118 protein-coding genes and 8 pseudogenes (2 of these 126 only partly in view) are annotated in these 110,831 nt (G+C 63.5%); 60 read left to right on the top strand and 66 right to left on the bottom strand.

Annotation, left to right across the window (positions count from 1 at the left end; all coding sequences use genetic code 11):
* From leuC to AC0V7N_RS06530, 9 genes are all read right to left on the bottom strand, one after another.
* Positions 1–1,306, bottom strand: partial view of a 3-isopropylmalate dehydratase large subunit gene (leuC, locus tag AC0V7N_RS06570; protein ID WP_475455803.1) — the 5' portion only. It extends 104 nt beyond the left edge of the window; the window shows 1,306 of its 1,410 coding nt (coding positions 1–1,306); the start codon lies at positions 1,304–1,306; the stop codon falls past the left edge of the window.
* A gap of 323 nt (positions 1,307–1,629) precedes the next feature.
* Entirely contained in the window at positions 1,630–2,565 is a 936-nt protein-coding gene (locus AC0V7N_RS06565; RefSeq protein WP_475455801.1) for an IS110 family RNA-guided transposase, read from the bottom strand.
* A gap of 302 nt (positions 2,566–2,867) precedes the next feature.
* Entirely contained in the window at positions 2,868–3,503 is a 636-nt protein-coding gene (locus tag AC0V7N_RS06560; RefSeq protein ID WP_475455799.1) for a class I SAM-dependent DNA methyltransferase, read from the bottom strand.
* A 54-nt stretch (positions 3,504–3,557) separates the two neighbouring features.
* Positions 3,558–4,370 carry an amino acid ABC transporter permease gene (locus tag AC0V7N_RS06555; RefSeq protein WP_475455797.1) on the bottom strand — a complete coding sequence of 271 codons (813 nt, stop codon included), beginning with the start codon at positions 4,368–4,370 and terminating at the stop codon, positions 3,558–3,560.
* 261 nt (positions 4,371–4,631) lie between these two features.
* Complete coding sequence (locus AC0V7N_RS06550; protein ID WP_475455795.1) at positions 4,632–5,429, bottom strand: transporter substrate-binding domain-containing protein; 798 nt, start codon at positions 5,427–5,429, stop codon at positions 4,632–4,634.
* A gap of 165 nt (positions 5,430–5,594) precedes the next feature.
* Positions 5,595–6,131: a MarR family winged helix-turn-helix transcriptional regulator gene (locus AC0V7N_RS06545; protein WP_475455793.1), complete on the bottom strand. Its 537-nt coding sequence runs from the start codon at positions 6,129–6,131 to the stop codon at positions 5,595–5,597.
* A complete protein-coding gene (locus tag AC0V7N_RS06540; protein ID WP_475455791.1) occupies positions 6,128–6,541 on the bottom strand; it encodes an organic hydroperoxide resistance protein in 414 nt (137 codons plus the stop codon). The genes AC0V7N_RS06545 and AC0V7N_RS06540 overlap by 4 nt, the downstream gene beginning before the upstream one ends.
* A 155-nt stretch (positions 6,542–6,696) precedes the next feature.
* Positions 6,697–7,242 (bottom strand): 50S ribosomal protein L19, encoded by a 546-nt coding sequence (rplS, locus tag AC0V7N_RS06535; protein ID WP_027042867.1) that lies wholly within the window; start codon positions 7,240–7,242, stop codon positions 6,697–6,699.
* A 196-nt stretch (positions 7,243–7,438) separates the two neighbouring features.
* The gene (locus AC0V7N_RS06530; RefSeq protein ID WP_496628051.1) at positions 7,439–7,705 is read right to left on the bottom strand and encodes a hypothetical protein; all 267 of its coding nucleotides are present in this window, start codon (positions 7,703–7,705) and stop codon (positions 7,439–7,441) included.
* Here AC0V7N_RS06530 and AC0V7N_RS06525 point away from each other — a divergent pair.
* Positions 7,614–8,325 (top strand): annotated as a pseudogene (locus AC0V7N_RS06525) (sulfite exporter TauE/SafE family protein). The gene AC0V7N_RS06530 and the pseudogene AC0V7N_RS06525 overlap by 92 nt on opposite strands.
* Here AC0V7N_RS06525 and trmD read toward each other — a convergent pair.
* On the bottom strand, positions 8,307–9,005 hold the full coding sequence (gene trmD, locus AC0V7N_RS06520; protein ID WP_475455788.1) for a tRNA (guanosine(37)-N1)-methyltransferase TrmD: 699 nt from the start codon (positions 9,003–9,005) through the stop codon (positions 8,307–8,309). The pseudogene AC0V7N_RS06525 and the gene trmD overlap by 19 nt on opposite strands.
* A complete protein-coding gene (gene rimM / locus AC0V7N_RS06515; RefSeq protein WP_475455786.1) occupies positions 9,002–9,601 on the bottom strand; it encodes a ribosome maturation factor RimM in 600 nt (199 codons plus the stop codon). Before rimM ends, trmD begins: the two co-directional genes overlap by 4 nt.
* A gap of 393 nt (positions 9,602–9,994) precedes the next feature.
* Here rimM and AC0V7N_RS06510 point away from each other — a divergent pair, with 393 nt between their 5' ends.
* Together AC0V7N_RS06510 and AC0V7N_RS06505 are read left to right on the top strand one after the other, a co-directional pair.
* Positions 9,995–10,933: a tyrosine recombinase XerC gene (locus tag AC0V7N_RS06510; protein ID WP_475455785.1), complete on the top strand. Its 939-nt coding sequence runs from the start codon at positions 9,995–9,997 to the stop codon at positions 10,931–10,933.
* Between the two features lie 380 nt (positions 10,934–11,313).
* Complete coding sequence (locus AC0V7N_RS06505; protein ID WP_475455783.1) at positions 11,314–12,384, top strand: TraB/GumN family protein; 1,071 nt, start codon at positions 11,314–11,316, stop codon at positions 12,382–12,384.
* Between the two features lie 3 nt (positions 12,385–12,387).
* Here AC0V7N_RS06505 and AC0V7N_RS06500 read toward each other — a convergent pair whose 3' ends face one another.
* The 13 genes from AC0V7N_RS06500 to mdh form a co-directional block, all read right to left on the bottom strand.
* Positions 12,388–13,161, bottom strand: a complete 774-nt coding sequence (locus tag AC0V7N_RS06500; RefSeq protein WP_475455781.1) for a DUF2867 domain-containing protein — start codon at positions 13,159–13,161, stop codon at positions 12,388–12,390.
* Between the two features lie 89 nt (positions 13,162–13,250).
* Positions 13,251–13,595, bottom strand: a complete 345-nt coding sequence (locus tag AC0V7N_RS06495; protein WP_475455779.1) for a hypothetical protein — start codon at positions 13,593–13,595, stop codon at positions 13,251–13,253.
* Between the two features lie 138 nt (positions 13,596–13,733).
* Entirely contained in the window at positions 13,734–15,140 is a 1,407-nt protein-coding gene (gene lpdA / locus AC0V7N_RS06490; protein WP_475455777.1) for a dihydrolipoyl dehydrogenase, read from the bottom strand.
* Positions 15,141–15,164: 24 nt separating this feature from the next.
* Positions 15,165–15,920 carry an SDR family oxidoreductase gene (locus AC0V7N_RS06485; RefSeq protein ID WP_475455775.1) on the bottom strand — a complete coding sequence of 252 codons (756 nt, stop codon included), beginning with the start codon at positions 15,918–15,920 and terminating at the stop codon, positions 15,165–15,167.
* Positions 15,917–16,369, bottom strand: coding sequence for a hypothetical protein (locus AC0V7N_RS06480; RefSeq protein ID WP_475460217.1), 453 nt, complete (start codon positions 16,367–16,369; stop codon positions 15,917–15,919). Before AC0V7N_RS06480 ends, AC0V7N_RS06485 begins: the two co-directional genes overlap by 4 nt.
* 65 nt (positions 16,370–16,434) lie before the next feature.
* Positions 16,435–17,016 carry a hypothetical protein gene (locus AC0V7N_RS06475; protein ID WP_475455773.1) on the bottom strand — a complete coding sequence of 194 codons (582 nt, stop codon included), beginning with the start codon at positions 17,014–17,016 and terminating at the stop codon, positions 16,435–16,437.
* 11 nt (positions 17,017–17,027) lie between these two features.
* Positions 17,028–18,308 carry a 2-oxoglutarate dehydrogenase complex dihydrolipoyllysine-residue succinyltransferase gene (gene odhB / locus AC0V7N_RS06470; protein ID WP_475455771.1) on the bottom strand — a complete coding sequence of 427 codons (1,281 nt, stop codon included), beginning with the start codon at positions 18,306–18,308 and terminating at the stop codon, positions 17,028–17,030.
* 26 nt (positions 18,309–18,334) lie between these two features.
* The gene (locus AC0V7N_RS06465) at positions 18,335–21,322 is read right to left on the bottom strand and encodes a 2-oxoglutarate dehydrogenase E1 component (RefSeq protein WP_475455769.1); all 2,988 of its coding nucleotides are present in this window, start codon (positions 21,320–21,322) and stop codon (positions 18,335–18,337) included.
* Between the two features lie 149 nt (positions 21,323–21,471).
* The gene (gene sucD / locus AC0V7N_RS06460; protein WP_027042853.1) at positions 21,472–22,374 is read right to left on the bottom strand and encodes a succinate--CoA ligase subunit alpha; all 903 of its coding nucleotides are present in this window, start codon (positions 22,372–22,374) and stop codon (positions 21,472–21,474) included.
* A gap of 12 nt (positions 22,375–22,386) precedes the next feature.
* Positions 22,387–22,884 carry a DUF1579 family protein gene (locus tag AC0V7N_RS06455; protein ID WP_475455767.1) on the bottom strand — a complete coding sequence of 166 codons (498 nt, stop codon included), beginning with the start codon at positions 22,882–22,884 and terminating at the stop codon, positions 22,387–22,389.
* A gap of 3 nt (positions 22,885–22,887) precedes the next feature.
* Positions 22,888–23,259 (bottom strand): cupin domain-containing protein, encoded by a 372-nt coding sequence (locus tag AC0V7N_RS06450; RefSeq protein WP_475455765.1) that lies wholly within the window; start codon positions 23,257–23,259, stop codon positions 22,888–22,890.
* Positions 23,260–23,263: 4 nt separating this feature from the next.
* Positions 23,264–24,457 carry an ADP-forming succinate--CoA ligase subunit beta gene (gene sucC, locus AC0V7N_RS06445; protein ID WP_475455763.1) on the bottom strand — a complete coding sequence of 398 codons (1,194 nt, stop codon included), beginning with the start codon at positions 24,455–24,457 and terminating at the stop codon, positions 23,264–23,266.
* A 50-nt stretch (positions 24,458–24,507) separates the two neighbouring features.
* Positions 24,508–25,476, bottom strand: coding sequence for a malate dehydrogenase (gene mdh, locus AC0V7N_RS06440; RefSeq protein ID WP_475455762.1), 969 nt, complete (start codon positions 25,474–25,476; stop codon positions 24,508–24,510).
* Between the two features lie 278 nt (positions 25,477–25,754).
* Between mdh and AC0V7N_RS06435 the strand changes: the two genes are divergently transcribed.
* The gene (locus tag AC0V7N_RS06435) at positions 25,755–25,916 is read left to right on the top strand and encodes a hypothetical protein (protein WP_475455760.1); all 162 of its coding nucleotides are present in this window, start codon (positions 25,755–25,757) and stop codon (positions 25,914–25,916) included.
* A gap of 44 nt (positions 25,917–25,960) precedes the next feature.
* Positions 25,961–26,299, top strand: a complete 339-nt coding sequence (locus AC0V7N_RS06430; protein ID WP_475455758.1) for a hypothetical protein — start codon at positions 25,961–25,963, stop codon at positions 26,297–26,299.
* A gap of 5 nt (positions 26,300–26,304) precedes the next feature.
* Here the strand turns inward: AC0V7N_RS06430 and zapE are convergent, their stop codons facing one another.
* Together zapE and AC0V7N_RS06420 are read right to left on the bottom strand one after the other, a co-directional pair.
* Positions 26,305–27,522, bottom strand: a complete 1,218-nt coding sequence (gene zapE / locus AC0V7N_RS06425) for a cell division protein ZapE (RefSeq protein WP_475455756.1) — start codon at positions 27,520–27,522, stop codon at positions 26,305–26,307.
* Positions 27,523–27,709: 187 nt separating this feature from the next.
* Positions 27,710–28,249 carry a protease inhibitor Inh/omp19 family protein gene (locus AC0V7N_RS06420; RefSeq protein ID WP_172222184.1) on the bottom strand — a complete coding sequence of 180 codons (540 nt, stop codon included), beginning with the start codon at positions 28,247–28,249 and terminating at the stop codon, positions 27,710–27,712.
* Between the two features lie 278 nt (positions 28,250–28,527).
* Here AC0V7N_RS06420 and AC0V7N_RS06415 point away from each other — a divergent pair, with 278 nt between their 5' ends.
* From AC0V7N_RS06415 to AC0V7N_RS06375, 9 genes are all read left to right on the top strand, one after another.
* Positions 28,528–29,547, top strand: a complete 1,020-nt coding sequence (locus tag AC0V7N_RS06415) for an MBL fold metallo-hydrolase (protein WP_475455753.1) — start codon at positions 28,528–28,530, stop codon at positions 29,545–29,547.
* Positions 29,548–29,617: 70 nt separating this feature from the next.
* A complete protein-coding gene (locus tag AC0V7N_RS06410; protein ID WP_475455751.1) occupies positions 29,618–30,184 on the top strand; it encodes a hypothetical protein in 567 nt (188 codons plus the stop codon).
* Between the two features lie 97 nt (positions 30,185–30,281).
* A complete protein-coding gene (locus AC0V7N_RS06405; RefSeq protein WP_475455749.1) occupies positions 30,282–30,443 on the top strand; it encodes a DUF1328 domain-containing protein in 162 nt (53 codons plus the stop codon).
* Positions 30,444–30,516: 73 nt separating this feature from the next.
* Positions 30,517–31,401 carry a diaminopimelate epimerase gene (gene dapF, locus AC0V7N_RS06400; RefSeq protein WP_475455747.1) on the top strand — a complete coding sequence of 295 codons (885 nt, stop codon included), beginning with the start codon at positions 30,517–30,519 and terminating at the stop codon, positions 31,399–31,401.
* Positions 31,401–32,741, top strand: a complete 1,341-nt coding sequence (mtaB, locus tag AC0V7N_RS06395) for a tRNA (N(6)-L-threonylcarbamoyladenosine(37)-C(2))-methylthiotransferase MtaB (protein WP_475455745.1) — start codon at positions 31,401–31,403, stop codon at positions 32,739–32,741. The genes dapF and mtaB overlap by 1 nt, the downstream gene beginning before the upstream one ends.
* A 12-nt stretch (positions 32,742–32,753) precedes the next feature.
* The gene (gene ftsY / locus AC0V7N_RS06390) at positions 32,754–34,529 is read left to right on the top strand and encodes a signal recognition particle-docking protein FtsY (protein ID WP_475455743.1); all 1,776 of its coding nucleotides are present in this window, start codon (positions 32,754–32,756) and stop codon (positions 34,527–34,529) included.
* Positions 34,530–34,574: 45 nt separating this feature from the next.
* Positions 34,575–35,249, top strand: a complete 675-nt coding sequence (locus tag AC0V7N_RS06385) for a septation protein A (RefSeq protein ID WP_475455741.1) — start codon at positions 34,575–34,577, stop codon at positions 35,247–35,249.
* A gap of 72 nt (positions 35,250–35,321) precedes the next feature.
* On the top strand, positions 35,322–35,942 hold the full coding sequence (locus AC0V7N_RS06380) for a pyridoxamine 5'-phosphate oxidase family protein (protein ID WP_475455739.1): 621 nt from the start codon (positions 35,322–35,324) through the stop codon (positions 35,940–35,942).
* Between the two features lie 41 nt (positions 35,943–35,983).
* Positions 35,984–36,529 carry an NADPH-dependent FMN reductase gene (locus AC0V7N_RS06375; protein ID WP_475460215.1) on the top strand — a complete coding sequence of 182 codons (546 nt, stop codon included), beginning with the start codon at positions 35,984–35,986 and terminating at the stop codon, positions 36,527–36,529.
* A 183-nt stretch (positions 36,530–36,712) separates the two neighbouring features.
* Here AC0V7N_RS06375 and AC0V7N_RS06370 read toward each other — a convergent pair whose 3' ends face one another.
* The gene (locus AC0V7N_RS06370) at positions 36,713–36,919 is read right to left on the bottom strand and encodes a tautomerase family protein (protein WP_095788943.1); all 207 of its coding nucleotides are present in this window, start codon (positions 36,917–36,919) and stop codon (positions 36,713–36,715) included.
* 153 nt (positions 36,920–37,072) lie between these two features.
* Entirely contained in the window at positions 37,073–37,993 is a 921-nt protein-coding gene (locus AC0V7N_RS06365) for an SMP-30/gluconolactonase/LRE family protein (RefSeq protein WP_475455737.1), read from the bottom strand.
* A gap of 275 nt (positions 37,994–38,268) precedes the next feature.
* Here AC0V7N_RS06365 and AC0V7N_RS06360 point away from each other — a divergent pair, with 275 nt between their 5' ends.
* A complete protein-coding gene (locus AC0V7N_RS06360; RefSeq protein ID WP_475455735.1) occupies positions 38,269–38,436 on the top strand; it encodes a hypothetical protein in 168 nt (55 codons plus the stop codon).
* A gap of 216 nt (positions 38,437–38,652) precedes the next feature.
* On the opposite strand, the gene AC0V7N_RS06355 is transcribed toward AC0V7N_RS06360, so the two are convergent.
* The 5 genes and pseudogenes from AC0V7N_RS06355 to ccmA all read right to left on the bottom strand — a co-directional run bounded on the left by AC0V7N_RS06355 (position 38,653) and on the right by ccmA (position 41,337).
* Positions 38,653–39,231, bottom strand: coding sequence for a DsbE family thiol:disulfide interchange protein (locus AC0V7N_RS06355; protein WP_475455733.1), 579 nt, complete (start codon positions 39,229–39,231; stop codon positions 38,653–38,655).
* Positions 39,228–39,395 carry a heme exporter protein CcmD gene (gene ccmD / locus AC0V7N_RS06350; RefSeq protein WP_475455731.1) on the bottom strand — a complete coding sequence of 56 codons (168 nt, stop codon included), beginning with the start codon at positions 39,393–39,395 and terminating at the stop codon, positions 39,228–39,230. The genes AC0V7N_RS06355 and ccmD overlap by 4 nt, the downstream gene beginning before the upstream one ends.
* Positions 39,396–39,493: 98 nt before the next feature.
* Positions 39,494–39,871, bottom strand: a complete 378-nt coding sequence (locus tag AC0V7N_RS06345) for an Imm50 family immunity protein (protein ID WP_475455729.1) — start codon at positions 39,869–39,871, stop codon at positions 39,494–39,496.
* Positions 39,871–40,536, bottom strand: coding sequence for a heme exporter protein CcmB (ccmB, locus tag AC0V7N_RS06340; protein WP_475455727.1), 666 nt, complete (start codon positions 40,534–40,536; stop codon positions 39,871–39,873). Before ccmB ends, AC0V7N_RS06345 begins: the two co-directional genes overlap by 1 nt.
* Positions 40,537–40,732: 196 nt before the next feature.
* A pseudogene (ccmA, locus tag AC0V7N_RS06335) lies at positions 40,733–41,337 on the bottom strand (heme ABC exporter ATP-binding protein CcmA).
* A gap of 286 nt (positions 41,338–41,623) precedes the next feature.
* Here ccmA and acnA point away from each other — a divergent pair.
* A pseudogene (gene acnA / locus AC0V7N_RS06330) lies at positions 41,624–44,313 on the top strand (aconitate hydratase AcnA).
* A 148-nt stretch (positions 44,314–44,461) separates the two neighbouring features.
* On the opposite strand, the gene AC0V7N_RS06325 reads toward acnA, so the two are convergent.
* Positions 44,462–45,148 carry a ceramidase domain-containing protein gene (locus AC0V7N_RS06325; protein WP_475455723.1) on the bottom strand — a complete coding sequence of 229 codons (687 nt, stop codon included), beginning with the start codon at positions 45,146–45,148 and terminating at the stop codon, positions 44,462–44,464.
* Between the two features lie 178 nt (positions 45,149–45,326).
* Between AC0V7N_RS06325 and AC0V7N_RS06320 the strand changes: the two genes are divergently transcribed.
* Positions 45,327–46,112: a DUF1223 domain-containing protein gene (locus tag AC0V7N_RS06320; RefSeq protein WP_475455721.1), complete on the top strand. Its 786-nt coding sequence runs from the start codon at positions 45,327–45,329 to the stop codon at positions 46,110–46,112.
* Positions 46,113–46,779: 667 nt separating this feature from the next.
* On the top strand, positions 46,780–47,166 hold the full coding sequence (locus AC0V7N_RS06315) for a DUF2794 domain-containing protein (protein ID WP_475455719.1): 387 nt from the start codon (positions 46,780–46,782) through the stop codon (positions 47,164–47,166).
* 143 nt (positions 47,167–47,309) lie between these two features.
* Here AC0V7N_RS06315 and AC0V7N_RS06310 read toward each other — a convergent pair whose 3' ends face one another.
* The 4 genes and pseudogenes from AC0V7N_RS06310 to AC0V7N_RS06295 all read right to left on the bottom strand — a co-directional run bounded on the left by AC0V7N_RS06310 (position 47,310) and on the right by AC0V7N_RS06295 (position 52,356).
* Positions 47,310–47,888 (bottom strand): GNAT family N-acetyltransferase, encoded by a 579-nt coding sequence (locus AC0V7N_RS06310; protein ID WP_475455717.1) that lies wholly within the window; start codon positions 47,886–47,888, stop codon positions 47,310–47,312.
* Between the two features lie 118 nt (positions 47,889–48,006).
* Positions 48,007–48,780 carry a Bax inhibitor-1/YccA family protein gene (locus tag AC0V7N_RS06305; RefSeq protein ID WP_475455715.1) on the bottom strand — a complete coding sequence of 258 codons (774 nt, stop codon included), beginning with the start codon at positions 48,778–48,780 and terminating at the stop codon, positions 48,007–48,009.
* Positions 48,781–49,112: 332 nt separating this feature from the next.
* A pseudogene (locus AC0V7N_RS06300) lies at positions 49,113–51,661 on the bottom strand (ABC transporter permease).
* Entirely contained in the window at positions 51,661–52,356 is a 696-nt protein-coding gene (locus AC0V7N_RS06295) for an ABC transporter ATP-binding protein (protein WP_172222125.1), read from the bottom strand. Before AC0V7N_RS06295 ends, AC0V7N_RS06300 begins: the two are co-directional and overlap by 1 nt.
* A gap of 86 nt (positions 52,357–52,442) precedes the next feature.
* On the opposite strand from AC0V7N_RS06295, the gene AC0V7N_RS06290 reads away from it, so the two are divergent.
* Positions 52,443–53,087 (top strand): arylesterase, encoded by a 645-nt coding sequence (locus AC0V7N_RS06290; protein WP_475455713.1) that lies wholly within the window; start codon positions 52,443–52,445, stop codon positions 53,085–53,087.
* 129 nt (positions 53,088–53,216) lie between these two features.
* On the top strand, positions 53,217–53,813 hold the full coding sequence (thpR, locus tag AC0V7N_RS06285) for an RNA 2',3'-cyclic phosphodiesterase (protein ID WP_475455711.1): 597 nt from the start codon (positions 53,217–53,219) through the stop codon (positions 53,811–53,813).
* Here the strand turns inward: thpR and AC0V7N_RS06280 are convergent.
* Entirely contained in the window at positions 53,717–54,235 is a 519-nt protein-coding gene (locus tag AC0V7N_RS06280) for a low molecular weight protein-tyrosine-phosphatase (RefSeq protein WP_475455709.1), read from the bottom strand. The genes thpR and AC0V7N_RS06280 overlap by 97 nt on opposite strands.
* A 104-nt stretch (positions 54,236–54,339) precedes the next feature.
* Between AC0V7N_RS06280 and AC0V7N_RS06275 the strand changes: the two genes are divergently transcribed.
* The 7 genes and pseudogenes from AC0V7N_RS06275 to AC0V7N_RS06245 all read left to right on the top strand — a co-directional run bounded on the left by AC0V7N_RS06275 (position 54,340) and on the right by AC0V7N_RS06245 (position 58,700).
* Positions 54,340–54,633, top strand: coding sequence for a 4a-hydroxytetrahydrobiopterin dehydratase (locus tag AC0V7N_RS06275; protein WP_475455707.1), 294 nt, complete (start codon positions 54,340–54,342; stop codon positions 54,631–54,633).
* A 365-nt stretch (positions 54,634–54,998) separates the two neighbouring features.
* Positions 54,999–55,361, top strand: coding sequence for a YkvA family protein (locus tag AC0V7N_RS06270; RefSeq protein ID WP_475455705.1), 363 nt, complete (start codon positions 54,999–55,001; stop codon positions 55,359–55,361).
* A 274-nt stretch (positions 55,362–55,635) separates the two neighbouring features.
* Positions 55,636–56,139, top strand: coding sequence for an invasion associated locus B family protein (locus AC0V7N_RS06265; RefSeq protein ID WP_475455703.1), 504 nt, complete (start codon positions 55,636–55,638; stop codon positions 56,137–56,139).
* Positions 56,140–56,155: 16 nt separating this feature from the next.
* Positions 56,156–56,404: a hypothetical protein gene (locus AC0V7N_RS06260; protein ID WP_475455701.1), complete on the top strand. Its 249-nt coding sequence runs from the start codon at positions 56,156–56,158 to the stop codon at positions 56,402–56,404.
* A gap of 138 nt (positions 56,405–56,542) precedes the next feature.
* Positions 56,543–57,775, top strand: a pseudogene (rlmN, locus tag AC0V7N_RS06255) (dual-specificity RNA methyltransferase RlmN).
* Entirely contained in the window at positions 57,772–58,218 is a 447-nt protein-coding gene (locus tag AC0V7N_RS06250; RefSeq protein WP_475455697.1) for a hypothetical protein, read from the top strand. Before rlmN ends, AC0V7N_RS06250 begins: the two are co-directional and overlap by 4 nt.
* Positions 58,218–58,700, top strand: coding sequence for a hypothetical protein (locus AC0V7N_RS06245; RefSeq protein ID WP_475455695.1), 483 nt, complete (start codon positions 58,218–58,220; stop codon positions 58,698–58,700). The genes AC0V7N_RS06250 and AC0V7N_RS06245 overlap by 1 nt, the downstream gene beginning before the upstream one ends.
* Here AC0V7N_RS06245 and AC0V7N_RS06240 read toward each other — a convergent pair.
* Positions 58,672–59,313, bottom strand: a complete 642-nt coding sequence (locus AC0V7N_RS06240; protein WP_475455693.1) for a LysE family translocator — start codon at positions 59,311–59,313, stop codon at positions 58,672–58,674. The two genes, AC0V7N_RS06245 and AC0V7N_RS06240, sit on opposite strands and share 29 nt — an antisense overlap.
* An 85-nt stretch (positions 59,314–59,398) precedes the next feature.
* On the bottom strand, positions 59,399–61,453 hold the full coding sequence (locus tag AC0V7N_RS06235; protein WP_475455691.1) for a putative bifunctional diguanylate cyclase/phosphodiesterase: 2,055 nt from the start codon (positions 61,451–61,453) through the stop codon (positions 59,399–59,401).
* A gap of 404 nt (positions 61,454–61,857) precedes the next feature.
* On the opposite strand from AC0V7N_RS06235, the gene AC0V7N_RS06230 reads away from it, so the two are divergent.
* Positions 61,858–63,081: an argininosuccinate synthase gene (locus AC0V7N_RS06230; protein WP_475455689.1), complete on the top strand. Its 1,224-nt coding sequence runs from the start codon at positions 61,858–61,860 to the stop codon at positions 63,079–63,081.
* Positions 63,082–63,133: 52 nt separating this feature from the next.
* Here the strand turns inward: AC0V7N_RS06230 and AC0V7N_RS06225 are convergent, their stop codons facing one another.
* Positions 63,134–63,460 carry a hypothetical protein gene (locus AC0V7N_RS06225; protein ID WP_475455687.1) on the bottom strand — a complete coding sequence of 109 codons (327 nt, stop codon included), beginning with the start codon at positions 63,458–63,460 and terminating at the stop codon, positions 63,134–63,136.
* 97 nt (positions 63,461–63,557) lie between these two features.
* On the opposite strand from AC0V7N_RS06225, the gene AC0V7N_RS06220 reads away from it, so the two are divergent.
* From AC0V7N_RS06220 to AC0V7N_RS06210, 3 genes are all read left to right on the top strand, one after another.
* A complete protein-coding gene (locus tag AC0V7N_RS06220) occupies positions 63,558–63,764 on the top strand; it encodes a hypothetical protein (protein ID WP_496627758.1) in 207 nt (68 codons plus the stop codon).
* A 108-nt stretch (positions 63,765–63,872) separates the two neighbouring features.
* Positions 63,873–64,103, top strand: coding sequence for a hypothetical protein (locus AC0V7N_RS06215; RefSeq protein WP_475455683.1), 231 nt, complete (start codon positions 63,873–63,875; stop codon positions 64,101–64,103).
* Positions 64,104–64,346: 243 nt separating this feature from the next.
* The gene (locus tag AC0V7N_RS06210) at positions 64,347–65,279 is read left to right on the top strand and encodes an IS110 family RNA-guided transposase (protein WP_475455038.1); all 933 of its coding nucleotides are present in this window, start codon (positions 64,347–64,349) and stop codon (positions 65,277–65,279) included.
* Positions 65,280–65,518: 239 nt separating this feature from the next.
* On the opposite strand, the gene AC0V7N_RS06205 is transcribed toward AC0V7N_RS06210, so the two are convergent.
* A complete protein-coding gene (locus tag AC0V7N_RS06205; RefSeq protein WP_475455681.1) occupies positions 65,519–66,316 on the bottom strand; it encodes a lytic murein transglycosylase in 798 nt (265 codons plus the stop codon).
* Positions 66,317–66,461: 145 nt separating this feature from the next.
* Between AC0V7N_RS06205 and AC0V7N_RS06200 the strand changes: the two genes are divergently transcribed.
* From AC0V7N_RS06200 to AC0V7N_RS06155, 10 genes are all read left to right on the top strand, one after another.
* A complete protein-coding gene (locus AC0V7N_RS06200) occupies positions 66,462–66,596 on the top strand; it encodes a hypothetical protein (protein WP_475455679.1) in 135 nt (44 codons plus the stop codon).
* A gap of 90 nt (positions 66,597–66,686) precedes the next feature.
* Positions 66,687–67,784, top strand: coding sequence for a zinc-binding metallopeptidase family protein (locus AC0V7N_RS06195; RefSeq protein WP_475455677.1), 1,098 nt, complete (start codon positions 66,687–66,689; stop codon positions 67,782–67,784).
* Positions 67,785–67,848: 64 nt separating this feature from the next.
* Positions 67,849–68,454: a DUF1236 domain-containing protein gene (locus AC0V7N_RS06190; protein WP_475455675.1), complete on the top strand. Its 606-nt coding sequence runs from the start codon at positions 67,849–67,851 to the stop codon at positions 68,452–68,454.
* A gap of 171 nt (positions 68,455–68,625) precedes the next feature.
* The gene (locus tag AC0V7N_RS06185) at positions 68,626–69,561 is read left to right on the top strand and encodes a CPBP family intramembrane glutamic endopeptidase (RefSeq protein WP_475455673.1); all 936 of its coding nucleotides are present in this window, start codon (positions 68,626–68,628) and stop codon (positions 69,559–69,561) included.
* 139 nt (positions 69,562–69,700) lie between these two features.
* A complete protein-coding gene (locus tag AC0V7N_RS06180) occupies positions 69,701–69,940 on the top strand; it encodes a type II toxin-antitoxin system RelE/ParE family toxin (RefSeq protein WP_475455671.1) in 240 nt (79 codons plus the stop codon).
* A 2-nt stretch (positions 69,941–69,942) separates the two neighbouring features.
* Entirely contained in the window at positions 69,943–70,230 is a 288-nt protein-coding gene (locus AC0V7N_RS06175; protein WP_475455669.1) for an addiction module antidote protein, read from the top strand.
* 351 nt (positions 70,231–70,581) lie between these two features.
* Positions 70,582–72,198, top strand: a complete 1,617-nt coding sequence (ffh, locus tag AC0V7N_RS06170; RefSeq protein WP_496627757.1) for a signal recognition particle protein — start codon at positions 70,582–70,584, stop codon at positions 72,196–72,198.
* A gap of 7 nt (positions 72,199–72,205) precedes the next feature.
* Positions 72,206–72,532, top strand: coding sequence for a chorismate mutase (locus tag AC0V7N_RS06165; RefSeq protein ID WP_019862096.1), 327 nt, complete (start codon positions 72,206–72,208; stop codon positions 72,530–72,532).
* Between the two features lie 51 nt (positions 72,533–72,583).
* Positions 72,584–72,985, top strand: a complete 402-nt coding sequence (rpsP, locus tag AC0V7N_RS06160) for a 30S ribosomal protein S16 (RefSeq protein ID WP_172222069.1) — start codon at positions 72,584–72,586, stop codon at positions 72,983–72,985.
* Between the two features lie 148 nt (positions 72,986–73,133).
* Entirely contained in the window at positions 73,134–73,535 is a 402-nt protein-coding gene (locus AC0V7N_RS06155; RefSeq protein WP_475455664.1) for a hypothetical protein, read from the top strand.
* A gap of 177 nt (positions 73,536–73,712) precedes the next feature.
* On the opposite strand, the gene AC0V7N_RS06150 is transcribed toward AC0V7N_RS06155, so the two are convergent.
* The 7 genes from AC0V7N_RS06150 to AC0V7N_RS06120 form a co-directional block, all read right to left on the bottom strand.
* Entirely contained in the window at positions 73,713–73,976 is a 264-nt protein-coding gene (locus tag AC0V7N_RS06150) for a YMGG-like glycine zipper-containing protein (protein WP_172222063.1), read from the bottom strand.
* Between the two features lie 147 nt (positions 73,977–74,123).
* Positions 74,124–74,630 (bottom strand): SRPBCC family protein, encoded by a 507-nt coding sequence (locus tag AC0V7N_RS06145; protein ID WP_475455661.1) that lies wholly within the window; start codon positions 74,628–74,630, stop codon positions 74,124–74,126.
* 76 nt (positions 74,631–74,706) lie between these two features.
* Positions 74,707–75,117 carry a DoxX family protein gene (locus AC0V7N_RS06140; protein ID WP_475455659.1) on the bottom strand — a complete coding sequence of 137 codons (411 nt, stop codon included), beginning with the start codon at positions 75,115–75,117 and terminating at the stop codon, positions 74,707–74,709.
* A 150-nt stretch (positions 75,118–75,267) separates the two neighbouring features.
* The gene (locus tag AC0V7N_RS06135) at positions 75,268–75,759 is read right to left on the bottom strand and encodes an SRPBCC domain-containing protein (RefSeq protein ID WP_475455657.1); all 492 of its coding nucleotides are present in this window, start codon (positions 75,757–75,759) and stop codon (positions 75,268–75,270) included.
* A gap of 34 nt (positions 75,760–75,793) precedes the next feature.
* Complete coding sequence (locus AC0V7N_RS06130; RefSeq protein ID WP_475455655.1) at positions 75,794–76,141, bottom strand: ArsR/SmtB family transcription factor; 348 nt, start codon at positions 76,139–76,141, stop codon at positions 75,794–75,796.
* 82 nt (positions 76,142–76,223) lie between these two features.
* On the bottom strand, positions 76,224–76,478 hold the full coding sequence (locus AC0V7N_RS06125; RefSeq protein ID WP_496627756.1) for a hypothetical protein: 255 nt from the start codon (positions 76,476–76,478) through the stop codon (positions 76,224–76,226).
* Between the two features lie 138 nt (positions 76,479–76,616).
* Positions 76,617–77,522 carry a bestrophin family protein gene (locus AC0V7N_RS06120; protein ID WP_475455651.1) on the bottom strand — a complete coding sequence of 302 codons (906 nt, stop codon included), beginning with the start codon at positions 77,520–77,522 and terminating at the stop codon, positions 76,617–76,619.
* 175 nt (positions 77,523–77,697) lie between these two features.
* On the opposite strand from AC0V7N_RS06120, the gene AC0V7N_RS06115 reads away from it, so the two are divergent.
* The 3 genes from AC0V7N_RS06115 (at position 77,698) to AC0V7N_RS06105 (ending at position 78,882) form a co-directional block, all read left to right on the top strand.
* Complete coding sequence (locus AC0V7N_RS06115) at positions 77,698–78,105, top strand: ACT domain-containing protein (protein WP_475455649.1); 408 nt, start codon at positions 77,698–77,700, stop codon at positions 78,103–78,105.
* Positions 78,106–78,177: 72 nt separating this feature from the next.
* Entirely contained in the window at positions 78,178–78,447 is a 270-nt protein-coding gene (locus tag AC0V7N_RS06110) for a type II toxin-antitoxin system Phd/YefM family antitoxin (protein ID WP_027031977.1), read from the top strand.
* 3 nt (positions 78,448–78,450) lie between these two features.
* Positions 78,451–78,882, top strand: a complete 432-nt coding sequence (locus AC0V7N_RS06105; RefSeq protein WP_475455647.1) for a type II toxin-antitoxin system PemK/MazF family toxin — start codon at positions 78,451–78,453, stop codon at positions 78,880–78,882.
* Between the two features lie 29 nt (positions 78,883–78,911).
* Here the strand turns inward: AC0V7N_RS06105 and AC0V7N_RS06100 are convergent, their stop codons facing one another.
* Together AC0V7N_RS06100 and AC0V7N_RS06095 are read right to left on the bottom strand one after the other, a co-directional pair.
* Positions 78,912–79,364, bottom strand: a complete 453-nt coding sequence (locus AC0V7N_RS06100; RefSeq protein ID WP_475455645.1) for a GNAT family N-acetyltransferase — start codon at positions 79,362–79,364, stop codon at positions 78,912–78,914.
* Positions 79,365–79,557: 193 nt separating this feature from the next.
* Positions 79,558–80,592: an aspartate-semialdehyde dehydrogenase gene (locus AC0V7N_RS06095; RefSeq protein ID WP_027059343.1), complete on the bottom strand. Its 1,035-nt coding sequence runs from the start codon at positions 80,590–80,592 to the stop codon at positions 79,558–79,560.
* 444 nt (positions 80,593–81,036) lie between these two features.
* Between AC0V7N_RS06095 and AC0V7N_RS06090 the strand changes: the two are divergent.
* Positions 81,037–82,904, top strand: a pseudogene (locus AC0V7N_RS06090) (DEAD/DEAH box helicase).
* Positions 82,905–82,933: 29 nt separating this feature from the next.
* Here the strand turns inward: AC0V7N_RS06090 and AC0V7N_RS06085 are convergent.
* Positions 82,934–84,355, bottom strand: a complete 1,422-nt coding sequence (locus AC0V7N_RS06085) for a glycosyltransferase (protein ID WP_475455642.1) — start codon at positions 84,353–84,355, stop codon at positions 82,934–82,936.
* Between the two features lie 155 nt (positions 84,356–84,510).
* On the opposite strand from AC0V7N_RS06085, the gene AC0V7N_RS06080 reads away from it, so the two are divergent.
* The 4 genes from AC0V7N_RS06080 (at position 84,511) to AC0V7N_RS06065 (ending at position 86,907) form a co-directional block, all read left to right on the top strand.
* Positions 84,511–85,218, top strand: a complete 708-nt coding sequence (locus tag AC0V7N_RS06080) for a DUF805 domain-containing protein (RefSeq protein WP_475455640.1) — start codon at positions 84,511–84,513, stop codon at positions 85,216–85,218.
* A 67-nt stretch (positions 85,219–85,285) separates the two neighbouring features.
* Positions 85,286–85,945 carry a DUF805 domain-containing protein gene (locus tag AC0V7N_RS06075; RefSeq protein WP_475455638.1) on the top strand — a complete coding sequence of 220 codons (660 nt, stop codon included), beginning with the start codon at positions 85,286–85,288 and terminating at the stop codon, positions 85,943–85,945.
* Between the two features lie 193 nt (positions 85,946–86,138).
* Positions 86,139–86,459, top strand: coding sequence for an SRPBCC family protein (locus tag AC0V7N_RS06070; RefSeq protein WP_475455636.1), 321 nt, complete (start codon positions 86,139–86,141; stop codon positions 86,457–86,459).
* 49 nt (positions 86,460–86,508) lie between these two features.
* A complete protein-coding gene (locus tag AC0V7N_RS06065) occupies positions 86,509–86,907 on the top strand; it encodes a MarR family winged helix-turn-helix transcriptional regulator (protein ID WP_475455634.1) in 399 nt (132 codons plus the stop codon).
* A gap of 18 nt (positions 86,908–86,925) precedes the next feature.
* Here AC0V7N_RS06065 and leuB read toward each other — a convergent pair.
* The 3 genes and pseudogenes from leuB to AC0V7N_RS06050 form a co-directional block, all read right to left on the bottom strand.
* A pseudogene (gene leuB / locus AC0V7N_RS06060) lies at positions 86,926–88,028 on the bottom strand (3-isopropylmalate dehydrogenase).
* Between the two features lie 84 nt (positions 88,029–88,112).
* Positions 88,113–88,463, bottom strand: coding sequence for a VOC family protein (locus AC0V7N_RS06055; protein ID WP_475455630.1), 351 nt, complete (start codon positions 88,461–88,463; stop codon positions 88,113–88,115).
* A gap of 13 nt (positions 88,464–88,476) precedes the next feature.
* The gene (locus tag AC0V7N_RS06050) at positions 88,477–88,860 is read right to left on the bottom strand and encodes a RidA family protein (RefSeq protein WP_475455628.1); all 384 of its coding nucleotides are present in this window, start codon (positions 88,858–88,860) and stop codon (positions 88,477–88,479) included.
* 292 nt (positions 88,861–89,152) lie between these two features.
* Between AC0V7N_RS06050 and AC0V7N_RS06045 the strand changes: the two genes are divergently transcribed.
* Positions 89,153–90,598: a tetratricopeptide repeat protein gene (locus AC0V7N_RS06045; RefSeq protein ID WP_475455626.1), complete on the top strand. Its 1,446-nt coding sequence runs from the start codon at positions 89,153–89,155 to the stop codon at positions 90,596–90,598.
* A 177-nt stretch (positions 90,599–90,775) separates the two neighbouring features.
* Here AC0V7N_RS06045 and AC0V7N_RS06040 read toward each other — a convergent pair whose 3' ends face one another.
* From AC0V7N_RS06040 to leuD, 3 genes are all read right to left on the bottom strand, one after another.
* Positions 90,776–91,267, bottom strand: coding sequence for an ester cyclase (locus AC0V7N_RS06040; RefSeq protein WP_475455624.1), 492 nt, complete (start codon positions 91,265–91,267; stop codon positions 90,776–90,778).
* A 95-nt stretch (positions 91,268–91,362) separates the two neighbouring features.
* A complete protein-coding gene (locus tag AC0V7N_RS06035) occupies positions 91,363–92,298 on the bottom strand; it encodes an Ivy family c-type lysozyme inhibitor (protein ID WP_496627755.1) in 936 nt (311 codons plus the stop codon).
* Positions 92,299–92,368: 70 nt separating this feature from the next.
* On the bottom strand, positions 92,369–92,974 hold the full coding sequence (gene leuD, locus AC0V7N_RS06030; RefSeq protein WP_475455620.1) for a 3-isopropylmalate dehydratase small subunit: 606 nt from the start codon (positions 92,972–92,974) through the stop codon (positions 92,369–92,371).
* 154 nt (positions 92,975–93,128) lie between these two features.
* On the opposite strand from leuD, the gene AC0V7N_RS06025 reads away from it, so the two are divergent.
* From AC0V7N_RS06025 to AC0V7N_RS06010, 4 genes are all read left to right on the top strand, one after another.
* Entirely contained in the window at positions 93,129–93,554 is a 426-nt protein-coding gene (locus AC0V7N_RS06025; protein WP_475455618.1) for a GNAT family N-acetyltransferase, read from the top strand.
* A 74-nt stretch (positions 93,555–93,628) separates the two neighbouring features.
* The gene (locus AC0V7N_RS06020; RefSeq protein WP_475455616.1) at positions 93,629–93,949 is read left to right on the top strand and encodes an ArsR/SmtB family transcription factor; all 321 of its coding nucleotides are present in this window, start codon (positions 93,629–93,631) and stop codon (positions 93,947–93,949) included.
* Entirely contained in the window at positions 93,946–94,395 is a 450-nt protein-coding gene (locus AC0V7N_RS06015; protein ID WP_475455614.1) for an SRPBCC family protein, read from the top strand. The genes AC0V7N_RS06020 and AC0V7N_RS06015 overlap by 4 nt, the downstream gene beginning before the upstream one ends.
* A gap of 43 nt (positions 94,396–94,438) precedes the next feature.
* On the top strand, positions 94,439–94,930 hold the full coding sequence (locus AC0V7N_RS06010; RefSeq protein ID WP_475455612.1) for an SRPBCC family protein: 492 nt from the start codon (positions 94,439–94,441) through the stop codon (positions 94,928–94,930).
* A 228-nt stretch (positions 94,931–95,158) separates the two neighbouring features.
* Here AC0V7N_RS06010 and AC0V7N_RS06005 read toward each other — a convergent pair whose 3' ends face one another.
* From AC0V7N_RS06005 to AC0V7N_RS05990, 4 genes are all read right to left on the bottom strand, one after another.
* Entirely contained in the window at positions 95,159–96,325 is a 1,167-nt protein-coding gene (locus tag AC0V7N_RS06005; RefSeq protein WP_475455610.1) for an NAD(P)/FAD-dependent oxidoreductase, read from the bottom strand.
* A gap of 89 nt (positions 96,326–96,414) precedes the next feature.
* Positions 96,415–98,019, bottom strand: a complete 1,605-nt coding sequence (locus AC0V7N_RS06000; RefSeq protein ID WP_475455608.1) for an ATP-binding protein — start codon at positions 98,017–98,019, stop codon at positions 96,415–96,417.
* Positions 98,010–98,702 (bottom strand): response regulator, encoded by a 693-nt coding sequence (locus AC0V7N_RS05995; protein ID WP_475455606.1) that lies wholly within the window; start codon positions 98,700–98,702, stop codon positions 98,010–98,012. The genes AC0V7N_RS06000 and AC0V7N_RS05995 overlap by 10 nt, the downstream gene beginning before the upstream one ends.
* A gap of 3 nt (positions 98,703–98,705) precedes the next feature.
* Positions 98,706–100,244, bottom strand: coding sequence for a DUF4153 domain-containing protein (locus tag AC0V7N_RS05990; RefSeq protein WP_475455604.1), 1,539 nt, complete (start codon positions 100,242–100,244; stop codon positions 98,706–98,708).
* 610 nt (positions 100,245–100,854) lie between these two features.
* Here AC0V7N_RS05990 and AC0V7N_RS05985 point away from each other — a divergent pair.
* Together AC0V7N_RS05985 and AC0V7N_RS05980 are read left to right on the top strand one after the other, a co-directional pair.
* The gene (locus AC0V7N_RS05985) at positions 100,855–101,745 is read left to right on the top strand and encodes an HpcH/HpaI aldolase/citrate lyase family protein (protein WP_475455602.1); all 891 of its coding nucleotides are present in this window, start codon (positions 100,855–100,857) and stop codon (positions 101,743–101,745) included.
* Positions 101,746–101,779: 34 nt separating this feature from the next.
* Positions 101,780–101,986, top strand: a complete 207-nt coding sequence (locus AC0V7N_RS05980; RefSeq protein ID WP_027046018.1) for a DUF1737 domain-containing protein — start codon at positions 101,780–101,782, stop codon at positions 101,984–101,986.
* Between the two features lie 96 nt (positions 101,987–102,082).
* On the opposite strand, the gene AC0V7N_RS05975 is transcribed toward AC0V7N_RS05980, so the two are convergent.
* Positions 102,083–102,505 (bottom strand): metallopeptidase family protein, encoded by a 423-nt coding sequence (locus AC0V7N_RS05975; RefSeq protein WP_475455600.1) that lies wholly within the window; start codon positions 102,503–102,505, stop codon positions 102,083–102,085.
* A 134-nt stretch (positions 102,506–102,639) separates the two neighbouring features.
* Between AC0V7N_RS05975 and AC0V7N_RS05970 the strand changes: the two genes are divergently transcribed.
* The 4 genes from AC0V7N_RS05970 to AC0V7N_RS05955 all read left to right on the top strand — a co-directional run bounded on the left by AC0V7N_RS05970 (position 102,640) and on the right by AC0V7N_RS05955 (position 109,456).
* Positions 102,640–103,272, top strand: coding sequence for a LysE family translocator (locus AC0V7N_RS05970; RefSeq protein ID WP_475455598.1), 633 nt, complete (start codon positions 102,640–102,642; stop codon positions 103,270–103,272).
* A 412-nt stretch (positions 103,273–103,684) separates the two neighbouring features.
* Complete coding sequence (locus tag AC0V7N_RS05965) at positions 103,685–104,707, top strand: ImuA family protein (protein WP_475455596.1); 1,023 nt, start codon at positions 103,685–103,687, stop codon at positions 104,705–104,707.
* Complete coding sequence (locus AC0V7N_RS05960; RefSeq protein ID WP_475455594.1) at positions 104,649–106,124, top strand: DUF6504 family protein; 1,476 nt, start codon at positions 104,649–104,651, stop codon at positions 106,122–106,124. The genes AC0V7N_RS05965 and AC0V7N_RS05960 overlap by 59 nt, the downstream gene beginning before the upstream one ends.
* Complete coding sequence (locus tag AC0V7N_RS05955; RefSeq protein ID WP_475455592.1) at positions 106,121–109,456, top strand: error-prone DNA polymerase; 3,336 nt, start codon at positions 106,121–106,123, stop codon at positions 109,454–109,456. The genes AC0V7N_RS05960 and AC0V7N_RS05955 overlap by 4 nt, the downstream gene beginning before the upstream one ends.
* A gap of 308 nt (positions 109,457–109,764) precedes the next feature.
* Here AC0V7N_RS05955 and AC0V7N_RS05950 read toward each other — a convergent pair whose 3' ends face one another.
* Both AC0V7N_RS05950 and AC0V7N_RS05945 read right to left on the bottom strand, forming a co-directional pair.
* Positions 109,765–110,010: a Trm112 family protein gene (locus AC0V7N_RS05950; protein ID WP_475455590.1), complete on the bottom strand. Its 246-nt coding sequence runs from the start codon at positions 110,008–110,010 to the stop codon at positions 109,765–109,767.
* 169 nt (positions 110,011–110,179) lie between these two features.
* Positions 110,180–110,831 (bottom strand): annotated as a pseudogene (locus tag AC0V7N_RS05945) (LON peptidase substrate-binding domain-containing protein); it runs 19 nt beyond the window's last position.

Below are 110,831 nucleotides of genomic sequence, written 5' to 3'. Positions count from 1 at the left end.
CGAAATTGCGGTTCGAGGTCGAGGCGCAGCGTTCATGCGGCTTCAGCCGGTCGTCGTTCATGGCGAGACACATCGAGCAACCCGGCTCGCGCCAGTCGAAACCGGCGGCGAGGAAGATCTTGTCGAGGCCCTCGGCTTCCGCCTGTTCCTTGACGAGGCCCGAGCCCGGCACGATCATGGCGTTGACGCGCGGATTGACGGTCTTGCCCTCGATCACCTTGGCGGCGGCGCGCAGATCCTCGATGCGGCCATTGGTGCAGGAGCCGATGAAGACGCGGTCGAGCGCGATGTCGGTGATCTTGGTGCCCGGCGTCAGGCCCATATAGTCGAGCGCGCGCTGCTTGGAGGTCCGCTTGTTCTCGTCGGTGATATCGTCCGGGTTGGGCACGATGCCTTGCACCGAGACGACATCCTCGGGCGAGGAGCCCCAGGAGACGATCGGCGGCAGTTTCGCCGCGTCGAGCACGATCACCTTGTCGAAATGCGCGCCTTCGTCGGACTGCAGCGTCTTCCAATATTCAAGCGCCGCATCCCAGGCCGCGCCCCTCGGCGCGCGCGGCTTGTCCTTGACATAGGCGAAGGTGGTCTCGTCGGCGGCGATCAGGCCGGCGCGCGCGCCGCCCTCGATCGACATGTTGCAGATCGTCATGCGGCCTTCCATCGACAGCGCACGGATCGCCTCGCCGGCATATTCGATGACATAGCCGGTGCCGCCGGCGGTGCCGATCTCGCCGATGATGGCCAGGATGATGTCCTTGGCGGTAACGCCTTCCGGCAACTGGCCATCGACGCGCACCAGCATGTTCTTGGCCTTGCGCTGGATCAGCGTTTGCGTCGCCAGCACATGCTCGACCTCGGACGTGCCGATGCCGTGCGCCAAGGCTCCAAAAGCACCGTGGGTCGAGGTGTGGCTGTCGCCGCAGACGATGGTCATGCCGGGCAAGGTAAAGCCCTGCTCCGGGCCGATGATGTGGACGATGCCCTGGCGGATATCGTTCTCGGAATAATATTCAACGCCGAAATCCTTGGCGTTCTTGGCCAGCGCCTCGACCTGGATGCGGCTTTCCTCGTTCTTGATGCCGAACTTGCGCTCGGGCGAGGTCGAGACATTGTGATCGACCACGGCCAGCGTCTTTTCCGGATGCCGCACTTTGCGGCCGCTCAGGCGCAGGCCTTCGAAGGCCTGCGGGCTGGTCACTTCATGGACGAGGTGGCGGTCGATGTAGAGCAGGCAGGTGCCGTCGTCCTGGCGGTCGACGACATGGTCGTCGAAAATCTTGTCGTAGAGGGTGCGCGGTGCGCTCATGTGCGTAAATCCGTCGATATGAGAATGGGAAAGAGCAGAAGCCGGCAATCTCGGGCCGGCGAACGACCTGGACAGGTCGGCCTAGCTAAGTCGGCTGGTCAGCGCACCGCTGACGCGCGCGGAAAAGCGCGACGGCAGGCGTTTTCTGTCCTGCAGCACGAAACCCTTGTAAGCCGGATCGCCAAAAAGCTCTTCCATGGCGTGGCTCATACCAATGTTTTGGCTTTTCGGCAATTGCGGCGTGGACTGGCTTCCCCTCCCCCCTTGTGGGGGAAGGTGGATCGGCGCGCAGCGCCGAGACGGATGAGCGACTATCTGGGGTGTCAAGTTGCATTTGCGAATTCGTTACGCGCGTCGCGTGCTTTTGCATTGAGAATGACGAGCAGCTTGCGGGCGAGCGCAATGCGGATGACCATTTTCTCCTTTCCGGCAGCCTGCAACCGTTGCTTGAAAGCTGCCAGATGCGGATCATATTTGGCAACGATGCTGGCAACGAGGAAGAGGACGCCGCGCGGCCCTGCCCGACCGCCGCGCACTGGTCTTCGACCGCTGCGCTTGCCGCTGTCATTGGCGATCGGCGCCAGGCCGGCCAACTTGGCGATGGCCTTGTTGGAGAGGATGCCGATCTCCGGCAACTGCGCCATCAGCCGCGCCACGGTGCGAGAGGCAACACCCTTGAGCGAGCGGAAGGCCCGGTCGAGGCATGCCCACAGCGGATCGTCATCGATGAGCGTGGCGATCTCACCCTCGAGCCTGCGGCTCTGGCGCGCAAGCAGCGCGATCACCTCATCAAGGCTTGCGATGGTTTCGGCGTCGGCAGTGCTCTTGCGCTGCTTTTGAATGGTGAGGTCACCTCCCACCTGGGAAAGCCGCGCAACCAGCGCCTTGAGCCGCTGCTGGGCCGCGCTTGGCGGCGGCGTCGGCTTGAGCCGCTTGACGGCACCATAACGGGCAATCACGGCGGCATCGATCCTGTCGGTCTTCTCCAGGAAACCCATCGCCTCGGCAAAGTAGCGAACGCTCCTCGCATTGGCCATGCCGCAGGGTTGGCCCATCTCCCACAAGAGCAGGAAGGCCAACCGTTCGTAGCCGCCACTGGCCTCCATGACGACGAGTTTGACATCATGGTTCTGACACCAGGCGGCCAGATCGGCGATGCCTGCCGCATCGTTGGCGAAGCGGTTTGCCGCTCCCATCGGCTCGATATGGGCATCAAGCCAGTCTTTCGAAATATCTATTCCACAGAGGATCGTGTTCACGGTAACCTGCCTTGTGCGTGCGATTGGAGCCAAGCGACTATTCGGTCGTGCGTGACGAAGGCGAAGATCCCAGGCTCATCCACGGTTGTAGCCGCAGGGGTGTCGGGCGACTTCGCCAAGCCTCGAATCGGATGGCCGTCCGGTTCGAGGCTCAGTCGCTTCCATCGCACAAAGTCTCCTCCGTGCAGATACAAGGGGTGTTCCAGCGGAGTGAGACGTTGGTGTTCCCTGGAACACCCCTCATCCGACCTCGCTTCGCGAGGCCACCTTCTCCCACAGGGGAGAAGGGAAGATGGCGCCGCTCACATCACCTCGAACACAAACGTCTTCACCAGCGCATCCGGCTCGGCGATGGCATAGCAGCGGAACCATGGGCTCTGTTCGACGAGCCGCCATTTCTTCGCCTGCTCCAGCTCATCAAAAACGCCCTGAAAGCCGCCGCTCTCAAAAACCTGGTCGCGCACGGTGAAGATGGCGTGGCCGCCTTTTCCGGTGATGCGCACCAGTTCGTGCAGGCCCGACGCCGGCGCGTGGCTGATGGTGAACACGCCGGTCGAGAAGAAGGCGCGGAAATAGCCGTCCGGCCATGGTAGCGGGCCGCCCAGCATCGCCTGTTTCAGCTCGCTGTAGGCATTGCGGCTGCCGGCGATCTTCAGCATGTCGTCCGACAGGTCGAGGCCGGCAATGTCGCCATAGCCGAGCGCCTTCAGCGACGGCCCCGACAGGCCGGTGCCGCAGCCGGCATCGAGCAGCGGCCCTTCGCCCACCGGCACATGGCGCGCCACCCAGGCGGTGATCAGGAACGGCAGCAAATAGCCGAGCGAGGCGGTCTCACTGTCATAGGTCGCGGCCCATGTGGCGTAGGCCTGCGCCAGCGTTTCCGGCGTGTCGGCGCCGTAGACGGAATCCAGCGCCGCATTGGCTTTGTCGACGATCATGAGACCTCCTCAACGAGATATGCCGGGGATCGTAGCGCCGTCTTCGCCGGAAAACTATTCCTGATGCTGGTTTCGCAGCCGCCGCTCCAGTGCCCGGAGCGCCAGCGACAGGCTGACGGTCAGGATGAGATAAATATAGGCCGTTATCGAATAGGTCTCGAAGAAGCGGAACGAGCCGGCGGCATAGACCTTGCCCATCTGCGTGATGTCGGCGACGCCGAGCACCGAGACCAGCGAGGAATCCTTGACCAGAGCGACGAAATCATTGCCGAGCGGCGGCAATATGGTGCGGATCGCCTGCGGAAACACGATCAGCCGGAAGCGCTGTGTGCGGCTCAGGCCAAGCGCCTTGGCCGCCTCGATCTGGCCCTTCTCGACCGCCTGGATGCCGGCGCGGAAAACCTCGGAGATGAAGGCCGAATAGCCGATGGTCAGCGCCATGATGGCGCGCCACAACAGCGACACGTCGCGCACCAACAACTCGCCGAGATAGCCCGCACTTTGCAGCGGCGCGGTCAGTGCGTTCCACGCCGCGACGAAGGCCGGCGCGCCGGCAAAGGCGATCCAGAACAGCAGCACCAGGATCGGCACGCCGCGGATGATCTCGACATAGAAGCGGGCGATCTGCCGCAGCCAGGGCGAACCAGACAGGCCCATCAGCGCAATGCCGAGACCGATGATCGACGCCAGCGCGAAAGCCACCACGGTGACGAAGACGGTGACGCCGATGCCCTTGGCAACGGTGGCGAAGACCTGGGCATAGAGGTTGCTGGTGGCGATGAACAGCGCCGCGACCAGTGCAAGCGCAGCGGCAACGGCAAGCCACCAGGGGAAGTCGGGTTTGGTGGAGGATGCGGGTGCAGCCATCAGGCGATGCCGGTGGAGCGGACGTCCCGAGAGGATAGCGCCAAGGCCCCCCTCTCTGGCCTGCCGGCCATCTCCCCCTCAAGGGGGGAGATCAGCAGCTTCAGCGCCGCCGCACATCTTGCATCGCCCAAAATTGGCGAAAGCCGAACGGACTGCCAATCTCCCCCCTTGAGGGGGAGATGCCCGGCAGGGCAGAGAGGGGGGCCTGGGCGCAAACTCAGCGCGATTTCCCGCACACGCGCTCCCGTCAGCAACAGGGCCTCACTGCCCCATTTTGTAATCAAGAAACCACTTCTTGTTCAGCGCATCCAGCGTCCCATCCGCCTTCAGCGCGGCGATCGCGGCGTTAACCGGCTTCACCAGGTCCGACCCCTTCGGGAAGATAAACCCGAAATCCTCGGTGCCGAGCGGTCCGCCGATCAGCTTCAACTTGCCCTCGGAAGCATCGACATAGCCCTTGCCGGCGGTGCCATCGGTCAGCACGACGTCGACATCGCCGGACTTCAATGCCTGCACCGTGGCGCCGAACGTCTCGAACAGCTTGATGCGCGGGTTCTGCTCATTGCCGTCGAGCACGCTGTAGACGGCGGTGTAGAACGGCGTCGTGCCGGCCTGCGCGCCGATCAATCCGTCCTTGAAGGCGCCGAAAGTCTTGGCGTCGGTGAAGCGACTTTCGTCGCCGCGCACCAGCATGAACTGCTCCGAGCGCATATAGGGGTCGGAGAAATCGACCTTCTCCTTGCGGTCGTCCTTGATGGTGATGCCGGTCATGCCGATGTTGTACTGGTTGTCGGAAACCGCCTGGATCATCGCGTCCCAGGAGGTGTTCTGATACTCGACCTTGAAATTCAGCCGCTTGGCGATCTCGTTCATCGCGTCATATTCCCAACCGATCTGTTTTCCGGTCTTGGGATCGATGAACTGCAGCGGCGGATAGGCGTTTTCGGTGACCACCACCACCTTTTTGCCGGCGAGGTCGGGTAGCGCCTGCGCGAAGGCGGCGACGGGTGCCAGCACGAGGGCCAGCAGGCCGGCCAGCAGCAGTTTCGACTTGGTCATGACACACTCCCGAAAATTGAAAGCGCCCGGATAGCGGCCGGGCTTACTGGAGAATCCGGCGCCGACTTTAGCTTTCCGTCTGCGTCATGCAAGACGGTCCGCTGCGTCAGCGCGCGCGAAAAGGGATTCGGATGCCCTCAATTCAGGGATTCCGGGATGATCTGGTTATGTCGAGCCAGAAATCAACGCTTCAGCATCCGCCGCCGGGTCTTCCGTTACGGCGTTGCGCAGACCGGCGCCAAGATGAGTGAGCGTTGCGTGCAGCGCTTTCGCTTCACCAGGCTCCAGCGGCACGCTGCAGGCAAGGGCTGATGACACATCCTTGATGCGCGCGCGCAGCGCCTGGCCTTCGGCCGTCGGTTCGACCAGCACCCGGCGCTCGTCGGCGGAATCGCGGCGGCGGGTAATGAAGCCGCCTGCCTCCATCCGCTTGAGCAGCGGCGTCAGCGTCGCGGAATCCAGGCCAAGCGCCTCGCCAAGCGCGCCTACCGTGCTCGGCGCGTGCTCCCATAGTGCCAGCATGGCCAAATATTGCGGATAGGTCAGACCAAGCGGATCGAGCAATGGCCGATAGAGCTTCGTCATCAGCCCGCTCGCCGAATAGAGCGCGAAACACAGCTGTTGATCGAGCCGCGGGACCCTGATCGTCCCGGCGGCCTCCGCCGGGACGTCGCTGGTGCTCTTTGTGGTCTTTCCCGTCATGCCGCCTTTACCGAAAGCGCCACGTCGACATTGCCCCTGATGGCGTTGGAATAGGGGCAAACCTGGTGCGCCGCTGATACAAGCGCTTCCGCCGCTGCCGGATCAAGACCTTTCGTTTCCACCGCGAGCGCGACGCCGAGTTTGAAGCCCTCGCCATTGGGAAGCAGGCTGACGGTGGAGGTTACCCCGGCATCCGTGAGCGGCAGCTTCTGTTTGCGCGCGATGAAGCGGACCGCGCTTTCGAAGCAGGCGGCGTAGCCGATGGCGAAAAGCTGCTCGGAATTGGTGGCGCCACCCGGCCCGCCGAGCTCCTTGGGCATCGCCAGATCGACCTTGAGCAGACCGTCGCTGGTCTCGCCATGGCCGGCGCGGCCGCCGGTGACGTGAGCCTGTGTGGTGTAGAGTGCCATATCAAATCTCCAATTATCTTGTGCACGATTGTTTAGTACACAAGATAATATGCCGTCAACACCCGGATCCAGTTTCCGGAGCTGAAAGCGTTCACAGTCTGGTGAAACGAAAAAAGGCGGCCGAAGCCGCCTTTTCAAAAGGGATTTCCGAAATCTTATTCGGCCGGGGTCGCTTCAGCGGCCTTGGCAGCCTCAGCCTCGGCGGCGGCCTTCTTCTCGGCGGCTTCCTTGGCGGCCGTCTCGGCGGCCAGCGCCTGGGCAGCGGCGACCTTCTCGGCCTCGATGCGGGCCTTCTCGGCGTTCAGCGCATCGCGCTCCTCATCGTTGAGCTTGCGGGCGCGCACGCCGGTGTTTTCCGAAATACGGGCCGACTTGCCGCGACGATCGCGCAGGTAATAGAGCTTGGCGCGACGCACCTTGCCGCGACGCACGATCTCGACGCCTTCGACCATCGGCGAGTAGACCGGGAACACGCGCTCGACGCCTTCGCCGTAGGAGATCTTGCGGACGGTGAAATTTTCCTGGAAGCCGGAACCGGCGCGGGCGATGACAACGCCCTCATAGGCCTGGACGCGGGTGCGGGTGCCTTCGGTCACGCGGACCTGGACGCGCACGGTGTCGCCGGGCTGGAATTCGGGAAGCTTGCGCTTGGCTTCGATCTTGGCGGCCTGCTCGGCCTCGAGCTGACGGAGAATATCCATCTCAATAGTCCACTTCTTGTTCTTCCGACAGTCAGAGCGCCCTACGCTCGCCTTGCAGTTCCAATACCGCTCGGTTATGTCCTTTGTCTCTGAGACATTTTTGTCTCTAAGACATCGGACAGGGGCGACTACACCGTCATTGTTGACGGGTCCGGCAGATTCTTCTGTCCGGTACGGGCGGGCACATACAGCTGTTTCAGCGCTTTGTCACGCCCGCGCACGAGTCTTTTTTGCCGGCATGGCACCATCGTAATCGCTTCGTGCCGGGTTGCGCCGCTGCCTGGGGCTTTCTAAGCCTGACATAACACAGTTTTCCGCGGCGGCATTTCATGTCTGTCTTCGACGCCATCCTGCTTTTCCTGGCGGGCTTCTTGTCAGGCGCCGCCAACGCGGTGGCCGGTGGCGGCACCTTCGTCACCTTCGGCGCCATGACACTGGTCGGCGTGCCGCCGATCGTCGCCAACGCGACCTCGTCTGTCACGCAATTCCCGAGCTATATCACCTCGACGCTCGCCTACTGGACCGACATCCGCCATTTCTGGCGCGGCGCCCTTCTTCTTTGCCTGATCTCGGCAATCGGCGCACTGGCCGGCGCGCTGATCCTGCTGGCGCTCGACAACCCGTCCTTCCGCGTCCTGGTGCCGTGGCTGCTGTTGGCTGCGACCGCTCTGTTTGCCGCCGGACCGTGGCTGAAGCCTGCGCCAAAACCCGGTCATGAGGCGGCGGTCGGCTCGCTCGCCGGTTCGCTGGCGCAGTTCGTCACCGCCATCTATGGCGGTTTCTTCGGTGCCGGCATGGGCTTGATGATGCTGGCGACGCTCGGCCTGACGCAGGCCGGCGACTATCACCGGCTGAACGCGCTGAAGAACATGCTGGCCGTGGTCATTGCGGCTGTCGCCATCGTCGTCTTCGTCTCGGGTGGCGTCGTCGCCTGGCCGCAGGCGATCATCATTGATCCCGGGCGGGGCGCTCGGCGGCTATGCCGGCGTGTGGATCGCCAAGCGCGTGCCGCAGAATGTGGTGCGCGGCTTCGTCATCGCCGTCGGCCTGTTTCTCGCCTTCTATTACTTCGGCAAGGGCTGAGCAGCGAACAGGTCGGGCCGCCGCTCCCTGGTCAGCTTCTCGGACTCCGCGCGCCGCCAAGCCGCGATCTTCTTGTGATTGCCGGAGATCAACACATCGGGAATCTCCCGGCCTTCGAATTCCTGCGGCCTTGTATAGTGCGGATGCTCGAGCAGGCCGTTCTCGAAGCTCTCTTCCTCGCCGGACACGGCATTGCCCATGACGCCGGGCAGCAGCCGCACCACCGCGTCGAGCAGCACAAGCGCCGCCGGCTCGCCGCCAGAAAGAATGAAATCGCCGATCGAGACTTCCTCTAACCCTCGTGCCTCGATCACCCGCTGGTCGACGCCCTCGAAGCGGCCGCACAGGATGACGGCGCCCGGCCCGGCGGCGAGTTCCCGCACGCGCGCCTGCGTCAGCGGCTTGCCACGCGGGCTCATCAGCAGGCGCGGACGCATATCGCCCGGCGGCGAGGCATGGTCGATCGCCTTGGCCAGCACATCGGCGCGCATCACCATGCCGGCGCCGCCGCCGGCCGGCGTGTCGTCGACGGTGCGATGCTTGTCGGTGGCGAAGTCGCGGATCTGGACCGCATCCAGCGACCATGTGCCGGCCTCGAGCGCGCGGCCCGCCAGCGACAGGCCGAGCGCGCCCGGAAACATCTCGGGATAAAGCGTCAGCACGCTAGCCGAGAAACTCACCGGTTGCCCCCGGCGTCGCGCGGTCCGCGCGGCCTGCCCTTCGGGTCGAAATTGTCGTCTCGCGGCGCATCGCCATCCTCGTCCTCGATAAGTCCGGCCGCCGCCGGGTCGACGCGGACAAAGCCCTCGGCGATCGACACTTGAGGCACGGCGGCCTGGGTGAACGGGATCAGCACGCCCTTGCGGCCGGCAAGCGTCACGTCGAGAATGTCGCCGCCGCCGAAATTATGCACGGCGACGACTTTGCCGAGCGCGGCACCCGTATCGTCCCGAACCTCCAGTCCGACCAGGTCGGCATGGTAGAACTCATCCTCCTCGCCGTCGTCGGGCAGCATCGAGCGGTCGACGAACAGCTCCGTGCCGGCAAGCGCCTCGGCGGCATTGCGGTCAGCAATGCCTTTGAAGCGCACCACGACAACCGTGTTGGCGGGGCGGATATCGATGATCTGGAAGACGCGGCCGTCCCTGGCATAGAGCGGCCCATAGTCCGCCAGCGCCATCGGCTCGCCGGTGAAGGTTTTCACCCTGAGTTCGCCCTTGATGCCATGGGCGGCGCCGATCACGGCCATCTGGACAGGGTTTTGCGGCTTGCTCATGGCACTTTTACCTTCGTCATCCACGGGCGGAGCAGGCGCGAAGCGGCTGCGCAGACCCGAGGATCCATTCCGTTACGGTGACCAAAAAGCACAGCAGTTCAGAAAGGGTCACCTGTCTCGTTCCTGCCAAATATCTATTTGCGGACACGTCGCGCTGTCCGCCGCAAACCTCTGTACCGCAGCAACGCCCGCAGGTCACGGCATGGATCCTCGGGTCTCCGCGACGGAGCTTCGCTCCTGCTCCGCCCGTGGATGACGAAGGGACCTAGCGTTTCAGCCAATCACCAAGGTTTGTGACCTGCCACCTATCGACGATCTCCTAACCCCAGCCCCTTGTCATTTCAATGACGGCCTCTTCACCGCTTCCTAACCCGAATACCCCAAAATGCCGCCATGCAGGAATTCCTCATCCCGGCGAAGCCCGATCTCCAGGCGGCACGCGAAAGCTGGCTGAAGATGCTGGCGCGGGAGCGCCGGCTGTCGCCCGCGACCGTCGAGGCCTATGAGCGCGACACGCGCCAGTTCCTGCATTTCCTCACCGGCCATTGCGGCGGCTCGCCCGGCATTTCGGATATCGCCAATCTGCGCCCAGCCGATCTGCGCGGCTTTCTCGCCGCCCGCCGCAACGCCGGCGCCGGCGCCCGCACGCTTGGGCGCGGGCTGGCCGGCATCCGCTCGCTGCTGCGTTTTCTCGAGCGGCGCGGTCTCGCCAATGCCGCGGGTGCCGCAGCACTTCGCGCGCCGCGCCAGCCGAAATCGCTGCCAAAACCGCTGACGGCGAGCGACGCCAAACATGTCGTCTCCATCGAGGGCCAATTGGCCGAGGAACCCTGGATCGCGGCCCGCAATGCCGCCGTGCTGACGCTGCTCTACGGCTCCGGCCTGCGCATTTCCGAAGCGCTCGGCCTCGCCGGCGCCGATCTGGCCTCGGAGGCCGACACCGTGCTGCGCGTCACCGGCAAGGGCGGCAAGACGCGGCTGGTGCCGGTGCTGCCCGTGGCGCTCAGGGCAATCGCCGCATACCGCCGGCTTTGCCCCTATCATCTCGATCCGAAGGGCCTGTTGTTTCGTGGCGCACGCGGCGGCCCGCTCAACCCGGCCATCATCCAGCGCGACATGGCGAAGCTGCGCTCGGCGCTCAACCTGCCCGATACCGCGACGCCGCACGCGCTGCGCCATTCCTTCGCCACGCATCTGCTTGGGCGGGGCGGCGATCTGCGCACCATCCAGGAATTGCTTGGCCACGCCAGCCTGTCGACGACGCAGATTTACACCGGCGTCGACACCGCGAGGTTGCTCGAAATCTACGAATCGGCCCATCCGAGGGCGTGAACGCCGGCGCCGCCGCACCGTATCGGTGGCCTACTTATGAACATTCGCGATTAGCCGAAGCGTTCCCGACTTCGTCATCCACGGGCGGAGCAGCCGCGCAGCGGCGTCGCGGAGACCCGAGGATCCATGCCGCGACCTTGCTGACGGGTGCAGCGGAGCGAAATTCTGCACCGTTGCGGCGTTCCAGAGTCCCGGCATGGATCCTCGGGTCTGCGCCGCGTCGCTACGCTCCTTGCTCCGCCCGTGGATGACGAAGAAATCGGCGTTTCCGCCAACTGGGCATGAGGCCCATCGACGTCAGCCGAGAACGATAGCCGGTCAGGACAATTTCATAGCATCAATTAACCGTTTTGCCGCTTTTCGGTCCTAGGAATAGGATCATGAAACGTGTCATCGCCATCGCCGACCGTGCAGCTTCCCTGTCGCTGAAGCTGCTTGTTGCGCTCAACGTGCTGTTTTTCCTGTCCTTTCTTGCCGTCCTTTTGTTCGCTGCCGGCAGGGCGCATGCGGAAGTCCCGACCTGCAGCGGCGCCGACATGCTGTCCGCCCTGCAGACGAGCAGCCCCGCCACCTACAGCAAGATCGAGGCGGAAGCCGCCGCCACGCTGAATGGCAAGGGCCTGTTGTGGAAGCTGGAAAAGTCCGGCGAACAGCCATCCTACCTGTTCGGCACCATGCACATGACCGATCCGCGCGTCACCACGCTGACGCCGCAAGCACAGAAAGCCTTTGACGCCGCCGGCACCCTCATCATCGAAACCACCGATGTCCTCGACAAGCAGAAGATGATGACGGCGATGCTGAAGGAGCCGGACCTGATGATGTTCACCGACTCCACGACGCTGTCGTCCTTGCTGACGCCGGACGAAGCGGCGGCGATGAATGCAGCACTCGACGCGCGCGGCATCCCGCCGGCAACGGTCGCCAAGATGAAGCCGTGGATGCTGTCGGCCATGATGGCGCTGCCGGCTTGCGAACTCGCCCGCCAGTCGGGCGGGGCGCCGGTGCTCGACGTCAAGCTGGCCGAGAGTGCCAAGGCCGCCGGCAAGCCGGTGGAAGGACTGGAAACGGCCGAGAGCCAGTTGCGCGCCATGGCCTCGCTGCCGCTCGCCTTTCACATGAAGGGCCTGGTCGACACGCTGAAGCTGGGCGACAAGGTGAACGATATCAACGAGACGATGATCATCCTCTACCAGCGCGGCGACACCGGCATGTTCTGGCCGCTGTTCCGCGCCGCCATGCCCGAAGAGCAGAACGATCCCGCCGGCTATGCCGCCTTCGAGGAAACCATGATCACCAGCCGCAACAAGGTGATGGTCGATCATGCCGAGCCGATCCTGGCCAAGGGCAATGCCTTCATGGCGGTCGGCGCGCTGCACCTTCCCGGTCCGCAGGGACTGGTCGAGGATTTCCGCAAGGCCGGCTACACTGTCACGGCAGTGGGGCTTTAACCCCTATTTGATCAAGACCTGAGCCAGCATCGCCGGAGCGATGATGCGGTGAAACGGCATGATGATGGCAAGATACGTCCGCCCGAGCAGATTGTGCGTCTTCACGATCGTCGACACAGCCACCTGCTGCCGGCCCGCGCCGAGGTCGTTCACCTCCACCAGGAGGCGGAAATCGAGATGTCGGTCGTCCAGACCAAGGACGACCCTGCCTTGTGCCTGGCTGATGAGCGGAAAGATGCCGATCTTGCTTTCCGGCGGCGCGTCGGGTTCCGCCCCCGCTTTCAGCCCAAATGGCCTCACGGCGAGATTGCGCAGCTGCGTAAGCCGGCCGACCCATCTCGGTGACCGCCCCAGAACGCGTTCGGCCGCGCCGATGGCGGTCAGCGCAAGACCATCGGTTGTCAGCACATATCGGTCGGCGAACTGAGCGCCGGCAAGAGCACCCTCGGGATCGGGGAAAGTTTGTGCAGTGGGCGTCATAGCGGCAACTCCCTCACAACCAACGATAGCATCGGTTGGTTTGGCTCGCTGCGTGGCGAAACGCCGCCGCCCGGCGAGGCACCAATGCTCGAAATCAAGCTGGCGGGAGGCGTATCTTTCCGGGCCTGAGGGACTGGTCGAGATTTTCGCAAAGCCGGCTATACTGTCACCGCCGTCAATTGAGTCGGATGGCAGCGGGGGGACCAAAACGCCGCGTTTCCGGCGCTTTCCTTCGCTAGCGTGAAACCCATTCAACGGTTGCGCGTTGATGGCTGTTGATTGATCATTTTCATCCACGGAGGACACTTTTATGGCGAATCCATCGAACGACACTCCCAGGCCAAGCGGCGGGGGCGGCAGCCCCTGGCTGATTGCGCTGGTCGTCGTTATCCTGGCGATTGTCGCGTATTACGTTTTCGGCAGAAGCGGCCAGCATCCGGCACCCGCCGAACCGCCAGCGGCCAGCACACCGGCCCCGGCGCCCGCACCGGCAGAACCGATGAAGCCTGCGGAACCTGCGCCGGCACCTGCCCCAGCACCCGCACCCGCGCCTGCGCCCGCTCCGGCACCTGCGCCGGCACCGGCACCGGCTCCTGCGCCAGCACCCGCGCCTGCACCGGCCAACTGATCGGCGCGACATCGAATACGAACGGCCCGCTGAAAGGCGGGCCGTTTTGTTTTGGACGATGGCACCACGGTTCGTCATCCTCGGGCTTGACCCGAGGATCCATGCCGCGACATCAGCCAAGGAATGCAGCGGAGCAGAACTCTGGACCGCCGCGACGCTCTGAAGTCACGGCATGGATCCCATGGTCTGCGCCGCGTCGCTTCGCTCCTTGCTTCGCCATAGGATGACGAAGCGTTGGGCCTCAGATGTGGATCGGCTTGAAGAACGTGGCCAGCGCCGCTTCCTTCACCGCTTCCGACATTGTCGGATGCGCGTGGGTGGTGCGGGCGAGGTCCTCCGACGAGCCACCGAACTCCATGAGCACCGCCGCCTCATGGATCATCTCGCCGGCGCCGAAGCCGACGATGTGCACGCCAAGCACCCGGTCGCTCGCCTTGTCGGCGAGGATCTTCACGAAGCCGTCCGTGTGCAGCATGGCGCGTGCGCGGCCATTGGCGCTAAACGGGAACTTGCCGACCTTGTAGTCAATGCCGGCCTTCTTCAGCTCTTCCTCGGTCTTGCCGACCGAGGCGATTTCCGGGCTGGTGTAGACGACACTCGGAATGACCTCGTAATTCACGTGGCCGGCCTGTCCGGCAATGGTCTCCGCCACCGCCACGCCCTCGTCCTCGGCCTTGTGCGCCAGCATCGGCCCGGCGATGACATCGCCGATCGCATAGATGCCGGGAACGTTGGTCCGCAGATGAGCGTCGGTCTTGACCCGGCCACGCTCGTCAACCTCGACGCCCGCCTCCTTCAAGCCGAGACTGTCGGAATAGGCGCGCCGTCCTGTCGAGATCAGCACCGCGTCGGCCTCGATCGTCTCGGCGGCACCGCCCTTGACCGGCTCGAAGGTGACGGTCGCGCCTTTCTTGGCCTTGGCGACGCCGGTGACCTTGGCGCCGAGCTTGAACTCGAAACCCTGCTTGGAGAGCAGCCGCTGGAACTGCTTGGAGACCTCGCCATCCATGCCGCCGAGGATGGTGTCGAGGAACTCGACCACGGTGACCTTGGCGCCGAGCCGCGCCCACACCGAGCCGAGCTCCAGGCCGATGACGCCACCGCCGACCACAACCAGATGGCCGGGAACCTTCTCCAGCGACAGCGCACCGGTCGACGAGACAATCACCTTCTCGTCGATGTCGACCTTGACGCCGGGAATGCCGGCGACATCGGACCCGGTGGCGATGACGATGTTCTTCGTTTCGATCTCCTCGACCTTGCCGTCCTCGCCGGTCACCGACACCTTGCCGGCCGCAAGCACCTTGCCGGTGCCACGGAAGCTGTCGATCTTGTTCTTCTTGAACAGGAATGCGACGCCGTTGACGTTGGACGACACCGTCGCATCCTTGTGCGCCATCATTTTCTTGAGGTTGAGCTTGGGTGCTGCGATCTCGACGCCGAGCGTATCGAAGGAATGGCCGGCCTCGGCGAACATCTCGGAGGCGTAAAGCAGCGCCTTCGACGGAATGCAGCCGATGTTGAGGCAGGTGCCGCCGAAGGTGGCGTTCTTCTCGACCACCGCCACCTTCAATCCAAGCTGCGCCGCCTTGATGGCGCAGACATAGCCGCCCGGTCCCGATCCGATGATAACGACGTCATAAGCCATGATACTGTCCTTCTCGATTGGGTCTCAGCGGCCGCCGCTGACATTCAGGATCGCGCCTGTCGTATAGGACGCGGCGTCGGATAGAAGATAGAGAACCGCCGCCGCGACTTCATCCGCGGTGCCCGCCCTTTTCATCGGCAGCGTGTCCTGGATCAGCGACACTCGGCCCGGCTGTCCGCCGGAAGCGTGGATATCGGTGTCGATGATGCCCGGCCGCACCGCATTGACGCGGATGCCTTCCGTCGCCACCTCGCGGGCAAGCCCGACGGTGAACGTGTCGATGGCGCCCTTGGAGGCGGCATAGTCGACATAATTGTCCGGCGCGCCCAGCACCGCCGCCGCCGATGAGATGTTGACGATCGCTCCACCCGAACCGCCATGGCGCGTCGACATACGCTTGACCGCCTCGCGGGCGCAGAGAATGGAACCGACGACATTGATGCGCATCATGCGTTCGAGCCGTGCCGCGCTCATCTCGTCGACACGGGCCTTGGCGTCGACGATCCCGGCATTGTTGACGAAAGCGTCGAGCCGGCCATAGGTCCGATCCACTGCTTCGAACATAGCCATGATGTCGGCCTCGCTGCCGACGTCGCCCTTGACGGCAAACGCATCACCACCGCCAGCCTTGATGTCGCCGACCAGCGCGTCGGCGGCAGCCTGGTTCGAGGCATAGTTGACCGCCAGACGATAACCGGCCTTCGCCCCGAGCCGGCAGACGGCCGCGCCGATGCCGCGACTGCCGCCGGTGACCAGCAGCACTTTTTGTGCCTCGCTCATTCCTGGCATCCCTTCAGCGTAAAAACATCCGACGGCACTTTCGAAAATCCGCTGCCGCCATAGGCCAGTGAATGCCGCAATGACGGCCCAAGGTCGGGAAGGATCAGTGTCTTCGGCGCATCGGCGCCTTGCGCCGGCAAGAACCCGATGCTGCCCTTGTCATCCGATGTGTAGATGACACCGTTCCACAGCGTGCAGGCGGCAAGCTCAGCACCAGTGGTGTCGCCCTCCGGGCATTTATACGTCAAGGAGCCGTTCGGCCGCGCTTCGCCCGAGCTCCACATCACAATGCCGTTCAGCACCACATTGTTGTCGAGGATCATGCGGAAGCTGTTTGTGACAACAGCCGAGGTCCCGGTCGGCGTAAAATCGATCTCGCTGCCGCTTTGGGCGTCGCCGTAGACCGCGAGTTCGATCGGACAGGCGGCATGGGCGATCGCTGTTATCATCGCCGCGCCGACCGCTATCGATGCGGTCGCGAGGCTTTTGGGCAAGAAGGAACGGATCATCACTGCTATCCGCCTTGAACAGCTTGATCGAGAATGAAGACCGTCGAAAGAAAATAGTCTATCTCGACCGCAACGTTCTCATTCCTGTCGACCGGAAGCGTGTTCACCTCGTATTTGAGGGTCAAGATGCGAGAGCTCTCTGCCAGCTCAATATAAACGTCGCGCTCCCGACCGCCGCCGATTGTCCACTTGAATTCGCTATTGTTCAGGAACTGCAGCGCCTTGGGCAGAGTATGTATGGTTATCGGCTTTGTGCCTGCAAAAGTTGCCGGATGTCGACCCACATCGACGTCCAGATGGCCACACCAAGTCGGTATCGTTCCACCCGATTGCAATCTTCCGAAGACAGGTTCGACACTAATCGACCTCAGACGAAAATCGGGACTGAAGAAAAACTCGCAATTTCGACCATAGATGCACCACGCCGACTCCGCGTCCTCGTGGCGATAGTGATTGTCCGCCCGCACGTCCTCTGGGTCGATCAAGCCTCGAACTGTTTCACGGCTGCTTTTGCCGAACTCCAAAGATCCTGCCCGGCCTGTCGTTACAAGCTCGAACAGGTCGATTGGCTCGACAGACTCAGCCACCGAGCCAACCCCTAGAGATCGAGCACCAGCCGTTCCGGATCCTCCAGGCTTTCCTTGACGCGGACCAGGAAGGTCACGGCTTCCTTGCCGTCGACGATGCGGTGGTCGTAGCTGAGCGCCAGATACATCATCGGCCGGATGACGATCTGGCCGCCGACCACGACAGGCCGGTCCTGGATCTTGTGCATGCCGAGAATGCCCGATTGCGGCGCGTTGAGGATCGGCGTCGACATCAGCGAGCCATAAACACCGCCATTGGAAATCGTGAACGTACCGCCCTGCATATCGGCGACCGACAGCTTGCCGTCACGCGCGGCGATGCCCAGCCGGCCGATGTCCTTCTCGATCTCGGCGATCGACATCTGGTCGGCATCGCGTACGACCGGCACCACGAGACCCTTCTCGGTGCCGACGGCGACGCCGATATGGGCATAGTTCTTGAAGATGATGTCGGTGCCGTCGATCTCGGCATTGACCGAGGGGATTTCCTTCAAGGCATGGGTGACGGCCTTGGTGAAGAAGCCCATGAAGCCGAGCTTCACGCCGTGCTTCTTCTCGAACACGTCCTTGTATTTGGTCCTGAGCGCCATCACCGCTGACATGTCGACCTCGTTGAAGGTGGTCAGCATCGCTGCGGTCGACTGCGCTTCCTTGAGCCGGCGCGCAATGGTCTGGCGCAGTTTGGTCATGCGTACGCGCTCTTCGCGCGAGGCGTCGTCACCGGAGGATGGCGCCCGCACGGCAATCGGCGCAGGAGCCGCTTTCGGCGTCTCGGCCGGCTGTGACGGCGCACCCTTGGAGATGGCGTCGAGCACGTCGCCCTTCAGCACCTGGCCGCGCTTGCCGGAACCGGAAAGCTGGTCGACAGCGAGATTGTTCTCGGCGATCAGTTTTGCGGCGGCAGGCGCCGGCGGCATGCTGCGCGGCTCGACCGCGCCGGCATCGCCGGCAATCTTGGCGGTCTCGGCCGCGGCCTGCTTGGTGGTGTGCGCCGCGTCGGGACTCGATGCCTGCGACACCGCCTGCGGCTTGGTCGCTGGTGCGGCGGCTGCGCCACCAGCCGAGATTGATCCAAGAAGCGCCCCGACAGCGACCGTCTCGCCTTCCTTGGCGACGATTTCGCCCAGAGTGCCGGCGGCGGCGGCAGGCACCTCCACCGTCACCTTGTCGGTTTCGAGTTCGACCAAGGGCTCGTCGACGGCAATGGCATCGCCGACCTTCTTGAACCATTTGCCGATGGTCGCCTCGGTGACGGATTCGCCGAGAGTGGGAACGCGGATTTCGGTAGCCATTGTGCCTGTCCGTTTCTTTCGTTCTGTTATTCGCCGAGCGCGTCTTCGAGCAAGGCGGCGAGCTGGGCAAGGTGCTTGGACATCAATCCGGTCGCCGGCGACGCGGCCGCCGGCCGGCCGGTGTAGCGCACCCGCTGATGCTTGGCATCGATATGCGCCAGCACCCATTCCAGATACGGGTCGATGAACGACCAGGCGCCCATGTTCTTGGGCTCCTCCTGGCACCACACCATCTCGGCGTTGCGGAAACGCGACAGTTCGGTGATCAGTGCCTTGGCCGGGAACGGATAGAGCTGTTCGACGCGCAAAAGGTAAATGTCGTTGATGCCGCGCTTCTCGCGCTCCTCGTAGAGGTCGTAATAGACCTTGCCCGAGCACAGCACGACGCGGCGGATCTTGCTGTCCTTGGTGAGCTTGATCGCCTGGTTGGGCAACAGCTGGGCGTCGTCCCACAGCAGCCGGTGGAACGAGCTTTCGCCCGAGATTTCCGGCAGCGTCGACACCGCCCGCTTGTGGCGCAGCAGCGACTTCGGCGTCATCAGGATCAGCGGCTTGCGGAAATCCCGCTTCAGCTGCCGGCGCAATATGTGGAAGTAGTTGGCCGGCGTCGTGCAGTTTGCCACCTGCATATTGTCTTCGGCGCAAAGCTGCAGGAAGCGCTCGAGCCGAGCTGAGGAATGTTCCGGACCCTGGCCTTCATAGCCATGCGGCAGAAGGCAAACGAGGCCCGACATTCTGAGCCACTTGCGTTCGCCCGACGAGATGAACTGGTCGAACACCACCTGGGCGCCGTTGGCGAAGTCGCCGAACTGCGCTTCCCACAAGGTCAGCGCCTTCGGTTCGGCCAGGCTGTAGCCATATTCGAAGCCCAGCACCGCCTCTTCCGACAGCATCGAGTTGATGACTTCGTAGCCGGCCTGTGCCGCCGACAGATTGTTGAGCGGGATATAGCGGGTCTCGTCGCGCTGGTCGTAGAGCACGGAATGGCGCTGCGAGAAGGTGCCGCGTTCGGAATCCTGCCCGGAGAGGCGGATCGGATTGCCGTCGAGCAGGATGGCGCCGAAAGCCAGCGCCTCGGCCGTCGACCAGTCGATGCCTTCGCCCGAATCGATCGCCTCGCGGCGGTTTTCGAGGAAGCGGATGATCGTCTTGTGCGCCTCAAAACCCTTCGGCACCTCGGTCAACTTCTTGCCGATTTCCTTCAGCGTCTTGACCGGCACGGCGGTCTTGCCGCGCCTTTGTTCGTCCTGGTTGTCGGCCGTGCGCAGGCCCGACCAGGCACCGTCGAGCCAGTCGGCCTTGTTGGGCTTGTAGTGCTGGCCGACCTCCCATTCGGATTCCAGATGCGCACGCCAGTCGGCCTTCATCTGGTCGAGTTCGGCCTGGGTGATGTGGCCCTCGGCGATCAGCCGGTCGCCATAGATCTGCACCGTCGTCTTATGGGTGCGGATGTTGCGGTACATGATCGGCTGGGTGAAGGCCGGTTCGTCGCCCTCATTGTGGCCGAAGCGGCGGTAGCAGAACATGTCCACGACCACCGGCTTGTGGAACTTCATGCGGAATTCGATCGCCACCTTGGTGGCATGGACGACCGCTTCCGGGTCGTCGCCATTGACGTGGAAGATCGGCGCCTCGATCATCTTTGCAACGTCGGACGGATAGGGCGACGAGCGCGAGAAGCGCGGATTGGTGGTGAAGCCGATCTGGTTGTTGATGATGAAGTGCAGCGTGCCGGCGACGCGATGGCCGCGCAGGCCCGACAGGCCCAGGATTTCGGCGATCACGCCCTGGCCGGCGAAGGCGGCGTCGCCGTGCAGCAGCAGCGGCAGCACCTTGGCCCGCTCCTCTAGCGGTACGATCTCCTCGCGGCCGCGGCCGAACAGATAGTCCTGCTTGGCGCGCGCCTTGCCCATCACCACCGGATCGACGATTTCCAGATGCGACGGGTTTGCCGTCAGCGACAGATGCACCTTGTTGCCGTCGAACTCGCGGTCCGACGAGGCGCCGAGATGGTACTTCACGTCGCCCGAGCCCTCGACCTCGTCGGGAGCGGCCGAGCCGCCCTTGAACTCGTGGAAGATGGCGCGGTGCGGCTTGGCCATCACCTGGCTAAGCACGTTGAGCCGGCCGCGATGCGCCATGCCGAGCACGATTTCCTTCATGCCGAGCTGGCCGCCGCGCTTGACGATCTGCTCCAGCGCCGGGATCAGCGCTTCACTGCCGTCGAGGCCGAAGCGCTTGGTGCCCTTGTACTTGACGTCGATGAACTGCTCGAAACCTTCCGCCTCGACCAGCTTCGAGAGGATCGCCTTCTTGCCGGTGGCGGTAAATGAGATCTCCTTGTCGGCGCCTTCGATGCGCGCCTGGATCCAGGCCTTCTCCTCGGGATCGGAGATGTGCATGAACTCGACGCCGAGCGTCGAACAATAGGTGCGGGTCAGGATCTCCAACATCTGCCGGATGCTGCCGAATTCGAGCCCGAGCACATTGTCGAGGAAGATCGGCCGGTCGTAGTCGGCTTCGGTGAAGCCGTAATTCTCGGGCGACAATTCGTTGTAATCCTCGAGTGGCTTGGCGATGCCGAGCGGATCGAGATTGGCGTGCAGATGGCCGCGCATGCGGTAGGCGCGGATCATCATGATGGCGCGCACCGAATCGCGCGTCGCCTGGTGCACGTCGGCGTCGGACAGGACGACGCCGTTGGTGACCGCCTTGTCCTTGACCTTCTTTTCCAGATGCTTCTCGACGATGCCCCAATTGCCGTCGAGTGCCGAGACCAGCTCGCCATTGGCCTGCAGCGGCCAGGAGGGTTTTGCCCAGGAAGCGCCCTTGGCATTCCTGCGCACATCACCGGCATCGTCCTTCAGCCCGGCGAAGAACTCCTGCCACTCCGGATTGACCGACTCCGGATCGTCCTCATAGGCGGCATAGAGCGCGTCGATGTAGTCGGCATTGCCGCCATAGAGGAAAGAGGTGAGCGAAAACTGGTCGTTGGCCTGATCTTGTCTTGCCATTTTTTGCCTGCGGAGCCTGGCTCCGTCTCCTTGCGTTTGGAGGGGAGTAGGGCAGTAAGGCAATAGGGCAGTAGGAAAGTGGCGTTGCCGCCGCTTGTCCCGTTCTTCCTATTCCCCTACTGCCCTACTGCCCTACTCCCTTTACTGCCTTAACCCTTGATCGCCTCGACCAAGGTCGTGCCCAGCCGTGCCGGCGAGGGCGAAACTTTTATCCCGGCCGATTCCATCGCCGCGATCTTGTCTTCCGCGCCGCCCTTGCCGCCGGAGATGACCGCGCCCGCATGGCCCATGGTGCGGCCGGCCGGCGCCGTGCGCCCGGCGATGAAGCCGGCCATCGGCTTCTTGCGGCCACGCTTGGCTTCGTCCTTGAGGAACTGCGCGGCGTCTTCCTCGGCCGAACCGCCGATCTCGCCGATCATGATGATCGACTTGGTCTCGTCATCGGCGAGGAACATCTCGAGCACGTCGATGAACTCGGTGCCCTTGACCGGGTCGCCGCCAATGCCGACGGCGGTGGTCTGGCCGAGGCCGACATTGGTGGTCTGGAACACTGCCTCATAGGTAAGTGTTCCCGAGCGCGAAACAACGCCGACCGAGCCCTTGCGGAAGATGTTTCCGGGCATGATGCCGATCTTGCATTCGTTGGGGGTGAGCACGCCCGGGCAGTTCGGGCCGATCAGCCGCGAGGTCGAGCGGTCGAGCCGCGCCTTGACCTTGATCATGTCCATCACCGGAATACCTTCGGTGATGCAGATGATCAGCGGGATTTCCGCCTCGATCGCTTCCAGGATCGCTTCGGCGGCACCCGCCGGCGGCACATAGACGACGGAGGCGTTGGCGCCAGTCTTTTCCTTGCCCTCGGCGACGGTGGCAAAGATCGGCAGGCTCTCGCCCTTCGACCCGGTCCAGGTCTCGCCGCCCTTCTTGGGATGGATGCCGCCCACCATCTTGGTGCCGTGATAGGCCAGCGCCTGTTCGGTGTGGAACGTGCCGGTCTTGCCGGTCAGGCCCTGCACCAGCACCTTGGTGTTCTTGTCGACGAGAATGGACATCGGAGCCCTTTTCTAAAAACCGTTGATCGAGGAAGGCGAGGCGCGCTTGTAGACGCCGCTCACCATGTCTTGCCAGGCATCGCTGCCGGCAGGTTTGAAATGCAATCGCATGCGGTAGATGTCGGCATCGTCAAAAATATACGTCACGCGCGCCGCGCCGCGCGGCGACGTCCGTTCCAGGACCAACTCGCTGCCGTTCCAGCTGCCCGTGGCGGGCGACGCCGGCACAAAGCCCATCGAGTCGAACTGGTGCATGGTGACGACGCTGTTCTGCTGGTCGAAGCCGAACACGCTGTGCGCGCCGAACGAGATCGTGCCATCGCGGCGCTGGCGATAGCGTTGCACCACGAACAGGCCGCCGAACTGCGCCTCGGCCAGCACTTCGGAAGTCGCCGGGCCGCCATCAGCCCATTGCGTGTCCGCCACCTCTTCCTCGCCGCGCCACGCGCCGACCAGCGCCTGCAGGCGCTGGTGATCGGCCGAGAGCGAAGAGAAGGATGCAGCGTTCATGAGTCAGAGCCGCTTCAGGTCGGTGACGGTGAGGTCGCTCTTGGCATTGCCAGTGTTGAGCGTCGTCGCCGGTTCGAACATCAGCACCACGGGCTCCGCCGTCAGCGAACGCGGCCGGTGCTCGACACCGCGCGGCACGACGATGAAATCGCCCTCGCCGAGCTCGACCGGACCGTCGCGGAAATCGATGGCGATGCGCCCGCGCAGCACGAGGAAAGCTTCGTCCTCATGATCATGCGCGTGCCAGTCGAAAGCCGCGCCGAACTTGGCGACCTTCGCCTGGCTGTCATTGACGTCGCCGGCGATATGCGGATCGAAGACCTTCTTGATCTTCGCGTCCGCCGCTTCGACGAGGTTTATCTTGCGCGGAGGCACAGGCTCAGCCCTTCACCGCCGCCACGATCTTCTTGGCCGCGTCGTCGAGATCGTCCGCCGACACGACGTTCAGGCCGCTGTCGTTGATGATCTTCTTGCCGAGCTCGGCATTGGTGCCTTCCAGGCGCACCACCAGCGGCACCTCTAGCCCGACTTCCTTGACCGCGGCGATGACGCCCTCGGCGATGATGTCGCACTTCATGATGCCGCCGAAGATGTTGATCAGGATGCCTTTGACCGCCGGGTCCTTGGTGATGATCTTGAACGCCGCCGTCACTTTTTCCTTGGACGCGCCACCGCCGACGTCGAGGAAGTTGGCGGGCTCGGCGCCATAGAGCTTGATGATGTCCATCGTCGCCATGGCAAGGCCGGCGCCGTTGACCATGCAACCGATATTGCCGTCGAGCGCGACATAGGCGAGGTCGTATTTCGACGCCTCGATCTCCTTCTCGTCCTCTTCGGTGGTGTCGCGCAGTTCGAGCACGTCCGGGTGACGGAACAGCGCGTTGTTGTCGAACGACACCTTGGCGTCGAGCACGCGCAGGCGGCCGTTCTTCATGACGATCAGCGGATTGACCTCAAGCAGGCTCATGTCCTTCTCGACGAAAGTCTTGTAGAGGATCGGGAACAGCGTATCGCCGTCCTTGGCCGCATCGCCGTCGAGCTTCAGAGCGCCGTTGAGCGCCTTCAGATCGGCCGCCGTCACACCCTTCTCCGGGTCGATGGCGACGGTGATGATCTTGTCCGGCGTGTCATGCGCGACCGCCTCGATGTCCATGCCGCCTTCGGTCGAGACGACGAAGGCAACGCGGCCGACCGAGCGGTCGACCAGGATCGACAGATAAAGCTCGCGCTCGATGTCGGCGCCGTCCTCGATGTAGAGGCGATTGACCTGCTTGCCGGCCGGGCCGGTCTGCTTGGTCACCAGCGTGTGGCCGAGCATCTCGTTGGCATTGGCGACGACGTCGGCGACCGACTTCGCCAGCCTGACGCCACCCTTGGCGTCGGGGCCGAGCTCCTTGAATTTGCCCTTGCCGCGGCCGCCGGCGTGGATCTGGCTCTTCACCACATAGAGCGGGCCGGGCAGCGCCTTGGCGGCGGCTTCGGCCTCGCTTGCCTTGAACACCGGCACGCCTTCGGCCACCGGCGCGCCAAAGCTCTTCAGCAGCGCCTTGCCTTGATATTCATGGATGTTCATTGGGAACTATCTCCAAGTCTTTTTTGCCGGGATTGACGTTTTGGCGGGGTTCACTTCGAGGCGAGCTGCGGCGCGATCTTGACGCAGGCCTCGGTCAGGCCCTGCACGGTCGCCACCGAACTGTCGAACATCTTCTGCTCGGCCTTGTTGAGGTCGATCTCGATGATGCGCTCGACGCCGCCGGCGCCGATCACCACGGGAACGCCGACATAGGTGCCCTTGACGCCATACTGGCCGGAGAGGTGGGCAGCACACGGCAGCACGCGCTTCTTGTCCTTGAGATAGGCTTCGGCCATCTGGATCGCCGAGGCGGCGGGCGCGTAATAGGCCGAGCCGGTCTTGAGCAGGCCGACGATCTCGGCGCCGCCGTCACGGGTGCGCTGCACGATCTGGTCAAGCCTCTCCTTCGAGGTCCAGCCCATCTTGACGAGATCGGGCAGCGGAATGCCCGACACCGTCGAATAGCGGATCATCGGCACCATGGAATCGCCATGGCCGCCGAGCACGAAGGCGGTGACGTCCTCGACCGAGACCTTGAATTCCTCGGCCAGGAAATAGCGGAAGCGCGCGCTGTCGAGCACGCCGGCCATGCCGACGACATGGGTCTTGGGCAGGCCGGAAAACTTCTGCAGCGCCCAGACCATGGCGTCGAGCGGGTTGGTGATGCAGATGACGAAGGCCTTCGGCGCGTACTTCTTCAGACCGGCGCCGACCTGTTCCATGACCTTGAGGTTGATGCCAAGCAGGTCATCGCGGCTCATGCCCGGCTTGCGTGGCACGCCGGCGGTGACGATGCAGACGTCCGCGCCCTCGATGCCGGCATAGTCATTGACGCCGGTCAGCCGCGAGTCAAAACCATCGACCGGCGACGACTGCGCGATATCGAGCCCCTTGCCTTGCGGAATACCCTCGGCAATATCGAACAGAACCACGTCGCCGAGGTCCTTGAGGCCGATCATATGGGCCAGCGTGCCGCCGATCATGCCCGAGCCGATAAGCGCTATCTTGTTGCGTGCCATGTGAGGATGTTTTCCCTTTGTCTGTGACTGCGCCCAAATCTTTGACGACTTGATGACGGCGTCGAGGAAGAGGCTGGAATGCAGCGGAAACCCGCGAGATTTCGCCGCACCCAATAGCCCCGGTGCAAGATAAATTCAAACGATTATTTTGGGGTGAGCATTTTCAATCGGTTAGATGGTTTGGGATTTACGTAAACGTCAAAGTTTGTAAGCCGACTTGCTGAACATTATACAATTAGAGTGGCAATCAGAAGGCTTGAAGAGGCGATGACGCCCTTGTGATGCAGGTCGCCGAGGATGCGTTCGACGAGCCGGTCAGGCCGGATCGATTGGCAGTCTATCTCAGGCAACCCGGCCATTTCATGATCGTGGCTCGCGCGTTTTACGAGTCACGCGATTCGGTGGCCGAGCCGTTCGTGATGTATGTCTACAGGCTCTAGATCATTGCTGTTCGCTTTGCGGCCACAACAACAAGGAGTTAGCCATGACCGAAACAGAACCCCTCATTCTGCGTCGCTGGTCGTCCGTCATCCGGACGCGGGATCGCGCTGCCTATGCCGCCTATGTCGGGAGCACAGGGGGCCTTGATTACGCGGCCACGACAGGCAATCGCGGCTTCCAGATGCTTATGCGTGATCGTGGCGACGACACGACGGAGATCGTGACCTTGAGCTGGTGGACATCAATGGACGCCGTGAGAGGCTTTGCCGGCGACGCGCCGGAGCTGGCCCGCTACTACCCGGAAGATGATCGCTATCTCCTGGAGAAATCCGAATTCGTCGATCACTACACAGTTGTTGCCGGCAGTTTGCCAACCGCATGAAGGGCTCAGGCCGTGGCGACGGGAGGCTCGCCGTGCCGGCCTTCCGGTTTGTTCGCCGTCGCCTTCCGCCGCTCCGCCCAGTCTTCCAGCCAGTCGCGGCTCTGCATCTCGATCAGCCGTGACGCGGTGCGTTCGAACTCGAACACCTCGACGCCGCGCTTGGCCACATAAAGCTCTTGCGGCGGCGCCTCGGCGCTCACCACCAGCCGCACGTGATGATCGTAAAGCGTGTCGATCAGCAGGATGAAGCGCTTGGCCTCGTTGCGCTTGCCTTCGCCCAGCACCGGCACGTGATCGATGAAGACCGTCGAAAAACGCCCGGCGATGGCCAGGAAATCGCGCGCGCCGAGCGGCTTTTCGCAGAGATCGGCGAAGGAAAACCGCGCCGCGTCGCCCGCCGCGGCCGGCACCACCACTTGCCGGCCCTTCAGCGTCAGCGACGTCGCTTCTGTCGGGGCGCCGCGCGTCATCGTCCGCCAGGCCTCGTCGAGCGCCCGGTCGGCCACCGTATCGGCCGGCATGACATAGACCGGCGTGCGGGCGAGCTTTTCCAGCCGGTAATCCTTGTCTGCGTCGAGCGGCAGCACCTGCGCGTGCCGTTCCAATATGCCGATGAACGGCAGGAACAGCTGGCGGTTCAGCCCGTCGCGATAGAGATCTTCCGGCGCCACGTTCGAGGTGGCGACAAGCACGACGCCATTGGTGAACAACGCCGAAAACAGCCGCGACAGGATCATCGCGTCGGCGATGTCGGTGACCGAGAATTCGTCGAAGCACAGCACCCAGGCCTGCTCGGCCAAGGCTTTTGCCACAGGCGGGATCGGATCGTCTTCCTTGACGTCACCATTCTTGCGCGCCTGCCGGTGCTTCTGGATGCGGTCCTGCACATCGGCCATGAAGTCGTTGAAATGGACGCGGCGCTTGCGCCGGACCGGCAGCAGTTCGAAGAACATGTCCATCAGCATGGTCTTGCCGCGGCCGACGCCGCCATGGATGTAGAGGCCCTTGACGATGTCCCGCGTCTCGCGCTTGCGGGCGAACAGCCAGCCCAGCGCACTGGATTTGTGTGCCAGCCGTTTTGCCGAGATTTCCGATGTCAGCCGGTCGAGCGCGGCCGCGATGCGTTCCTGCGCCGGATCGCGCTCGATCGCGCCGGTGTCCACCAGATGGTCGTAGCGCTGCCTGACGGTCGCATGGGTCTGGAGGCCGTCACGCAGATGCATCGGTCACGTCGTTGTTCAGAGCAGGATGCCCCGGGGAGGACTAGGTGTGTTGAGATTCAGGTCAGGCCGAGCCGAGAATGTCGGCTTTCGAGAACCGGAGCGGAGCGTACTTAAAGTACGTGAGCACCGGAAGCGCAGAAAGCCGCCGTTCGCGGGCCGGCATCACCTGAATATCGGCATATCTAGCTTACCTTGTAAGCGAAATCGGCTGCCCGCTGGAAGTCTGGCCATCGAATTTCGAGCCGCCCGAGGAATAGAGCCGCGCCAGCGAGCCCCCATTCTCATCATAAAGCGTCAGCTGCTTGCCAGCGACGTTCCACGACTTGATGCCGTCGATCGGGGCTGGGCAATGCAGCGGCCCGGCGCGGAAGCCGGCACCGAACTTGGTCTGCGGCGTCGCAATCTTGCAGCTCTGGCCGGAAACGCTGGCGTTCCAGACGCCGGCGACGGCAGCCGCGCTGAGATCCGAGGCGCCGGCGGGCGCCGAGCCGTCCGGAGGCAAGGACGCAACCTGCGTGTTTGCCGGTGCGGTCGGGAACTGCGACGGGTCGGTGGTGCCGGGCGAGGCCGGCGGCGGCAGCTGGTTGGAACTCACTTGGCCGGCCGGAGCCGCAGGCAGCGGCGCCGGCTGCTGGTCGTCCATCGACGAGAAGCGTGTGGTCGAGCAGCCACTCGCAACGAGCGCAGCCAGCGATACGGCCACAAGGCCGCTTTTCGAAAAATTCATTCCAACCTCCGTCGGATCCGGCTGGGGGGATGCCGTCCGCGCAATCTCACCTCCACCAAGATGGAGAAGGTGGCGAAATTTCAACCTGATATGGTTAAAATAGGGTTTGCGGCAAGAATTGTTGCAAATTTATCGCAATCAGGATGGGTCCGGCTGCTCGCCGCTCAGCCTCCGGAGCCCAACCGACAAGTCCCCCGTCTTCGCCATTTGGCCGCCAACGCTTGCGCCAACCGGCACAGAACCTATGTCAGGGAGCCGAAACCGCTGGAGCGCAAACCTTGGCCGCAGGAAAGAACGCCGCCAACCGCTATTACAGCGGTCCGCCCAGCGACCATTTTGATGGCACCTTGTTCTTCAATCCCGGCGGCCAGATGCCCGGCCGCTTCACCGATCTGCTGAAATGGCAATTCAACGGCCAGCGCGCGAAATGGCCGGCGACCAGTCCGAGCCCCTTTCCGCAGGCAAGGCCAGCCGCGCGGGTCGAAGGTTCCGATCTGACCGTGACCATGGTCGGCCATTCGACCTTGCTGATCCAGACGGCCGGACTGAACATCCTCACCGATCCCGTCTGGTCGCAACGCACCTCGCCGTTTTCCTTCGCCGGACCAAAGCGCGTCAATCCGCCGGGTATCGCCTTTAACGATCTGCCGCCGATCGACCTCGTGCTGGTCAGCCACAACCACTACGACCATCTCGACCTCGCCACGCTGAAACGGCTGAAGGAAAAACACGATCCGCTGGTGGTGACGCCGCTCGGCAACGATGTCCTGATCGGCGAGGCGGTTCGCGATATGCGGCTGTCGGCGCATGACTGGGGCGACAGGGTTGAGATCGGCAATGACGTTTTCGTCCACATCGAGCCAGCGCATCACTGGTCGGCGCGTGGCGCCCGCGACCGCCGCATGGCGCTGTGGGCCGGCTTTGTCATCGAGATGCCAGGCGGAAAAATCTATTTCGCCGGTGATACCGGCTTCCACGACGGCATCAACTACCGGCTGATGGCGCAGAAGCATGGCGGCTTCCGCTTCGCCATCCTGCCGATCGGCGCTTACGAGCCACGCTGGTTCATGGCGCCGCAGCACCAGAATCCGGAGGAGGCGGTGCAAGGCATGAAACTGTGCAATGCCGCCTTCGCCGCCGGCTGCCACTGGGGCACTTTTCAGCTCACCGACGAACCCATGGACGAGCCGGTCCGCAAACTGGCCGAGGCGCTCGAGGTCGAAGGCCTGCCGCAGGAGCGTTTTCGCGCCTTGCGCCCCGGTGAGATCTGGAAGGTGCCGGAGGTCGAACAAGGCTGAGATCCTGCATTGGCCATTTACGGCACCATCATTTTCGTCGATGGTCCGGCCAGCAAAAGGGGGACTTCAGATGAAATCGATCGTTGCAGCTCTGATGGCGCTGGCAATTTCGGCACCGGCGGCTTTCGCGGGTGAAATTACCGATCGCGCGGCCGAAGCCGAAAAGGCGCTGCAAGCCGGCGATGGCGCCGGTGCGCTGGAGAAATTCCGCGGCGCCGAGGAGGCCTTGTGGCAAGCGATGCCGCTCGCCGTGCAGAATGTCAAACAGGTCGACTCAGCCAGCGGCTTCGGCATCTACAATGAGCGCGCCAATCACATTTATAAGCCAGGCGAGAAGGTCGTGCTCTACATGGAGCCTGTCGGCTATGGTTACGGCTCGGACGGCCTCGGCAACAGCCAGATCGCGCTTTCCGTCGACCTCACCGTGCTCTCCGAATCGGGTGAATCTCTGGGCACCTTCGAGAAGATTGGCAGCGTCCAGGTCGCTTCCCGCTCGCACAACCGCGAGCTGTTCTTCAAGCTCGACCTGTCTCTCGACGGTCTGCCGGCCGGGAAATATAAGTGCAATTTCCTCATGCATGACCAGAATTCGACCAAGACGGCGCCGTTCAGCACCGACATCGAGATCGCCGGCTAGTTTTTGCCACGGACATAGCCTCGCAGCCAGGGAACCCAAGTACGACAGCCACGTTTTCATGCGGTTTTTAAAATCTGTCGGTTTGCGAGGCATTGCCATGATCAAATGGATCATCATTCTGCTCATCGTCGCCGCCGCGGCGAGCCTGCTCGGCATGCCGGCTCTGGCGGGTGCGGCCGCCACCGGCGCGCGCATCCTCATCGGCATCGTTCTGGTCATCTCCCTGCTGGTGGTGCTCGGCATTTTCGCCGTCACGTAAAACGCCTGCAGACTGGTAATTCCCGCCCGTTTCCGCCATATAGCGCCAAACGGACATGGAATTTCGCGGAGCTATGGCAAGCACTGCCCCTTTCGCCAAGATGAACGGCATCGGCAACGAGATCATCGTTGCCGACATGCGCGGCCGTGCCGATCAGGTGACGGCGGCGGCAGCCCTTGCGCTGAACACCGATGCCGCGACCCGCTTCGACCAGATCATGGCGATCCATGATGCGAAGACGCCGGGCACCGCCTACTATGTCGACATCCTGAATTCCGACGGCACCAGTGCACAGGCTTGCGGCAACGGCATGCGCTGTGTCGTCCAGGCGCTCGCCGCCGAGACCGGGCAAAAGACCTTCACCTTCGAAACCCGCGCCGGCATCCTCAATGCCCGGGAACATGCCGATGGCTCGATCTCGGTCGACATGGGCATGCCGCATTTCGGCTGGCAGGAGATTCCGCTTGCCGAAGAGTTCCGCGACACCCGCATGATCGAGTTGCAGATCGGCCCGATCGACGCGCCGGTGTTGCATTCGCCCTCCGCCGTCTCGATGGGCAATCCGCACGCCATCTTCTGGGTCGACCGCGACGTCTGGTCCTATGAGCTCGAACGTTTCGGTCCCCTGCTCGAGAACCATCCGATCTTCCCCGAGCGCGCCAACATCACCATCGCGCAGGTGACGTCGCCTGAAACCATGATCATCCGCACCTGGGAACGCGGCGCCGGCCTGACCAAGGCCTGTGGCTCGGCCTCCTGTGCCGCCGTGGTGGCCGCGGCCCGCACCAGGCGGACCGGTCGCAGCGTCAACCTGCTGACCCCGGGCGGCGGCACGCTGCATGTCGAATGGCGCGACGACGACCACGTCATCCTGACCGGTGCCGCCGAATGGGAATTTTCCGGCAGCTTCGATCCCTCGACCGGCATTTGGGCCCGCGACACCGAAAGCGCGGCCTGATGTCGGTTGCTCTGTCCAAGAGCCCGGACTTCGACGGCTCCCTTTCCGAGACCCCCAGCCGCATTGACGTGGTGACCTTCGGCTGCCGGCTGAACACCTATGAATCCGAAGTGATGCGGCGCGAGGCCGAAACCGCCGGGCTCGGCGCGCTGCAAGGCGGCGCCGTCATCTTCAACACCTGCGCCGTCACCGGCGAGGCGGTGCGCCAGGCCAAACAGGCGATCCGCAAGGCGCGCCGCGACAACCCGCAGGCACGCATCATCGTCACCGGCTGCGCCGCCCAGACCGAACCTGAAAAATTCGCCGCCATGGACGAAGTCGATCTCGTCCTCGGCAATGAAGAAAAGCTCAGGGCGAATTCGTATCGCGCGCTGCCGGATTTCGGCGTCAACGACACCGAGAAGGCCCGCGTCAACGACATTTTTTCGGTGCACGAGACCGCCGGCCATATGGTCGACGCCATCGAGGGCCGGGCGCGCGCCTTCGTCCAGGTGCAGAATGGTTGCGACCACCGCTGCACCTTCTGCATCATCCCTTACGGCCGCGGCAATTCGCGCTCGGTGCCGATGGGCGCCGTGGTCGAGCAGGTCAAGCGGCTGGCCGGCAATGGCTATGCCGAGATCGTGCTGACCGGTGTCGACATGACGTCTTTCGGCACCGACCTGCCGGGCGCGCCGAAACTCGGCAAACTGGTGAAGACCATCCTGAAACAGGTGCCCGACGTGAAGCGTCTGCGCCTGTCTTCCATCGATTCGATCGAGGCCGACGACGATTTGCTCGACGCCATCGCCACCGAACCCAGGCTGATGCCGCATCTGCATCTGTCGCTGCAATCGGGCGACGACATGATCCTGAAACGCATGAAACGCCGCCATCTGCGCGACCAGTCGATCCGCTTCTGCGAGGATGTGCGCAAATTGCGTCCTGCAATCGTCTTCGGCGCCGACATCATCGCCGGCTTCCCGACCGAGACCGACGCCATGTTCGAGAACTCGGAAAAAATTGTCGAGGAATGCGGCCTGACCCACCTGCACGTGTTCCCGTTTTCACCGCGCGAAGGCACGCCCGCCGCGCGCATGCCGCAACTGCGCCGCGAAGTGGTCAAGCAACGCGCCGCCCGCTTGCGCGCCGCCGGTGAGGCTGCGTATCGGCGTCACCTGGCCTCGCTGGCCGGCACCCGGCAATCGATCCTGGTCGAACGCGACGGCCTTGGCCGCACCGAAGGCTTCACGCTTGCCGCGCTCGGCACGGGCATGCCGGGCGAGATCGTCGAGGCGACAATTACTGGCCACGATGGTATCAGGCTGATCGCAGCCCCGCTTGCCGCACGCGCCGCCTGAGAAACGCAAAGCATGGCTGGTTTTTTCAAGAAGATATTTTCGTTCGGCAAGAAAGAAATTGTCGAAGAGCGCGTCGACGAGACCGCGCCGCTGCCGCCGATCAAATGGGACCAGCTCGATGCGCTGAAGCCGGCGGCTGAGCAGGTCGTTCCGGAGTTCTTGAAGCGTGACGTGCCGCAGCCCGAGGCAGAGGTCGTGCCGGCACCTGCGGTCGAGCCTGTTGTAGCGCTGCAGCCGGAACCGACGCCTGTCGAACCGGCTCCGACCATCCCGCCGGCGCCTGGGCCAACTGTTCCATCGGAACCGGAACCGCTGCCGGAACCCGAGCCGGAAGAAGAACCCGCGCCTGAAACGCCTGTCGAGCCGCCGGCACCCGAGGAAGTTCCGCTTCCCCCGCCTGCTCCGAAGCCCGCCCCCGAACCGCAGCCGCAAGAAGTCCCTGCTCCAGCCAAGCCGGAGATTGCGCCGCCGCGTCCGGAACGGCAGCCGGAATCGGCACCGATCGAAGTGCCGGCCCCGCCCGCCGAGATTCCAGCTGAACAGCCCGCGCCGGTCGAAGTGCCACCACCCTCCGCGCAACCAACTTCAGTGGCTAGCGCCGCCGCGCCTCCTCTTGCGCACATTGAAGAGGAAGCGCCAACCATCGAGGTGGCGCCGGAAGCCCCGGCGGCGAAAATCGCCCCGCCCATTCGCCAGCCGGCGCCGGTCGCACCGCAGCCCGTTATTGCCGAGATCGCGCCCGAGCCGCAGCCCATCGCGCCACCTGCCCCACAACCCCCGCCGGAGCCGAAACCCGCTCCCGGCAAGGTGACCGTCACCAAGAAAGTCGAGCAGAAGGCCGAGCCGGTGAAGGCGCCGGAGCCGGCGCCGAGGCGCTCCTGGTTCCAGCGCATGCGGGACGGGCTTGCCCGTTCGTCGCGCGAACTCACCGGCAACATTGCCGGCGTCTTCACCAAGCGCAAGCTCGACGAAGAGACGCTGCAGGACCTCGAGGATGTGCTGATCCGCGCCGACCTCGGCATGGAGACAGCTCTTCGTATCACCGACGCGCTGGCCGCCAGCCGCTACGGCAAGGACGTCTCCGATACGGATGTCCGCACCGTCATGGCGGCCGAGGTGGAGAAGGTGCTGACCCCTGTCGCCCGGCCGCTGGAACTCGACCTCTCGCACAAGCCGCATGTCATCCTGGTGGTCGGCGTCAACGGCACCGGCAAGACCACCACCATCGGCAAGCTGGCGGCAAAACTGACCGATGGCGGCCTGTCGGTGATGCTCGCCGCTGGCGACACGTTCCGCGCTGCCGCGATCGAGCAATTGAAGATCTGGGGCGAGCGCACGAAGTCGCCGGTCATCGCCTCCAAGATCGGCGCCGATGCCGCCGGCCTCGCCTATGACGCCTTCGAGAAGGCCAAGGAAGCCGGCTCCGACGTGCTGATCATCGACACCGCCGGCCGGCTGCAGAACAAGACCGAACTGATGGCGGAACTGGAAAAGATCGTCCGCGTGCTCGGCAAGCTCGACCCGGAAGCACCGCACACCGTGCTGCAGACGGTCGACGCCACCACCGGCCAGAATGCGCTCAACCAGGTCGAGATCTTCCGCAACATCGCCGGCGTCAACGGCCTGGTGATGACCAAGCTGGACGGCACGGCGCGCGGCGGTATTCTGGTGGCGATCGCGGCAAAGCACAAACTGCCGGTCTATTTCATCGGCGTCGGCGAACAGGTCGACGACCTCGAACCTTTCTCGGCAAGCGAATTCGCCAGGGCGATCGCTGGAGTGGCGTAACGGCATGATCCCTTTTGAACGGGACCGTGTGTAAGAAGGAAGATCATGAACCCACCCATTCTCGAACGCGATCCGTCCGACCCGCAGAAAGAGAAGAAGGAAGGCGTCAATCCCGTGCTCAAGCTGGTGCTGGAGCTGGGACCCCTGCTGGTCTTCTTCTTCGCCAATGCGCGCGGCGAATGGCTGGTGCAGAAATTCCCTGTTCTCGCTGAATTCGGCGGTCCGATCTTCGTTGCCACCGGCCTGTTCATGGCCGCCACGGCCATCGCGCTGATCGCCTCCTGGCTGCTGACACGCACCTTGCCGATCATGCCGATGGTTTCGGGCGTCGTCGTCTTCATTTTCGGCGCGCTGACGCTCTATCTGCAGGACGACATCTTCATCAAGATGAAGCCGACCATCGTCAACACGTTGTTCGGCGGCGTGCTGCTCGGCGGCCTCTACTTCGGCAGGTCGCTGCTCGGCTATGTCTTCGATTCGGCCTTCAAGCTCGATGCCGAAGGCTGGCGAAAACTCACCTTCCGCTGGGGCCTGTTTTTTATTTTCCTGGCCATCGTCAACGAGGTGGTGTGGCGCAATTTTTCCACCGACGCCTGGGTTACCTTCAAGGTCTGGGGCATCATGCCGATCACGCTTCTGTTCACCTTCAGCCAGATGCCGCTGATCCTGCATCATTCGCTGGACGACAAGGCGAGTGGGGAAGAAAAGCCCGGCAAATAAAAAAGCAATTCCAGGAAAAGTGTGACGCGGTTTTCCGTCCGGAATTGCGTCAAACAAAGGGGAGAGAGAGCCATGGAATTCGTCACCACGCGCGACGAGCTGAGGACGATCTACAAGACGCCCCGGCCCACCGATGGCTCGATCCGCAAGGAACTGAAGGTGCTTGACGGCCATTGCCGCTCCTTCATCGGCAAGAGCCCGTTCGTGCTGATCGGCTCCTCCGACGGCGAAGGCAATGCCGATGTGACGCCGAAGGGCGACAAGCCCGGTTTCGCCGCCATTCTCGACGACCGGACCATCGCCATCCCCGACCGGCCCGGCAACAACCGGCTGGACACGCTGGAAAACATCCTGCGCAATCCTTCGGTCGGGCTGCTCTTCCTCATTCCCGGCATGAACGAGACGCTGCGCGTCAATGGCGACGCCCGCATTACCGTCGACACCAGTTTGCGCGAGCGCCTGGCCGTCGACGGCAAGGAGCCGCAAAGCGTCATCGTCGTCGCCGTCAAGGCCGCCTACATGCACTGCGCCAAGGCCTTCATGCGCTCCGACCTGTGGAAGCCCGACAGCTGGTACGATCGCGCGACGCTGCCGACACTCGGCCAGATCCTGCGCGACCAGCTGGCGCTGGCCGATTCCGTCGAGGCGACCGATCGCTGGCTGGACGACGATTACAAGCAGACCATGTGGTAGGCTTTTGCGGACGCGATTCGTCCGAACTGGCCTCACCCACTGTGCTGAACATCCTTGCCATCTCCGGCAGCCTGCGGGCGGCCTCCACCAATTCGGCCCTGCTCGCGGCACTGGCGCGCAACGCGCCTGACGGCTGCCGCGTCACCGTCTATGACGGGCTCGGCCGCCTGCCGATCTTCAACCCCGACGACGAGGGCGAGCGCACGCCGCGCGAAGCGGCGGACCTGATCGACGCCGTCACCAGTGCCGACGGCGTTATCGTGTCCTGTCCCGAATATGCCCATGGCGTGCCGGGCGGGCTGAAGAACGCGCTCGACTGGCTGGTCTCACGCGACGCCGCCGTCGCCAAGCCGGCCATGCTGGCCCACGCCTCGCCGCGCTCGCTGTTCGCCCGCGCCGCTTTGGCCGAGATCATGCGCACGATGTCGTTCGCGCTTTATGAGGGCGAGCTGGAGATTGCGCTGTTGGGGAAAAAGCCGGCGGAGGTGGAGATGATCCTGGGGGAGAAAGCGAACCAACGGGCGATGCGGGAAGCAGTGCAGGGCTTTGTGGGTTTTATACGCGCAAACGCAGCTTCGTCATCCTAGGGCGGAGCAAGGAGCGAAGCGACGCGGCGCAGACCCTAGGATCCATGCCGTAACGCTAAGGTGTTGCAACGGTTACAGATTCTGCGCCGCTGTGCTTGACGTCAGAGGTCACGGCATGGATCCTCGGGTCAAGCCCGAGGATGACGAAAAAGGGAGCGGCCGCACCCAAACGTGCCGGCGACCCTACCTCTTCCGCAACGTCTCGACATCGGTCTTGCCGACATACCAGTCGCGGGCGTTGACCTCTTCGAAAACCACCCAGACATCGTCATTGCCGAGTCCGGTGGCCTCCATGATGGCCGCCGTGACTTTTTTGGCGATATCAGCCTTCTTGCCTGCCGGATCGGCGGCGATCACTTCCTTGACGATGCGGATGTTGACGAATGGCATGACGTCCTCCCCTTGGATTGTGCTGGTTTCCGGCAAGAGACTGCTTCGATATCCTCTCAGGCGAGCTGAATGGTGGCGGTGCCGACAGCCGTGGCGCGACGGGCATGCGCAAAAACACCATCAAGGCCCGCCAGAGAAAAGCTCGAAGTAGCCTCAAAAAGTCTTGGCCCCGTTCACCATCAGCCGCACCGAATAGAGCGAGGTGGTGCCGGCGATGTAGAGGCAGTTCAGCTTGGCGCCGCCGAACACGCAATTGGCGGTCACTTCGGGCACCTTGACCTTGCCAATCAGCGTCCCGTCCGGATCGTAGCAATGGATGCCGTCGGCGGCACTTGTCCAGATGCGTCCGTCGGCGTCGAGCCGGAAGCCGTCGAACAGGCCGGCGGTGCAGTCGGCGAACACCTTCTCGCCCGAAACCTTCTTGCCGTGCTTGCCGACGTTGAACACCCGCATATGCGCCGGGTTCTCAGCGCCATGCGTGCGGCCGGTGTCGACGACATAGAGCAGGCTCTCGTCGAGCGAGAAGGCGAGCCCGTTGGGTCGGACCATGTCGGTGATGACGGCCTCGACCTCACCGCTATCGGGATCGACCCGATAGACATGGCAGGCGCCGATCTCGCTCTCGGCCTTGTCGCCCTCATAGTCGGTGTCGATGCCATAGGTCGGGTCGGTGAACCAGATCGAGCCGTCGGACTTCACCACCACGTCGTTGGGCGAGTTCAGCCGCTTGCCCTTCCACTTGGCGGCAATCGTGGTGACCGAGCCGTCATGCTCGGTGCGGCTGACGCGGCGGCCCGAATGCTCGCAGGTGACCAGCCGGCCCTGCCGGTCGACGGTGTTGCCGTTGGAATTGCCCGACGGCTGCCGGAAGACGCTGACGCTGCCGTCCGTCTCGTCGTAGCGCAGCATGCGGTTGTTCGGGATGTCGGACCAGACGACGTAGCGGCCGGCGGCGAACCAGGCCGGCCCTTCCGCCCAGCGACATCCGGTGAACAGCTTCTCCACCTGCGCGTTGCCGTTGAACAGGCGCGCGAAGCGCGGATCGAGAATTTCGTAATAGTCTTCGGCCGCCATGCATTTCCTCCCGGCATCACGTGACGGCAGATCAAGCCAGCCCGCGATCGATCTGGCAAGACGGAGCCTTCGCAATTTGTATGACAAAACGGAGAGGAAACAGCCGCGCGACCAGGGCTGGCTCGCCTTAGGACTCGATTAACCGGCTATGCGCTGCGTGCAATGGTGCATTGCAACATCTTCTTTTTGCAATGCACCATTACTATGTCATGTTCCGTATTGACCAAGGGAGGAAGAACCGGCCGCCAGAATGCGGCATAGAAGGAACCCTTGCTATGATCTTCAACGATCTCATGAACCGCGCTCGCAGCAGCATCGCCAAGCGCAAGCACTACAACCGCCTCGTCGCCGAAATCGACAGCTTCTCCAGCCGCGATCTGGCCGACATGCGCGCCGACCGCTCGGAAATGCTCTACCAGATCCACAAGCAGATCTACGGCTGAGCCGCGTTCGTCATCCTCGGGCTTGACCCGAGGATCCATGCCGCGACTTCAAGCGAAGAATGCATCGGCTCGGAATACCGGTTCTATCCGCAGCGAAGAGTCGTCAATCCTGGTCCGCCTTGCCTGTCACAAACGTCACGGCATGGATCCTAGGGTCTGCGCCGCGTCGCTTCGCTCCTTGCTTCGCCCTAGGATGACGAAGGCGGGAGAGCGCCATCAGTTCGGTACGGCCAATGCCTTGTCGATCTGCGGCAACAGCAGCGTCCGCGCCGACTCCGCCGTCAGCGGGCCGACATGCTTGTAGGCAATCTTGCCGTCCTTGCCGATGACGAAAGTCTCCGGCACGCCATAGACACCCCAGTCGATCGCCGTGCGGCCGGCTTCGTCGACGCCGAGGGCCTGGAACGGATTGCCGAGATCGCCGAGGAAGCGGCGGGCGTTTTCCGGCTGGTCCTTGTAGTTCAGCGCCGTCATCACGAACCGCTTGTCCTGCGACAACGCCAGAAGCACCGGGTGCTCTTCCCGGCACGGCGCGCACCATGACGCAAAGACATTAACCAGCGTGACCTTGCCGGCAAACGCCCTGGAATCGAGACCCGGCAGGTTTGACCCCTCCAGCCCCGGCAGATTGGTCTGCGGCGCCGGCAGCCCGATTAGCGCCGACGGCACTTCCGAGACATCCCGACCGGACAGCAGCTGCGACAGGAACAGACCGGCAAGGCCGAGAAAGACCAGCAGCGGCAACAGCACGAACAGGCGGCGCCCACGCGTCGGGGTTTCGGTTTCGCTGCTCACGGCTTCGCCGCCTTGTCGGAACGCCGCCGCACGCCGGCGGCTTCGAGTTCGGCGAGCTCGCGTTTGCGCGCCCGCTGGTCGAGCAGGATCCAGCCGACCAACCCGGCCAGCACGATCGCGGTGATGCCATAGGCCGCGGTGACGTAAAGGGCGTGTGCGCTCATTTCCAGATCCGGGCTTTCACGGCGAATCCATAGCCGCAGCTTCTGCTCGCCGCAATGAACCGCGTCTGCGGCAGATTTGCGGTTTTCGAGATTCGCTGTCATTGGGACCGTAAAACACCGGCCATGCTTTTGATGCGCATGAACTGGCATGTCAGCGACAGCCTGACAGCACCTTCGCAGGTGAGCAGGATTTTGCCCGCATCATCCCACATCCTGACTGCACTCCAGCCATGGCTCTCGAATTTGCGAAGACTGATCGTTTCGACCGCGATGAATTCAAGCCCGAAAGACACAGCGTTGAACTCTCCCCATTTGGCGGGTGGCCGGTAGGGGAGGATGGTCGAGACAAAGGACAGGTGCATGCTGGGTCCATCGCGGTTCATCATCGCCGACGTGATCTCGACGGACGACAGATCGGGATAGTTGCCGTAGATGGTCTGCAGAAAGATCGGATTTTCAATGCGCAGCGGCCACATCAATCCGTTCCATGCCGAAGTGCCAGCGCCGCCGAGACCGGTCCCAGCACCGCAAGAAACAAGGTCAGCGCGGCAAGAATGAGGAAAGGCTGCAAGAACGGATCGGGGTTGGCCGTCGCGCCATAACTTGCCGAAACGCCGAAGATCAGCACCGGAATGGTCAGCGGCAGCACCAGCACCGAGATCAACAGCCCACCACGCGGCAGCGCCACCGCCACCGCGGCACCAGCCGCGCCGATGAAGGTGATGGCCGGCGTGCCGACCAGCAGCGTCAGCGCCGTGGCGCCGATGGCGAGCGGCTCCATGTTCATGAACAAGCCGAGCAGCGGCGCGGCGATGACCAGCGGCAGCACGCTGCCCGCCCAATGCGCCAGGCATTTCACCAATACGGTCACCGCCAGCATGTGCCGGTCATTGCCGAGCACCAGAAGATCGAGCGAGCCGTCCTCGCGATCGGCCTGGAACAGCCGGTCGAGGCCGAGCAGGCAAGACAGCAGCGCGCCGATCCACAAGATCGCCGGGCCGATACGGGCCAGCAGCTTCAGGTCGGGCCCGACGCCGAACGGGATCGTCGCGATGACGGCGAGGAAGAAGATGACGCCGGTCAACGCCCCGCCACCGGCACGGATGTTGAGGCGGATGTCGCGGAGGAAGAGGGCTAGCATGATTTGAGATGCTCGCGCTTGAGCACCCCCCTCTGGCCTGCCGGGCATCTCCCCCTCTGAGGGGGAGATTGGCTGTAGCCTCGGCTTACGCCAATAACAACGGTTTGAAGATTGGCGCAGCGCCGAAACTGCCGATCTCCCCCCTTGAGGGGGAGATGTCCGGCAGGGCAGAGGGGGGCGACGCAGAACGCCGACATCAAAGAACTACCCCCATCCTCAACTCCGCCCCTTCGATCCCCAACGGCAGATGCGTCGCCGCGACAATCATCCCACCCCCAGCGCAATGCTTCCCCATCAACCCCGCAAACCGCTCCTCCGAAGCCTTGTCCAGCCCAGCCGTCGGCTCATCGAGCAGCCACAGCGGTCGCCTACTCACCAAAAGTTTCGCGATCGCCGCGCGCCGCCGCTGCCCCGTCGAGAGATAGCCGAACGGCAGATGGCCAATGCCAATCAGCCCAACCGTCTCCAGCACCTCTTCAACGCCGACATCTCCACCGCCATTGAAATCGCGCCAGAACCGCAGGTTCTCCGTCACGCTGAGCGCCGGCTTCATCGCGTTCTGGTGACCAAGGTAGTGACAGGCCGAAGCAATCGACGGAAACGGCTCGCCGCCGCCTTCGAGCAGCAGCCGGCCCTCCGCCACCGGCAGCAGCCCGGCAATGATCCTCAGCAAGGTTGATTTGCCCGATCCATCGGCCCGGTGACGACCAGCGCCTGGCCGTCACCGAGGTCAAAACCAACCCCGGAAAACACGCTCTCACCGCCGCGTTCGCCGCCCAGATTTTCGGCGATAAGCCGCATCCCTCGCCTGCCCTGAAAACAATGTTTCGCGAGCGCTGCCGCATCGCACAAATTTGCTCTTCGACTGTCTAGAACTATTCCAGAAAATTCTCTATATGCGGGTCATCCGTGCCAGCGGTCGGCACGGGAACAAGAATTTGCGCCGAACCAGCGCACGCGCCGCCTTGAACGGCTCGGGTTGCTTGGGAACGGACAGCGGAAATGGCCGTACCCGCACCTTTGCGCGTGATTGCATGCCATCGGCGTCCGTTCCCTTTCAGGCTGAACAGACAAGGACGGACCGCACGTGTCAAAATCCCTCGATAGTTTCAATTGCCGTCGCACGCTGACCGCGGGCGGCACCGAATATGCCTATTTCGACCTCATCGAGGCCGAGAAGAACGGCCTGACCGGCATCGCCCAGCTGCCCTATTCGATGAAGGTGCTGCTGGAGAACCTGTTGCGCAACGAGGACGGCCGCTCCGTCACCAAGGAATCGATCCAGGCGGTTGCCGGCTGGCTGACCGACAAGGGCACCGCCGGCGTCGAGATCGCCTATCGCCCGGCCCGCGTGCTGATGCAGGATTTCACCGGCGTTCCGGCCGTGGTCGATCTGGCCGCCATGCGCGACGCCATGGCCTCGCTCGGCGGTGATCCGCAGAAGATCAACCCGCTGGTTCCCGTCGACCTCGTCATCGACCATTCCGTCATCGTCGACGAATTCGGCACGCCGCTGGCCTTCGCCCGCAATGTCGAACTCGAATATGAGCGCAACGAGGAGCGCTACAAGTTCCTGAAATGGGGCCAGCAGGCGTTCCGCAACTTCCGCGTCGTGCCGCCCGGCACCGGCATCTGCCACCAGGTCAACCTCGAATATCTCGGCCAGGTCGTCTGGACCAACAGCGAGGACGGCGAAGTCACCGCCTATCCCGACACCTGCGTCGGCACCGATTCGCACACCACCATGATCAACGGCCTTGGCGTGCTCGGCTGGGGCGTCGGCGGCATCGAGGCCGAGGCGGCCATGCTTGGCCAGCCCGTCTCCATGCTTTTGCCCGAAGTCATCGGCTTCCGCCTCACTGGCAAGCTGAAGGAAGGCGTCACCGCCACCGACCTCGTGCTCACCGTCACCCAGATGCTGCGCAAGAAGGGCGTCGTCGGCAAGTTCGTCGAGTTCTTCGGCCCGGGCCTCTCCAATATGACGCTGGCCGACCGCGCCACCATCGGCAATATGGCGCCCGAATATGGCGCCACCTGCGGCTTCTTCCCGGTTGATAGCGAGACCATCCGCTACCTCACAATGTCCGGCCGCAGCGAGGATCGCATCGCGCTGGTCGAGGCCTATTCAAAGGCACAAGGCCTGTGGCGCGACACCGGCTCCGCCGACCCGGTCTTCACCGACCTGCTCGAGCTTGAGCTTGGCAGCGTCGTGCCGTCTATGGCCGGCCCCAAGCGCCCCGAGGGCCGTGTCGCTCTGGAAGGCATTCCGGCCGGCTTCGCCAAGGCGATGGAGACCGAGTACAAGAAGGCGGCCGAGATCTCCAAGCGCTACGCCGTCGAAGGCACCGACCATGACCTCGGCCATGGCGACGTCGTCATCGCCGCCATCACCTCGTGCACCAACACTTCGAACCCGAGCGTGCTGATCGGCGCCGGCCTTCTGGCCCGCAACGCCAACCGCCTCGGCTTGAAGCAGAAGCCATGGGTAAAGACGTCGCTCGCCCCCGGCAGCCAGGTCGTGGCTGATATCTCGAAAAGTCCGGCCTGCAGAAGGAGCTCGACCAGATCGGCTTCAACCTGGTCGGCTTCGGCTGCACCACCTGCATCGGCAATTCCGGCCCGCTGCCGGCGCCGATCTCGAAAACCATCAATGACAAGGGCTTGATTGCCGCCGCGGTGCTTTCCGGCAACCGCAATTTCGAAGGCCGCGTCTCGCCCGACGTGCAGGCCAACTACCTGGCGTCGCCGCCCCTGGTCGTGGCGCATGCGCTGGCTGGAACTGTCACCAAGGATCTGACCACCGAACCGCTCGGCGAGGACAAGAACGGCAATCCGGTCTACCTCAAGGACATCTGGCCGAGCTCGGCCGAGATCCAGGAGTTCATCGAGAAGAACGTCACCCGCGAGCTGTTCGCCCGCAAATATGCCGACGTCTTCAAGGGGGACGAGCACTGGCAGAAGGTGCAGGCGCCGGAAGGCCAGACCTATGCCTGGGACGACAATTCGACCTATGTGCAGAACCCACCCTATTTCGCCGGCATGACCGCCGGTTTCGGCAAGATCGGCGACATCAAGGGCGCCCGCGTGCTCGGCCTGTTCGGCGACAAGATCACCACCGATCACATCTCGCCGGCGGGTTCGATCAAGGCCGCTTCGCCGGCCGGCAAATACCTCACCGACCATGGCGTCGGCGTCGCCGACTTCAACCAGTACGGCACGCGGCGCGGCAACCATGAGGTGATGATGCGCGGCACCTTCGCCAACATCCGCATCCGCAACCACATGCTGGGCGAGAACGGCCGCGAGGGCGGCTACACCATCCACTATCCGTCGAAGGAAGAGGAATCGATCTACGACGCGGCGATGGAGTACAAGAAGGAAGGCGTGCCGCTGGTCATCTTCGCCGGTGTCGAATACGGCAACGGCTCGTCGCGCGACTGGGCGGCCAAGGGCACCAACCTGCTTGGCGTCCGCGCGGTCATCGCCCAGTCCTTCGAGCGCATCCATCGCTCGAACCTGGTCGGCATGGGCGTCATCCCCTTCGTCTTCGAGGACGGCACTTCGTGGGCCTCGCTCAATCTGAAGGGCGACGAACTGGTCGAGATCGACGGCCTCAGCGCCATCAAGCCGCGCCAGACGATGACCGCCAAGGTTACCTATGGCGACGGCACGGTGAAGAACGTGCCGATCATCTGCCGCATCGATACGCTGGACGAGCTCGACTACTTCAAGAACGGCGGCATTTTGCAATACGTGCTGCGCGATCTCGCCGCGTAGCAAGGGAATAAGGCAGTAGGGCAGTAGGGGAGTAGGGGAGTAGGGCAAGGAAGTCATCTCCCTACTGCCCTACTGCCCTACTGCCCTACTGCCTACTGCCCTACTGCCCTACTGCCCTACTGCCCTACTGCCCTACTGCCCTACTGCCCTACTGCCCTACTGCCCTACTGCCTACTTTCGGCGCTCCAAATCGCGCCGTCGCCGCCAGCAGCACCCCCAGCATCAGCCCGTTGAAGATGTGCCACAGGAAGTGCGTGCCGAGCGGAAAGCTGGCGCAGACCATCGGGTCGATCATGCGGCAGATGACGGACACCACGAAGATCGCCGACCCCGCCAGATTATACCAGCCGGCCCTGTTGCCGCTGGCCGTTACCCAGATGCCGAAGAAGGCGAGCGCCAGGAACGGCGGCAGGTAGCCCGTCGTGCCGTTCGACGCCTGGCGCAGCCAGTCCGGCACGGCGAAGGTTATCGCGCCGGCCACCACATAGAAGACGACGAAGATCGCAATCGCCTTGCCCCATTTCATGCCAAGGAAGCGGCGCAGATTGAGCAGCGTATAGGCGAGCGTGAAGCCGGCGATCGGCAGGATATCGACCCAGATCGTGCCCTTGGTGGCAAAGGTATGGAAGATCGTCGAGCCGATGCCGATCGCCACCACCCACCAAGCCAGCACCTCGGCGAAAGTGCCGGCCTTGCATCGGCGTACTTCCCGCACGCCCCACAATCCCGCGGCAATGAAAGCAAGGTTGGTCAAAGCATTCGTCGGCTCGGACCAAAGTCCAGGGCCGGTCCGCTCGCAATAGAGATCGACAGGGGTCAGGAGAGTTTGCCACATGGTGATGATGCCAGCCCCGAATCGAACCACGTCGTGAAATGCAGTGTCTCTCCTATTGCGACCTTACCTGCGGCTACAATGGCAAAATTTCACCTCAACGTGACTTCCCGTTGACTTCCGCTTCTGCCACATATTTCTGACAATCAGAACAAAGCCGGCGCCACCGGCGGGAATTGGAATGGTCATGGCCTGGCGAAGATCACTTTGGCTGGCAGCCTTTGCGCTGGCCTTCTCGGCTTTTGCCGGTGCTGGCCATGCCGGCGAAGCCGAACGAATCCAGGCGGACAAGCCCCAGCAGGACAAGCCGCTCGGCGTGGTCGAACTGTTCACCAGCCAGGGTTGTAGTTCCTGCCCGCCGGCCGATGCCTTCTTTGCCGAACTTGCGACCAAGGAAGACATCGTCGCGCTCTCCTATCACGTCGACTATTGGGACTATCTCGGCTGGAAGGACACGCTGAGCCGCAAGGAAAACACCGAGCGGCAATATGACTACATGCGCGCCTTCGGCAGCCGTTCGGTCTATACGCCGCAGGCGGTCCTCAATGGCCGCGTGCATGTCAACGGCGCCAATCGCGGCGAGGTCGACGGCGCGCTCGCCCGCATGGCGAGATCCGGCGAAGGCATGCACGTGCCCGTCAAGGTCAGCCGCACCAGCGACCGCGTGATCATCGATGCCGGCGATGCCGGCGCCGGTCCGAGCGACGCCCATGTCGTGATCGTCTATTTCGAACAGCCGCAGACGGTCAAGATCGCCCAGGGCGAGAACTCCGGCCGCAAGTTGACCTATTGGAACGCGGTCACCGGCATCCAGACCGCCGGCATGTGGCACGGCAAGGCGCAACGCTATGAATTGCCGATGAGCGAGATCACCAAGAAGGGCGGCTGCGCCGTGCTTCTGCAATCGGTCGGCAAGGACGGCATGCCAGGCCCCATCCTCGGCGCCGCGTTCATCCACAAGCCCTGACAGAATTTGCCGGAAATAACGCTGCCTTCGTCATCCTGGGGCGGAGCAGGAGCGAAGCTCCGTCGCGGAGACCCCGGGATCCATGCCGTGACATTTGCTGCATGTAAAAGCGGTCCAGGGTCGAGCGTTTCTCTCGACTCGGCCTGATCGACACCAACCTTGTGCTACCGTTCATCCTGAACCGCCGCGCTCTTCGGCAGATGTCGCGGCATGGATCCCAGGGTCTGCGCGCCGCTTCGCGTCGCTCCGCCCTGGGATGACGACGGCTCGGGGCATCACGGTCGACCGGGCATGAAAAACCGACGTCAGCTTGCTTCTGACGCCGGTCATTTAGGTTTTGGGATCGTCGCACCCGATTCTTCCGAGGAAAAACCGAGGTTGGTTCGATCCGACGCAGACCCGTGGGCGGGGGGCTTGGGGTTTACGAGCCGGTGCCGGACCGAACCGTCTCAGGCAACGCCGGTAAATTCGTCGGACATTGGGGCATGAGCGCGGATAAAAAAAGGCAGAAATGTGGCGAAGCATCACCAATTCCAACATGCGGTTTGCAAACGTGACTGGACGTGACGGAAAAGGCGCGCCGCTGCAGTCGCTTCGCCGGCTCTTGCAATTGCAGCGCGAAGGGGCCAATTTTGGTTGGCAAAGATTCATTTTGAAGGATCGAGGCATGACTGATGACAGCGGCGGGACGGGGGATGGTGACGCATCCGCAATATTGATCCCGCTGCACGAGGCGCGACGAGAGCGCCTCGACCAGCCGGTGCGCTTCGACCGGCGTGAACTGGACCAGATCCTGAGACTCTACGGACGCATGGTCGCCGCCAATGAATGGCGTGACTACGCCATCGACCATCTCACCGACAGGGCCGTGTTTTCCGTCTTCCGCCGCGCCAGCGAAGTGCCGCTTTTCCAGATCGTCAAGGATCCGAAACTGGCCCGCAAGCAAGGCGCCTTCGCCGTCATCGCCGCCGGCGGCCGCATCCTCAAACGCGGCCAGGAGCTCGGCCGCGTGCTTGGCGTCTTCGACAGCAAGCTGAAAGTGGTCGAGGCCTGAGCGGGCGAATTAGAGCAGGGAATTGAAGAGTTGGAGAACTGAAGAGTTGGAGAAAAGGCACGGCACCCGACATAACCGCCGTCCTCTTTTGTTCTTCAGTTCCTCAATTCTTCAGTTCTTCAGTTCTTCAGTTCTCCAATTCCTCATTTCCCCCTAAGCCCCTCACGAAATCTCCGCTCCGGCAAAGAAGCCGGATCCGGCGGCAGCGTCGCCCCGCCGTTCAGCGACAGCTGCATGAACACCGTGTCCAGCCAGCGCCCGTGCTTGTAGCCGGAGCCTTCGAGCCGGCCTGAATGGCGAAAGCCGAGCTTTTCGTGCAGCCTGACCGAGGCGCTGTCGGCACGGCCGTCGCCGATCACCGCGACGATCTGGCGGAAGCCAGCCGCTTCGGCCGCCGCGATCAAGGCCTGCATCAGCATGAGTCCCACGCCCCGGCCCTTGGCCTCAGGCGCGACATAGACCGAATCCTCGATGACGAAGCGATAGGCGGGGCGCGGCCGGAAGGCGCCGGCATAGGCATAGCCGAGCACGGCGCCGGCCTTTTCCGCCACCAGATAGGGAAAGCCGCCGTCCGTGAGCGTAGCGAATCGCGTGCCCATCTCGGCGCGGCTTGGCGGCTCCAGCTCGTAGCTCGCCGTGCCATGTGTCACCGCGTCGGCGTAGATTCCGGTGATGGTGTCGAGGTCGGCCGCGCTGGCCGGCCGAATCACAATATTGCTCATTCTTTATGCAAGCCTTCTGTCTGCCTTCGATAACAGCAAACACCGGCGCAAAGAAAAGGGCGGCCGTTGGGCCGCCCTTTCCAAACTCTATGGTCCAGTCAGACCATGATGCGAAGCCTTAGCGGCGGTCGCCCATGAACTGCAGCAGGAACATGAACAGGTTGATGAAGTCGAGATAGAGCCTCAGCGCGCCCATGATGGCCTTGCGGCCGGCGACATCGGAAGCATCGCCCTCGAAATACATCTCCTTGATCTTCTGCGTGTCATAGGCGGTGAGGCCGGCGAAGACCAGCACGCCGATCGCCGAAACGGCAAAGGACAGCGCCGACGAGTGCAGGAAGAGGTTGATCACCGACGCGATGATGATGCCGAACACGCCCATGATCAGGAACGAGCCCATCGCCGTCAGGTCGCGCTTGGTCGTGTAGCCGAACAGCGACAGCGCACCGAAGGCGGCGGCGGTGGCGAAGAAGGTCTGCGAGATACTGGCCGTGGTGTAGACCAGGAAGATCGACGACAGCGACAGGCCGACGAGGCCGGCATAGACCCAGAACGTCGTCTGCGCGGCAGCAACGCTCATCGACTGAATCCTGAACGACAGGAAGAACACGGCGGCCAGCGGCGCCAGCATCACCACCCAGCGCAGCGGCGACCCGAAGATCGCATAGCCGAAGGACGTCAGCATCTCGCCGCTCGGCAGCGTTGCGACAGCCGAGGCCGGATCGGTGGTGGTGGCCAGCATGATCGTGCCGACGGCGGCAAGGCCGGTGATGAGGAGGCCAAGCCCCATCAGATTGTAGACCTTGATCATATAGGCGCGCAGACCCTGATCGATGTCGGCGCGGACGCCGGGCACCGCCGACGTCTGATAGTTGCGAATGGGATCAGCCATTGGAATCCTCTATTGCTTCTGCCCCGTCCGGTGTCGGGCCTCTTGCGGACCCAGGCGCCGCTGGCGGGGCTCCAGCATGCCTGTGGCGAAATATGATGGTTATTCGCGTCAAGAACAAGACCGTAACCGGATGTAACGGTTCGTGAGAGCCCGAAAGGCCGATTCCCGGGCTTTCCAGCCGGCATCGTTACCAAGATTTAATCCGGGATGGCCGCTGAGGCTCTGAAATTAGTGCATGTCGCCCAAAAGTGACCTCGGTTTTGGGAGGACGACATGCGTAAAGAACAAAGCTCTAAAGCGCGTCGCATGATTTGGTTTCAATGCGACGCGCTTTAGAGCTGGCGCAGCACCGGTGCGGCCTTGTGGCCGAGCACCCGCCAGGTACCGGCAAGGCCGATGCCGACGGTAATGACGAGCGAAAACAGAATGGTCGCCACCGCAACCTCGGGCATGAAATGCGACGGCAGCGTCATGATGCGGGCGACAATGTACCAGGCCGCGATCCCACCAGCCGCCAGCGCGAAGAGTGCGGTGGCCAGTCCGATCAGCATGTACTCGAGAGAGAACGCCGTGATCAGTGTTCTCCTGGTGGCGCCGAGCGTCTTCAGCACCACGGCATCGTGGATGCGCGCCCGGTTGCCGGCGGCGAGCGCACCGGCCAGCACCAGCACCGAAGCGATCAGCGCCACGCCGGCCGCGGCCCGGATCGCCGTGCCGAGCTGCCCGACCAGCCGGTTGACGACATCGAGCGCATCCTTGACCCGCACCGTCGTCACCGCCGGGAAGGCGCGGGTGACGGCCTTGAGGATGCGGGCGTCATCGGCCGTCGTGGCACTCTTTTCGGTCAGTGTTGCCATCCAGCCATGCGGGGCCCCAGTGAATGTGTTGGGCGAGAACACCATCACGAAATTGATGCCCATCGTTTCCCATTGGACCTGGCGGAAATTGGCGATCCTGGCCGTCACGTTGCGGCCAAGCACATTAACGGTGACGGTGTCGCCGAGCTTCAGCCCGATTTCCTTGCCTTCCACGGCCGAGAACGAAACCAGCGGCTCGCCGGCATAATTGTCCGGCCACCATTTGCCCTCGGTCAGCGTCGCGTTTGCCGGTTGTTTGGCATCATAGGTCAGGCCGCGATCGCCTTTCAGCACCCAGGCGCCTTCGGCCGGCACCTTGACCTTGTCGACATCGACGCCGTTGAGCGCCATCACCCGGCCGCGCAGCATCGGCACCTTGGCCAAAGTCCCCTGTGGTGCCTCCTTGCCGATCAACGCGGAGAATGCGTCGACATCGCTGCCCTGGATGTCGACGAAGAAGAAGTTCGGCGCCCGCTCCGGCAGGCTGCCGGAGATCTGCTGCCGCAGATTCCCGTCGATCAGCGCCAGCGTCACCAGCAGCGTCAGCCCGAGCCCCAGCGACAGCACCACCGACGGCGTCAAGGCGCCGGGCCGATGGATGTTGCCGACGGCGAGCCTGAGCGCCACGAAGCGCACGCGCGGGCTCTTCCTTGCCGCCCATTGCACCAGCGCGCCGACGAGCCGCAGCACCAGGAAGGCGAAGATGGTGGCGCCGACGAAGATCGAGGCGATGCGCTGGTCGCCCGAGAACAGGATGGCGAGCGCCGCCAGCAGCAGCGCGATGCCGACGGCCGATGCGACATAGATCGGGCGCGGCAAGCCACGGCCTTCCAGACCCATCTCGCGGAACAATGCGGTTGCCGGCACATCGCGGGCGCGGCCGAGCGGCAGCAGCGCGAAGGCCAGCGTCACCAGCAAACCGAACAGCGCCGCCATGCCGAGCGCGCCGGGATAGAAGCCACCCTCCGCCGGCACCGGGATGACGGACTGCAGCGCAGCACTCGCGGCAAAGGGCATCAGCGCGCCCAGCACCAGACCGAGCACGATGCCGAGTGCCGCGATGATCAGGATCTGCACCAGATAGACGGCAAAGACGAAGCCGCCGGAAGCGCCGAGGCTCTTGAAAGTGGCGATGACGCCGCGCTTGCCGTCGAGATAGGCGCGCACCGCATTGGCGACGCCGACGCCGCCGACCACCAGCGCCGTCAGCCCGACCAGCGTCAGGAACTGCGAGAAGCGTTCGATGTTGGAGGATAGTGCCGGCGCCGCATTGCCGCGCGTGCGGATCGACCAGCCAGCCTCCGGAAAATCTTTCGCCGCCTGGTCCTGGATGGCCTTGAGCCGCGCCTCGTCGGCGTCGGCCGGCAGCCGGACCTTGTAGGCATTTTCGACCAGGCTGCCCGGCTGCACCAATCTGGTGGCGGCCAGGCCTTCGGTCGAGATCATCAGCCTTGGCGCGAAACCGAAGCCGTCGGACACGGCATCCGGCTCGGTGACCAGCCTGGCGCGCAGCTCGAAGGTCGCTGTGCCGAGCTTCAGCCGGTCGCCGGGCTTGAGATGCAGCCGTTCGAACAACAGATCCGGTGCCGCCGCACCGAAGACGCCAAACTCTTCGCCGAACAGCTCCTGCTTCGACAGCTTCGGCTCGGTTTCCAGGGCGCCATAGAGCGGATAGGCGTCGTCGACCGCCTTGGCCTCGACCAGCGCCTGGTCCGACCATCGGCCAGGCGCGCCATCGAGCGCATGCTGGCGGTGCGTGAGACTGTGCCCAGCCCATCGAGGAAGCCGCGCTCCGCCTGACTGGCATCGCGCTGGTTGATCTGGAAGCGCAGGTCGCCACCAAGCAGCGTCTGGCCTTGGTCGGCGACGCCGGCGCTGATCGAACGGGCGACCGAATTGACGCCGCCGATCGCCGCGACGCCGAGCGCGATGCAGGCGAGGAAGATCAGGAAGCCGGACAAGCCGCCGCGCATCTCGCGCAGCGAGAAGCGGACAGCAAGCTTCAGCGTCTGCGTCAGCGGCATCAGGCGGTAACCTTGACCGGCGCCGGCGCTTCGATCCGGCCGGAGCGCATCGAGACCTGGCGCGAACAGCGCGCCGCAAGTGCAGGATCGTGGGTGACCAGCACCAGCGTCATGCCGCGCTCGGCTGCCTTGGCGAACAGAAGGTCGGCAACTTGCCGCCCCGTCGCCTGGTCGAGATTGCCGGTCGGCTCGTCGGCGATAAGAATGCGCGGAGACGGCGCCAGCGCCCGGGCGATCGCCACACGCTGCTGTTCACCGCCCGAGAGCTCGCCGGGATAATGGGTGACGCGGTCGGAGAGGCCCACCGCCGCCAGCTCGCGTGCCGCCACCGAAAACGGATCGGCGTGGCCGGCCAGTTCCAGCGGCACCGCGACATTTTCGAGCGCCGTCATATTGGGGATGAGGTGGAAGGACTGGAACACGATGCCAATGTTTCGGCCACGAAACGAAGCAATCTGGTCCTCGCTCTTACCGTTGAGCAGCTCGCCGGCGATTCGTACCGTACCCGAATCGACCCTTTCCAGGCCTGCCAGCACCATCAGCAGTGTCGACTTGCCGGAGCCTGAAGGCCCGACGATGCCGGTCGCCTCGCCATGCGCCACTTCGAGGCTGACGCCTTTCAGCACATGGACGGATGAAGCGCCCTCGCCGAGTGTCAGCGAAACGTCTTTCAGCGCGATGACGGCTTCTGTCAAAATGAAAGTGTCCTATATGGAACGTCAGGGCTCTGCTTGCCGGAAGCCTTCGCCGGAAGAGTTTTCTGTCATATGGGGCCTGCCGCATGTCTTTCAAACGCAGTATTGCCGCAGGCTTGATCCTTTTCGTCGCCGTTTGCGGCGCCATTTCGTCGGCGCGGGCCGAGCCATTCAAGATCGTCGGCTTCGGTGACAGCCTGATGGCGGGCTTTGGCCTCGGGCCGGGCGAGGGTTTTACCGACAAGCTCCAGGCAGCTTTGCGCGCCAAAGGCCATGACGTAGCCGTGGCAAATGCCGGTGTTTCCGGTGACACCACCAGCGGCGGCCTGGCGCGGCTCGACTGGTCGGTGCCGGACGGAACCCAGCTGGTCATCCTCGAACTCGGCGCCAACGACATGCTGCGCGGCGTCGCGCCCGATATCGCCGGGAAGAACCTCGACGAGATGCTGGGCAAGCTGAAACAGCGCAAGATCGCCGTGCTTCTTGCCGGCATGCGCGCCGCGCCCAATCTCGGCGCCGACTACCAGACCGCCTTCGACGCCATCTTTCCGGACCTGGCCGCGAAGTACGGCGTCCCACTCTATCCGTTCTTCCTCGACGGCGTCGCCGGCCAGCCCGGCCTGCAGCTCGAGGACGGGCTGCATCCCAACGCCAAGGGGGTCGATCTGATGGTCGAGCGCATCCTGCCCACCGTCGAGAAGGCCATCGCGGCGGTGCCGGGCGGGTCCTGAGAGCGGCTGGAACCGCCTTCCGTTAGGGAAGTTTTTAGCAAAGCCTGTGACCAATAAACCTCTTGCTCCATCAGGCTATCGATGATTCGCTAGCAGATGACAGTTCGATTCGAGGAAGGGAGGCTCATCATGCCGCGTCTTTTCACCGCCCTCGAAATTCCGCGTGACGCCGCCCTTTCGCTGTCCCTGCTGCGGGGCGGCCTGCCAGGCGCCCGCTGGATCGATGTCGAAAACTACCATTTGACGCTGCGCTTCATCGGTGATGTCCCCGGTCACGTCGCTGACGAGATCGCCAACGCGCTCGACCGCGTCCACCGCCCCTCCTTCTCGCTGACACTGTCCGGTGTCGGCGCTTTCGGCCAGAAGAAGCCGCACGCTGTATGGGCCGGCGCCTCCGCTTCGCCCGATCTTGCCGCCCTTCAGGGCGAAATCGAACGCATCTGCCAGCGGCTCGGCATTCCCGCCGACCCGCGCAAGTTCATGCCGCATGTGACGCTGGCGCGCCTGCGCAATTCGACCCCGCTGGATGTCGCCCAATATCTGTCGGCGCGCGGCAATTTCTCGACGCTGCCGTTCCGCATCGGACGCTTCGTCCTGATGTCGTCGCGCGATTCGGTCGGCGGCGGGCCCTACATCGTCGAGGAAGCCTGGCCGCTGTCCGGCCCCGACGCTCGCGCTTCCAGCCGTGTCGCCAGCACCTCCGACGCCTCGCGGATCATGCGGTAGACTTCGGCAAAGGCCTCCGCCCCGTCATAGTAGGGATCGGGCACGTCGCGCGCCTTTCCATGCGCGAACTCCAAGAAGAGCTGCACCCGGTCGCGCGCAGCCGCCGGCGCCAGCGCCTTGAGATCGGCGACATTCGAGCGATCCATGCCGAGGATCAGGTCGAAACGGGAGAAATCCTCTGGCCTGACCTTGCGTGCCCTCTGCCCGGAAATGTCGATGCCGTGATGCGAGGCAATCGCGATCGAGCGTGGATCAGGCGCCGAGCCGACCTCCCAGCCGCTGGTAGCGGCCGAATCGAGCTGGATATCCCGGCCCCAGCCACGCTCCGCCCAGACGGCGCGAAAGACGCCCTCGGCGAGCGGCGACCGGCAGATGTTGCCGAGGCAAACGAAAAGAATGGAATTTATCGGCTTTATGCTCATTCGATATGCGCCGTTTGTGCATTTGGGACCCTAAAACCGCAAAGCACTTCTGGGCGACTTGCTTTATGGTGAGGGTCAAATTCGAGATAGCACGGGAAATCATCATGACGAGAGAAAAACTCAGCAAGGACGCCATCACCGCTGCCCTTGCCGAACTCGGCGACTGGTCGCTGGCCATGGACGGCGCCTCGATCAAGCGCAGCTTCGTCTTCAAGAATTTTTCCGAAGCCTTCGCCTTCATGACCCGCGTCGCGCTGGCAGCCGAGAAGATGGACCATCACCCCGACTGGTCAAATGTCTACAAGACCGTCGACGTGACGCTGAACACCCATGACGCCGGCGGCGTCACGGCGCTCGACATAGCGCTGGCAAAGAAGATGAACGGATACGCTGGTTAGGCATCGGGAGACCTGTCGGCGCAGGGCCCTAACCTCGTCATATCTGGGCGGAGCGACGCGAAGCGGCGCGCAGACCCTGGGATCCACTCCGTGACCTTGCCACGGAGTGCAGCAGTGCAGAATTCTGGAAAGTGGTGACGCGCTGGAGTCCCGGCATGGATTCTAGGGTCTGCGCCGCGTCGCTTCGCTCCTTGCTCCGCCCTAGAATGACGACGGGGAGAGGCTTCAGCTAATCTCCAAGGGAGCAATTGCCGGTCAGCACTCGCCATTTATGACCCCGCACCTTGCACCCGGGTTCACCTTTCACCACATTTTCCTCGCGAGCCATGCACCAGGAAGCGCATGAGACCCGCAAGGAGTGATTGATGGCGCAACAACCCGGTTTTGATTTCTTCGGCTTTGGCGACAAGCTCGGTGGCGAAAGCGAAGTGCGCGAAAGATTCTGGCGCACGGCCAAGAAGGCCGCACGGCAGATCCCGTTCATGGAAGACGTCGTCGCCGCTTACTACTGCGCCATGGACAAGAACACACCGATGCGCGCCAAGGGCATATTGGTGGCCGCGCTCGGCTATTTCGTCCTGCCCTTTGACCTCATCCCCGACTTCATCTTCGGGCTCGGCTTCACCGACGACATCGCCGTGCTGACCGCCGCGATCACCGCCGTCAGCGCCCACATCACGCCGGCGCATCGCCAGGCCGCCAAGGACGCCATCGCCGACAAGGGCTGAGCGTCTTCAGCCGGCACGTGTCCCCTGGATCCCAGGCGTTCAGCGGCCGGCGAAAAAGTCAAACTCTTGCCGCTTTCGTGGCCTCCAAGTCGCCGAAGGGACGTCGCGCCGGCCGCTGACAAGGCGGCGGCGCGGGAATGGCGGCGGTTTCCTGGGGTGAGCGTCCCTTTGTTGAGGGAAATTCACCGTTTGGTAACCCAGATTAAATCAAAATGAACCGACGGCAGGACGCCAAGCGGCCCGCCTCCGCACCATTTGGAATACGGGAAAGACTATGCGCGGATTGATAGCACTGGTTTCGAGTCTGGTCCTGGTGGCCTCGGCGGCGCCTGTTCTGGCGCAGCAGGCGACCAAGATCGGCCAGCACAATGCCTGGGGCACCTACAGCTACCAGGCATCGGGCGGCAAGGTCTGTTACGTGCTCACCGTGCCGACCGACAAGCAACCGCCGACGCTCGACCATGGCGACATGTTCTTCTTCGTCAGCCAGCGGCCGGGACAGCAGGTGTCCTACGAGCCGCAGTTCATTGCCGGCTACACCTTCCAGGAAGGCTCCAAGGCCACCGTCACCATCGACAAGAAGTCGTTCTCGATGTTCACGAAAGGCAAGTCGGCCTGGGTCGAGAACGCCGCCGAGGAACCGGTGCTGATCGCCGCCATGAAGACCGGCACCGACATGAAGGTGACGGCGAAGTCCGGCCGCGGCAATCCCACCTCCTACGTCTTCTCGCTGAAGGGCATTTCGGCGGCGCTGACATCGATTGCCAAGTGTAAATAGGCTGGCGCCAATCCCGATGGCTGACCGCGACATCGATGCCGCGATACGAGAAGTGATCATGGAGCGGTGGCAGAAAACCGCCATGATCATCATGAAGTCAGATGAAGTGCTTCGCAAAGCCCGCGTGAAAGCGTCCTATGAAGAGATCGCCGAGCGAATTTCGGCTCTCGCCGCGCGGGGCGATATTGAAAACCAGGGCGACCTTTCCCTGTGGCGCAACAGTGAAGTTCGCCTGCCGCAGGCGGTACCGGGCGGCAGAGAGTAGGCGCGATTCTCGTCTCCTCTCTCTCGGAGAACGAAGGCTGTCCTGCATGACTCTGCCTTCAACCTGTGCTATGCGCCGCGCTTCCAGTTACGGCACGATGGATGAAATCGGCCGCAAACCGCTTATATCTGTGCAACCATGACCCTTTCCTTCGACCTCACCACTGAAGGTGCCCGTGACGCGTTGCGCGCCCGCGCCGCGCCCGAGAAGCCGTCGCTGATCGGCCTGACCCGTGCCGAGCTCGCAGAGGCGCTCGTCGCGTCCGGTATCGTGCCGGAGCGCCAGGCCAAGATGCGCGCCCAGCAGCTCTGGCACTGGATGTATGTGCGCGGCGTCTCCGACTTCCCCGGCATGCTCAACATCTCCAAGGATCTGCGCGCCGAACTCGACAAGCATTTCACCGTCGCGCGGCCCGAGATCGTCGAGGAGCAGATTTCTTCCGACGGCACCCGCAAATGGCTGTTCCGCTTCCCGCCGCGCGGCGCCGGCCGTCCGGTCGAGATCGAAACCGTCTATATCCCAGAGGAAGGCCGCGGCACGCTCTGCATCTCCTCGCAGGTCGGCTGCACGCTGACCTGTTCGTTCTGCCACACCGGCACGCAGAAGCTGGTGCGCGAATTTGACCGCTGAGGAAATCCTGGCGCAATTGCTCACCGCGCGCGACCGGCTCGGCGACTTCCCGACCGTGACACGCCGGACGGCGCCATCGTGCCGGCCGAGGGCCGCAAAGTGTCCAACATCGTCATGATGGGCATGGGCGAGCCGCTCTACAATTTCGAGGCGGTGAAGAAAGCGCTGCTGATCGCTTCCGACGGCGACGGACTTTCCCTGTCGAAGCGCCGCATCACACTGTCGACCTCCGGCGTCGTGCCGGAAATCTTCCGCACCGGCGAGGAGATCGGCGTCATGCTGGCGATCTCGCTGCATGCCACCAATGACGATCTGCGCGACCTCCTGGTGCCGATCAACAAGAAGTATCCGCTGAAGGAACTCATCGCCGCCTGCCGTGCCTATCCCGGCCTGTCCAACGCCAAGCGCATCACCTTCGAATATGTGATGTTGAAGGACGTCAACGATTCCATCGAGGACGCCAAGGGCCTGATCAAGCTGCTCAAGGGCATTCCGGCCAAGATCAACTTGATCCCGTTCAACCCGTGGCCCGGCACCAACTACCAGTGCTCGGACTGGGAGACGATCGAGAAATTCGCCGACTACATCAACAATGCCGGCTATGCCTCGCCGATCCGCACCCCGCGCGGCCGCGACATCCTCGCCGCCTGCGGCCAGCTGAAGTCGGACTCGGAGCGCATGCGCAAGGTCGACCGGCTGGCGCTGGAAGCCATGATGATCGCGGGGCATGGGGAGGCGTGAGCCGTCTCGTCGCCGGGCTCAAACGCTTCGCCATCGTAGCCGTCGGTTATATCGCCGGTGTGCTGACCTCGATCCTGGTACCGGTGCTGCTGATCACCCTTTTGGAAGGGATCGAGTATGGCAATTGGTCCCTGGTCTTCACCTTCGACTGGCTGGGCTCCTTCCCGCTCGCCGTGTTGACGGTGGCGATCTGCGCGCTGCTGATTGTCGGCCCCGCGATCCTGGTCGCCGAATGGCTTTCGCTGCGGGGATGGTTTTATTTCGCGGTCACGGGCGCGATCACCTCCATCGCATTTGGCGTTCTTGTCCCGGGCTCGGCCGGCGGCTTTGTTTTCAATCCGGGCTTTCTCGGCTTTCTGGCCACGGCCGGCACCGCCGCCGGTTCGGTCTACTGGCTGTTGGCTGGGCGCAGGTCAGGCCGTCTTATGAAGCGAGATCCGTGATGGCCCGCTTCGTCTCCTACCTCCTGCGCTTTGCCATGATCCTGTTCGGCTATGCCGTCGCCTCGCTGGCGGCGAGCGCTTTCCTCAATGTCCTGTTCCTGGCCTCGCTCGGCTATACGCCTGATCACACGCACCCAACGGCGACGGCTTCGCTGTATTTCTCGATACCCTTCGTCGCCCTGTTCGTTGCCTATTTCGCCTTCATGCCGGCGGTGATCGTCATCCTGACCGCCGAAATCCTCGGCCGGCGCGACTGGCTGTACTATGCGCTGGCGGGTGCCGTGGTGGCGGCCGTCTTCCTCGGCCTGGTCGACCACGCGCCCGATTCCACCTTCGCGGTCACCGACACCAGCGCCATCATGGCGGTGATCGGCGGCGGCATGGTCGGCGGCATCTTCTACTGGCTGAGCGCCGGGCGCTGGGCCGGAAGCTGGTGGAAAGACGACAGCGCTTCTACTTCGCCTGGGCCGTCAGGATCTTGAGCGCGAAGGCCGAGAACACGCCGGCGAAGAGATAGTCGACCACCCGCGTGACGCGCGGGCTGGCCTTCATCGCCGCGGAAAATTTCTCCGCCGCCAGCACCATCGGCGCCGTTACCGGGATCGACAGCACGATGAACATGGCGCCGAGGAAGAACAGCTTTCCCGGTGCGTGCGGATCATGCGCGGAGACGAACTGCGGCAGGAAGGTCATGAAGAACAGGATGATCTTCGGGTTGAGCAGGTTGACGCCAAGTCCGGCCGCCCAGCTGCGCAACAGCGAGATCTGCGGACCCGTCTTCTTTTCGGGTGAAAAGGCCGAGCCCTTGGCGATCGCCTGCCAGGCCAGGAAGACGAGATAGCCGGCGCCAAAAATCTTCAGCACGAAGAAGGCCATCGGCGAGGCGACGATCAGCGCCGAGACGCCGACCACCACCAGCGTGGTGTGGACCAGCGTGCCGCACAGCGCGCCGGCCATCGAGGCAAAGCCGGTGGCACGCCCCTGGCTCAGCGTGCGCGAGACGAACAAGGTCATGTCGGGACCAGGCGTGATCGCCAGGATGACCGTGGCGATGGCGAACTGGATCAGTGTGGTGGTGTCGGGAATGAAGAACATGGAAGGGACCCGGGAGACCCGGAGCCTATACAAGATGCGTCGCGCCAGCGCCAGATGCGAGGTTGGCGCCCGACAGCAGTGGTGTCTAAGCCGCCGACTGATCGAGTCCGACCAGCACGACAGCTGCCGTTCCGGTCAACAAAATCTGATCGATCGGCTTGGGGCGGCCGAGGAAATAGCCTTGCGCCTCGTTGCAGCCTTCGACCTGCAGGATGGTGAGCTGGACGTGCGTCTCGACGCCCTCGGCAAGCACGGGAATGTCGAGGCTGCGCCCCAGTGTCAGCACGGCGCGGATGATCGCCTTGGCCTGCGGGCTTCGCTCGACATCGGCCATGAAGGAGCGGTCGAGCTTGATCTTGTCGAACGGGAACGAGCGCAGCGTGTCGAGCGAGGAATAGCCGGTGCCGAAATCATCGATCGCGATCGTCACGCCCAGCGCCTTGATCTGGCGCAGCACGTGCAGCGTGCGCACCTTGTCGGCGACGATCGTCGATTCGGTCAGCTCGAGCTCGAGACGCTTCGGCGACAGGCCGGTCTCGATCAGGATCTGGTGGACGAGCTTGGCAAGGTCGGCATGGGCGAACTGCACCGGCGACAGATTGACCGCGATCTTGTGGCCATTGTCCCAGGACGCCGCCTGCCGGCAGGCGGTGCGCAACACCCACTCGCCGATCGGCAGAATGGAGCCATTCTCCTCGGCGATCGGAATGAATTCGGCGGGCGGCACCATGCCGTGCACGGGATGGGTCCAGCGCAGCAACGCCTCGTAGCCGCAGGTGGCGCCGGTCGCAACCGAGGTCTGCACCTGATAGTGCAGCGAGAGCTCGCCGCGCTCGATCGCCAGGCGAAGGTCGGTGGCCAGCGCCCGGCGCGCCCGCGCCGTCTCGTCCATGGCCGATTCGTAGAAGCAGACGGCCCGCGTCACGTCATTCTTGGCCCGGTACATGGCCAGATCCGCATTGCTGACCAGCCTCTCCCGGTCGGCGCCGTCGCGCGGGTAGACGGCGACGCCGATGCTGGCGCCGGTGACGGTCTCGAAATCGTCGATCCGCAACGGCTGGAACAATGATTTTTCCAGCCGCGACACCAGGCCAAGCAGCTCGTTCTGGTCCTTGAAGCGCTTGATGGCGGCAAATTCGTCGCCGCCTAGCCGGGCGACGAACTCGCCGTCGCCAGCCAGTTTCGCCAGCCTGCGGGCAATGATCTTGAGCGCCTGGTCGCCGGCCGCGTGTCCCCTGAGGTCGTTGATTTCCTTGAAGCGGTCGAGATCGATGACGATGACGGCGGTCTTCGTGTCCTTATCCTCGCCCGCCCGCTCGATCTCATGGTCGAGGCGGTCGTTGAAGGAGACCCGGTTGGCAAGGCCGGTGAGCGAGTCGTTCAACGCCAGATGCTGCAGCCGCTCGAAGCTCTCGAGCCGGCCGCGTTCATCGATCAGATAGCTGGCAAAGCCGGTGGCGGCGACGATCAGGCCGACCACGGCGACCGCGACGGCCATCGCTTCGAGGATATCGGGATTGGTGCCGGTGGTGATGAAGGAGAGCGGCGTCACCGCCACCGCCGCCATCGCCGTGAAATGCAGGCCGACGATCGCCAGCACGAGCAGTCCGATGCCGAGATAGTGCGACCAGCGATACGGCCGGCGCGCCGCCTGGCCGATCGCCGCGGCGGAGAATGCCATCGCGATCAGCACCGAAGCGACGACATAACGGGCGTCCCATTCGACGATGCCGGCCACGTGGTAGGCCATCATGCCGGTATAATGCATGGCCGAGATCCCCAGCCCGACGACGCATCCGCCCCATTCCGGCGCCAGACCGCGGCCTTTGTCCAGGGCAAGGCCGAAGCCCGCCCCGGTTCCAACCATGGCGATGACCAGCGAGATCATGGTGAGTGCCGGATCGAAGGTGATCGGCGCGCCGGGCTGATAGGCCAGCATGGCGATGAAATGCGTGCACCAGATCGAGGACCCAGCGGCGACCGCGGTCAGGAACAGCCATCCCCGCATCTGCACGCCAACGGTTTTCCTGGCGCGGTCCAGGAGACCGATCGTCACCCAGCAGCCGGTGACGCACATCAGCGCCGCCAGCAGGACGAGCCACAGATTATGCTCCGTGACGATGCATGATATAACGCGCATCAGGAATGGTCCAAGCCCGAGGACACCCGCAATGAGCGGGCAAAAGCCGCCTCGGCACTCGCGTGGCCGGCACAGCTCTGGCTCGCTGGTTTAGCGGCAGGACATGAAAACTTGCTTAAATCCCGGGCAAAAATGCAGCCCATGATTGTAGCCGGTTGTTCCCGCAGGGCATGATCCCGAACCGAAGGACCGCGCCAGCGAAAAGTGGCAACCGGTTTTCTCGGGCAAACGGTTTCCGTTTGTCCAGAGATCATGCTCCAACAAAGAGACATGATCGCCGCCTGCCGGGCGCTGGATCAGCAGTCTGGCACTGCCCCTGCTTGCTCGCTTTGCCGTTCCTGCTAAAAGGCGCTCCGACAATCCGTGACGCCCTTGCCCAGGCGTCCGCCATCGACGGAGCAGAAATGTCCAAGACCAAAGACGTCAAGAAAGTCGTGCTCGCCTATTCCGGCGGTCTCGACACATCCATCATCCTGAAATGGCTGCAGACCGAACTCGGCGCCGAAGTCGTCACCTTCACCGCCGATCTCGGTCAGGGCGGCGAGCTGGAGCCGGCGCGCCAGAAGGCCGAGATGATGGGCATCAAGGACATCCGCGTCGTCGACGTGCGCGAGGAATTCGTCTCCGACTTCGTCTTCCCGATGTTCCGCGCCAACACCGTCTACGAAGGCACGTATCTGCTGGGAACCTCGATCGCGCGACCGCTGATCTCCAAGCACCTCGTCGAGATCGCCAGGGAGACCGGCGCTGATGCGATCGCGCACGGCGCCACCGGCAAGGGCAACGACCAGGTGCGTTTCGAACTTTCCGCCTATGCGCTGAACCCCGACATCAAGGTCATCGCGCCTTGGCGCGACTGGTCGTTCAAGTCGCGCACCGACCTGATCAACTTCGCCGAGCAGCACCAGATTCCGGTGGCCAAGGACAAGCGGGGCGAGGCGCCGTTCTCTGTCGACGCCAACCTGCTGCACTCGTCTTCCGAGGGCAAGGTTCTCGAAGATCCGTGGAGCGAGCCGCCGGAATTTGTCCACCAGCGCACTGTTTCGCCGATGGATGCACCCGACAAGGTCACCGAGATCGAGATCGAATTCCTGAAGGGCGACCCGATCGCGCTCAACGGCAAGAAGCTGTCGCCGGCAACCATGCTGGCCGCGCTCAACGATCTCGGCCGCGACAATGGCATCGGCCGGCTCGACCTGGTCGAGAACCGCTTCGTCGGCATGAAGTCGCGCGGCGTCTACGAAACGCCCGGCGGCGCCATCCTGATCGTTGCCCACCGCGCCATCGAATCGATCACGCTCGACCGGGGTGCGGGCCACCTCAAGGACGAGTTCATGCCGCGCTACGCCGAGCTCATCTACAACGGCTTCTGGTTCTCGCCCGAGCGCCTGATGCTGCAGGCGATGATCGACAAGAGCCAGGAAGACGTCGAAGGCACGGTGCGGCTGAAGCTCTACAAGGGCAATGTTATCGTCACCGGCCGCAAGTCGAAGAAGACGCTCTATTCCGATGCGCTGGTCACCTTCGAGGACGACCGCGGCGCCTACGACCAGAAAGACGCCGCCGGCTTCATCCGCCTCAACGCGCTGAGACTGCGGACGCTCGCCGCGCGCAACCGCAAGGGCTGAGGGTTCAATAATAAAAACCCGGCCAATGCCGGGTTTTTGATTGAAGAGCCCACTATATCAGCGCTTTCTTGCTTGATCTTTGCAGGGTCTTATCTAGCGTCGTCGCAACGGGTTTGGGGCGATTGATCATGAAGGTCCGATTTTTGACAGTGTCTGCGATGATCGTCGCATTGGCTGGCTGCCAGAGCAGCCAAGAGGCTGTGAAGCAGGATCCCAAAGCGGCATTCGGCCGATGCATGGCCAATGTCGCGACCTGGAACATCACGGCCAAGCACGAAGCCACCGCTTTCATGGGCGTTTCGGCGGCAAACATGCCGACCGTCTTCTGTCGACGCCTGGTCGATGCGATGCTTAGCGGGCGACTGACCTTGTCCGACATAAACAGGCTCCAGACCAACCAATCCACCGACGTTTGGAGGATCATAAAGGGCAAATGACCGTCGCCGCATCGGAACCACCGGTGGGGGGTCGGCCTTTTGTGCCCAGCCTGGCTGCGCAATCTCGGCGGATGGCTGACGCCGCTGCTTGTTCTAACGAGTCCCGTGACCGCCGTGGCCGAGGATTTCGATCCCGCCTCCCTCGACCTCGCCGCGCTCATCGAATGCAAGGCCGACGTGCCTGCTTATAACGGCTTTGCCCTGTGGCTGTGCGGCGAGCCCGGTGCGGCGGAGACACTAGGCTGAAAAGGGGTTGCATCAGGCAATCCATTTCTCAGCCAATATGAACTGCCCGCTCCGGTCCACGTCTTCGGGCGCGAGGCGGGAACAATCGTCTTTACCGCGACAGGGCCGATGGCCGTGCTTGACGGCATCGCCGCGCCCGACCTCGCCCGGCAGCTGCAGATCCCGGCGATGGTTTCGACGCCGGATAAATTCCTTGGCGAGAAGGTGGTGACCGAAAGCACCGAGGACACCGGCGGCATCAGTCTTTCCACGCGCATCACGCTCAATGTCTCGACCGTCGATACCCACCCCGGCAAGACGCTGGCCGGCTGTTCCTACCTGATTGACGTTGGCGATTAGCCGGGAACATCCATCGCTTCGTCATCCACGGGCGGAGCAAGGAGCGTAGCGACGCGGCGCAGACCCGAGGATCCTGTGTGTCGGTGCCATGCTATGTCTGAAGTGGGAAGGAGACCGAGAGGATCCTGGTCGTCCTTTTGAGGACAGGCCGTGGCATGGCTCGGTCCCTTCCCACCGGTGAACCATCAACCTGAACAGTTGCACGGGGCTGTTAGCAGCAGACCCCGCACCACAGGAAGAGGCATGGACATGATAATGCAGAACTACGTCGGCTGCGATATCTCCAAGCAGTGGCTCGATTTTTTTGATGAGACAAGCGGGCATTCCCAGCGCATCGACAACCAGGCCGATGCGATCGCTGCCTATGTGGCAGGCCTTTATCCCGACCGAGATTTTGTGGTCATGGAGGCGACAGGCGTTCATGACCGGCTGCTGCGCCATGCGCTGGCCAAGGCAGGCGTTGCGTTCTCGCGACACAATCCGGCGCACACTCACCACTATGCGAAGTCGACGAGACGGCGCGCCAAGACCGATCGTCTCGATGCCAGGATGCTGAGCGGCTATGGCCGTCGCTATCACCCTGAGGCCGAGCCGGCGCCGCGCGAAGAAGGTGAACACCTTCAATCGCTTGCCCGCCTCCGAGACCAACTGGTCGAGATCAGGGCAAAGTTGAAGAAGCAACTCAGTGAGGCCTTTGACGAGACCGTCATCACCGAGCTCGAAGAGCTGATCGCAACCTTCAACACGCGCATCAAGGCGCTCGAGAGCCAGATCGCCGAGGTCATTCGTCAATCCGAGGATACGGCCCGCGACAATGCGCTGATGGTCTCCGTGCCCGGTGTCTCCAGGATCACCGCGTTCTCACTGCTGGCGCACCTGCCCGAGCTCGGCCTGCGTTCACCCAAGTCGATCGCGGCACTCGCCGGCCTTGCCCCCTTCGACAACAAGAGCGGCAAGCTCAACCGCAGGAGCCAGATCCAGGGCGGCCGGTCGCGCGTGCGCCGTGCCCTCTACATGGCAGCGCTGGGCGCCATCCGAGCCTGTGAGCGCTTCAGAGATTTCTATAGCGCCATCGCAGCCCGCTCAGGCTCAAAGAAACTGGCCATCATCGCTGTCGCAAGGAAGCTCCTCGTCGTCCTCAACGCCATCATCCGTGATAAAAAAGCATTCGCATAAACACAGTTGCCATGCCGCGACTCCTGAGCGCCGCTACAGCGCGGAATTCTGCTCCGCTGCACTCTTCGATTGACGTCCCGGCATGGATCCCAGGGTCTCCGCGACGGAGCTGCGCTCCTGCTTCGCCCTAGGATGACGACGTTACGTAGCCTGCGGCCAATCCCCAATGCCTGTGATGGTTCCATCAACAAAAAAGCCCGGCGCATGGCCGGGCTCTTTCTGTCGAACAGAGATCTCAATCAGTCGCCGTCGATCGCCGTGGCGATCTGCACGATGGCCTGCTGGTAGACGTTCGCGTCATTCCAGCCGGCAATTGCGCCGATATTGGCCGCAGCGCTAGCACCCCGCCGCCAGCCATGGGCCTTGAGGAAGTTGGCGGTGGAAGCCAACGCGGTGGCCTTGTCGCGCAGGTTTCCGCTGCCCACGCCATATTTCAGGACATTCCCGGGCAGGAACTGCGTATGGCCGATCTCGCCATGCGCAGCGCCGACCGACGAGGCGCTCAAAGCACCGCGATCAACCAGCTTCAGGGCCGCAATGGCATGTGGGTGGAAAAACGCCGGGCGACGGCAATCATAGGCAAGCGTCAAAATGGCGGAAACCGTATTCTGGTTGCCCATGGACGAGCCGAAGCCGGTCTCCATGCCCCAGATGGCCAGCAGCACACCAGGCGACACGCCGTAGTTGCTTTCGATCTGGCTGAACAGCGCCGCGTTCGACTTTTTCAGCGAACGGCCCTTGGAAATGATCGCCGCCCCGCCACGGCGCTTCATGAAGGCTTCCACCGAGCCACTGAAAGCCTTGTGGATGCCGCGATCGACGGAGATCGTCTTTGTCGCGTAGGTGGCGCCAGCCAAAGCGGCCAGACCCCTGGCGCCGACACCTTCGGACTTGGCCTCTGCGGCGAAGCCCGGCTTCCAAGCATCGAAGCCGGCGCCGGTGCTGCCACAACTGGCCGCGGCCTGTGCCCCCGTCGCCAGCCCAAGCACCGCCACCACCGCGGCCGCAAAAATCCTACCCTTGGCAAGAAATGCCATGTTGTTCTCCTGGTTGCCTGATTCACGTCCCATCTGCGAATTTGCCAGCGAAACGCGCACTTGTCACGGTCTGCGGCACAATGCTGGCGAATGCCGGGGAATTTGCCTACGATCAAGTGATTATTGTGGCGGGGTCGAAATAGCCATGGAAGACGTTGACGGCGCCGGCTCGGCGGCCGGTGAACAGCTCGCCGGCCCGCTGATCCAGACCTGCGGCGGTGCGCGCCTGTCGGGCGAAGCGGTGGCCAGACAGGTCGCCCCCCAGCTTGCGGCGAAATAGTCTCGATGCAATGCGGAACGCTGGCCGGCGGCTCGCGTTTGGCCACGGGCCGCATGCACGCTGTGCCTCTTCTGGTGAATTGAGACCGACATGAAACTGTTTGACTGCCCGCATTGCGGCCACCGTCTCTATTTCGAGAACGCGCAGTGCCTGAACTGCTCCAGCCTCGTGCTCTACGATCCCGAACATGCCCGTTTTGCCTTGGCGGGCGCGGACGGCATCTTCCAGTGCACCAATGCCGATGAATGCGCTTGCAACTGGATGGCCGAGCCGGGACAGGGTTTTTGCCGCGCCTGCGTGCTGAACCAGCTGATCCCCGATCTCTCCGTCGACGGCAACCGCCGCCGCTGGATCCGCGTCGAGGCGGCGAAGAAGCGCGCCATCTATTCGCTGCTCGCCTTCGGCCTGCCGGTAGCGCCCAAGCAGAGCCCAACGGACGAGGTCGGCCTCGCCTTCGACTTCCTCGCCGATCCGATCGGCGGCGGGCCTGGCGGTGAACGCATCCTCACCGGCCATGACAATGGCCTGATCACGCTCAACGTCGCCGAGGCCGATTCAGCCGAGCGCGAAAAACGGCGCGTCCAAATGGGTGAGAATTATCGGACGCTGCTCGGCCATTTCCGCCATGAGCTCGGCCATTATTACTGGGATCGGCTGATCCGCGACGATCCGCAAAGGCTGGACGCTTTTCGCGCTCTGTTCGGCGACGATCGTGCCGACTACGAACAGGCGCTCAAGACCTATTACACCAACGGTGCGCCACCCGACTGGCAGCAAAACCACATCTCGGCCTACGCCACCTCGCATCCCTGGGAGGACTGGGCCGAAACCTGGGCCCACCACCTGCACATCACCGACACGCTGGAAATGGTCCATGCGCTGAACTTCCCGCTTGGCCGGCTGGAGACGGTGGAGGCCAACGATTTGCCGCAAGGCGACACCGGCGGCGAACTGCAGGCGGCCCCTTCGGAACCTGCCAACACGCCCGAGCCCTTCGAAAAGATCCTTGCCCGCTGGCTGGTGTTGTCGGAAGCCTCCAACTCGATCAACCGCTGCATGGGCCTGCCCGACCTCTACCCCTTCGTCATTTCGGACGTGACGGCGCGAAAACTGGCCTTCGTTCACGACCTTTTGACCGGTCTGCCGAAAGAGGCGGGAACAAATCGTGAGGTAGTGCCGGCGTTTTAGCCGGAACGCATGCGCCGCTGCCCCGTTTTCAAACCCGAGGGACCATGAAAACGGAGAGAAAACCATGAAATCCGTATTGTTTTCCGCAATCGCCGGGATGATGACGGTGATGTCGGGCGCCGCGCTTGCCGACACCGCCGTCTCGGCCGTCACCGATCTCAACGTGCGTGCAGGCCCCGGGCCGCAATATCCGGTCATCGGCGTGCTCGCCGCCGGCCAGTCGGCGACGCTCAATGGCTGCATCGAAAACAGCAAATGGTGCACCATCGCCGAAGCCGGCGGCCAGGGCTGGGTCTATTCCGACTATGTAACGGCCGATTTCAGCGGCAGCCGGGTGGTGCTGACGCAGCGCCCGCACGGCTCCGCCGTGGCAATCGTCTCGCCGCCGGAAGACATCGGCAATTATTCGACTGACTATACCGGGGCGATCGTCGCCGGCGAGCCGGCCGAGGACGCCTTTCCCCCGCCTCCCACCGAAGTTCGCACCTATGTCGATACGCACCGCCTCGACCCGGTCTATCTCGACGGCGAGGTGGTGACCGGCGCGACCTTGCCCGACACTGTCGAGTTGCGCGAAATCCCCGACTACAACTACCGCTATGTCTATGTAAACGGTCAGCCGGCGCTGATCGATCCGCAGACACGGCGCATCATGTACGTGGTGCGTTGACGGAGACCAGCGGTCGAAAAAGCGGCCGCTGGCGACAAACAGGACGGCTGATCCCGTGGCGCCCGGGTGCCACGGGGTTCTGTTGCGCATTGATCCCTGACGAATAGCGATTCCGATTCCCGAAGCCATCGACTAGATCAAAAGGCGATGGATTCGGGCGAAGGACTCTGCGTGACAATCGACGACACTGCCTTCGAGCGCTACCGGCAGTCGCCGAACGCCAGGACGACCTTGCTGCGTCTGTTGCTGGGAACGCTGATCGTCGTCGTGTTGTGGGGTGCCACCACCGCGGTCGTGCTGCTCGGCGGCACTCGTCTCTTCTTCGCCTGGCAGGCATCAGCGGCTTCATCCGGCATGGCGGGGTTCCTTGCCTCACGGATCGGCATCCTCAGCGCGCTCGCCTCTTTCGCTGGCATCTGGATCGGCCTGTGGATTGCCTTGCGCTGGGTGCATGGCGAACCGCTGTCGGCGCTGCTTGGCGCCAGCCGTCGTGTGTCGCGGCCGGACTTCCTCAAGGGGCTGATCGCCGTGCTGATCACCTCGGCTCTGTCCGAGATCCTGCTCTACCTCCTGCAGCCGGGGATCGCGCGAGGCACGATCAGCCTGTCGTCGTGGCTGCTGTTTCTGCTCCCGATCGTCGCGCTGAGCTTGCTGCAGACGTCCTCGGAAGAGGTGCTGTTTCGCGGCTATCTGCTGCGCGGCCTGGCCAGCCGGTTCAAGAGCCCGCTGATCTGGGCGCTGCTGCCCGGCCTGCTGTTCACCTCACTGCACTGGAGCAGCGCTTCGTCGCCCGCCATCAACGCCTGCGTGCTGGTCTCGATCGCCGCTTTCGCGCTGCTTCTGACGCTCGTGGTCTACGCCACCGGCAATCTCGGCGCGGCGCTGGGCGCCCACCTCGGCAACAATTTGACCGGCTTCCTGCTGATCTCGCACCAGGACAGCTACAACTCCTTTGCTTTGTTCACCGCCAGGCCGCTCGAAGGGCCGGGCTGGATGATGTCGGAGGCCATTCTCATCGCCCTTATCGGCATCGCCTGCAGCCTGCTGACGATCGTGCTGCTATTGCATCCGCGCTCGCCGCTCAGGGTCGCGGCCGAGGTTCCGTAAGCGTGCGGGACAAATAGCCAGATGGTGGCTGTGTGTGAACTATTTTTCACGCATTACTTGACATGCCAACCCTGTGAACTATAGTTCACAGGTGGTCGAGGTTCGGCAAACAACCGTTTTTCGCGACTGGTTAAACGGCTTGAAAGACAAGCGGGCCGTCGAAAAGATCGCGATCCGCATCGCCCGTGTCCAATCCGGCCTCATGGGCGACGTGAAATACTTCGATGGCATCGGCGAACTTCGGTTGGATTTTGGGCCGGGATACCGGCTCTACTTCGTCAAGCGCGGCAACGAAGTCATCATCCTGCTTTGCGGCGGCGACAAGTCCGGCCAGGATCGCGACATCAAGAGGGCCATCCAGATGGCCAAGGAGCTATGATCATGGCAATCGAAACCATTCCCTTTGATCCCGCCGAACATCTTGGCAGCGCCGAAGGGCAGGCTGAGCTGCTGGCCGACGCTTTTGCGAGCGGCGACCCTAGCTATATCGCGAACGCGCTTGGCATCGTTGCTCGGGCGCGGGGTATGACCGCGGTTGCAAAGGAAGCGGGCGTCACCCGTGAAGCTCTCTACAAAGCACTCAGGCCTGACGGTGACCCACGCCTTTCGACGCTACTGGGGGTCACCAAGGCGCTCGGGGTGAAGATCACAGCCGAGCCGGCCAGCTGATAGGGTGTAGCCACAGGCAACCGCGCGTTCGTCTGCAAAACCGGTATACGGCAAACCACTGCCATAGCTGCGTTAGGCCTTGCCAGAGAGCCCTTGTCTTGACTCCTCAGCCGATTTCCTGTCTACACGCCTCGAATTCCGCGACGAGTATCCCTCCGAGCAAGCCGACCAGGACGCCGAAGCCTCTTTGAGGCCAAGTGCTGTAAATCGATCCTGGAGGCCAACACCCGGCAGCGCTGAGCGCCCCCGGGTGCTTTTTGGCTTTGCGCTTGCACGGGCTTTTGCTTGGACACTTGGCGCGAACGCATTACTTCTCGGATCGAACCCCGAACCGAGATCGAAGGACGATAGATGTTTGAATCGCTGCAGGAGCGCCTTGGCTCCATCCTGAACGGCCTGACCGGCCGCGGCGCGCTGTCGGAGGCTGACGTCTCGGCAGCACTTCGCGAGGTGCGCCGTGCGCTGCTCGAGGCCGACGTGGCGCTCGAAGTGGTGCGGTCCTTCACCGACAAGGTGCGCGAAAAGGCCGTCGGCGCCGCGGTGCTGAAGTCGATCAAGCCCGGCCAGATGGTCGTCAAGATCGTCCATGACGAGCTGGTCGACATGCTTGGCGCCGAGGGCGTCGCCATCGACCTCAATGCGCCCGCGCCGGTCGTCATCATGATGGTCGGCCTGCAGGGCTCCGGCAAGACGACCACTTCGGCCAAGATCGCCAAGCGGCTGACCGAGCGTCAGAACAAGAAAGTCCTGATGGCCTCGCTCGACACGCGGCGTCCGGCCGCGCAGGAGCAGCTGCGCCAGCTCGGCGAGCAGGTGAAGGTCGCGACGCTGCCGATCATTGCAGGCCAGAACCCGGTCGATATCGCCAAGCGCGCCGTGCAGGCTGCCAAGCTCGGCGGCCATGACGTCGTCATCCTCGACACCGCCGGCCGCACCCATATCGACGAGCCGCTGATGGTCGAGATGGCCGACATCAAGAAGGTGTCGAGCCCGCACGAAATCCTGCTGGTCGCCGATTCGCTGACCGGCCAGGACGCCGTCAACCTGGCGAAGAGCTTCGACGAACGCGTCGGCATCACCGGCCTGGTGCTGACCCGCATGGACGGCGACGGCCGTGGCGGTGCCGCCCTTTCGATGCGCGCCGTCACCGGCAAGCCGATCAAGCTGATCGGTACCGGCGAAAAGATGGACGGGCTGGAGGAATTCCATCCCAAGCGCATCGCCGACCGCATCCTCGGCATGGGCGACATTGTCAGCCTGGTCGAGAAGGCCGCCGAGAACATCGACGCCGAGCAGGCGGCGGCGATGGCCAAGAAGATGCAGTCGGGCAAGTTCGACCTGAACGACCTTGCCCAACAGCTTCAGCAGATGTCGAAAATGGGCGGCATGGGCGGCATCATGGGAATGATGCCCGGCATGGGCAAGATGAAGGACCAGATGGCCGCCGCCGGTCTCGACGACAAGATGTTCGGCCGCCAGCTCGCCATCATCTCCTCGATGACCAAGGCCGAGCGCGCCAACCCGGATGTGCTGAAACACTCGCGCAAGAAGCGCATCGCCGCCGGCTCCGGCACCGACGCGGCCGAGATCAACAAGCTGCTCAAGATGCATCGGGGCATGGCCGACATGATGAAGGCGATGGGCGGCAAGGGCAAAGGCGGCGGCCTCATGCGCGGCATGATGGGCGGCCTTGCCTCCAAGATGGGTCTCGGCGGCATGATGCCCGGCGGCATGGGCGGCCCAGGGGGTATGATGGGCGGCGGCATGCCTGACCTCTCCAAGATGGATCCCAAGCAGCTCGAGGCCTTGCAGAAGCAGGCGCAGGCTGCCGGCCTCGGCGGCATGAAGGGTCTGCCTGGTGGTCTTCCCGGCGGCGGTGGCCTGCCCGGCCTGCCCGGCGGCATGAAACTTCCGGGGCTTCCCGGCCTCGGCGGCGGCGGACTGCCGGGCCTTGGCAAGAAGAAGTGAGGACACCATGAACGAAGAAAAGGACATGGCGGACGCCCGCACCATCCTGGCCGGCTACCGCGCCTCGATCGACAACATCGACGCCGCCCTCATCCACATGCTGGCCGAGCGCTTCCGCTGCACCAAGGCGGTCGGCGTGCTGAAGGCCGAGCATGGCCTGCCGCCGGCGGACCCGGCGCGCGAGCAGCAGCAGATCGCCCGTCTTCGCCAGCTGGCCAAGGACGCGCATCTCGATCCCGATTTCGCGGAGAAATTCCTCAACTTCGTCGTCCGCGAAGTGATCCGCCACCACGAACAGATCGCCGCAGCCAACGGCGTGACGAAAACCGGCTGAATCCCAGCTGAAATCCAATCCAACGAAATCAGAGCTTTTAGGAGAAAAGAAATGGCACTGAAGATCAGACTGGCCCGTGCGGGCTCGAAGAAGCGTCCTTACTACCACGTCGTCGTCGCCGACGCCCGTTCGCCGCGCGACGGCCGGTTCATCGAGTCGCTCGGCTCGTGGAACCCGCTGCTGCCCAAGGACGGCGAGCGCGTCAAGGTCGATGCCGACCGCGTCAAGCATTGGCTGTCGCACGGCGCCCAGCCGACCGACCGCGTGCTGCGCTTCCTCGACGAGGCCGGCATTGCCAAGCGCGACGCCCGCTCCAACCCGAAGAAGGCCGAGCCGGGCAAGAAGGCCCAGGAACGCGCCGCCCTGCTGAAGAAGGCGCAGGAAGACGCAGCCGCCGCTGTTGCGGCCGCAGCTGCCGCACCGGCCGAGGCGGAAGCCGCCACCGCCGAATAAAGAGTGCTAGAGTGCTTCATCGCATCGACAAAACGGCGGGCCTGTGCCCGCCGTTTTGCTGTTCAGCCCTATTCGGATATCGCCGTGTTCACTTGACGAGGGTCTCCGACGTTGATCTCCTGCCGATGCAATCTAGGAGGTATGAGTCTTGAAATCAGTTCTCGTTCTAGCCATCGCGGCCTTGGTGGCGTTAACCCTTGGCATGCCAGCCCAAGCGGCCGCCGGTTTCGCTAACATCGTGCTTTCCGCGACGAAAGGGGGCGCGCCCCTAAGCGAATTCCCTACGGACACACCGGTCATCTATTTATCGGCTGACTTGGTGGACGTCCCGCCCACGTCGACAATTACATTCTCGTGGGTTTCGGTCGATTCCCACGGCGTTGCGCCAGCCAACTATACGATCGACAAGGTTGACCTCCATGTCGGAGAGAACACCGAGGCGGATTCGCAACTCAGCAAACCCACGGCCGGGTGGCCGGTCGGCACCTACCGCGTCGATCTGATTATCGATGGAACGGTTTCGGACTCGGCACCCTTCAGCATCCCATGATTTGGCCAGCCACTAGAGCAATTCCAGGAAAAGTGTGAAACGGTTTTCCCGGCGCGTAGCGTTTTCCCTTGGGAATTGCGAAAAAACAAAAAGGTTAGGGCGGCTTCTGTCTTACCCATCACACGAAAACGGCGGGCCTGTTGCCCGCCGTTTTGCTGTTTGAGTCCTGAGCGCCGCTCAATAGCCGTCAGGGCAGCGGTCAACATAGACCCGCCCATGGCGGTCGCGGTACCGGCATTGGCCGCTTTCGCTGGCATGGCCGATGAGCGCCCCGGCCACCGCACCGACAGCGCCGCCGACAATCGCCCCCTGCACCGGATCTCCGGCCACAGCCGCGCCAATCGCAGCGCCGCCAAGGCCGCCCACGGCAGCGCCTTTTTCCGTCTGCGAACAAGCACCAAGCGCCGTCGTCAGCAGCAGAATGGTCAGGATTTTCTTCATTTTCGTTCCTCTCACATGCGGATCGCCGTCTCGCCGCCAAGGGCTTAACTCTCAGACGGCTAATTTGATCCCGGAGAAGATGAAGATCGCGACGACGCCCGTTCAAACTAGCGACGCCTCACGCCGGTCATGCCTCAGTGTTGCGCTTCAGATTGGCGAGGCCGACCTCGAAATCCGGCCGATCAGCGTGTCGAAATTCATGAACAGGCCCATCAGCTTGGCGATGAAGGGCCGGCTGCCGCGCATCGCCCAACTGACGGCGGTGGTGTCACCTGAAGGCGTCAAGGTGAAGTCGACGCTGTTGTTGGCGCGGAACGGCTTTTCGAAATCGAGCTTGAGCGACACCTGCGAGGACGGCACCGAAGTGACGATCTCCATGCGCCCCTTGCCGGCCTTGCCATTGCCCTCCCAGGCATAGGCGGCGCCCTTGCCGCTTGCTGCGCCGGAGAGCGTCCGCTTCATGTTGGGGTCGAGCTTTTCGTAAGGCGACCATGTCGGCCAGCGGCTGAAATCGTTGATCAGCGGGAAGATTGTTTCCGGCGGCGCCTTGATGGTGGTGGTGCGGGTGGTGACAAAATCATTGGGCCGTGTCGCGGCATAGATGAGGACGGCGGCTATGATGACGACCAGGATAATGAGGATGGTGCTGAACATTTTTCTCTCCCTAAAGCAATTCCAGGAAAAGTGTAAAGCGGTTTTCCCTAGGGAATTGCGTCAAAAACAAATGAGCTTAACGGCCGAACGGGATCAGCGCGCGCACCCTGGGGTCGCGTAGATACAGGCCGGCCCACAGTATGATGCCGAGATAGACGCCGAACAGCGTGTGCGAGAACAGCGGGCTGTCGAGGCGCACCTTGGTAGCGATGGCGCCGCCCATATAGGCGGTGAGCAGGATGGCGCCGAGCACCGAGGTGCGCGGCCATGCGTAGAGCGCCGTCGAGATCAGGCCGATGATGCCGAGCATGCGTGCGACATTCGGATCGGCCGGCCAGCCGAGCTGCACCATGGTTTGCGTGACGATGTCGAGCGGCGGCAGCTTGATGGCGCCGTCGAAGATCATGAACAGGATGATGACGCCGCTGAGCACGCGGCCGGTCCACAAGGCGGCCGACGAGACGGGCGCGGTTTCAGAAATAGTCATTGCTCTTCCCTCAATGTTTTCAGTTGGGCGCCGACCTTCTTCGTGAAGGTCGATCCAAGGACGCGCGGCGAGGCGCTGACCCGACACGCCGCGGATACTTTTTGATGCCGGCAAATCGAGGCACGCCACGTCGCCGGGATCTGTGTTCGCTCAAAGCGTGGTGATATAGGTCTCGAGACGGGCGTAGCTCGCCATGACCATCTGGCCAAAGCCCATCTTTACCGCCATGTCGCGCGCATCGATCGAATTGGCGCGAACGGTTGCCACGATACGCGTCTTGCCGCCGACATCCTCGAACTGGATGGTCGTCACCATCTGGGCCGGTGGCAAGCCATCCTGCCATTGGCTGCGGTCGAGCGGCGCATCCCGGTAGATGATCCGCTCCGGCGGTGTGATCTCAAGATAGACGCTGTTGGTTGGATATTCGCTCCCGTCCGCGAAGCGCATGGTCAGCCGCCATTCGCCGCCCGGCCGCACATCCATCTCGCAGACCGGATAGGTCGATCCTTCCGGCCCCCAGAAGCGCACCAGATGATAGGGATCGGTGAACAGTTTGAACATCAGGGCGCGCGGCGCTTCAAAGGTCCTGGCGATGATGATCGCCGGATCGTCGGATGGAATGTCTATCGACTGATCTGTCACGGTTTTCCCCCTCAGTGAACCCATCCCTCTGGTCTCAGCTGTGGCTGACATCGGGATCTCCCTTTTGCAAAGCCTGCAGATAGGTTTCGAGCCGATCGAACCGCCCGTCCCACAGCACGCGATAGGATTCCAGCCATGCATCGATCTCGCGCAACGGTTCCGGCTGCAGGCGGCGCGGCCTGAATTGCGCATCGCGGCCGCGCGCCACCAGGCCCGCGCGCTCAAGCACCTTGAGATGCTTCGACACCGCGGGACCGCTCATGGCGAAGGGTTCGGCCAGCTCGGTCACCGAAGCCTCGCCAAGCGACAGCCGGGCCAGGATGGCGCGCCGCGTCGGATCGGCCAGTGCGGCCAAGGTCAGGCTAAGTGCGTCGGTTGCCATGCTTACAAAACCATGTGGTTATCTAACCTTTCGGTTATATACGACACAATAAAGCGCGGGGTCAAGTGCCGTGGATTGTGTCTCAATGTGAAGGTGGGATGCGCCGAAGCTTCGGACTGACCTTCAGCACTTCGCCCAGCCAAAAAACAGATTTCTCCGCTGCGGCATAAGCGAGCTCGGCCGTATCGTAACGCGCGCCGGAATAGTATTCCGTTGGCGTCCAGGCGCCACCATCCTCGACGTCTCTACGGAATTCCTCATAGCCGAACGATCTGTCGGGTCTGGAGAAGATGTCGACACAGCGGTCATGTTCGTCGTTCTCGACGCTGGCAAACACGACCCATGATCTGTCAATTCGTTTCGACATCGAACGTCTTATGGAGTCCGGCCTTGCCGGGCTTTGGCGTAACGGTGTCCATCTTCCCGCACTGGTCATCGGTTGACCAGAGCCGTTGCGAAACGCCGGCGGCTCTTGTCAGGAAAAATAGAACCTCTCCGCAGCGATCATCTTCGGCGGCGTTTCGCCCAGCGCCTCGAATACGGAGATTTCGCAGACACGGCATAGGCCGTCCAGCGCCAGATCGTTGGCCTCGGTGCCGAACGGATCCTCGAGCTCTTCGGAAAGCGCGTCGAGGCCGAAGAAGGTGTAGGCGATCAGCGCCGTGAACAATGGCGTTGCCCAGCCGGTGCTCGAGATCAAGCCGATCGGCAGCAGCAGGCAGACGATATAGGCGGTGCGATGCACCAGCAGCGTGTAGGCGAAAGGCAGTGGCGTGCCGGCGATCCGCTCGCAGCCTGCCTGAATGGCCGTGATCGATGCCAGCCTCTCATCCAGGATGCGAAAGCCGATCGAATCGACCTCGCCGGTCCGGCGCAGTGCGTTGGCGCGGCGGCCCATGCGCCTGACCATCTCGTCGGCCGGATTGGCGAAGTTTGCCGCCGTGTCCGCCTCGGTATCGATGAAGGCTCGGACATCCTTGATGCTGTCGGTCTTGCGCAACTGCCCGCGCAGGAAATGGCAGAAGGCAAGCGCCTCCATCAGCAAAGCGCGCTGTTCGGCCGGCTCGGCAACCAGGCTGGTCGTGGCCCGTGCCAGATTGCGGATCTCGAAGACCAACGCGCCCCACAGCTTGCGCGCCTCCCACCAGCGATCATAGGCGGCGTTGTTGCGGAACGAGAGGTAGATCGACAGGGTCACGCCGACCAGTCCGAATGGCGTGATGTTGAAGACGCTGAAGTCGAGATGGAACTGGCGCGCCACGAGAAGGATGACCGCCGAATACAGCGCGAATCCCAGGATCTGCGGCAGAATGCGTGGCACGACCGAGCCGCGCATGACGAAGAACAGTTGCAGGAATGTCGGGCGCGGACGGACAATCATCAGGGGCCTCTCACGGACCGGCATCGGCCCTCAGCTTTTCTAGTGTGCGACACGACAAGCCAGCAAGCCCAGCCGCCAACGACATCGCCATGTCGCGCGCAATGTGCAGACTATCGGCATGCGCTGGTCACGGATATTGAGGGACCTGCGAACCTGCGTAGATGAAAGAAGTGAGATGACCGGCGAAACCGATCTGAAGACCCTGTTGGCATCGATGACCCCGGAATTGCTCGATGGCATCTATGTCTTCGCCACACTGGCACCTGGGGTCGCCCAGCCGAAGAACCTCGAACCGGTGATGGTGTTTCGCGAGCGTGAGGGCACGACGCTGATCGTGACCGAGGAAACAGCAAAGGCAGCCGGACTGACCGCTTCGTTCCGCTGCCGGATGATCACGCTGAACATCCATTCCTCGCTGGAAGCAGTCGGCTTCCTCGCCGCCATCACCACGCGGCTGGCCAGCGCCGGCATGGGCGTCAATCCGGTTTCGGCGTTCTATCATGACCATCTGTTCGTGCCGGCGGAGCGGGCGGAGCAGGCAATGGGGTTGCTGCACCAACTCGCCAAGGACAGCGCGGGCTGAACTTTGACAGCGCGCTATAAATCGCGTAAATTACGAAAAATACGTAAATGGCGCGATTTAGGATGAATCACCATGCGTGAAGTTCCCACTACAGAATTCACTCGCAATTTCGGACGCTACCGTGAAATCGTGCAGCGTGAGCCGGTCGCCGTAATGAGCCATGGACGCCCCACCGGCTATTTCGTTTCGGCTGTCGAGTATGAAGATCTGCAGCGCTACAAGAACCTCGCCCAGAGATCCTTTGCGACTCGGGATCTAAAGCGCGAGGAGGTGGATGCGATCGCCAGCGGCCGCATGTCATCGGAACACGACCATCTCAATGCCTTGATGGACGCCAAATAAGGCATGCCTCTTCCCGATCCGCAGCTCGGCCTTGTGATCTCCTACGCCTATCTGTGGCATCATGAGCATCAGGCCGGACAGGAAGAGGGACGAAAGGATCGTCCATGTGTGATCGTACTCGCCGTCGAACGCGGCGCTGACGGTTTGATCGTGACAGCGGTGCCGATCACACATGCGCCGCCGGCGGACCCATCGGTGGCGATCGAGTTGCCTCCCGCTGTCAAACGCCATCTCGGTCTGGACGGCGAGCGCTCATGGGTGATGCTTCACGAAGGCAATCGCTTTGCATGGCCGGGCTACGATCTCCGTCCGGTGCCGCATTCAATCGATCGCTACGACTACGGCCTGCTGCCCCCGCGGCTGTTCTCATTGATGGTGGAGCGCTTCAAGATCATTTGGGAAGCCGGGCAGGGCCGTCAGATACCGCGTGACTGACGGCTTGCGATGGCCGCGCCAGCGCTAGACTAACGCCTGCGGACGTACAGAATATCCGGCAGGCCTTCCTCGTTGGTCGTGCCATCGCCGAACGCTTCCGCGCGGAACCCATGGCGCTCGTAGAAGCGCCGGGCGCCGGTGTTGGATTGGAAGCAATGGAGTTTCACGACCGGCAGTGACCCGGCCGCGTCGCCCAACAAGCGGCTGCCGATGCCTTGGCCCGTCCATGCCGGGTCGAGATAAAGCTGCTCTACCCATTCGCCACTGACGGCAATGAAGCCGACAACCTCCTTGCCTACCTCGGCGACCGTCACCTGCTGCCGTGGCAGCACGATATCCCTGATGAAGGCAAGGTCCTCGGTCGGCGTGTGGATGACCGGCATCCAGTCAAACGAGCCAAGTGCTGCCCGCATGAGTTTTGCGATAGCAGCGGCGTCTGAGCCAATGGCAGGGCGTAGCGTGACTTTGGCGGGATCGCTCATAGACGTTTCACATCGGAGGCCTGTGCTGCCCCTCATCCGCCTGCCGGCACCTTCTCCCCGTATAGTGACGGGGAGAAGGGAGCTAACGGCCGAAGGCCGAGCCCGCGACCGCGGGCCGCCGGTCGTCCGGCGCCCCCGCGGAGGGCCAGCCGCGGCAGCGGCGGTGCCGCCCGTGAGCGAAAACAAACAGCCGTCAGGCCGCCTTCTTCTTCGGCTGGATCAGGCCGCGCTCGACCAGCAATTCGGCGATCTGCACTGCGTTGAGCGCCGCGCCCTTGCGCAGATTGTCGGAGACGATCCACATCGACAGGCCGTTGTCGATGGTCGAATCCTCGCGGATGCGCGAGATGAAGGTGGCGTCCTCGCCGGCCGATTCCAGCGGCGTGATGTAGCCGCCATCCTCGCGCTTGTCCAAAACTTGGCAGCCCGGCGCCTCGCGCAGGATATCGCGTGCCTCGTCGGCGGTGATCGGCTTCTCGAACTCGATGTTGACCGCTTCCGAATGGCCGATGAACACCGGCACGCGCACGCAGGTCGCCGTCAGCTTGATCTTGGGATCAAGCATCTTCTTGGTCTCGGCGACCATCTTCCACTCTTCCTTGGTCGAACCGTCATCGAGGAAGACGTCGATATGCGGGATGACGTTGAAGGCGATGCGCTTGGTGAACTTCTTGACCTCGACGCCGTCGGCGACGAACACGGCCCGCGTCTGCGTGAACAACTCGTCCATGCCTTCCTTGCCGGCGCCCGACACCGACTGGTAGGTGGCGACGACGACGCGCTTGATGGTGGCGAAATCGTGCAGCGGCTTCAGCGCCACCACCAGCTGCGCGGTCGAGCAGTTCGGATTGGCGATGATGTTCTTGCGCGTGAACAGCGAGATCGCGTCCGGGTTCACTTCCGGCACGATCAGCGGCACGTCCTGGTCGTAGCGGAAGGCCGACGAATTATCGATGACGACGCAGCCCTGCTTGCCGATCTTCGGCGACCATTCCTTGGAGACATTGCCACCGGCCGACATGATGCAGATGTCGGTGTCGGAAAAATCATATTGGTCGAGCGTCCGGACCTTCAGCGTGCGGTCGCCGAACGACACTTCCGTGCCCTGGCTGCGCCGCGAGGCCAGCGCCACGACTTCGCTTACCGGAAAGCCGCGCTCTTCCAGTATGTTGAGCATTTCCCGGCCCACATTGCCCGTGGCGCCGACGACTGCAACCTTGAAACTCATAAAGATCTCCTGTCCCTCTCCGCTTGGTTTTTGGAGAAAACCCGCTGGCCGATGCGGGTTCCGTCCCCCGGGCCGGACCCGGGAGAGGGTGGTTAGGCCAAGGGAATCACACCGTTTTGGTGGTGGTTTTTTTGGCCGTAGTTTTGCTGGAACGAGGGGACGCGCCGATACGCCCGGCCCAATGATGTGCATTGAGGCTGGGGGCGTCGAATGCAAGAAGAGCCATCAAAAGGCCGCGCATCGAAAAACGATCCCGTTCGAGCGGGCTTTTACGCGGTTTGCGGCAAGAGTCAATTGGCGACGCATCGCCTGGCTTTCAAGGCGCGCCCTGTACAAGAGCGGCGGCAGGAAGTACGAACGGCCAAGATTGTTTGGCTGGCGCGGCGCCGGCCCCGGCCTTGTGCTCCATGATGAGCGCAGAACCCTGAATTCCGAAAGAGTGAGATGTCCAACTTCGAAGCTATTGTTCCGGCGCTGGCAAAAGCGCTGGAAAACGCGGCTATTCCGAACTGACGCCGGTGCAGAAGGCGGTGCTGGAACTCGGCCAGGCCGATGCGCTGGTGTCGGCTCAGACCGGCTCCGGCAAGACCGTCGCTTTCGGCCTGGCGCTGGCGCCGACCCTTCTGGGCGATGCGGAGCGCTTTGCTCATGCCGCCGCACCGCTGGCGCTGGCGGTGGCGCCGACGCGCGAACTGGCGCTGCAGGTGACGCGCGAACTGGAATGGCTTTACGAAATGACCGGCGCCACCGTGGCGTCCTGCGTCGGCGGCATGGACATGCGCACCGAGCGGCGGGCGCTGGAACGCGGCGCCCATATCGTCGTCGGCACGCCTGGCCGTCTGCGCGACCACATCACCCGCAACTCACTCGACATGTCGGCGCTGAAGGCCGTGGTGCTGGACGAGGCCGACGAGATGCTCGATCTCGGCTTTCGCGAGGATCTCGAATCCATCCTCGACGCCGCCCCGGCCGAGCGCCGCACGCTGATGTTCTCGGCCACCGTGCCGCGCTCGATCGCAACGCTGGCCCAGGGTTACCAGCGCGACGCCATACGCATCTCGGCCGCCGGCGAGGAAAAGCAGCATCTCGACATCGAATACCGGGCACTCAGCGTCGCCCAGGCCGACCGCGAGAACGCCATCATCAATGTGCTGCGTTTTTATGAGGCGAAGAACGCGCTGGTGTTCTGCAACACGCGCGCCGCCGTCAATCATCTCACCGCGCGCTTCAACAACCGCAACTTTTCCGTCGTCGCGCTGTCGGGCGAGCTCAGCCAGAACGAGCGCAGCCATGCGCTCCAGGCAATGCGCGACGGCCGTGCAAAAGTCTGCATCGCCACCGACGTCGCGGCGCGCGGCATCGACCTGCCCAATCTGGAACTGGTCATCCACGCGGACCTGCCGACCAACCCGGAAACGCTGCTCCACCGCAGCGGCCGTACCGGGCGCGCCGGGCGCAAGGGCGTCAGCGCGCTGATCGTGCCAAACAGCGCCCGCAAGCGCACCGAGCGACTTTTGCAGAACGCCGGGCTGAAGGCGACATGGGCAAGCCCACCTTCCGCCGACGATGTGATCCGGCGTGACGACGAGCGCATCCTGGCCGATCCGGCTTTTGACGAGCCGGTGAAGGACGACGAGCGCGCCTTTATCGACGCGCTTCTCAGCCGGCATGGCGCCGAACAGGTGGCTGCCGCCTTCGTGCGCCAGTGCCGCGCCAGCCGCTCGGCGCCCGAGGATCTGATGGACGTGGCGCCGTTCACGCCCTCGCGTGACAGACCGGCGGGCGAAAACTTCGCGCGCCGCGACGAAGCGCCCAGCCGCCGCGATGATTTCGGCGACAGCGTCTGGTTCTCGCTGTCGATCGGGCGCCGGCAGAATGCCGAGCCGCGCTGGCTGATCCCGATGCTGTGCCGCACCGGCAGCATCACCAAGCGCGAGATCGGCGCCATCAAGATGCAGCCCGAAGAGACTTACGTGCAGATATCGGCCGATTGGGCCGACCGTTTTCTCGCCGCGATCGGCCCCGACCGCAAATTGCAGGGCAACATCCTGGTCAAGCGCCTCGAGGGCACGCCGGACCTGTCGCGGGCCGGCTACCAGCCGCCGAGCCCGGACAAGAAGCCGCATCGCGGCAAGGCGCCATTCGATCCGAACGCGCCGAAGCGCAAATTCGAGAAGCGCGCGCCGGCTTCAGCCGACCAGCGCCCGGCAGCCGCGCATGAGGCAAAGCCATGGGCGAAAAAGCCGGGCAAGCCGAAATTCGACAATGCCGGCCCGCCCAAGCACAAGAAGGCGAAGAAGCACCCTTCATAGGACCGCGCTGAATCCGCAGGCTGTTGCGATCAGCCTGCCTGCTGTTCGGCGCGTTGGCGGGCTGCGCTCGCCTGCAGGCCGGCCTTGATGGCGGTCCAGCTTGCCGATGCCGGCGTCGGCCGATGCTGGCTTGCGATGCGCTCCGCCAGCGAGGCGCGCCATGTGTGATCCTCCGCCATCCTGCGGATCGCGGTGTACCAGCCGGCCTGATCATTGGAATCGATCGCCGGCATCAGGCCGCCGGTCGCCTCGATCAGCGACGGCGTTGTCGAGACGATGACCGGAACGCCGAAGTCGAGACATTCCGAGGCGCCGTAGCCCCAACCTTCGATATGCGAGGGAAAGACGCCAAACGTGGCGCTGCGATAACAGCGGATGAGCTGCTCGTCGCTGACCAGTCCGGTGAAAGTGACCGACTGGAGCAGTTCGGGATGCGCCTTGAGATAGGCGCGCAGCGGCTCGATCATCCAGCCCCAGCGCCCGGCGCAGACGAGCCTTGGCAGCTTGACGCCCTCTTCCCGTGCCTGCTGCCAGATCCGCGCCAGGAGGATGTGGTTCTTGCGCACCTCGATGGTCGAGCAGTAGAGCACGAACGGCTCGCCAGCCTCGATGCGCGAGGTCGTGCCGGCGCGCGATGCGGTCTCGTGCAGGATCGAAGGCATCGGAAAACGGTACACCACCGGCGCGGCGATGCCGGCCTTGCGCATATGCTCGGTCAGCGTCGCACCGACCTCGTCGGAGGCGCAGAATGCCGGGGCGCCGGAGCGTACCAGCTGTTCGAGATAGGAGCCGAAGCGGCGCTCGCTGGTGCCCGAGCCAAGCAGATCGGGGCGCAATGCCGGGATGATATCATGGCAGAGGAAGGCCAGCTTGCCGGCGGCACCCGAGACGGCGGACCGGTCTTCCTGGGTCAGGATGTGATGGCTGATCAGCACGAGGCCCGGTTCCGCCTTGACCGGCTGCGCTATGACGCCCTCACGCAAACCAAACCGGATCCTCGCCCGTTGGTACAGGCGATAGGCGCGGATCAACAGCCTCGTCGCCTGGTAGGCGATCCCCTTGCGGCCGTTGGTCACCGTCCTGGCCAGATGGCGGTCCATCTCGCGCTTGTCCCAAGGCTGCTTGCGCACCACCTCGAAAGCCTGCGACAGCGCTGGCTGCCTTCCCGGCCACCGTTTGACACGATGCGGTGAAATCTCGCCCACCGCGACATGGTCCTGTTCGTAAGGGACGAGCGGCCGGAACCGGCGTTCCCCGGACCTGAACGCCACCACCTCCACGCCGGGGTCGGGATCCGCCAGGGCCGCATTGACAAGAAAACTTTCGACCCGCGGAATGCCCGCCAGGCCCTTGCCGGGCGGCCAGAGCATCAGCCCTGTGGCATCGATGGCCAGTCTCGGAGGTTTTACAACCCCGGTCGCGGCGCTGGCTTCAGAATGCTCGACTGTCATTGTCTGCTTTGGCGAAGAGGCTGCACGTGAAGCCTTATGCTTGATTTGCCGCTAATATGGTAGCCACGTCGCACAGCCCATGTCGCGCGGTCTTGCCCGCAGGCTCGGCCTTGTGTCACACCTTGGCAGGGACGTGGCGACAAAGGGGGTGGGTGATGCGCGGCGAAGTGCTCCACTATGACGAGGACCAGGGCTTCGGCTTCATCACCGGAGCCGACGGCAACCGCTACACCTTCACCCGCGAGAACCTCCGCCGGCAAACCGCAATGCCCAAGGGAACGGCGGTCGAGTTCCAGGCCGGCGGCGGCCAGGCGCGTGACGTTTTCTCGATCGCCCAGGCCGCAAGCCCGGCCGCCGACGCCGGCACAAGCGCCGCACCGGCTCAAGCCGTTCCCGCACCTGCGGCCGGCGCATCACAGGTGCAGCCTTTCGGCCGATCGTCCGAGCCGCCCGAGCCCACCGATCTCTGGGGCTATTTCTGGAGCGGCGTGACCCGGAACTACTTCAATTTCGCCGGCCGCGCCCGCCGCAAGGAATATTGGAGCTATTGCCTGTTCTGGACGGTCGCGTTGCTGGTGGTCATGGGCATCGGCGTTTTCGCCGATGTCGAGCTAGGCAATTTCGACAGCATCGAGGTGCCGGCGGTGACGGTCGGGCTGTTCGGCATGTTCCTGCTGGCCACCTTCTTGCCCAGCCTCGGCATGATCGTGCGCCGCCTGCACGATCTCGGCCTGACCGGCTGGCTCTGCCTGCTCATCCTGATCCCGACCTTCGGCAGCCTGATCATCCTGGTCTTCGCCCTGATCCCGACACAGGGACGCGAAAACCAGTGGGGGCCGGTCCCGGCTGGAGTCAGAATTTGACCTGCGTGCATATTGCAATCATGAACAACCCTGGGTAGTATTTGACATCGCATTGTAAGGGGGAAGCATGCGCGGCGCGGTTTATCACTACGACCAGGATCAGGATTTCGGTTACATCAACGGCATCGACGGCAAGCGCTACATATTTGCACGTAGTGATCTAGGCCATGAGGTGTCTGTCGTCAGGGGCACTCTTGTCGAATTCCAGCCGGATGATGGCGCGGCCCACAATATCGTCGCCGCCTCAACCACGCCGTCGTCAAGCAGCGGTCAACCATCACGGCCTGGCCAGCTTGCCGAAAATCGGCCTGCCGGGTCTACAGGACTGTGGGCCTACTTCCTGCAAACGGTGACCGTGAATTATTATAATTTCAACGGACGCGCTCGCCGCAAGGAATTCTGGGCCTTTTGCCTGTGCTTTGTCCTGGTGCAGTTAGTGCTTCTCGGCTTCGGGATACTCGTCAATCTGGCTATCAATGGCTTCGGCATCAACGCGGGCCAGAGCACGATAGGGTTGATACCCGCTCTTATCTTCACATTTGCAGCCGGCCTGTCGTGGATCGCACTCGTTGTGCGGCGTTTGCACGATGTCGGCCTGAGCGGCTGGTTTGTCTTGCCCTGCTTCATCCCGGTTATCGGCGGGGTGGCCATGCTGGTCTTGGGGCTTGTGCAGTCTCAGGTGGGCGAAAACCCCTGGGGGCCGGTGCCGGCAGGGGTCAGGACCTAGAGACCAGTCCCGAGAAAACGAGAAATCTTCCCGCTCGAAGCTGCATAAGAGCAGGGGGTTAAGTCCCCCTCAAGAGCCACGTTCAGGGAGGAGCGCGTCACGGCGGAAGATTCCTCTTGCAATATTATTTGTGCACAGATAGTCTGTGCACAGATCGAATGGTCAATCGGCCAGGATGAACGGAGCCAAGACAATGTGGAGCAATGAGTACACCGCAATTTCCTCCCTTCCCGCAGCAGCCATCTGGAACGCGCTGAAGGCGCTGCATGAAGGCCGCCTGACCTATGAGGGCTCCGACACCTTCGTGCTGCATGGCCCGTTCGCCAAGGGCACCCGTGTCTCGGTGACGCCGGTCGGGCAGGAAGGCGGCACGCAGGTGACGCACAGGCTCGAAATATCAGGCCCTTCGGCCGCCGAGGTCGGACCGGAGCTCGGACCGCAGATCAGCGGCGATTTCGACACCTCGATGGCTAAATTGTTCGAGCAGGCAGAGGAGCTGGCAAGCCGTGGCTGATGGGCAGGATTTGAACACACGCTTCAGCGGACCATCGGAGAGCCCCGGCTTGTTGCTCTGGCGAACCACCATGCGCTGGCAGCGCGTCATGACGGCGGCGCTGGCCCCACTCGACCTGACGCATGTCCAGTTCGTGCTCCTGGCTTCGGCGATGTGGCTCGGCCGCAATGGCGAGCCGCCCAACCAGGTGCAGCTCGCCGCCCAGGCCGGCACCGAGGTGAAGATGACGTCGGATGTCGTCACCCGGCTCGAGGCCAAGGGATTGATAGCGCGGGAGACCGACGCCAGGGATTCCCGCGCCAAGGTGATCCGCATCACAGCGGCCGGGGCGGCGGCGGCACAAAGCGCCATCGTCGCCGTCGAGACCGCCGACGCGGCCTTTTTCGAGCCGGTGGACGAAGCGCAGCTCGTCGGCCTGCTGCGCCAGCTTGCCGGCGAGATCCGTTAAGGCTGAGCCGCCTGCGGCTTAAGCCAGGAACTTGGCGATGATCGCGTCGCCCATCGCAACCGTGCCGACCTCGGTCATGCCGGCGGACAAAATATCCTTGGTGCGCAGGCCCTGATCGAGCACCGCGGCGATCGCGCCTTCGAGCTTGTCGGCTTCATCGACCATGCCGAAGGAATAGCGCAGGCACATGGCGAAGGAGGCGATCATGGCGATCGGGTTGGCGATGCCCTTGCCGGCAATGTCGGGCGCCGAGCCATGCACCGGCTCGTACAGCGCCTTGCGCTTCTTGGTCTTGACGTCGGGCGCGCCGAGCGAGGCCGACGGCAGCATGCCGATCGAACCGGTCAGCATGGCGGCGATGTCGGACAGCATGTCGCCGAACAGATTGTCGGTGACGATGACGTCGAACTGCTTCGGCCAGCGCACCAGTTGCATGCCGCCGGCATCGGCCAGCATATGGTCGAGCTTGACGTCGGAGTAGCGCGCCTTGTGGGTCTGGGTGACGACCTCGTTCCACAGCACGCCCGACTTCATCACATTGCGCTTTTCCATCGAGGTGACGTGGTTCTTGCGGGTCCGCGCCAGCTCGAAGGCGACGCCCGAAATACGCTCGATCTCGAACGTGTCGTAGACCTGGGTGTCGATGCCGCGCTTCTGGCCGTTGCCGAGATCGATGATCTGTTTGGGCTCGCCGAAGTAGACGCCGCCGGTCAGCTCGCGCACGATGAGGATGTCGAGGCCTTCGACCACCTCCTGCTTCAGCGAGGAGGATGCGGCCAGCGCCGGGTAGCAGATGGCGGGACGCAGATTGGCGAACAGCTCCATGTCCTTGCGCAGCCGCAGCAGGCCGGCTTCGGGACGCACCTCGTAAGGCACCGCATCCCATTTCGGACCGCCGACGGCGCCGAACAGCACCGCGTCCGCCGCCATTGCCTTTGCCATGTCGGCATCGGAGATCGCGGCCCCATGCGCATCGTAGGCGCAGCCGCCGACCAGGCCCTCATCGGTGACGAAGCCGCTGCCGAGCTTTTCGTTCATGGCCGCGATCAGTTTCTTGACCTCGGCCATGGCCTCGGGGCCGATGCCGTCGCCGGGGAGCAGGAAAGATGCTTCGTTGCCATGGAGAAACCGTCCTGGAAAGATTGAACCGGCGCTTTGCTAAACGCCAAGCGGCCCGCGCGCAAGCCTGCGCTTGAGAAGCGCCATCACCGATGCGAGAGAATGTTGACCAGCCGGCCCAGGGGATCGCGCACATAGAAGCGCCGCACGCCCCAGGGCTCGTCGGCCGGCCCGTATTCGATGACAAAGCCGGCGGCCTTCATGGCGGCTAGTGCTGCGTCGACATCGTCGACCTCGATCGACAGATCCGGCACCGGCGTGCCGGAGCCGCCTTGCGCCATGAAGGAGACCTGCACTTGCATCTGTTCCCCGGAGCCGTAAGTGGCGATCCAGCCCTGGTCCATCAGCACATCGAGGCCAAGCACGTCATGATAGAAACGTCTGGCCAGCGCGGCGTCTTTTGTCTCGATATTGGCTACGATACGCCGGACGGGCATGGCTTTGGCCTCCTCATGCCGTCCGCCGCAGCGCCGTGACTTCGATCTCGATCTTCATTTCCGGCTTGTTGAGCTGGCAGACGATCATCGTCGCCGCCGGCCGGATGTCGCCGAACGTCTCGCCGAGGATCGGGAAGACCACGTCCACGAAGGCCTGGTCGGTGATGTAGTAATGCGCCCGCACCACATCGGCCATGTTGAAGCCGCCGTCGGCCAGCGCGTTGCCGATCGTCGCCAGGCAATTGCGCGTCTGCGCCTCGACGGTCTCCGGCATCGTCATCGTCGCATAATCATAGCCGGTCGTGCCGGACACGAAACACCAGTCGCCCTGCACCACCGCACGCGAATAGCCGGCGGTCTTTTCGAAGGGCGAACCGGTGGAGATGAGTGTGCGCATGGATGTCCTCAAATCGGCGCCGCCACTTTGCAGGCAAGACCGGATCCGGCCATGGGCCAACACGGATAAATCGACGGTGCAATATCTCTAATGCCAGCGGGCCAGTTCTCTCCTCGCCGGGCGTTCGTCGTTCGGAAAGCCAAGCAATGTTGCTTCCCGTCCGAACTCCTCACCCCTCCAAAGGGGATCCGTCGTTTTCAACGACCACTGCAATTTCTGCTTGCATTTAGGAACAAAAGTAGAACTATAAGTATCCGCGAGAGCAGTCGCAGTAACTCTGGGGGTCAGAGCCATGTCACGCCGCACCGACGCGTTTCCACGCGCATTTGTTGCCGGGCTATTGCGCGGGCCGCTGGTGGTCCTTGCAGTTGTTATCATGCTTGGCGCTCTGACCGCTCCGTCTTCGGCCGTTACGCGGGACTATGCGCTTTGCTTCGGCGATGAAAAAGGCTCGGACGACGACAGTGGGCCCATCTACAGGAACGAAGCGAGCGTCGACTATGGCGCGGCCGACCGGCGCATCGCCGCCTGCTCGGTGATTGCAGAGGACACGACCGAAGCGCTGCGCCTGCGCGCCAAAGCCTACTTCTACCGAGCTTCCGCCCGGAACGACAAGGAAGACTGGGACGGTGCGATCGCCGACTATGGCGAGGCGATCGCGATCGATCCCAAGCAGGCTGCGGCCTACTTCAACCGTGGCGCCGACTGGTACAACAAGGGAGACGACGACCGCGCAATAGCGGACTTCAACGTCACCATAAGCCTGGAGCCGTCCGCCAGCGAGGCCTATTCCAGCCGCGGCGCGGCCTTCCTGCGCAAGGGCAATATCGACGCGGCTATGGTGGATTACAAGCAGGCGATCGAGGCCGATGCGCAAAACAGCGCGGCGCATACAGGACTCGGTCAGGCTTGGGACAGGAAAGGCAAGCGCGACAAGGCGAGCGCCGAATATGATGAGGCTATCCGGCTTGACCCGACCGACATGATCGCGCTTCTCAACCGCGCCCTCAACCGCCTCGACAGGGGTGAGTTCGATCAGGCGATGGCCGATTACGACGCCGCCATCGGCATCGACCCCAAGAGCGCCGAAGCCTATGCCAACCGCAGCGCGGCCTGGCTCAGCAAGGATGGCTGGGTGCGCGCGATCGCCGACGCCAGTAAGGCGATCCAACTCGATCCCGCGATCGTCGACGGCTATTATTTTCGAGGCGTCGCCTGGGCAAGCAAAGGCAGCAACGATCGCGCCATTGCCGATTTCGGCAAGGCGATCGCGCTCGACGCGAACGATGCGCGGGCCTGGTTCGCCCGTTCGCTGACGCGGGCGCTGAGCGGCGATGCAGCCGGGGCCGGGGCCGACTGCCTAAAAGCCATCGCCCTCGACCCGAAAAAGACAGGCGGTTGCGACACCGGAAATGCTGGGACCAAAGCGGCCCAGCCTGCAGCCGCCACGCCGGCCAGCGGAAGTGACCAAGAAGCGGCAAAGGCCCTGATCGATCGCGCCGGGATGCGGCTGTCGAAATACAGTGTCGAAGGCGCGCTTCTCGATTTCGACAGAGCCATCAGCCTCGATCCGCACAATGCCGACGCGTATCTCGGCCGCAGCCGTGCAAGGGTGCTCAACGGCGACGCGACAGGTGCGGCGGCGGATTGTCGGCACGCCATCGAGCTCGATCCGAGACGGGCAGGAACCTGCGGCGACCAAGTTGCCGGCAGCGACGGCAAGCCGACCTCGCCATAATGCTCCAGCCGAATTTCGCCACTGCCTACAAGGCGCGAAGCGAGGCATGAAAAGCCAAGGGAAACCACAAGCGCGCCGAGGCCGACCGAAAGAAAGCACTAAGCTTGTCCGTCGGGATCGTGTGGAGTTCCGTTCGACCGGCCCGATGGCGGGCCCACAACAGTGAGCCGGTGGAGATCAGGCTCGCAGTTGCGCCAGGACGCCTGCGATATCGCCCATGCCCCAATGCTCGACGATGCGACCGTCTTCCACCCGAAAAATGTCGCAGGAGGTGAAGCGCAGTGTCCGTCCGGTCGGTGCTACACCGAAATAGGTGCCCTTGTGCGTGCCGCTGTAGACGAAGCTCGCCGCCACATGGTCCTTGTCGGCGACCACGACTTCGGTGACGACTTTTAGATCGGGCATTGCCGCCAGCCGCGCCTTGAAGAAGGCGACCGTTCCCTGTTTCGGGCTGACATTCGCCGGCGGCGGTGCCGCGGCGCTTGTCTGGTGATTCACGTAGGTGTCGGCGAACAGTTCGGAGAAGCCGTCGATGTCCCCTGCGCTCAATGTCGCCGCGAAACGTTCCGCCAGTGATTGAAGTGAGGTCGCCGCCTGGGCGAGGGCCGGTGTGAGCAGGCCGCTACCGAGAAGCAGCCCGGCTGCTGTTACTTGTCGCCGATTCTGCATCGTATCCTCCGTCGAAATGGCGCACGAATACCCGGCGTCTGATGGCGATCTCATTTCGCTATGGCAGGCGGAAGGCTGTTCCCTGGCAACGCTCGTTAATTCGCCGAGCCCAGCGCCTTGTCCAGCGCTTCCTTCACGTCGGCCGGCCATGTCGCCACCGCCGGCCAGGCATTCGGCTGGCCATTGTCGCCGCGGCGGGCGAAGTAGAGCTTGTGCTTGGCCGGGTCGACCGCCATGAAGCCGTCATTGCCGCCGCAGTCATGCGGCACGCAGCCGCTGGCGTAGAACGCGCCCGACGCGGTCTTTTCCGTGCCGCCGCCGACCAGCAGGCTGGTCGCCATGTCGGGCATGTCCTTGCCCAGCAGTTTTTCGGCTTCCTTGTAGACCGCCTCATTATGGAAGGCGTCGATGATGTTGTCGTATTTCATCGGGTCGATGTCTTTCCAGTCGGTCCCGGGTTCCGGCATATAGGTCAGATTGCCGGAGGTGGTCAGCCCGCCCGTCGGCGACCATTGCAGCGCCGGCTTCTCATCGCCCGGCAGCAGATAGGGCACGAAATAGATGGCGCTGTCGGAGATTGCCGCCGGCGGCGCGCCGCATTCATCCTGCTCGACCGTCGTGGCCTGGATCTCGCCACCTTCCGGCTTCCACACGATGACCTTGGCCGGACCGCATTGATTGCCGCCGTCGCCGACATCGACCAGCGCCACGTTGACGTCGCCGACCTTCACGATCTTGTCGAAGAAGACATCGTAGTTGCTGGCCAGCTGCTTGCCGTCAAAGGCGAGCACCTTCTCACCATCCTGCTCCGGCTGCGTGATGGTCAGCTGGCCGCCCTCGAACGGGATCGGCGCCTGCTTGTCATCGTCGGCGGGCGCCGCGTCGCTGGTGCTCGGCGCTCCCTGGTCGGTCGCCGGCTGGTCGGCCGGCTTCTGGGCTGCCGCGGGCGTCTGCGTTTGCGCAAACGCGCTCACGCTGGGCACCAGCAACAGCGCCAGCCCGCAAACGCCGGCAAGAAGCAAACGTGCCATGACTGTCCCTCCCCTTCAGTCGCCGCCAACCCGGCCTGAAAGGGCCGGGCCTATATTCGGATGGTGCCGCTCAGGCCCAGGGGCGCTGTTCGGCGTTGCGCTTCTCGAACGAGGCGATGGCGCCGGCCTTCTCCATGGTCAGGCCAATATCGTCGAGCCCGTTGAGCATGCAGTGCCGCTTGAAGTCGTCGAGGTCGAAGGTGACGACACCGCCATCGGGGCCGCGGATTTCCTTGGCTTCGAGGTCGATCGACAAAGTGGCGTTCGAGCCGCGCGAGGCGTCATCCATCAGCTTCTCGAGATCCTCGGGGCTGACGGTGATCGGCAGCACGCCGTTCTTGAAGCAATTGTTGTAGAAGATGTCGGCGAACGAGGTCGAGATGATGCAGCGTATGCCGAAATCGAGCAGCGCCCACGGCGCGTGCTCGCGGCTCGAGCCGCAGCCGAAATTGTCGCCGGCGACGAGGATCTGCGCCTTGCGGTAAGCCGGCTTGTTGAGCACGAAATCCGGGTTTTCCGAACCGTCGTCCTTGTAGCGCATTTCGGCGAACAGGCCGGTGCCGAGCCCGGTGCGCTTGATCGTCTTGAGATAATCCTTCGGGATGATCATGTCGGTGTCGACATTGACGATCGGCATCGGAGCGGCGACGCCGGCGAGCTTGGTGAATTTTTCCATGGCTTTGGCCCGTGTTTTCGTTGCGGGGGATTTGCTGAAGCTCCGTTTACACAAAGCCGAGGGCAAATAAAAGGCAACTGTTCGTGCGCACTGGTACAAGGGCACTACGCGAAAGCGGCTTCGAATTTGCAGTTCGATGGTGCAGTCTGGCGGCATGGCAGAAAACTCCCATGTCCTCTACGCCCGAGAGCCTGCGCTCGGCATCGCCGAATTCCGCAAGGTGCTGGTGGAATCCGGCCTCGGCGAGACGCGGCCTGTCGATGATCCTGCCAGGCTGCAGGCGATGCTGTCGGGCGCCAATCTGGTGCTGACCGCGCGGCTCGACATCGAGGGCAAGCCGCTGATTGGTGTTATCAGGGCCGTCACCGACTTTGCCTGGGTCTGCTACATCTCCGAGCTCGCTGTTTCCGGCGCGGCCCAAGGTCTTGGCGTTGGCAAGGGGCTGATGAACGAGGCCCGGCGGCAGCTTGGCCCATCGGTCGCCATCAGCCTTCTCTCCGTGTCCGACGCGGTCGGCTTCTACGAACGCATCGGCATGAAGCGCATGCCGGATGCCTTCTGGTTCTCCCGCAAGGGCTGATTCTCTCCCGTGGCCGCGTCAGGCCGCGCACTCTTGCCGCTTGACATGCAACCAAATAGTTGCATATTAAGGCCATGAGCATGGATGCAGTCTTTCGCGCCCTGGCGGACCCGACACGCCGGCAATTGCTGGACAGCCTCCATGCCCGGAACGGGCAGACGTTGAACGCGCTGTGCGCGGAGATGGCCATGACGCGCCAGGCGGTGACCAAGCACCTGGCGATCCTGGAGGAAGCAAACCTCGTCACCACGCTCCGCCGGGGCCGGGAGAAGGAGCACTACCTCAACCCGGTTCCGATCAACGAGATCGCCGAGCGCTGGATCGGCAAGTTCGAACGGGGGCGTCTCGACGCCCTCAGCAATTTGAAGAGACGCCTCGAAAGGGAAGAGCCGTGAGCAACAACACCTTCGTCTACGTGACCTACATCCGCACCACGCCCGAAAAACTCTGGGAAGCGCTGACCGACCCGGAGTTCAACCGGCAGTTCTTCCTCTGCTCCTATCAGGAGAGCGAATGGAAGGTGGGCTCCAGCTGGAAGCTGATCTTCCCCGACGGCCGCGTTGCCGACAGCGGTGAAATCCTCGAGATCGACCCACCGCGACGCCTGGTCATCAAATGGCGCAATGAATGGATGCCGGAGATCAAGGAGGACGGCTACACGCGCTGCACCTTCGCAATAGAACAGGACGGCGAATTGATGAAGCTTGCCGTCACTCATGAGGCGGACGGGCCGCACAGGCTGATCGACAACGTCGCCAAGGGCTGGCCGCTGGTGCTGGCCAGCCTGAAGAGCCTGCTCGAGACCGGCAAAGGTTTTGAGCGCCCGCCATCGAAGGGATAAAACGATCGTTTCGATACCGAACCAAATATCTTTGGAGGCATCCATGATGCACGTTCCCAGGATACAGAGCATGACCAATGGCGAGACGATCATGGCATCCGCCGAGATCGAAGCGCCGCCGGAGCGCATCTTCACGGCGCTGGTTAGCAAGGACGTCGAACAATGGTGGGGATCCCCCGACACCTACCGGATGGCCGACTGGTCGGCCGACCTTCGCGTCGGCGGCCGCTGGACCGTTGTTGTCCGCACAGTTGACGGCAGCGACCTGCCGGCCAGCGGCGAATTCCTCGAGATCGAAGCGCCGCGCCGGATCGTGCAGACGCGGTCCTATGCCTGGGATCACCCGACGCTTGGCCGGCGGCAAACCACGGTCGCCTGGCTGCTGGAGCCGATCGCCAGGGGCACGCGCCTCACCATCTGCCATGGCGGTTTCGCCGGCCTGAGCGAAGCGGCGGCTGAACATGCCGAGGGCTGGGGCCGGGTGCTGGCCTGGCTACAGGACTATGTCGAGGCTGGGAAGCTGGCGGCGGCTTAGACAGCAGGTCGAAGGTGGCGATCCTTGGCGCCCCCTCTGCCCTGCCGGGCATCTCCCCCACGAAGGGGGAGATTGGCAGCTTGGGCGCGCCCCGCTCATTCCTGCAACGCTGGCGATTGGCGAAAGCCGAGATGACGGCCGATCTCCCCCCGTGTGGGGGAGATGTCCGGCAGGACAGAGGGGGGCGCTGTCCCGCCAGCCTTCAAGGGAGCCTTCGTGCCAACTCCCTCAAATCACATTCAATTCCCGAAACGCCCGTCCCTCGGCCACCCGCTCATACCCAAACGCCGAGCAATCCACCGTCCGATAGCCGCCATGCACCAAAAACTCTGCCAGCGCCTTGCCCACCGCCGGCGCTTGCTGCAGGCCATGGCCCGAAAACCCATTGGCGAACAAGAAATTGCCGACCGCGGGATGCGGGCCGATCACCGCGTTCTGGTCGAGCGTGTTGTAATCATAATGGCCGGCCCAGGCGCGGGTCGCCTTGATCGCTTCGAAGGCCGGGATGCGGGTTGCCAGCACCGGCCAGATCACCTCTTCGAACAGCGGCCAGTCGACTTCGAAATCCTTGGGATCGGCCGGCCCATCGCCCTCTTCCGGCTCGGCGCCGCCGGTGAGGTAGACCGAGCCTTCCGGCCGCACATAAATGCCAGAGGGATCGACCAGCAGCGGCATATCAGAATATTTCTCGCGCGCCTCGAAGACGAAGACGTTGCGCTTGCGCGGCTCGACCGGCAGCGCCAGCCCGGCAAGGGCGGCAACCTTGCCGGCGTTCGGCCCGGCGGCGTTGACGACGATGCCGGCCTCCAGCGTCTGGCCATTGTCGAGGGTGACACCGGTAACGCGGTTGCCGTCGCGCGCGATAGAGGTGACCGAAGCGGCGATGAAATCGATCTTCTTCTCGCGCAGCGCCTTGCGGAACAGGGTCAGCATCGCATGCGCGTCGAACCAGCCTTCGCCTGTCCGGCCATAAGCGCCGGCGGAAATGCCCTCGGCCGACAGCCAGGCGAAGCGCCGCGTCAGCTGCTCGGCATCCTCGAGCACGATGTCGGCGCCCTCGGCGATCTGCGCCTCGTGATTGGCCTTGAGGATCGGCAGCCCGGCTTCTCCGGCGAGGATCAGATAGCCGCCCTCGCGGAACCCGATATCAGCATCGGTGCCGAACTCTTCCTTCAGCCGCCGGAACAGCTTTAGCGTGAATTGCGACAGGCGGATGTTTTCCGGAATGGAGAATTGCTGGCGGATCGAGGCCATGGACAGCGTTGTTGCCGCATGGGCAAATTGCGGATCGCGTTCGATGAGCGCGATGGAGCCGGAAAACCCTTCCTCACGCAGATAATAGGCAATCGAGGACCCGACGATGGCCCCACCGATGATGACGATGTCGTAGCGCATTTTTTCGGCTCCAGCTTCCAGAGCATGATCCCGAAAAGTGGGTACCGGTTTTCTCGGACAAACGGTATCCGTTTGTCCAGAGATCATGCTCAGCTTGATAAAGGCAAAGTGATCTCGAAGCGCGTGCCGCGCTCGCTGTCAACCAGCCGGATCATACCATCACGCGCTTTCAGGAGGGCCAGCACGATGCCGAGGCCCATGCCGGTGCCGCCGGTAGCGCGCCGCGTGGTGAAGAACGGCTCGAAGATGCGCGCCCGGTTGCTGGGCGAAATGCCGTCGCCATCGTCGCCGACCAGCACCGTCGCCTTGCCCTCGGCGCTCGCCGCCGAGATCGAAACCAGCGTCGCGCCGTGCCTGGCCGAATTGTCGATGAGATTGGCAAGCACGATTGCAGCGTTCTCGGCCGAGATGCGCAAGGCGAGATCACCGCCCGCCTCGACGCGAACCGCCAGCCTGGTGTCGACGGGCAGCAATGCAAGTGCTGCACCGATCGAGGTGCTTTCGCCGCTGGGTGCGAGATTTTCGGCCTTCGCCAGGTCGAGCAGCCGCCGCACCAGCAAATTGAGTCGACCGGCATCGGTGACGATATTGTTGGAGAAGCGGCGCCGCTCTTCATCATCCATCGCCGAGCCGGAATCACGCAGCAATTCGGCCGCGCCCTGGATCGCCGTCAGCGGCGATTTGAGCTCGTGCGAGACATGGGTGGCAAAGGTCTGGATCGAGTCCGATCGCGCCTGCAGTTTTTCCGCCATGTCGAGGAAGGCGGCGGACAGCTCGGCCATTTCATAGGTGCCGTGATGGTCGAGCGGCCGGATCGCGTCGCGCTCGCCGGCGGCGATGCGCTGCGTGCGGTCGATCAGCGCATAGATCGGCCGGCTGACGGTGCGCAGGAAGACGAGGCCGATGAGCAGCGTGCCGCCGAGGATGGCGATCGCCGCCAACGTCACCTTGCCGCGCTCGCCGTAGAGATGCTTTATGATGTTGTTGGGCGTCCGCGAGACATAGACCACGCCGGCGACCTTGCCGTCGACGGCCACCGGCAAGGCGACGAAGACACGCACCTTGGTGCCGCGGCTGACCGAATAGAGCGGTGGCGTCGGCTGGTCGGGAATGCGCAGCCTGAGCGCGCTGGCATAGCGGCCGGCAAGTGCGGTGCGCACCTCCTCGACATCGCCAAGCGACTGCCCGACCTCGCCGCGCCCGGCGATGACGACGCCCCTGGGATCAAGCAGCCGGAAGCCGGCGAGCGTGGTTTTCTGCGTGGCGTCGAGAATGCCCGATAGGCGTGTGCCGATCGCGGCGAAGGCGGGATCGGCGATGGCAGCGACCGCTGCGGGACGGGTGGGAAGCACGTAGTCAGAGGCGAGATCGAGCTGCGGCTCGATCGGCTGGTACGGTCCGTCGGGATTGACGCTTCGGCTAGCACTGCCGTCTGACTGCGGCATCGGCGCGCCGAGCTTGTCCGGCGCAATGCCGGCGTCGCGCACATCCTGCGCATAGATGGCGGCGATGGCCGCGCCTTGCGCGATCAGCTCGGCCTCGGTCTGGCGGATCAGCTGGTTTTCGTAGAGGCGGAAGAAGAACAGGCCGACCAACGGCAAGGCCATCACCAGGATCAGAATGGCGACGACGACCGTGGCAAGCCGTGGCCGCCATTTGCGGCCGATCCATTTGCGTGAAGTCGTCAGCCGCATCGGCCAAGCCGGAAGCCGACGCCGTGCACGGTCTCGATGACTTCCGGGCAACCCACCGCCGCCAGCTTGGCGCGGATGTTGCGGATATGGCTGTCGACGGTGCGGTCGGCGACATGGATTTTTCCGGCATAGGCATTGGCCATCACCGCGTCGCGGTCGAGCACATAAGTCGGCCGCGCCAGAAACCCTTTCAGGATGGAGAATTCGATGCCCGTCAGGGCAAGCGGCTTGCCGTCGAAGGCGGCCGCGTGGCTGGCCGGCGCCAGTGTGAGCTTGCCATGCGTGAACTGCCTGTCATCGGCCGGTTCGGGCGCTGCCGGGCGGGCGCGGCGCAGGATGACGTTGACGCGGGCGACCAGCTCGCGCGGGCTGAACGGTTTCGTCACATAGTCGTCGCCGCCCATTTCCAGCCCAAGAATGCGGTCGATTTCTTCATCGCGCGCGGACAGGAACAGCACCGGCACATCTGAAGTGTGGCGCAGCCGCCGGCAGACCTCCAACCCATCCATCTCCGGCATGCCGATGTCGAGCACGACCAGATCCGGCGCCCGGCGTCCGATCTCCTGCAAGGCGGCGGCGCCGTCGGCCACCCCAAGCGTCTTCATGCCGGCCTTTTCCAGCGCGAAGCAGATCACTTCGCGGATATGCGGGTCATCGTCGGCGACGAGAATGTGATGCGGCATGGATCAGCGGTCCGGCATGGAAGGTTGCGAGGGCTGCACAGGTGGAGGAAGCACGAGCGGCCCTCGCTTGTCGAGAACCCTGGCCAGCCGCCAGCCGCGAAAGCTCCAGGCGCGCCACTTCTTTTGTTCGGCGATATAGTCGTCGATCATCACCTGGTCGGCCAAGTAAGTGGTCAGGATTCCGAATTTACGCGTGTAGTAGCGGTCGAGAGCCGGCATGGCGACGGCGCCGAACGAGCGCAGATACTCGGCATCGAGCGGGGTGCCGGAGCCGGTCATTTCAAGGGAATGGTCGACATTGTAATTGGCGATCGTTGCTGCGAAATTGATGAAGCAGCAGGCATAAAGCGTCAGGGATAACGTCAGAAGATTGGCGGACGACAGCCATTCATTGGATTTTCCAAGCGCGATGCGGGCGATGATCAGCGCAAGGCCTGATGCCACGAGCCCCATCCAGACGAAAGCGGCGATGCGCCAGTAGGTCAGCGCATAGATGCCGATATAGAGGTCGAGCCGCAGGATCGATGAGATGACCAGCATGATGTTCTGCGCCACCCAGGCATAGACCAGCCGGCGGATGAGCGGATCGGCTGAGGTCTCGCTTCCAGGCCTGAGCGCCGCCAGGACAAAACCGGCGGCAAGCAGCGCGGTGACGATCAAGGGATAGGCGCCGCGATGTGCATAAGCGGCGTAGCTTAAGCCGTCGGGAAGCGCTGCCCCACCCCACAGATAGGTGGCGTCGAGCCCGGTCTGCAGTGCGAACAAGATGTTGAAGACGATCGAGGCGCGCAGGATGGCGGCCTTGCCGAACACGATGTCCTCGACGACATGCCTTTGCGCATCGGTCACCGGTTGAGCAGCGGCAAGAGGATTGTTCGGCCGGTGGATGCGCTGCGAAAACCGCGGCAGGCGTGGCCGCAAAAAAGCCCAGACGCCGACGAGCACGAACAGCCAGAAGGCGATCCGCGCCAGTTGTATGAGATCGAGCAGCTTCATCAGGTCGATCAGCGACAGCCAGTAGTCGATGACCGGATTGGCGGCGCCGAACAGCGCCAGGAAGACGGCGCCCAGCGTCAGCGGCATCACCCAGACGGCGATCGCCGCCAGCCGCACGCGGCGCCGGCCGAAGCGCCGCGCCGTCTTGCGCCAGCGGATGAAATCTCTGATGAACCGGAACGGCGCTGCCAGCCAAAACAGTGCTATCTGGCCGGCAATGCGGGCGATGCTGTGTCGCAACCGGCCGCTCAGCGAAAGCGTGAAGACGACCAGCGCCGCCAGCGCGATCGAGACGGACAGAATGCTGACATTCTCGGCAAGCGGCAGCAGCGCGACCAGCAGGGCCGCTGGCTTGAGCCAGACCCTGATGTCGCTGAAGGCCGTGGGATGCACGGCCACGACCGCGGCGGCAATCAGGATGGCGAACAGGAAGACGGTGATGCCGGCGGGCTGGCCGTAGAACAGGAAATCCGCCAGCACGACCAGCAGCACGGCAACACCGAAGCGGCTGCAATAGCTTGGTGCTGCGGTGAAGAATGATGTCATGACCTGACTTTCCTGATCGCGCTCGATCGCCTCGGCGCTGGGCTCTTGCGGACAAAGGCAATGAGGATCGCGGTGGGTTTTGCGCGCGGCGGATCGACCAGCCACCAGCCTTCTCTGCGCAGCCGGTAGGGGAGAGACCAACGGGGTTTTGCGCGCTTGTGCATGCCGCCTGTCTCGCAGGCGGGCGGGGAAGCGATGCGACGGATCCGAGGAGGTTTTCCGCAGGCATGTGCAGTTTTCGTGCAGGGGCTGCGCCTTAGGTCGAATTCATTTCCAGCCGTTGGCGCTGCCCTTCACCTGCCTGCCGGCATCCTCTCCCCGTAAACGGGGCGAGGGCGCTCCTCGCCGCTTTCGCCAATCATCAGCGTTGCAGGAAGGGAGCCGAGGTTGCGGCCAGCCTCTTTCGCCCCGTTTACGGGGGTGAGAAGTGGTCCGCGAAGCGGACGGAAAGCCAATTGCTTGGCTTTCCGAACGACGAACGCCCGGAGCGATAGCGAAGGGCCGGCATGCCGGCAGGGCAATGAGGGGCGGCGCCAGCTTTCGCGATTGGCTCGTCTCAGGCACAAGCCGCGCGCTTGCCTCACCCGCCCACACGCGGCATAGATCGGGCATGGAACCCTACCGCCCGCGCCGCTCGGTGCTCTACGTCCCTGCCTCCAACGACAAGGCGCTGGCCAAGATCGCGCAGCTGTCCTGCGATGCCGTCATCATCGACCTCGAGGATGCCGTCGCCCCGGCCGACAAGATCGCTGCCCGCGACAAACTGCCCGGAATCTTCGCCAATCGCCCGGTTGCCAACCAGTTTGGCCACCGTTGCGAGATGGTGGTGCGCGTCAATGCGCTGGCCAGCGAATGGGGCGCCGACGATCTGCTGGCCGCGGCAAAATTCGAGCCCGACGGCATCCTGTTGTCCAAGGTCGCCACACCGCGCGATATCCTCGAAGTCGGCGATGTGCTCGACGACAATTTTGCCCCCGACAGCGTGAAACTCTGGGCGATGATCGAGACGCCCAGGGCGCTGCTCAACATCGGCGCCATTGCCGAATTGGGCCGTGACCCGGCTTCGCGCCTCAATTGTTTCGTTGCCGGAACGAATGATCTGACCAAGGACACCGGCGTGCTGGCGACGCCGGACCGGCGCTATCTCGTGCCATGGCTGATGCAGATGGTGCTGGCCGCGCGCGCCGGCGGCCTCGACATGCTCGACGGCGTTGCCAATGATTTTCGCGACCTCGATACCTTTGCGCGTGAGTGCGCGGAAGGCGCCGCCATGGGCTTCGATGGCAAGACCCTCATCCATCCGGCCCAGATCGAAGCGGCGAACCGCGCCTTCGCGCCGTCCCCGGAAGTGCTGACCGAGGCACGCCTGATAAAGGACGCCTTTTCACGTGCCGAGAATGCCGGCAAGGGCGTGATCGCGCTGAACGGCAAGATGGTCGAGCGGCTGCATCTGGCGCAGGCTGAAAAACTGCTGGCGAAAGCGGCCGCCATCGGCGCATGATCCCGGCTAAGTCTATTCACGACAGGACTGAAAAATGAAACTCTACCGCTTTCTGACCGCCCCGGACGATGCCAGCTTCTGCCACAAGGTGACGGCGGCCTTGAACAAGGGCTGGCACCTGTTCGGCTCGCCGACCTACGCCTATGACAAGAAAGCCAAGACCATGCGCTGCGGCCAGGCCGTGGTGAAGGATATCGACGGCCAGGAGTATGGGCCGGACACCAAGCTCAGCGACTGGTAGGGGACAGCGCTGAGGCCCTTCTCTCTCTTCGTCATCCTAGGGCGGAGCAAGGAGCGAAGCGACGCGGCGCAGACCCTAGGATGACGAAGGGATAGGTTACTCGGCCGCCTCTTCGAGCTTCTCCATATCATCATCCGACAGGCCGAAATGGTGGCCGATCTCGTGGATCAGCACATGGGTGACGATGTCGCCCAGCGTTTCCTCATTTTCGGCCCAGTAGTCGAGCATGGCGCGGCGATAGAGCGTGATGCGGTTGGGGCCTTCGCCGGTCTGCGGGTTCCAACGTTCGGCGATGCCGCGGCCCTCGAACAGGCCGAGCAGGTCGAACGGCGTTTCCAGCGACAGATCGTCCATGATCTCGTCGGTCGGGAACTCGGCGATCTGGATGACGATCTCGCCGGTCAGCTTGCGAAAGTCCTCCGGCAAATGCGCATAGGCCTCCAACGCGAGGAACTCCATTTCCTCCATCGAGGGCGCAAGTTCGCCATGCCAGGTACGGGTTTTGTAGATACGGGCCATGCTTTGTCCTTTGACCCGGCATATAGGCTTTCGCGCCGGTCGAGGCAAATGAAGCGGCAATTCCTGCCGCAGCGCCTTTGCCGCGGCCGGGGAATCGCGTAGGGGTCGGTTCCGGCCATCTCTCAGGAGTTCTCATGCCGGACCTTTCCACCATCGGACTTTTCGCCATTGCCTGCCTCGCTTTGACCGCGACGCCTGGGCCGGACATGCTGTTGATCGCGTCCCGCAGCGCCAGCCAGGGGCGCGCATCGGGCCTGGCGACCTATGCCGGCATCGCCGCCGGCACCTATTGCCACGCGCTGGCCGCCGCCTTCGGCCTGTCGCAACTGTTCCTGGCAGCACCCATCGCCTACGACATCGTGCGCTATGCCGGCGCCGCCTACCTCGCCTGGCTGGCCTGGAAGGCGTTCCGTTCCGACGGAACGGTTTTTGCCCCGGTCGCCGGCCTGCCGCGCTATTCACGCGGCCGGATTTTTCGGCAAGGCCTGCTGACCAATCTGCTCAACCCAAAAATGGCGCTGTTCGTGCTGGCGCTGTTCCCGCAATTCGTGCGCCCCGAGGCCGGTTCCGTCGCCGGCCAGATCCTGTTGCTGGCGACCGTGCTCAACCTGATCGGGCTGCTGGTCAACGGCCTGGTCATCCTGACCGCCAGCCGGATCGGAACGGCGTTGTCGAAACGCACGCGGCTCCGGCGGGCGCCGCAGATCCTGCTCGGAACCGTCTTTGCGGGGCTCGCTGCACGGCTGGCCTTTGGCGGCCAGCGCTAGTCTCCCGGCGGAGAAAGCTGACGGGGTCGTTGTGTTGACCAGCCGTATGCCTTGGTGATTGGCGAGAAACGCCCCACCCTTCGTCATCCTATGGCGGAGCAAGGAGCGAAGCGAAGCGGCGCAGACCATAGGATCCATGCCGCGACCTTAGAGCGCTGTTACGGGTGCAGAATTCTGTTCCGCCGCATCCGCGACAGCCGTCACGGAATGGATCCCAGGGTCTCCGCGACGCCGCTGCGCGGCTGCTTCGCCCTAGGATGACGAAATCACGGGATGCTGCGACCCACCCATATACTGGGCTCGCGACTCCTCGCTGAGGAATAAATTCCTTATGACTCTGCTTGACTCTTCCGTCACCCTCTGGAATCTATAAGAACATAACAGGAACAATTGTGAGTGGACACTGACCGTCATGGCGATATCAGCCGTGGCGCGGGAGACTGTTTTTGCCCTGCGCCGCCAGATCGCGAAAATCGAGGGAACGCTGCCCGAGCGCCTGCAGGCGCCGGCTGGCGCGTCCCTTGATGTCGATGGCGGCGCCGACGCCGATCTCACGATCGTCCGGCGCGGCATTGCAGCGGCCTTGCCGGATGCCTTCCTGCCCGTCGGCGTCGAACGGCTCGATGCCGCTTTGAGCGGCGGCCTGCCGAAAGCCGCGCTCAGCGAAATCCATGGTCTGGAAACCCGCGATGCCGGAGCCGTCGCCGGTTTCGCTTTGTCCCTCACCAGCCTGATCCTCAAGCAGGCGCAGGGGCTGCCCATCTTATGGATCGGCACGTCAGAGATCTTCCGCGAGGCCGGCTTTCCCTATGCCAGGGGGCTGCGGGCCTCGTTCGGCATCGAGCCCGGGCAATTGCTGTTTTCCGAGGCGCCAAAGCTTGTCGATGCGCTGTGGGTCGCCGAGGAGGCGGCCCGGATGACGGCGCTCGCCGCAATCATCCTCGAAATCCGCTGCAACCCGCAGCGGCTGGACCTGACCGCGACGCGCCGGCTGCACGCAAGGGCGCAGGCCGCCGGCCGCCCGGTGTTCCTGCTGCGGCAGGCGGCCGCGCCCGAGCCGACGGCAGCGCCCGTCCGGCTCATCGTCGCGTCGGCGCCGGCAACACCGCGCGACACCATCGCCGGGCCGCTCGCCGGCTCGATCGGTCGCCCCGCCTTCACCATCACCATCGGCAAGAGCCGCACGGCCCTGCCTGGACAATTCACACTGGAGTGGAACCCCGATGAACGCGCATTCGACGAAAGAAGAGGCGAGGAAAAACGGGAACGGGCAAAGAATCCTGTCGCTGTGGTTTCCCTATCTGGCGGCCGAAAGGATCCTGCGACAGCGACAGGGGCGGTCCTGGCGTTCCCGGCCGTCAGCTCATCCGCCACTGGTGGTCAGCCACCGCCAGGGCAACGCGCAGCGCATTTCGGCCCTCGACGAGCGGGCTGAGGCGCTGCACCTGAAGCGCGACATGGGCATTGCCGATGCGCGTGCCATGCATCCGTCGATCGACATCGTCGAGGCCGATCCCGAGGCCGACCGGCGCCTGCTCGAAGGCCTGGCCGACTGGTGCGACCGCTACACCCCGCTGGTGGCGCTGGACGGCGTGGACGGCCTGTTCCTCGACGTCACCGGTTGCACCCATCTGTTCGGCGGCGAACGCGCCATGCTGGACGACATCCTGTCGCGCTTCTTCCATCAGGGCTTCGATGTCCGCGCCGGCCTTGCCCCGACCCCAGGCGCCGCCTGGGCGGCGGCCCGGTTTTGCGGCGACCGCATCGTTGATGGCGGCGAGGAGGAAGCCCTGCTCGCACCCTTGCCGCTCGCCGCACTGCGCATCGACCCGGCGACCCGCGCCAGCCTGGAAAGTGTCGGCCTGCGCACGGCGGGCGCCGTCATGGCCGCACCCCGCGCGCCGCTCGCCCGCCGCTTCGGCGCCTCTCTGCTGCTGCGCCTCGACCAGGCGCTTGGCCGTCTCGACGAGGCGGTCTCGCCGCGCCTTCCCGTGGCGCCGCTTTCGGTCGAACGCCATCTTGCCGAGCCCATCACCTTGACCGAGGACATCGAACGGCTGGTGGGCCTGCTGGCGACGATCTTGAAGACCGATCTCGAGCGCCGCGGCGAAGGCGCCCGAACGCTGGCGCTGCTGCTCTTCCGTGTCGACGGCGCCGTCAGCCGCATTGCGCTCGGCACCTCGCGGCCGCTGCGCGACCCCCGGCTGATCCAGAAACTGTTCCATGAAAGGCTGGCAGCGCTCGAGCAGGACATCGATGCCGGCTACGGCTTCGATCTGGTGCGCCTCTCGGTGCTGGCCGCCGCCGCTTTCGACATGGCGCAGACCGATCTGACCGGTGACGTGACCGACGATGGCGCCGACATCGCGCTGTTCGCCGACCGCATCCGCGCCCGGCTCGGCGAGGGCGCCGTGCTGCAGCCGGTCCTCGTCGAAAGCCATCTGCCGGAACGCGCCGTCGCCACCATCCCCTTCACGGAGGCACCGCGCCGGACCACACCACCGAAGAAGCCGGACAGAGTGCAGGCGCCCAAAACCATCTTCCCGCCGGAACGGCCGATCCGGCTGTTCCGCGCGCCCGAACCCATCGAGGTGCCGGCGACCGAAATGCCCGAGGGTCCGCCGCTCAATTTCCGCTGGCGGCGCGCGCTCTACCGCGTCACCCGTGCCGAGGGTCCCGAACGCATCGCCGCCGAATGGTGGCGTGAAGCGTCAAGCGATCCGGTCGCATCGACCCGCGACTATTTTCGCATCGAGGATGTCGACGGCCGCCGCTACTGGCTCTACCGGCAAGGCCTTTACGGCAACCCGCAGGTGCCACCGCGCTGGTTCATGCATGGGGTCTTCGCATGAACGCGCTGACCGTCATCCCCTATGCCGAGTTCGGCATCCAGTCGAATTTCTCCTTCCTGCGCGGCGCCTCCAAGCCGGAGGAGCTGGTGGTCGCGGCCAAGCTTCTGGGCTTTTCCGCGATCGGCCTTGCCGACCGCAACACGGTGGCCGGCGTGGTGCGCGCCTGGCAGCAGGCCAAGGTCGAAAAGCTCTCCTATCACCCCGGCTGCCGGCTGGTTTTTGGCGACGGCACGCCGGATATTCTCGCCTATCCCAGGGACCGCAAGGGCTGGGGCCATCTGTGCCGCATGCTGACCCAGGCCAATCTGCGCGACGAGACCGAAAAAGGCGCCACTCTGCTCCAGCGCGGCGATTTGCTCGAATGGGGAGACCTGATGTCGCTGGCGGCCCTGCCCGATCTGGCGGCGGGCGCGCAAGACAGCCTTGCTTTGCTCCGCCAGCTCAAGGACCGCTTCGGCAGGGCCCTGCGCCTTGGCGTCTCGCCCTGCTATGCCGGTAATGACCGGTTCCGGATCGAGCAGGCGGCGGCGCTGGCCGAAATTACCGGCATCCCGCTGATGGCGACCAACGATGTCCTCTACCACACGGCCGAACGACGCCCGTTGCAGGACGTGCTGACCGCGATCCGCCTCAACACACCCGTCGCCGAGGTCGGGCTGGAACTCACCGCCAATGCCGAGCGCCATCTGAAGCCGCCGCTGGAAATGGCCCGCCTGTTCCGCCGGCATCCGCAAGCGCTGGCCGAGACGCTGCGTTTTGCGGAAGAATTGACCTTCTCGCTTGGCGACCTCCAGTACAATTACCCCGACGAGCCGACGGAATCGGGCCTTGGCCCGCAGGCCGAACTGGAAAGGCTGGCGCGGGAAGGGGCGACCCGGCGGTTCCCGGGCGGTGTCCCGGCCAGCGTCATAAAACGCATCGAGGACGAGCTCGCTCTGATCGAGCGTCTCAACTACGCGCGCTACTTCCTGACCGTCTACGACATCATCAAATTCGCCCGCAGCCAGAACATCCTCTGCCAGGGACGCGGCTCCGCCGCCAATTCGATCATCTGCTTCTGCATCGGCATCACTGAAGTCGGGCCGGACAAGATCGACACGCTGTTCGAGCGCTTCATTTCCGAGGAGAGGAACGAGCCTCCGGATATCGACGTCGACTTCGAGCATGAGCGGCGTGAAGAGGTCATGCAGTACATCTATACGAAATACAGTTCCAAACGCACCGCGCTTGCCGCCGCCGTCATCAGCTATCGCGGCCGCTCGGCGCTGCGCGAAGTCTCCAAGGCGATGGGCCTGTCGGAGGATGTCCGGGCGTCCCTGTCCGGCTCGATCTGGGGCTGGTCGACCTCCGAGCTTGGCGAGAAGGAAGCCCGCGCCGGCGGCCTCGACCGCAGCGACCCCACATCGCGGCATGTGATGGAACGGGCCAACGAGATCATGGGCTTTCCCCGCCACCTCTCCCAGCATGTCGGCGGTTTCGTCATCACCCGGGACCGGCTCGACGAGATTGTGCCCATCGTCAAGACGGCGATGGACGAGCGCAAGATGGTCGAATGGGACAAGGACGATCTCGACTCGGTGAAGATCCTTAAGGTGGACATCCTGGCGCTCGGCATGCTGACCTGCCTGCAGCGCGCCTTCACCTTGCTTACCGACCACTACCCAAAGGCACGGGACCCGTATGGGCAACCCTATGTGCTGGCCACTCTGCCGGCAGAGGACCAACGCGTCTATGACATGATCTGCCGCGCCGATACGCTCGGCGTCTTCCAGATCGAGTCTCGCGCGCAGATGTCGATGCTGCCGCGGCTCCAACCGCGCGATTTCTATGACCTTGTCATCGAGGTGGCGATCGTTCGGCCGGGCCCGATCCAGGGCGATATGGTCCATCCCTATCTGCGCCGCCGGCAAGGCAAGGAGAAGGCCGAATATCAGAAGGCGGAATTGAAAGAGATCCTCGGCAAGACGCTCGGCGTGCCGCTGTTCCAGGAACAGGCGATGAAGATCGCCATCGTCGCCGGTGGCTTCAAGCCGGGCGAGGCCGATGAACTGCGCCGCGCCATGGCCACCTTCAAGCGCACCGGCACCATCGGCAATTACCGCGACCGTATGATCAATGGCATGGTCGGCAAGGGCTACACCAAGGACTTCGCCGAGCGCTGCTTCAAGCAGATCGAGGGTTTTGGCGAATATGGCTTTCCCGAAAGCCATGCCGCCTCCTTCGCCTTGCTCGTCTATGCCTCGTGCTGGTTCAAGACCTTCTATCCCGACGTGTTCTGCGCCGCGATCCTGAACGCGCAGCCGATGGGATTTTACCAGCCGGCGCAATTGGTGCGCGACGCGCGCGACCATGGCGTCGACATCCGCGACGTCGACGTCAATTTCTCCGTCTGGGACTGCACCCTGGAAAAAGCGCCTTTCGATCCGGCCCGCATCCTGCCGCGCCATGCCGAAATGCGCGGTGTCATCGAGACGAACCATGCGCTGCGGCTCGGCTTCCGGCAGATCAAGGGTCTTTCCAAGGAACGCATGGAGGCTTTCGTCACGCGGCGCGGTGCCGGCTACGAAACCGTCCGCGATGTCTGGCTGCGTTCCGGCCTCGATGTCGACGAGATCGAGCGGCTGGCGCAGGCCGATGCTTTCCGCTCGATCGGCCTCGACCGCCGTGCCGCACTTTGGGACGTGCGGGCGCTGGGCGCCAAGAGTGCGGCCGAAAAGCTGCCGCTGTTCGACCAGCCGGCGCTGCGCCTGCGCGAGCTGGAGCCCGAGACGAAGCTGCCGAAAATGCCGCTCGGCGAGCATGTCATCCACGACTACCGCTCGCTCGGCCTGTCGCTGAAGGCGCATCCGGTCGCCTTCCTGCGCGAGCGGCTCGACCGCGCCGGCGTCACGCCCAATGCCAACCTGCCATCGGTACGCGACGGCAGGCGGGTTGCCGTCGCCGGCCTGGTGCTGGTGCGGCAGCGCCCCGGCAAAGGCAACGCGATCTTCCTGACGCTGGAGGACGACAAGGCGGTCGCCAACGTCATCTTCTGGGAGAGAACTTTTACCCGTTTCCGGCCCATTGTCATGGGTGCGCGGTTCGTGAAGGTCAGCGGGAAATTGCAGTCGGAATCCGGTGTGGTCCATATCGTCGCCGAAAAGATCGAGGATCTGACGCCCTGGCTGACCGTGCTTCTGGAGAAGGTCAGCGGGGCGGCGCCGTCGGCCACGCGACACGCCTCCGAGGAAGGGCCGGAGCGCTCCAGCCAAGCGGCACCGGCTCGGCAGGACCTCGCAACACTGTCGGAAGAAGCGGAAAGGGTCATGCCCAAGGGACGGAATTTTCAGTAGCGTACGGCGCCGGCTTCGCCCTCACTCACCTTTCGTCATCCACGGGCGGAGCAGGAGCGAAGCTCCGTCGCGGAGACCCCTGGAGCTGCTCCGCAGCCCAAGGGATCCATGCCGCGACAGCGATCAAAGCGTGCCACGGTCCAGAATAGCGTCTCTATATCGTGGGAAGAAAGGCACCCGGCTCTGACCCGCTTTCGCACGTCACATACGTCGCGGCATGGATCCCAGGTCTCCGCGACGCCGCTACGCGGCTGCTCCGCCCTGGGATGACGACGCGATGAATGGCACCGCCTCCAACGACCGCCCGCTCAACCCGGTCCGCTCAGCCTCGGTGGCGGCGCCAGCACATCCTCCGCCGACAACGTCCGCGCCTCCGAAGGCAACATGATCGGAATGCCATCGCGCACTGGATAAGCCAGCTTGGCGACCCGCGAGACCAGCTCGCCGCGCTCCGGATCCCAGGCCAGCGGGCCCTTGGTCAGCGGGCAGGCCAAAAGCTCCAGCAGCTTGGGGTCGACATTGATCTTCTTTCCGTCGCGCCCATCCGCCACCATCGGTTCCTCTTCTTAGTACCGGGCCCTAAGATGTGTTGAGATCCGGGTCAGGCCGAGCCGAAAATGACTGATACCGAGAACCAGAGCGGAGCGTACTTTTCGTACGTGAGCACCGGAAGCGCAGGTATCAGCCATTTGCAGGCCGGCATCACCCGGATATCGGCACATCTTACTGTAAGCTCGAGCCAAAATCCTCATTCTCGCGCGCCAATGCCATTTCGGTGATGGCGATCAGCGTTTCGGCGCGCGTCTTCAGGTCCGCCGCTTCGAGCAGCGCCTGCTTCTCGGCCGGCCCGTAGGCGCCATCATCGACAGCGCGTTGACCAGCATGGCATTTTCGGCGCGGCTGACGCTTTCCCAGTCGGCTTCGAGATCATTGGCCTGCAGATAGGCGCGAAATGCCTTCAGCAGCGCCGGCCGATCGATCTCGTTCGCCGCCGGATCGTCATCGAGATCGGCGAGGAAGGGCGACGGCTTGGCCTGGCGAAACGGCGTCTTGACCGTCAGCTCATGGGCGATGCGAAAACGGAACACGCCTTGCAGCGAGATCAGGTAACGGCCGTCGCCGGTTTCGGAAAAGGCGATGATACGGCCGGCGCAGCCGACATTGCAGAGCTCCGGCTCACCATCGTCGCGCAGCGCGCCATCGAGACGGGGCTGGATGACGCCAATCAGCCGCGAGCCGGCGACCGCTTCGTCCACCATCTGCAAATAGCGCGGCTCGAAGATGTTGAGCGGCATGCGGCCGCCCGGCAGCAGCAGCGCGCCCTCGAGCGGAAAGATCGGGATCGTCGACGGCAGATCCTTGGCGAGCCGGTAAT

The sequence above is a fragment of the Mesorhizobium kamtschaticum genome, from assembly GCF_056174585.1.
The sequence above is the reverse complement of the archived record's forward strand: the minus strand, read 5'-3'. Positions and strand labels throughout refer to the sequence as shown.

Coding starts and splice junctions, on each gene's coding strand:
- AC0V7N_RS06305 (WP_475455715.1), bottom strand. CDS start 48,780: ATGGCTGATCCCATTCGCAACTATCAGACGTCGGCGGTGCCCGGCGTC.
- AC0V7N_RS06405 (WP_475455749.1), top strand. CDS start 30,282: ATGATCAAATGGATCATCATTCTGCTCATCGTCGCCGCCGCGGCGAGC.
- AC0V7N_RS06025 (WP_475455618.1), top strand. CDS start 93,129: ATGGCAGAAAACTCCCATGTCCTCTACGCCCGAGAGCCTGCGCTCGGC.
- sucD (WP_027042853.1), bottom strand. CDS start 22,374: ATGTCCATTCTCGTCGACAAGAACACCAAGGTGCTGGTGCAGGGCCTG.
- AC0V7N_RS06510 (WP_475455785.1), top strand. CDS start 9,995: ATGCAGGAATTCCTCATCCCGGCGAAGCCCGATCTCCAGGCGGCACGC.
- AC0V7N_RS06270 (WP_475455705.1), top strand. CDS start 54,999: ATGGCGCAACAACCCGGTTTTGATTTCTTCGGCTTTGGCGACAAGCTC.
- AC0V7N_RS06115 (WP_475455649.1), top strand. CDS start 77,698: ATGACCGGCGAAACCGATCTGAAGACCCTGTTGGCATCGATGACCCCG.
- AC0V7N_RS06120 (WP_475455651.1), bottom strand. CDS start 77,522: ATGATTGTCCGTCCGCGCCCGACATTCCTGCAACTGTTCTTCGTCATG.
- AC0V7N_RS06480 (WP_475460217.1), bottom strand. CDS start 16,369: ATGATAACAGCGATCGCCCATGCCGCCTGTCCGATCGAACTCGCGGTC.
- AC0V7N_RS06485 (WP_475455775.1), bottom strand. CDS start 15,920: ATGAGCGAGGCACAAAAAGTGCTGCTGGTCACCGGCGGCAGTCGCGGC.
- AC0V7N_RS06045 (WP_475455626.1), top strand. CDS start 89,153: ATGTCACGCCGCACCGACGCGTTTCCACGCGCATTTGTTGCCGGGCTA.
- AC0V7N_RS06420 (WP_172222184.1), bottom strand. CDS start 28,249: ATGAATTTTTCGAAAAGCGGCCTTGTGGCCGTATCGCTGGCTGCGCTC.
- AC0V7N_RS06245 (WP_475455695.1), top strand. CDS start 58,218: ATGGCCCGCTTCGTCTCCTACCTCCTGCGCTTTGCCATGATCCTGTTC.
- dapF (WP_475455747.1), top strand. CDS start 30,517: ATGGCAAGCACTGCCCCTTTCGCCAAGATGAACGGCATCGGCAACGAG.
- AC0V7N_RS06085 (WP_475455642.1), bottom strand. CDS start 84,355: ATGACAGTCGAGCATTCTGAAGCCAGCGCCGCGACCGGGGTTGTAAAA.
- AC0V7N_RS06010 (WP_475455612.1), top strand. CDS start 94,439: ATGATGCACGTTCCCAGGATACAGAGCATGACCAATGGCGAGACGATC.
- ccmB (WP_475455727.1), bottom strand. CDS start 40,536: ATGCTAGCCCTCTTCCTCCGCGACATCCGCCTCAACATCCGTGCCGGT.
- AC0V7N_RS06430 (WP_475455758.1), top strand. CDS start 25,961: ATGACCGAAACAGAACCCCTCATTCTGCGTCGCTGGTCGTCCGTCATC.
- AC0V7N_RS06380 (WP_475455739.1), top strand. CDS start 35,322: ATGGAATTCGTCACCACGCGCGACGAGCTGAGGACGATCTACAAGACG.
- AC0V7N_RS06035 (WP_496627755.1), bottom strand. CDS start 92,298: ATGGCACGTTTGCTTCTTGCCGGCGTTTGCGGGCTGGCGCTGTTGCTG.
- zapE (WP_475455756.1), bottom strand. CDS start 27,522: ATGCATCTGCGTGACGGCCTCCAGACCCATGCGACCGTCAGGCAGCGC.
- AC0V7N_RS06100 (WP_475455645.1), bottom strand. CDS start 79,364: ATGAGCGATCCCGCCAAAGTCACGCTACGCCCTGCCATTGGCTCAGAC.
- AC0V7N_RS06465 (WP_475455769.1), bottom strand. CDS start 21,322: ATGGCAAGACAAGATCAGGCCAACGACCAGTTTTCGCTCACCTCTTTC.
- leuD (WP_475455620.1), bottom strand. CDS start 92,974: ATGGAAAAATTCACCAAGCTCGCCGGCGTCGCCGCTCCGATGCCGATC.
- AC0V7N_RS06165 (WP_019862096.1), top strand. CDS start 72,206: ATGAACGAAGAAAAGGACATGGCGGACGCCCGCACCATCCTGGCCGGC.
- AC0V7N_RS06070 (WP_475455636.1), top strand. CDS start 86,139: ATGTGGAGCAATGAGTACACCGCAATTTCCTCCCTTCCCGCAGCAGCC.
- AC0V7N_RS06075 (WP_475455638.1), top strand. CDS start 85,286: ATGCGCGGCGCGGTTTATCACTACGACCAGGATCAGGATTTCGGTTAC.
- AC0V7N_RS05965 (WP_475455596.1), top strand. CDS start 103,685: ATGGCGATATCAGCCGTGGCGCGGGAGACTGTTTTTGCCCTGCGCCGC.
- AC0V7N_RS06345 (WP_475455729.1), bottom strand. CDS start 39,871: ATGTGGCCGCTGCGCATTGAAAATCCGATCTTTCTGCAGACCATCTAC.
- AC0V7N_RS06080 (WP_475455640.1), top strand. CDS start 84,511: ATGCGCGGCGAAGTGCTCCACTATGACGAGGACCAGGGCTTCGGCTTC.
- AC0V7N_RS06495 (WP_475455779.1), bottom strand. CDS start 13,595: ATGGATCCTCGGGTCAAGCCCGAGGATGACGAACCGTGGTGCCATCGT.
- AC0V7N_RS06225 (WP_475455687.1), bottom strand. CDS start 63,460: ATGTCGGACAAGGTCAGTCGCCCGCTAAGCATCGCATCGACCAGGCGT.
- AC0V7N_RS06550 (WP_475455795.1), bottom strand. CDS start 5,429: ATGACCAAGTCGAAACTGCTGCTGGCCGGCCTGCTGGCCCTCGTGCTG.
- AC0V7N_RS06310 (WP_475455717.1), bottom strand. CDS start 47,888: ATGAGCAATATTGTGATTCGGCCGGCCAGCGCGGCCGACCTCGACACC.
- AC0V7N_RS05990 (WP_475455604.1), bottom strand. CDS start 100,244: ATGACATCATTCTTCACCGCAGCACCAAGCTATTGCAGCCGCTTCGGT.
- AC0V7N_RS06040 (WP_475455624.1), bottom strand. CDS start 91,267: ATGCAGAATCGGCGACAAGTAACAGCAGCCGGGCTGCTTCTCGGTAGC.
- AC0V7N_RS06320 (WP_475455721.1), top strand. CDS start 45,327: ATGGTCATGGCCTGGCGAAGATCACTTTGGCTGGCAGCCTTTGCGCTG.
- mtaB (WP_475455745.1), top strand. CDS start 31,401: ATGTCGGTTGCTCTGTCCAAGAGCCCGGACTTCGACGGCTCCCTTTCC.
- AC0V7N_RS06175 (WP_475455669.1), top strand. CDS start 69,943: ATGGCAATCGAAACCATTCCCTTTGATCCCGCCGAACATCTTGGCAGC.
- AC0V7N_RS06275 (WP_475455707.1), top strand. CDS start 54,340: ATGACGAGAGAAAAACTCAGCAAGGACGCCATCACCGCTGCCCTTGCC.
- AC0V7N_RS05970 (WP_475455598.1), top strand. CDS start 102,640: ATGCCGGACCTTTCCACCATCGGACTTTTCGCCATTGCCTGCCTCGCT.
- ffh (WP_496627757.1), top strand. CDS start 70,582: ATGTTTGAATCGCTGCAGGAGCGCCTTGGCTCCATCCTGAACGGCCTG.
- AC0V7N_RS06145 (WP_475455661.1), bottom strand. CDS start 74,630: ATGTTCAGCACCATCCTCATTATCCTGGTCGTCATCATAGCCGCCGTC.
- AC0V7N_RS06385 (WP_475455741.1), top strand. CDS start 34,575: ATGAACCCACCCATTCTCGAACGCGATCCGTCCGACCCGCAGAAAGAG.
- AC0V7N_RS05980 (WP_027046018.1), top strand. CDS start 101,780: ATGAAACTCTACCGCTTTCTGACCGCCCCGGACGATGCCAGCTTCTGC.
- AC0V7N_RS06020 (WP_475455616.1), top strand. CDS start 93,629: ATGAGCATGGATGCAGTCTTTCGCGCCCTGGCGGACCCGACACGCCGG.
- lpdA (WP_475455777.1), bottom strand. CDS start 15,140: ATGGCTTATGACGTCGTTATCATCGGATCGGGACCGGGCGGCTATGTC.
- AC0V7N_RS06150 (WP_172222063.1), bottom strand. CDS start 73,976: ATGAAGAAAATCCTGACCATTCTGCTGCTGACGACGGCGCTTGGTGCT.
- mdh (WP_475455762.1), bottom strand. CDS start 25,476: ATGGCACGCAACAAGATAGCGCTTATCGGCTCGGGCATGATCGGCGGC.
- ccmD (WP_475455731.1), bottom strand. CDS start 39,395: ATGAGCGCACACGCCCTTTACGTCACCGCGGCCTATGGCATCACCGCG.
- AC0V7N_RS06280 (WP_475455709.1), bottom strand. CDS start 54,235: ATGAGCATAAAGCCGATAAATTCCATTCTTTTCGTTTGCCTCGGCAAC.
- thpR (WP_475455711.1), top strand. CDS start 53,217: ATGCCGCGTCTTTTCACCGCCCTCGAAATTCCGCGTGACGCCGCCCTT.
- AC0V7N_RS06365 (WP_475455737.1), bottom strand. CDS start 37,993: ATGGCGGCCGAAGACTATTACGAAATTCTCGATCCGCGCTTCGCGCGC.
- AC0V7N_RS06560 (WP_475455799.1), bottom strand. CDS start 3,503: ATGATCGTCGACAAAGCCAATGCGGCGCTGGATTCCGTCTACGGCGCC.
- AC0V7N_RS06110 (WP_027031977.1), top strand. CDS start 78,178: ATGCGTGAAGTTCCCACTACAGAATTCACTCGCAATTTCGGACGCTAC.
- AC0V7N_RS06230 (WP_475455689.1), top strand. CDS start 61,858: ATGTCCAAGACCAAAGACGTCAAGAAAGTCGTGCTCGCCTATTCCGGC.
- AC0V7N_RS05975 (WP_475455600.1), bottom strand. CDS start 102,505: ATGGCCCGTATCTACAAAACCCGTACCTGGCATGGCGAACTTGCGCCC.
- rplS (WP_027042867.1), bottom strand. CDS start 7,242: ATGGATATTCTCCGTCAGCTCGAGGCCGAGCAGGCCGCCAAGATCGAA.
- AC0V7N_RS06540 (WP_475455791.1), bottom strand. CDS start 6,541: ATGGCACTCTACACCACACAGGCTCACGTCACCGGCGGCCGCGCCGGC.
- AC0V7N_RS06210 (WP_475455038.1), top strand. CDS start 64,347: ATGGACATGATAATGCAGAACTACGTCGGCTGCGATATCTCCAAGCAG.
- AC0V7N_RS06370 (WP_095788943.1), bottom strand. CDS start 36,919: ATGCCATTCGTCAACATCCGCATCGTCAAGGAAGTGATCGCCGCCGAT.
- AC0V7N_RS06505 (WP_475455783.1), top strand. CDS start 11,314: ATGAAACGTGTCATCGCCATCGCCGACCGTGCAGCTTCCCTGTCGCTG.
- AC0V7N_RS06105 (WP_475455647.1), top strand. CDS start 78,451: ATGCCTCTTCCCGATCCGCAGCTCGGCCTTGTGATCTCCTACGCCTAT.
- AC0V7N_RS06055 (WP_475455630.1), bottom strand. CDS start 88,463: ATGCCCGTCCGGCGTATCGTAGCCAATATCGAGACAAAAGACGCCGCG.
- AC0V7N_RS06545 (WP_475455793.1), bottom strand. CDS start 6,131: ATGACGGGAAAGACCACAAAGAGCACCAGCGACGTCCCGGCGGAGGCC.
- AC0V7N_RS06000 (WP_475455608.1), bottom strand. CDS start 98,019: ATGCGGCTGACGACTTCACGCAAATGGATCGGCCGCAAATGGCGGCCA.
- rimM (WP_475455786.1), bottom strand. CDS start 9,601: ATGAGCAAGCCGCAAAACCCTGTCCAGATGGCCGTGATCGGCGCCGCC.
- AC0V7N_RS06360 (WP_475455735.1), top strand. CDS start 38,269: ATGATCTTCAACGATCTCATGAACCGCGCTCGCAGCAGCATCGCCAAG.
- AC0V7N_RS06215 (WP_475455683.1), top strand. CDS start 63,873: ATGGCCGTGCTTGACGGCATCGCCGCGCCCGACCTCGCCCGGCAGCTG.
- odhB (WP_475455771.1), bottom strand. CDS start 18,308: ATGGCTACCGAAATCCGCGTTCCCACTCTCGGCGAATCCGTCACCGAG.
- AC0V7N_RS06455 (WP_475455767.1), bottom strand. CDS start 22,884: ATGAACGCTGCATCCTTCTCTTCGCTCTCGGCCGATCACCAGCGCCTG.
- AC0V7N_RS06260 (WP_475455701.1), top strand. CDS start 56,156: ATGGCTGACCGCGACATCGATGCCGCGATACGAGAAGTGATCATGGAG.
- AC0V7N_RS05955 (WP_475455592.1), top strand. CDS start 106,121: ATGAACGCGCTGACCGTCATCCCCTATGCCGAGTTCGGCATCCAGTCG.
- AC0V7N_RS06005 (WP_475455610.1), bottom strand. CDS start 96,325: ATGCGCTACGACATCGTCATCATCGGTGGGGCCATCGTCGGGTCCTCG.
- AC0V7N_RS06555 (WP_475455797.1), bottom strand. CDS start 4,370: ATGGCTGCACCCGCATCCTCCACCAAACCCGACTTCCCCTGGTGGCTT.
- AC0V7N_RS06130 (WP_475455655.1), bottom strand. CDS start 76,141: ATGGCAACCGACGCACTTAGCCTGACCTTGGCCGCACTGGCCGATCCG.
- AC0V7N_RS06410 (WP_475455751.1), top strand. CDS start 29,618: ATGAAATCGATCGTTGCAGCTCTGATGGCGCTGGCAATTTCGGCACCG.
- AC0V7N_RS06050 (WP_475455628.1), bottom strand. CDS start 88,860: ATGCGCACACTCATCTCCACCGGTTCGCCCTTCGAAAAGACCGCCGGC.
- AC0V7N_RS06200 (WP_475455679.1), top strand. CDS start 66,462: ATGGAAGACGTTGACGGCGCCGGCTCGGCGGCCGGTGAACAGCTCGCC.
- sucC (WP_475455763.1), bottom strand. CDS start 24,457: ATGAACATCCATGAATATCAAGGCAAGGCGCTGCTGAAGAGCTTTGGC.
- AC0V7N_RS06240 (WP_475455693.1), bottom strand. CDS start 59,313: ATGTTCTTCATTCCCGACACCACCACACTGATCCAGTTCGCCATCGCC.
- AC0V7N_RS06235 (WP_475455691.1), bottom strand. CDS start 61,453: ATGCGCGTTATATCATGCATCGTCACGGAGCATAATCTGTGGCTCGTC.
- AC0V7N_RS06190 (WP_475455675.1), top strand. CDS start 67,849: ATGAAATCCGTATTGTTTTCCGCAATCGCCGGGATGATGACGGTGATG.
- AC0V7N_RS06290 (WP_475455713.1), top strand. CDS start 52,443: ATGTCTTTCAAACGCAGTATTGCCGCAGGCTTGATCCTTTTCGTCGCC.
- AC0V7N_RS06095 (WP_027059343.1), bottom strand. CDS start 80,592: ATGAGTTTCAAGGTTGCAGTCGTCGGCGCCACGGGCAATGTGGGCCGG.
- ftsY (WP_475455743.1), top strand. CDS start 32,754: ATGGCTGGTTTTTTCAAGAAGATATTTTCGTTCGGCAAGAAAGAAATT.
- AC0V7N_RS06315 (WP_475455719.1), top strand. CDS start 46,780: ATGACTGATGACAGCGGCGGGACGGGGGATGGTGACGCATCCGCAATA.
- AC0V7N_RS05995 (WP_475455606.1), bottom strand. CDS start 98,702: ATGCCGCATCACATTCTCGTCGCCGACGATGACCCGCATATCCGCGAA.
- AC0V7N_RS06265 (WP_475455703.1), top strand. CDS start 55,636: ATGCGCGGATTGATAGCACTGGTTTCGAGTCTGGTCCTGGTGGCCTCG.
- AC0V7N_RS06205 (WP_475455681.1), bottom strand. CDS start 66,316: ATGGCATTTCTTGCCAAGGGTAGGATTTTTGCGGCCGCGGTGGTGGCG.
- AC0V7N_RS05950 (WP_475455590.1), bottom strand. CDS start 110,010: ATGGTGGCGGATGGGCGCGACGGAAAGAAGATCAATGTCGACCCCAAG.
- rpsP (WP_172222069.1), top strand. CDS start 72,584: ATGGCACTGAAGATCAGACTGGCCCGTGCGGGCTCGAAGAAGCGTCCT.
- AC0V7N_RS05985 (WP_475455602.1), top strand. CDS start 100,855: ATGGAACCCTACCGCCCGCGCCGCTCGGTGCTCTACGTCCCTGCCTCC.
- AC0V7N_RS06325 (WP_475455723.1), bottom strand. CDS start 45,148: ATGTGGCAAACTCTCCTGACCCCTGTCGATCTCTATTGCGAGCGGACC.
- AC0V7N_RS06195 (WP_475455677.1), top strand. CDS start 66,687: ATGAAACTGTTTGACTGCCCGCATTGCGGCCACCGTCTCTATTTCGAG.
- AC0V7N_RS06140 (WP_475455659.1), bottom strand. CDS start 75,117: ATGACTATTTCTGAAACCGCGCCCGTCTCGTCGGCCGCCTTGTGGACC.